The 114,787-nt window shown below is 66.4% G+C and carries 97 protein-coding genes and 2 pseudogenes (1 of these 99 cut by a window edge); 63 read left to right on the top strand and 36 right to left on the bottom strand.

The window, feature by feature from the left end; genetic code table 11:
- Positions 1-795, top strand: partial view of a serine O-acetyltransferase gene (gene cysE, locus WKW82_RS04360; RefSeq protein ID WP_340341028.1) — the 3' portion only. The gene continues 24 nt to the left of window position 1, outside the view; only the last 795 of its 819 coding nucleotides appear in the window; its start codon lies off the left edge, out of view; it ends in the stop codon at positions 793-795.
- A gap of 335 nt (positions 796-1,130) precedes the next feature.
- On the opposite strand, the gene mog is transcribed toward cysE, so the two are convergent.
- Together mog and yjgA are read right to left on the bottom strand one after the other, a co-directional pair.
- Positions 1,131-1,715, bottom strand: coding sequence for a molybdopterin adenylyltransferase (gene mog, locus WKW82_RS04355; RefSeq protein ID WP_340341027.1), 585 nt, complete (start codon positions 1,713-1,715; stop codon positions 1,131-1,133).
- A gap of 122 nt (positions 1,716-1,837) precedes the next feature.
- Positions 1,838-2,494, bottom strand: a complete 657-nt coding sequence (gene yjgA / locus WKW82_RS04350) for a ribosome biogenesis factor YjgA (protein ID WP_340341026.1) — start codon at positions 2,492-2,494, stop codon at positions 1,838-1,840.
- Between the two features lie 100 nt (positions 2,495-2,594).
- Between yjgA and pmbA the strand changes: the two genes are divergently transcribed.
- Positions 2,595-3,977, top strand: coding sequence for a metalloprotease PmbA (gene pmbA, locus WKW82_RS04345; protein WP_340341025.1), 1,383 nt, complete (start codon positions 2,595-2,597; stop codon positions 3,975-3,977).
- Here the strand turns inward: pmbA and WKW82_RS04340 are convergent.
- Positions 3,972-4,868, bottom strand: coding sequence for a LysR family transcriptional regulator (locus tag WKW82_RS04340; RefSeq protein ID WP_340341024.1), 897 nt, complete (start codon positions 4,866-4,868; stop codon positions 3,972-3,974). The two genes, pmbA and WKW82_RS04340, sit on opposite strands and share 6 nt — an antisense overlap.
- 131 nt (positions 4,869-4,999) lie before the next feature.
- Between WKW82_RS04340 and WKW82_RS04335 the strand changes: the two genes are divergently transcribed.
- The 3 genes from WKW82_RS04335 to WKW82_RS04325 all read left to right on the top strand — a co-directional run bounded on the left by WKW82_RS04335 (position 5,000) and on the right by WKW82_RS04325 (position 8,095).
- Positions 5,000-5,752: a sulfite exporter TauE/SafE family protein gene (locus WKW82_RS04335; protein ID WP_422823407.1), complete on the top strand. Its 753-nt coding sequence runs from the start codon at positions 5,000-5,002 to the stop codon at positions 5,750-5,752.
- A gap of 111 nt (positions 5,753-5,863) precedes the next feature.
- Positions 5,864-7,045, top strand: coding sequence for a CaiB/BaiF CoA transferase family protein (locus tag WKW82_RS04330; protein ID WP_340341022.1), 1,182 nt, complete (start codon positions 5,864-5,866; stop codon positions 7,043-7,045).
- 9 nt (positions 7,046-7,054) lie between these two features.
- Positions 7,055-8,095 (top strand): AraC family transcriptional regulator, encoded by a 1,041-nt coding sequence (locus WKW82_RS04325; RefSeq protein WP_340341021.1) that lies wholly within the window; start codon positions 7,055-7,057, stop codon positions 8,093-8,095.
- A gap of 45 nt (positions 8,096-8,140) precedes the next feature.
- Here the strand turns inward: WKW82_RS04325 and WKW82_RS04320 are convergent, their stop codons facing one another.
- On the bottom strand, positions 8,141-8,371 hold the full coding sequence (locus tag WKW82_RS04320; RefSeq protein ID WP_340341020.1) for an antitoxin: 231 nt from the start codon (positions 8,369-8,371) through the stop codon (positions 8,141-8,143).
- A gap of 196 nt (positions 8,372-8,567) precedes the next feature.
- On the opposite strand from WKW82_RS04320, the gene WKW82_RS04315 reads away from it, so the two are divergent.
- The 14 genes from WKW82_RS04315 to WKW82_RS04250 all read left to right on the top strand — a co-directional run bounded on the left by WKW82_RS04315 (position 8,568) and on the right by WKW82_RS04250 (position 22,452).
- Positions 8,568-9,752: a lipid-transfer protein gene (locus WKW82_RS04315; protein ID WP_340341019.1), complete on the top strand. Its 1,185-nt coding sequence runs from the start codon at positions 8,568-8,570 to the stop codon at positions 9,750-9,752.
- Between the two features lie 66 nt (positions 9,753-9,818).
- The gene (locus WKW82_RS04310) at positions 9,819-10,262 is read left to right on the top strand and encodes a MaoC family dehydratase N-terminal domain-containing protein (protein WP_340341018.1); all 444 of its coding nucleotides are present in this window, start codon (positions 9,819-9,821) and stop codon (positions 10,260-10,262) included.
- Positions 10,255-10,695: a MaoC family dehydratase gene (locus tag WKW82_RS04305; RefSeq protein WP_340341017.1), complete on the top strand. Its 441-nt coding sequence runs from the start codon at positions 10,255-10,257 to the stop codon at positions 10,693-10,695. Before WKW82_RS04310 ends, WKW82_RS04305 begins: the two co-directional genes overlap by 8 nt.
- A gap of 39 nt (positions 10,696-10,734) precedes the next feature.
- Positions 10,735-11,559 carry an SDR family NAD(P)-dependent oxidoreductase gene (locus WKW82_RS04300; protein WP_340341016.1) on the top strand — a complete coding sequence of 275 codons (825 nt, stop codon included), beginning with the start codon at positions 10,735-10,737 and terminating at the stop codon, positions 11,557-11,559.
- 169 nt (positions 11,560-11,728) lie between these two features.
- Positions 11,729-12,898 carry an acyl-CoA dehydrogenase family protein gene (locus WKW82_RS04295; RefSeq protein WP_422823406.1) on the top strand — a complete coding sequence of 390 codons (1,170 nt, stop codon included), beginning with the start codon at positions 11,729-11,731 and terminating at the stop codon, positions 12,896-12,898.
- 273 nt (positions 12,899-13,171) lie between these two features.
- A complete protein-coding gene (locus WKW82_RS04290; RefSeq protein ID WP_340341015.1) occupies positions 13,172-14,863 on the top strand; it encodes a long-chain-fatty-acid--CoA ligase in 1,692 nt (563 codons plus the stop codon).
- Positions 14,860-15,351 carry a PaaI family thioesterase gene (locus WKW82_RS04285; protein WP_340341014.1) on the top strand — a complete coding sequence of 164 codons (492 nt, stop codon included), beginning with the start codon at positions 14,860-14,862 and terminating at the stop codon, positions 15,349-15,351. The genes WKW82_RS04290 and WKW82_RS04285 overlap by 4 nt, the downstream gene beginning before the upstream one ends.
- Positions 15,348-16,880: a class I adenylate-forming enzyme family protein gene (locus tag WKW82_RS04280; protein WP_340341013.1), complete on the top strand. Its 1,533-nt coding sequence runs from the start codon at positions 15,348-15,350 to the stop codon at positions 16,878-16,880. The genes WKW82_RS04285 and WKW82_RS04280 overlap by 4 nt, the downstream gene beginning before the upstream one ends.
- A complete protein-coding gene (locus WKW82_RS04275) occupies positions 16,880-17,290 on the top strand; it encodes a PaaI family thioesterase (RefSeq protein ID WP_340341012.1) in 411 nt (136 codons plus the stop codon). Before WKW82_RS04280 ends, WKW82_RS04275 begins: the two co-directional genes overlap by 1 nt.
- 5 nt (positions 17,291-17,295) lie before the next feature.
- Entirely contained in the window at positions 17,296-18,105 is an 810-nt protein-coding gene (locus tag WKW82_RS04270) for an SDR family oxidoreductase (protein WP_340341011.1), read from the top strand.
- A 10-nt stretch (positions 18,106-18,115) separates the two neighbouring features.
- Positions 18,116-18,895, top strand: a complete 780-nt coding sequence (locus WKW82_RS04265; RefSeq protein ID WP_340341010.1) for an enoyl-CoA hydratase/isomerase family protein — start codon at positions 18,116-18,118, stop codon at positions 18,893-18,895.
- 58 nt (positions 18,896-18,953) lie between these two features.
- Complete coding sequence (locus WKW82_RS04260; protein WP_340341453.1) at positions 18,954-19,859, top strand: SDR family NAD(P)-dependent oxidoreductase; 906 nt, start codon at positions 18,954-18,956, stop codon at positions 19,857-19,859.
- A gap of 13 nt (positions 19,860-19,872) precedes the next feature.
- The gene (locus WKW82_RS04255; protein WP_340341009.1) at positions 19,873-20,823 is read left to right on the top strand and encodes an NAD(P)H-dependent flavin oxidoreductase; all 951 of its coding nucleotides are present in this window, start codon (positions 19,873-19,875) and stop codon (positions 20,821-20,823) included.
- A 99-nt stretch (positions 20,824-20,922) separates the two neighbouring features.
- Positions 20,923-22,452: a ComEC/Rec2 family competence protein gene (locus tag WKW82_RS04250; protein ID WP_340341008.1), complete on the top strand. Its 1,530-nt coding sequence runs from the start codon at positions 20,923-20,925 to the stop codon at positions 22,450-22,452.
- A 9-nt stretch (positions 22,453-22,461) separates the two neighbouring features.
- Here WKW82_RS04250 and WKW82_RS04245 read toward each other — a convergent pair whose 3' ends face one another.
- The 6 genes from WKW82_RS04245 to WKW82_RS04220 all read right to left on the bottom strand — a co-directional run bounded on the left by WKW82_RS04245 (position 22,462) and on the right by WKW82_RS04220 (position 28,308).
- Positions 22,462-23,106, bottom strand: a complete 645-nt coding sequence (locus WKW82_RS04245) for a 2-hydroxychromene-2-carboxylate isomerase (protein WP_340341007.1) — start codon at positions 23,104-23,106, stop codon at positions 22,462-22,464.
- The gene (locus WKW82_RS04240; RefSeq protein ID WP_340341006.1) at positions 23,103-24,320 is read right to left on the bottom strand and encodes a CaiB/BaiF CoA transferase family protein; all 1,218 of its coding nucleotides are present in this window, start codon (positions 24,318-24,320) and stop codon (positions 23,103-23,105) included. The genes WKW82_RS04245 and WKW82_RS04240 overlap by 4 nt, the downstream gene beginning before the upstream one ends.
- On the bottom strand, positions 24,320-25,339 hold the full coding sequence (locus WKW82_RS04235; RefSeq protein ID WP_340341005.1) for a Bug family tripartite tricarboxylate transporter substrate binding protein: 1,020 nt from the start codon (positions 25,337-25,339) through the stop codon (positions 24,320-24,322). The genes WKW82_RS04240 and WKW82_RS04235 overlap by 1 nt, the downstream gene beginning before the upstream one ends.
- Positions 25,340-25,346: 7 nt before the next feature.
- The gene (locus WKW82_RS04230; protein ID WP_340341004.1) at positions 25,347-26,333 is read right to left on the bottom strand and encodes a tripartite tricarboxylate transporter substrate binding protein; all 987 of its coding nucleotides are present in this window, start codon (positions 26,331-26,333) and stop codon (positions 25,347-25,349) included.
- A 112-nt stretch (positions 26,334-26,445) separates the two neighbouring features.
- Complete coding sequence (locus tag WKW82_RS04225) at positions 26,446-27,432, bottom strand: Bug family tripartite tricarboxylate transporter substrate binding protein (protein WP_340341003.1); 987 nt, start codon at positions 27,430-27,432, stop codon at positions 26,446-26,448.
- A 408-nt stretch (positions 27,433-27,840) separates the two neighbouring features.
- Entirely contained in the window at positions 27,841-28,308 is a 468-nt protein-coding gene (locus WKW82_RS04220; RefSeq protein WP_340341002.1) for a DUF3565 domain-containing protein, read from the bottom strand.
- 92 nt (positions 28,309-28,400) lie between these two features.
- On the opposite strand from WKW82_RS04220, the gene WKW82_RS04215 reads away from it, so the two are divergent.
- Positions 28,401-28,949, top strand: a complete 549-nt coding sequence (locus tag WKW82_RS04215) for an RrF2 family transcriptional regulator (protein WP_340341001.1) — start codon at positions 28,401-28,403, stop codon at positions 28,947-28,949.
- Positions 28,950-29,004: 55 nt separating this feature from the next.
- Here WKW82_RS04215 and hmpA read toward each other — a convergent pair whose 3' ends face one another.
- Both hmpA and WKW82_RS04205 read right to left on the bottom strand, forming a co-directional pair.
- Positions 29,005-30,204, bottom strand: a complete 1,200-nt coding sequence (hmpA, locus tag WKW82_RS04210) for an NO-inducible flavohemoprotein (RefSeq protein ID WP_340341000.1) — start codon at positions 30,202-30,204, stop codon at positions 29,005-29,007.
- A 92-nt stretch (positions 30,205-30,296) separates the two neighbouring features.
- Positions 30,297-31,205 (bottom strand): LysR family transcriptional regulator, encoded by a 909-nt coding sequence (locus tag WKW82_RS04205; RefSeq protein WP_340340999.1) that lies wholly within the window; start codon positions 31,203-31,205, stop codon positions 30,297-30,299.
- A 118-nt stretch (positions 31,206-31,323) separates the two neighbouring features.
- Between WKW82_RS04205 and WKW82_RS04200 the strand changes: the two genes are divergently transcribed.
- From WKW82_RS04200 to WKW82_RS04180, 5 genes and pseudogenes are all read left to right on the top strand, one after another.
- Positions 31,324-32,412, top strand: coding sequence for a 2Fe-2S iron-sulfur cluster-binding protein (locus tag WKW82_RS04200; protein WP_340340998.1), 1,089 nt, complete (start codon positions 31,324-31,326; stop codon positions 32,410-32,412).
- Positions 32,409-32,933 carry a hypothetical protein gene (locus tag WKW82_RS04195; RefSeq protein ID WP_340340997.1) on the top strand — a complete coding sequence of 175 codons (525 nt, stop codon included), beginning with the start codon at positions 32,409-32,411 and terminating at the stop codon, positions 32,931-32,933. Before WKW82_RS04200 ends, WKW82_RS04195 begins: the two co-directional genes overlap by 4 nt.
- A gap of 33 nt (positions 32,934-32,966) precedes the next feature.
- Positions 32,967-33,890 carry a sterol desaturase family protein gene (locus WKW82_RS04190; protein WP_340340996.1) on the top strand — a complete coding sequence of 308 codons (924 nt, stop codon included), beginning with the start codon at positions 32,967-32,969 and terminating at the stop codon, positions 33,888-33,890.
- 81 nt (positions 33,891-33,971) lie between these two features.
- Positions 33,972-35,432: a coniferyl aldehyde dehydrogenase gene (locus WKW82_RS04185; RefSeq protein ID WP_340340995.1), complete on the top strand. Its 1,461-nt coding sequence runs from the start codon at positions 33,972-33,974 to the stop codon at positions 35,430-35,432.
- Positions 35,433-35,459: 27 nt separating this feature from the next.
- Positions 35,460-37,107: pseudogene (locus WKW82_RS04180) on the top strand (AMP-binding protein).
- Positions 37,108-37,234: 127 nt separating this feature from the next.
- Here WKW82_RS04180 and WKW82_RS04175 read toward each other — a convergent pair.
- Complete coding sequence (locus tag WKW82_RS04175; RefSeq protein ID WP_340340994.1) at positions 37,235-39,529, bottom strand: arylsulfatase; 2,295 nt, start codon at positions 39,527-39,529, stop codon at positions 37,235-37,237.
- Between the two features lie 238 nt (positions 39,530-39,767).
- Here WKW82_RS04175 and WKW82_RS04170 point away from each other — a divergent pair, with 238 nt between their 5' ends.
- Both WKW82_RS04170 and WKW82_RS04165 read left to right on the top strand, forming a co-directional pair.
- On the top strand, positions 39,768-40,130 hold the full coding sequence (locus tag WKW82_RS04170; RefSeq protein WP_340340993.1) for a response regulator: 363 nt from the start codon (positions 39,768-39,770) through the stop codon (positions 40,128-40,130).
- Positions 40,127-41,317, top strand: coding sequence for a hypothetical protein (locus WKW82_RS04165; RefSeq protein WP_340340992.1), 1,191 nt, complete (start codon positions 40,127-40,129; stop codon positions 41,315-41,317). Before WKW82_RS04170 ends, WKW82_RS04165 begins: the two co-directional genes overlap by 4 nt.
- Here the strand turns inward: WKW82_RS04165 and WKW82_RS04160 are convergent.
- The 3 genes from WKW82_RS04160 to WKW82_RS04150 all read right to left on the bottom strand — a co-directional run bounded on the left by WKW82_RS04160 (position 41,232) and on the right by WKW82_RS04150 (position 46,246).
- Positions 41,232-41,939, bottom strand: coding sequence for a response regulator transcription factor (locus WKW82_RS04160; RefSeq protein ID WP_340340991.1), 708 nt, complete (start codon positions 41,937-41,939; stop codon positions 41,232-41,234). The genes WKW82_RS04165 and WKW82_RS04160 overlap by 86 nt on opposite strands.
- Positions 41,936-43,732, bottom strand: coding sequence for a sensor histidine kinase (locus tag WKW82_RS04155; RefSeq protein ID WP_340340990.1), 1,797 nt, complete (start codon positions 43,730-43,732; stop codon positions 41,936-41,938). The genes WKW82_RS04160 and WKW82_RS04155 overlap by 4 nt, the downstream gene beginning before the upstream one ends.
- 1,317 nt (positions 43,733-45,049) lie before the next feature.
- On the bottom strand, positions 45,050-46,246 hold the full coding sequence (locus WKW82_RS04150) for an IS256 family transposase (RefSeq protein WP_340340989.1): 1,197 nt from the start codon (positions 46,244-46,246) through the stop codon (positions 45,050-45,052).
- 630 nt (positions 46,247-46,876) lie between these two features.
- Between WKW82_RS04150 and WKW82_RS04145 the strand changes: the two genes are divergently transcribed.
- The 5 genes from WKW82_RS04145 to WKW82_RS04125 all read left to right on the top strand — a co-directional run bounded on the left by WKW82_RS04145 (position 46,877) and on the right by WKW82_RS04125 (position 52,580).
- A complete protein-coding gene (locus WKW82_RS04145) occupies positions 46,877-47,776 on the top strand; it encodes a LysR family transcriptional regulator (RefSeq protein WP_340340988.1) in 900 nt (299 codons plus the stop codon).
- Between the two features lie 113 nt (positions 47,777-47,889).
- Positions 47,890-48,993, top strand: coding sequence for an isocitrate/isopropylmalate dehydrogenase family protein (locus WKW82_RS04140; protein ID WP_340340987.1), 1,104 nt, complete (start codon positions 47,890-47,892; stop codon positions 48,991-48,993).
- A gap of 8 nt (positions 48,994-49,001) precedes the next feature.
- On the top strand, positions 49,002-49,928 hold the full coding sequence (locus WKW82_RS04135; RefSeq protein ID WP_340340986.1) for a ketopantoate reductase family protein: 927 nt from the start codon (positions 49,002-49,004) through the stop codon (positions 49,926-49,928).
- 36 nt (positions 49,929-49,964) lie between these two features.
- Positions 49,965-50,987, top strand: a complete 1,023-nt coding sequence (locus WKW82_RS04130) for a Bug family tripartite tricarboxylate transporter substrate binding protein (protein ID WP_340340985.1) — start codon at positions 49,965-49,967, stop codon at positions 50,985-50,987.
- Positions 50,988-51,539: 552 nt separating this feature from the next.
- A complete protein-coding gene (locus WKW82_RS04125) occupies positions 51,540-52,580 on the top strand; it encodes an AraC family transcriptional regulator (protein WP_340340984.1) in 1,041 nt (346 codons plus the stop codon).
- Positions 52,581-52,688: 108 nt separating this feature from the next.
- On the opposite strand, the gene WKW82_RS04120 is transcribed toward WKW82_RS04125, so the two are convergent.
- The 6 genes from WKW82_RS04120 to WKW82_RS04095 all read right to left on the bottom strand — a co-directional run bounded on the left by WKW82_RS04120 (position 52,689) and on the right by WKW82_RS04095 (position 59,350).
- Positions 52,689-53,747, bottom strand: coding sequence for a beta-keto acid cleavage family enzyme (locus tag WKW82_RS04120; protein ID WP_340340983.1), 1,059 nt, complete (start codon positions 53,745-53,747; stop codon positions 52,689-52,691).
- Positions 53,748-53,782: 35 nt separating this feature from the next.
- Positions 53,783-54,625, bottom strand: coding sequence for a TauD/TfdA dioxygenase family protein (locus WKW82_RS04115; protein ID WP_340340982.1), 843 nt, complete (start codon positions 54,623-54,625; stop codon positions 53,783-53,785).
- A 34-nt stretch (positions 54,626-54,659) separates the two neighbouring features.
- Complete coding sequence (locus WKW82_RS04110) at positions 54,660-55,628, bottom strand: Bug family tripartite tricarboxylate transporter substrate binding protein (protein WP_340340981.1); 969 nt, start codon at positions 55,626-55,628, stop codon at positions 54,660-54,662.
- A 451-nt stretch (positions 55,629-56,079) separates the two neighbouring features.
- Positions 56,080-56,850 (bottom strand): SDR family NAD(P)-dependent oxidoreductase, encoded by a 771-nt coding sequence (locus WKW82_RS04105; protein WP_340340980.1) that lies wholly within the window; start codon positions 56,848-56,850, stop codon positions 56,080-56,082.
- A gap of 101 nt (positions 56,851-56,951) precedes the next feature.
- Positions 56,952-57,983 (bottom strand): DUF1254 domain-containing protein, encoded by a 1,032-nt coding sequence (locus WKW82_RS04100; RefSeq protein ID WP_340340979.1) that lies wholly within the window; start codon positions 57,981-57,983, stop codon positions 56,952-56,954.
- Between the two features lie 20 nt (positions 57,984-58,003).
- Positions 58,004-59,350, bottom strand: a complete 1,347-nt coding sequence (locus tag WKW82_RS04095) for a DUF1214 domain-containing protein (RefSeq protein ID WP_340340978.1) — start codon at positions 59,348-59,350, stop codon at positions 58,004-58,006.
- A 201-nt stretch (positions 59,351-59,551) separates the two neighbouring features.
- Between WKW82_RS04095 and WKW82_RS04090 the strand changes: the two genes are divergently transcribed.
- Together WKW82_RS04090 and WKW82_RS04085 are read left to right on the top strand one after the other, a co-directional pair.
- The gene (locus tag WKW82_RS04090; protein ID WP_340340977.1) at positions 59,552-60,364 is read left to right on the top strand and encodes an enoyl-CoA hydratase/isomerase family protein; all 813 of its coding nucleotides are present in this window, start codon (positions 59,552-59,554) and stop codon (positions 60,362-60,364) included.
- A gap of 28 nt (positions 60,365-60,392) precedes the next feature.
- Positions 60,393-61,571: a lipid-transfer protein gene (locus tag WKW82_RS04085; protein ID WP_340340976.1), complete on the top strand. Its 1,179-nt coding sequence runs from the start codon at positions 60,393-60,395 to the stop codon at positions 61,569-61,571.
- A gap of 75 nt (positions 61,572-61,646) precedes the next feature.
- Here WKW82_RS04085 and WKW82_RS04080 read toward each other — a convergent pair whose 3' ends face one another.
- The gene (locus WKW82_RS04080) at positions 61,647-62,828 is read right to left on the bottom strand and encodes an alpha/beta hydrolase family protein (RefSeq protein WP_340340975.1); all 1,182 of its coding nucleotides are present in this window, start codon (positions 62,826-62,828) and stop codon (positions 61,647-61,649) included.
- Between the two features lie 198 nt (positions 62,829-63,026).
- Here WKW82_RS04080 and WKW82_RS04075 point away from each other — a divergent pair, with 198 nt between their 5' ends.
- The gene (locus WKW82_RS04075) at positions 63,027-64,637 is read left to right on the top strand and encodes a wax ester/triacylglycerol synthase family O-acyltransferase (RefSeq protein ID WP_340340974.1); all 1,611 of its coding nucleotides are present in this window, start codon (positions 63,027-63,029) and stop codon (positions 64,635-64,637) included.
- A 10-nt stretch (positions 64,638-64,647) separates the two neighbouring features.
- Complete coding sequence (locus WKW82_RS04070) at positions 64,648-64,893, top strand: hypothetical protein (protein WP_340340973.1); 246 nt, start codon at positions 64,648-64,650, stop codon at positions 64,891-64,893.
- Positions 64,894-64,986: 93 nt separating this feature from the next.
- Here WKW82_RS04070 and truD read toward each other — a convergent pair whose 3' ends face one another.
- Positions 64,987-66,000, bottom strand: coding sequence for a tRNA pseudouridine(13) synthase TruD (gene truD, locus WKW82_RS04065; RefSeq protein WP_340340972.1), 1,014 nt, complete (start codon positions 65,998-66,000; stop codon positions 64,987-64,989).
- Between the two features lie 447 nt (positions 66,001-66,447).
- Here truD and WKW82_RS04060 point away from each other — a divergent pair, with 447 nt between their 5' ends.
- From WKW82_RS04060 to WKW82_RS04040, 5 genes and pseudogenes are all read left to right on the top strand, one after another.
- Positions 66,448-67,455, top strand: coding sequence for a uracil-DNA glycosylase (locus WKW82_RS04060; RefSeq protein WP_340340971.1), 1,008 nt, complete (start codon positions 66,448-66,450; stop codon positions 67,453-67,455).
- A 109-nt stretch (positions 67,456-67,564) separates the two neighbouring features.
- The gene (locus WKW82_RS04055) at positions 67,565-67,915 is read left to right on the top strand and encodes an amidohydrolase family protein (RefSeq protein ID WP_422823405.1); all 351 of its coding nucleotides are present in this window, start codon (positions 67,565-67,567) and stop codon (positions 67,913-67,915) included.
- 232 nt (positions 67,916-68,147) lie between these two features.
- Positions 68,148-69,167 carry an MBL fold metallo-hydrolase gene (locus WKW82_RS04050; RefSeq protein WP_340340970.1) on the top strand — a complete coding sequence of 340 codons (1,020 nt, stop codon included), beginning with the start codon at positions 68,148-68,150 and terminating at the stop codon, positions 69,165-69,167.
- A 3-nt stretch (positions 69,168-69,170) separates the two neighbouring features.
- A pseudogene (locus WKW82_RS04045) lies at positions 69,171-69,446 on the top strand (SMP-30/gluconolactonase/LRE family protein); the annotation flags it as partial.
- Positions 69,447-69,475: 29 nt separating this feature from the next.
- The gene (locus WKW82_RS04040) at positions 69,476-69,613 is read left to right on the top strand and encodes a hypothetical protein (RefSeq protein WP_340341482.1); all 138 of its coding nucleotides are present in this window, start codon (positions 69,476-69,478) and stop codon (positions 69,611-69,613) included.
- 489 nt (positions 69,614-70,102) lie between these two features.
- On the opposite strand, the gene WKW82_RS04035 is transcribed toward WKW82_RS04040, so the two are convergent.
- A complete protein-coding gene (locus WKW82_RS04035) occupies positions 70,103-71,677 on the bottom strand; it encodes a class I adenylate-forming enzyme family protein (protein WP_340340969.1) in 1,575 nt (524 codons plus the stop codon).
- Positions 71,678-71,905: 228 nt separating this feature from the next.
- On the opposite strand from WKW82_RS04035, the gene WKW82_RS04030 reads away from it, so the two are divergent.
- The 14 genes from WKW82_RS04030 (at position 71,906) to WKW82_RS03965 (ending at position 90,337) form a co-directional block, all read left to right on the top strand.
- A complete protein-coding gene (locus WKW82_RS04030; protein WP_340340968.1) occupies positions 71,906-73,048 on the top strand; it encodes an acyl-CoA dehydrogenase family protein in 1,143 nt (380 codons plus the stop codon).
- Positions 73,049-73,144: 96 nt separating this feature from the next.
- The gene (locus WKW82_RS04025; protein ID WP_340340967.1) at positions 73,145-74,386 is read left to right on the top strand and encodes a thiolase family protein; all 1,242 of its coding nucleotides are present in this window, start codon (positions 73,145-73,147) and stop codon (positions 74,384-74,386) included.
- A gap of 20 nt (positions 74,387-74,406) precedes the next feature.
- Entirely contained in the window at positions 74,407-75,588 is a 1,182-nt protein-coding gene (locus WKW82_RS04020; RefSeq protein ID WP_340340966.1) for a thiolase C-terminal domain-containing protein, read from the top strand.
- A gap of 10 nt (positions 75,589-75,598) precedes the next feature.
- A complete protein-coding gene (locus tag WKW82_RS04015; RefSeq protein WP_340340965.1) occupies positions 75,599-76,828 on the top strand; it encodes an acyl-CoA dehydrogenase family protein in 1,230 nt (409 codons plus the stop codon).
- A 10-nt stretch (positions 76,829-76,838) separates the two neighbouring features.
- The gene (locus WKW82_RS04010; RefSeq protein WP_340340964.1) at positions 76,839-77,960 is read left to right on the top strand and encodes an acyl-CoA dehydrogenase family protein; all 1,122 of its coding nucleotides are present in this window, start codon (positions 76,839-76,841) and stop codon (positions 77,958-77,960) included.
- 126 nt (positions 77,961-78,086) lie between these two features.
- Positions 78,087-80,801: a winged helix-turn-helix domain-containing protein gene (locus WKW82_RS04005; protein WP_340340963.1), complete on the top strand. Its 2,715-nt coding sequence runs from the start codon at positions 78,087-78,089 to the stop codon at positions 80,799-80,801.
- 130 nt (positions 80,802-80,931) lie between these two features.
- Positions 80,932-81,702, top strand: coding sequence for an enoyl-CoA hydratase/isomerase family protein (locus WKW82_RS04000; RefSeq protein ID WP_340340962.1), 771 nt, complete (start codon positions 80,932-80,934; stop codon positions 81,700-81,702).
- 10 nt (positions 81,703-81,712) lie between these two features.
- Complete coding sequence (locus WKW82_RS03995) at positions 81,713-82,165, top strand: MaoC family dehydratase (protein ID WP_340338885.1); 453 nt, start codon at positions 81,713-81,715, stop codon at positions 82,163-82,165.
- Positions 82,166-82,249: 84 nt separating this feature from the next.
- Entirely contained in the window at positions 82,250-83,167 is a 918-nt protein-coding gene (locus WKW82_RS03990) for an SDR family NAD(P)-dependent oxidoreductase (RefSeq protein ID WP_340340961.1), read from the top strand.
- Between the two features lie 96 nt (positions 83,168-83,263).
- Positions 83,264-84,943 carry a DUF1302 domain-containing protein gene (locus WKW82_RS03985; RefSeq protein WP_340340960.1) on the top strand — a complete coding sequence of 560 codons (1,680 nt, stop codon included), beginning with the start codon at positions 83,264-83,266 and terminating at the stop codon, positions 84,941-84,943.
- A 14-nt stretch (positions 84,944-84,957) separates the two neighbouring features.
- The gene (locus WKW82_RS03980) at positions 84,958-86,313 is read left to right on the top strand and encodes a DUF1329 domain-containing protein (protein WP_340340959.1); all 1,356 of its coding nucleotides are present in this window, start codon (positions 84,958-84,960) and stop codon (positions 86,311-86,313) included.
- Positions 86,314-86,412: 99 nt separating this feature from the next.
- The gene (locus WKW82_RS03975; RefSeq protein WP_340340958.1) at positions 86,413-87,510 is read left to right on the top strand and encodes a WD40/YVTN/BNR-like repeat-containing protein; all 1,098 of its coding nucleotides are present in this window, start codon (positions 86,413-86,415) and stop codon (positions 87,508-87,510) included.
- A 16-nt stretch (positions 87,511-87,526) separates the two neighbouring features.
- Positions 87,527-89,977 (top strand): efflux RND transporter permease subunit, encoded by a 2,451-nt coding sequence (locus tag WKW82_RS03970; RefSeq protein WP_340341452.1) that lies wholly within the window; start codon positions 87,527-87,529, stop codon positions 89,975-89,977.
- A gap of 21 nt (positions 89,978-89,998) precedes the next feature.
- On the top strand, positions 89,999-90,337 hold the full coding sequence (locus WKW82_RS03965; RefSeq protein ID WP_340340957.1) for an acyl-CoA dehydrogenase family protein: 339 nt from the start codon (positions 89,999-90,001) through the stop codon (positions 90,335-90,337).
- A gap of 186 nt (positions 90,338-90,523) precedes the next feature.
- On the opposite strand, the gene WKW82_RS03960 is transcribed toward WKW82_RS03965, so the two are convergent.
- A complete protein-coding gene (locus WKW82_RS03960; RefSeq protein WP_340340956.1) occupies positions 90,524-91,375 on the bottom strand; it encodes a class I SAM-dependent methyltransferase in 852 nt (283 codons plus the stop codon).
- 163 nt (positions 91,376-91,538) lie between these two features.
- Between WKW82_RS03960 and WKW82_RS03955 the strand changes: the two genes are divergently transcribed.
- The gene (locus WKW82_RS03955; protein WP_340340955.1) at positions 91,539-93,545 is read left to right on the top strand and encodes a transcriptional regulator; all 2,007 of its coding nucleotides are present in this window, start codon (positions 91,539-91,541) and stop codon (positions 93,543-93,545) included.
- Between the two features lie 297 nt (positions 93,546-93,842).
- Here WKW82_RS03955 and WKW82_RS03950 read toward each other — a convergent pair whose 3' ends face one another.
- A complete protein-coding gene (locus tag WKW82_RS03950; RefSeq protein WP_340340954.1) occupies positions 93,843-94,748 on the bottom strand; it encodes a LysR family transcriptional regulator in 906 nt (301 codons plus the stop codon).
- A gap of 117 nt (positions 94,749-94,865) precedes the next feature.
- On the opposite strand from WKW82_RS03950, the gene WKW82_RS03945 reads away from it, so the two are divergent.
- Genes WKW82_RS03945 through WKW82_RS03920 form a run of 6 tightly spaced genes read left to right on the top strand, consistent with a single transcriptional unit; the run spans position 94,866 to position 101,559 of the window.
- A complete protein-coding gene (locus WKW82_RS03945) occupies positions 94,866-95,846 on the top strand; it encodes a Bug family tripartite tricarboxylate transporter substrate binding protein (protein WP_340340953.1) in 981 nt (326 codons plus the stop codon).
- A gap of 11 nt (positions 95,847-95,857) precedes the next feature.
- Entirely contained in the window at positions 95,858-97,369 is a 1,512-nt protein-coding gene (locus tag WKW82_RS03940) for a class I adenylate-forming enzyme family protein (protein WP_340340952.1), read from the top strand.
- 19 nt (positions 97,370-97,388) lie between these two features.
- Positions 97,389-97,787, top strand: coding sequence for a Zn-ribbon domain-containing OB-fold protein (locus WKW82_RS03935; RefSeq protein WP_340340951.1), 399 nt, complete (start codon positions 97,389-97,391; stop codon positions 97,785-97,787).
- The gene (locus WKW82_RS03930; RefSeq protein ID WP_340340950.1) at positions 97,784-98,977 is read left to right on the top strand and encodes a thiolase; all 1,194 of its coding nucleotides are present in this window, start codon (positions 97,784-97,786) and stop codon (positions 98,975-98,977) included. Before WKW82_RS03935 ends, WKW82_RS03930 begins: the two co-directional genes overlap by 4 nt.
- A gap of 27 nt (positions 98,978-99,004) precedes the next feature.
- Positions 99,005-100,159, top strand: a complete 1,155-nt coding sequence (locus tag WKW82_RS03925; RefSeq protein WP_340340949.1) for an acyl-CoA dehydrogenase family protein — start codon at positions 99,005-99,007, stop codon at positions 100,157-100,159.
- Positions 100,156-101,559 carry an MmgE/PrpD family protein gene (locus tag WKW82_RS03920; RefSeq protein WP_340340948.1) on the top strand — a complete coding sequence of 468 codons (1,404 nt, stop codon included), beginning with the start codon at positions 100,156-100,158 and terminating at the stop codon, positions 101,557-101,559. Before WKW82_RS03925 ends, WKW82_RS03920 begins: the two co-directional genes overlap by 4 nt.
- Positions 101,560-101,569: 10 nt before the next feature.
- On the opposite strand, the gene WKW82_RS03915 is transcribed toward WKW82_RS03920, so the two are convergent.
- From WKW82_RS03915 to WKW82_RS03890, 6 genes are all read right to left on the bottom strand, one after another.
- The gene (locus WKW82_RS03915) at positions 101,570-102,019 is read right to left on the bottom strand and encodes an NUDIX domain-containing protein (RefSeq protein WP_340340947.1); all 450 of its coding nucleotides are present in this window, start codon (positions 102,017-102,019) and stop codon (positions 101,570-101,572) included.
- A gap of 37 nt (positions 102,020-102,056) precedes the next feature.
- Positions 102,057-102,506, bottom strand: coding sequence for a GatB/YqeY domain-containing protein (locus WKW82_RS03910; RefSeq protein ID WP_340340946.1), 450 nt, complete (start codon positions 102,504-102,506; stop codon positions 102,057-102,059).
- 98 nt (positions 102,507-102,604) lie between these two features.
- Positions 102,605-102,817, bottom strand: a complete 213-nt coding sequence (gene rpsU / locus WKW82_RS03905) for a 30S ribosomal protein S21 (protein ID WP_007833691.1) — start codon at positions 102,815-102,817, stop codon at positions 102,605-102,607.
- A 213-nt stretch (positions 102,818-103,030) separates the two neighbouring features.
- Positions 103,031-104,281: a BaiN/RdsA family NAD(P)/FAD-dependent oxidoreductase gene (locus tag WKW82_RS03900; RefSeq protein ID WP_340340945.1), complete on the bottom strand. Its 1,251-nt coding sequence runs from the start codon at positions 104,279-104,281 to the stop codon at positions 103,031-103,033.
- A 5-nt stretch (positions 104,282-104,286) separates the two neighbouring features.
- Complete coding sequence (locus tag WKW82_RS03895; protein WP_340340944.1) at positions 104,287-105,072, bottom strand: YaeF family permuted papain-like enzyme; 786 nt, start codon at positions 105,070-105,072, stop codon at positions 104,287-104,289.
- On the bottom strand, positions 105,072-106,199 hold the full coding sequence (locus WKW82_RS03890; protein WP_340340943.1) for a sterol desaturase family protein: 1,128 nt from the start codon (positions 106,197-106,199) through the stop codon (positions 105,072-105,074). The genes WKW82_RS03895 and WKW82_RS03890 overlap by 1 nt, the downstream gene beginning before the upstream one ends.
- A gap of 121 nt (positions 106,200-106,320) precedes the next feature.
- Here WKW82_RS03890 and WKW82_RS03885 point away from each other — a divergent pair, with 121 nt between their 5' ends.
- Complete coding sequence (locus WKW82_RS03885) at positions 106,321-110,184, top strand: M48 family metallopeptidase (protein WP_340340942.1); 3,864 nt, start codon at positions 106,321-106,323, stop codon at positions 110,182-110,184.
- Positions 110,185-110,190: 6 nt separating this feature from the next.
- Here WKW82_RS03885 and cobA read toward each other — a convergent pair whose 3' ends face one another.
- The 3 genes from cobA to WKW82_RS03870 form a co-directional block, all read right to left on the bottom strand.
- On the bottom strand, positions 110,191-110,988 hold the full coding sequence (cobA, locus tag WKW82_RS03880; RefSeq protein ID WP_340340941.1) for a uroporphyrinogen-III C-methyltransferase: 798 nt from the start codon (positions 110,986-110,988) through the stop codon (positions 110,191-110,193).
- The gene (ybiB, locus tag WKW82_RS03875) at positions 110,985-111,890 is read right to left on the bottom strand and encodes a DNA-binding protein YbiB (protein WP_340340940.1); all 906 of its coding nucleotides are present in this window, start codon (positions 111,888-111,890) and stop codon (positions 110,985-110,987) included. The genes cobA and ybiB overlap by 4 nt, the downstream gene beginning before the upstream one ends.
- A gap of 139 nt (positions 111,891-112,029) precedes the next feature.
- Positions 112,030-114,787 (bottom strand): nitrate reductase (locus WKW82_RS03870; protein ID WP_340340939.1); only part of this gene is annotated, 2,758 nt, incomplete at its 5' end.

Raw genomic sequence — 114,787 nt, 5'->3', positions numbered from 1 at the left:
TTCCCCTATCGATATCACCCAAAGATGTTTGCCCGAATCCGCTCCGACATCCAATGCATCCTCGAGCGCGACCCGGCCGCCCATTCGGCATGGGAAGTGTTGACGCTCTATCCCGGCCTGCATGCCGTGGTGCTGCATCGTCCGGCGCACTGGTGTTGGAACCATGGGCTGCGGTGGCTGGGCGGCTTCATCTCGCATTTCTCGCGGTGGATGACGGGGATCGAGATCCATCCGGCGGCGAAGGTCGGCGAGCGGGTGTTCTTCGACCATGCCATGGGTGTGGTGGTGGGCGAGACGGCCGAGATCGGCGATGGGTGCACGATCTACCAGGGCGTGACGCTGGGCGGGACTTCGCTCTACAAGGGGACGAAGCGGCATCCGACGCTGGGGCGCAATGTGGTCGTCAGCGCTGGGGCCAAGGTGCTGGGCGGGTTCACCGTGGGCGATGGGGCGCGCATCGGCGCCAATGCGGTGGTGATCAAGCCGGTGCCGGCGGGCGCGACGGCGGTGGGTATTCCGGCGCGGATCATTCCGGCCAAGGCTGATCGTGCTTCGGGCGAGAACGGGGAGACGTTCCTGGCCTATGGGGTGACGCAGAGCGACGATCCGTTGTCGCTGGCCATGCGTGGGCTGATCGACAACGCCTCGTCGCAGGAGCATCAGATCGCGTTGCTGTGGCAGGCGATCGAGACGCTGTCTGCGGAGCGGGGGAAGAAGTCGGATTGCGTGCCGGGGGATGCGGCGCGGGATGAGTGCTTTGAGGCGGAGAAGCTGACGGAGTTGGTGGGCAAGTAGCTTGCGCTTGAGGCGTGCGATGCGCCGTTGAATCCCGTGCTCACTGCGGGGAGCGCCCGGCATGCGGCACGGGCCGTGCGACCCTACTGCGGCGGCCCCTTCGGGGCTCCCTTCCAGTGCTCGCGTTTGGCGGGGTCCACATGAACTCGCTTCGCTCAAACAGCATGTGGCCCTCGTCCGCCAAACGCTGCGCGCTTCAGCACCGCAGAAGGGTCACCCGACCCGCACCGCATACCGGGCTTGGGGGTGTGCGGACATCCCCGTCGCTTGCTGACCCGGCCCGTTCGACTGCCCAGGCAAGAGCGCGGGCGTTGGGCGCAGGCGACCTTGGCCCCTTACTTCGGCCGAATTGCCGTCTTCGGCCGCCAAGCCTTGCAGATGCTGTCGTCCGTATCGAAATACGGTCCGCCGATCAGGTCGATGCAGTACGGCACGGCCGCGAAGATGCCCGGCACGATCTGCTTGCCCTCGGCGTCCTTCAAGCCCTCCAGCGTTTCCGCGATCGACTTCGGCTGACCCGGCAAGTTGAGGATCAGGCACTTGTCGCGGATCACGGCCACCTGGCGCGACAGGATCGCGGTCGGCACGAAATGCAGGCTGATCTGGCGCATCTGCTCGCCGAAGCCGGGCATTTCCTTGTGGGCCACGGCAAGCGTGGCCTCAGGCGTCACGTCGCGCAACGCGGGGCCGGTGCCGCCAGTGGTCAGCACCAGCGAGCAGCCGGCGTCGACCAGTTCGATCAAGGCGGCGCTGATGGCGGCCTGCTCGTCGGGAATCAGGCGGGACTCGAAGGTGATCGGATTCAGCAGCGCCCGCGACATCCAGTCCTTCAACGCCGGCAGGCCCTTGTCTTCGTAGACGCCGCTCGACGCGCGGTCGCTGATCGAGACGATGCCGATTCGCACTTCATCAAAGCTCACACCACAACTCCAATCAGGTTTCTTGATATTCCAGGGCTGGCCTTGCCTGGCCGCCGGTAATGCCTCGTGCAGCGGCGACCGGCCGGCGCTGCAAGGGACGCAGCGCCTTGGGGCAGTGGCCCCTAAGCGTCGTCCTCGCGCTCCAGGTCTTCCGACTGGGCCACGTGGTCGGCATTGCCGTGCGCAGCCAATTGCTCGCGCACGATCTGGAACACGTCGCGGTAGGCCTTGCCCTGGCGCGGGGCTTCGCCGGGCGGGCCGGCCTTGATGTCCTTGCGGGCCTGGCGCACCAGGGCGCGCAGTTGTTGCGCGTCGGTGGCAGGATGGGTTTCGATCCAGCCGCCGAGGGCGTCGTCGTCGGCGATCAGGCGGTCGCGCCAGCGTTCTGCTTCATGCAACATGGCTGTCTCCTCTGCGGGGGCACGGTGTTGCTCGGCCAGTGCGGCGCGCACGGCATCGAGCACTTCAGGGTCGAGGCCGCGCATCAGCTTGCCGATGAACTGCATCTGGCGGCGCTTGCCTTCGAAGTTGGTGATGCGCTTGGCTTCGCGGATCGCGTCGGCCAGCTTCTCGCCGAGCGGCAACGGGTCGAACAGGCCGGCGCGCAGGTTCAACAGGTCTTCGCCGATCTTTTGCAGTTCGGCGCTTTCGCGCTTGAGTTCGGTCTTGCTGGCTTCGTCGGTGCCTTTGAGCTCGCGCTTGAGTTCAAGGTCGAGTTCGCTGCCTTCGGCAACGAAGTGGCCACGGACGAAATAGCCTTTTTTGGGTTTGCGTGACATGTGCAGGCGTGGGGATTGGGCGCGTTCCGGAAATCCGGAACGGGCCTTTGGGAGGAGCCGCGTCATCCGACACAGGGGGCGCAAGTATCATAGCCACTACATGAAGACCAACCCGAAGACCTCGCCCGCGCAAGCGGAATCCGGCTTTGCCTACAGCCGCCCCTTCTTTGAAAACCTGGTCGACACGGCCCTGGCGCATGCCAAGAAGCTCGGCGCCACCGATGCGGGCGCCGAGGCCTCTGAGGGCTGCGGACTCAGCGTATCGGTGCGCAAGGGCGAACTCGAAAACGTCGAGCGCAACCGCGACAAGTCGCTGGGCATCACGGTCTACGTCGGTCATCGCCGCGGCAATGCGAGCACCTCGGACTTCTCCGAGGCCGCCATTGCGCAGACCGTGCAGGCGGCCTACGACATCGCGCGCTTCACCGCGGAAGACCCGGTCAGTGGCCTGCCGGACCTGGACGACATCGTCAAGGAGCAGCCCGACCTGGACCTGTTCCATCCCTGGTCGGTGACCAGCGAGGAAGCCGCCCGCATCGCGCTGGAATGCGAAGCTGCGGCGCTGTCGACCGACAAGCGCATCACCAACAGCGAAGGCGCCGGTGTCTCGGCGCAGCAGAGCCATTTCTTCAGCGCGCACACGCACGGGTTCCGGGGTGGCTATGCCAGCTCGCGCCACTCCATTTCGGTCGCGCCGATTGCCGGCAAGGGTGACGACATGCAGCGCGATGCCTGGTACAGCTCGATGCGCTCGGCGGATGAGCTGGCGGCGCCGGCTGCCGTGGGCCGATACGCGGCGGAGCGGGCGCTGAGCCGGCTCAAGTCACGGAAGATCAAGACGGTCGAATGCCCGGTGCTGTTCGAGTCGCCGCTGGCTGCGGGCCTGCTCGGCGGGCTGGTGCAGGCCACGAGCGGCGGCGCTCTTTACCGCAAGAGCAGCTTCCTGCTCGACTCGCTCGGCAAGCAGGTATTGCCTGACCACATGGATGTCGCGGAAGACCCGCATGTGCTGCGCGGCAAGGGCAGTTCGCCCTTCGACGATGAAGGCGTGACGACCAAGGCGCGCAAGGTGGTGGACGCGGGCCGGCTCGAAGGCTATTTCCTCAGCACCTATTCCGCGCGCAAGCTCGGCATGAAGACCACCGGCAACGCCGGCGGCTCGCACAACCTGACGCTGCGCTCGCGCCTCACGCAAGCGGGCGACGACCTTGATGCGATGCTGGCCAAGCTCGGCACCGGCCTGTTCGTGATCGAGTTGATGGGGCAGGGCGTCAACTACGTGACCGGCGACTACTCGCGCGGCGCGAGCGGCTTCTGGGTCGAGAAGGGGCGCATTGCCTTCCCGGTGCAGGAGATCACCATTGCCGGCAATCTCAAGGACATGCTGATGGGCATCGAGGCGGTGGGCGCGGATGTCTACAACTACGGCGCCAAGTCGACCGGCTCGGTGCTGGTCAACCGGATGAAGGTCGCGGGCTCATAGGCCTGCGCCTTGCGGCAGCAGGTGCTGCAGCAGTCGCCGCGCATTCGGTGAGAGCCCGTCCATCTGGCGCACGCAGGCCAGCAGATTGCGCGCGGCCCAATCGTCCGTGAGTTCGATGCGGCGGACATTCATGGTCGCAGCACATCGCTCGGCGGCGGTGAGCGGCACGATGCCGACGCCGATGCCCTGTTCCACCATGCCGCAGACCGATTCGAAGCTGCGCACGCGCACGCGGTAATTCAGCCGCTTGCCCATGCGCCGCGCGTGCTGGGCGATGTGCTCCTGCAGCGGATTGCCGTTGGCGAGGCCGATGAACTCGCTGTCCACCACGTCCATCAAAGCCACGCGACGGCGCCGGGCAAGCGCATGGCCGCGCGGCACGACCAGCACGAGGTCATCGCGACGGAACACGAACTGCGCGAGGCCTGCGACGTCGACCGCGTCCGAGACGATGCCGATGTCGCACAGGCTGCCGTGCAGCGCATCCACGATGTCCTGGCTGGCCCGCTCTTCCAGGTCCACCGAGACGCGCGGGTGCAGCGCGAGGAAGCGGGCAAGCGGCTCGGGCAGGTGCTCCGTCATGGCCGAGGTATTGCATTGCACGCGCACATGGCCCTGGAGGCCCGCGCCGTAGTCGCCCAGTTCTCCGTGCAACCGCTCCATCTGCTGGAGCACCACCCGCGCGTGGTGCAGCAGCGTGCGGCCGGCCTCGGTGGGTGTGACGCCTTGTGCATGGCGCAGCAGCAGCGGGCTGCCCAGATCTGCCTCCATGCCGCGCACGCGTTGGCTGGCGGAGGCGAGCGTCATGTGCGTGCGTTCGGCGCCGGCGGTGATGCTGCCGGCTTCGACGACGTTGAGAAACAGCCGCAGGTCGGTCAGGTCGAATCGCATGGTCGAGGACGGTATCACTGCTGCCGGACCGCTGCCTCAGGCTGTGCCTGAGGCCTGCTCTGCAACTTCCGCATTTTCGACTTTCGAGGTCTTCGGCAGACTCGGGCTTCACTCACCGACTGAATGGAGCAATGCACATGTCGATCTGGATGGCCTGGACCGCGACCACCGTCGTCTTCCTTCTGGCGGGCATGGTCAAGGGCGTGATCGGCCTCGGCTTGCCGACGGTGTCGATGGCATTGCTGGCGCTGTGGATGACGCCGGCGCAGGCGGCGGCGTTGCTGATCGTTCCCTCGCTGGTCACGAATGCCTGGCAGGCCGGGCCGCGGTCGACGCTGGCGGCCATGTTGCGAAGGCTCGGTGGCATGCAGGTCGGTATCGTCGTGGGGACCCTGGGCGGCGCATTCGTGTTCGGAGCGCCCGCTGGTGCGTGGGCGACCGCGGTGCTCGGGCTGGCGCTGGTCGGCTATGCGGCATGGGGCCTGGCCGGCTGGCGCGTGCAGGTGCCGGCCCGTCATGAGGCCTGGGGCGGGCCGGTGGCGGGCGCGCTCACGGGCTTGTTGACGGCGCTGACAGGCGTGTTCGTGCTGCCCGCCGTCCCCTACCTGCAGGGCCTGGGGATGGAGCGGGACGAACTGGTCCAGGCCATGGGGATCTCGTTCACCACGTCGACATTGGCGCTGGCGCTCGGACTGGCGACGAGCGGCGGTTATGCCGGCGCTGCCCTGGCGGGCTCGCTGCCGATGTTGCTGCCGGCCCTGCTCGGGATGGTGGCCGGGACGGCGCTGCGCCAACGGCTGCCGGTGGCGACCTTCCGGCGATGCTTCTTCGCGGGGCTGGCGCTGCTCGGCGTGTACATGGCGGGGCGACAGTTGATCGCTTGAGGGCAGGGGCGCGACACATTGGGCCAAGCCGATTGACCGGATCCGCCAACGCGCAATCGCGCTCGATTCGATAGATTGGCCTCCACCTTCATCCCCGGACATCCGCGCGCCATGCCCCCCGACATCAATCCGCTCTCCACCTCTCGCGCCCCGCTGACCGGTGTGCGCGTGCTCGACCTCACCCGGCTGCTGCCCGGCCCGGTGTGCACGATGCACCTGGCCGACCTCGGTGCCGACGTCATCAAGATCGAGGACACCGGTGCCGGTGACTATGCGGCGCCGGCCCTGCGTGCGCTGGTCCACCGCAACAAGCGCGCGATCAGGCTGGACCTGAAGCAGCCCGAAGGCGTGGCGGTGCTGCACGCGCTGGTGCGCGATGCCGATGTGCTCGTCGAGAGCTTTCGCCCCGGCGTGACCGACCGGCTCGGCGTGGGATGGGAGGCGCTGTCGCGCATCAATCCGAAGCTGGTCTATTGCAGCATCACCGGGTACGGCCAGACCGGTCCGAACCGCGACGACGCCGGGCACGATCTCAACTATTGCGCGATGGCTGGCGTCAGCGACCAGATCGGCCGCGACGGCGACGCACCGGCCTTGTCGAACGTGCCCATCGCCGACCTGATCGGCGGTTCGCTGACTTCGGCCATGGGCCTGCTGGCCGCGCTGTTCGATGCGTCCCGCACCGGGCGCGGCCGCCATGTCGACATCGCCATGGCCGACAGCATGCTGGCACATACAGTGGTGCCGATGGTCACGCTGGCACGCAATGGCCAGACCGCGCCCGCGGGCACCGACCGGCTGTCGGGCGGGCTGCCCTGCTACGCGTTCTACGCGACGCTCGACGGCCGCCAGCTGGCCGTCGGCGCGCTGGAGCGCAAGTTCTGGGATCGCTTCTGCGACGCGATCGAACGCGACGACCTGAAGCCGCTGCACATGCCAGCCGATCCGGCAAGCGCGGCGCGCGTGCGAGCCGAAGTGGCGGGCCTGATCGGCGCGCAGCCGCTCGCACATTGGGAGGCCGCGTTCGAGGACACCGACTGCTGCGTGACCCCGGTGCGGCGGCTCGAGGAAGCGCTGCAGGATCCGCACTTCAAGGCGCGCGGCATGGTCATCGAGGCCGCGGGTGAGGGCGGCGCGGCGCAGTTCGCGTGCCCGGTGAAGATGAGCGACTACACCTTCGAGGTGCGGCGCCCGGCCCCTGCACCCGGTGAGCACAACGACGAGATCCTGGCCGAGGCGGGCTATGCGATTGACGCCGTGGCGGCGCTTCGCCGGCAGGGCGTGCTGGGTTAAAAACGCGAGGTGACCGCGACCTCCCACCGCACCTCCTTCACCCGCCACACCATCCCGATCCAGCAGGTCGACCAGATCCTGCTCGGCGCGCGTGAACGGGGTCTGGATGTGCAGCGCCTGTTAACGCGCGCGGGCATTTCGGCGGCGCTGCTGGAAGCGCCGCTGTCCAGGGTGACCCAGGGTCAATATGCGGCACTGATCTTCGTGCTGCGCCATGCCATGCGCGACGAGCTGCTGGGTCTCGCGTCCCGACCCCTGCCGCCGGGCAGCTTTGCGCAGGGCTGCCGCGTGGTCATCGGCTGCCGCACGCTGGGCGATGCGATGCGGCTTGGCTTGCGCCACTACCGGCTGCTGCTGGACGACTTCGTGCCCCGCCTGCAGGTGCTGGATGGCGTGGCCGGCCTCTGCCTGTTGACCGGCCGTGCGCCCGCGCCGACTGCGGCGTATGCAGCACGCGTCTTCTCGTTCTTCGCCTATGGCCTGGTCGCGTGGCTGGTGGCGCGGCGCATTCCGCTGCTGTCGGTGGATTTCCCGCATTCGAGGCTCGATCCGATTGCCGAGGCGAGCACGCTGTACCAGGCGCCCGCCTGCTACGAGCGGCCCTGCACGGGCTGGCGCTTCGAGGCCCGCTGGCTCGACCTGCCGGTGGTGCAGAACGAGCAGAGCCTGCGCGAATTCATGCGGCAGGCGCCGGCCAGCCTGCTCGTGCGGTACCGCGACCAGACCAGCGTGACCGAGCGCATTCGCCGCATCCTGCGACGCCAACTGGCGGAGGAGCTGCCGTCGTTGGAAGACATCGGGCGGCAGTTGGCGATGACGCCGCAGACCCTGCGTCGACGGCTGCGTGACGAAGGGCAGGGCTTCCGGGGCATCAAGGACGACCTGCGGCGCGACGCGGCCATCGAGTGCCTGGCCCGGCCCGAACTGACACTGCCCGAGATCGCGGCGCAACTCGGGTTCTCGGAGGCCAGTACGTTTCATCGGGCGTTCAAGGCCTGGACAGGTGTGGCGCCGGGGGAGTACCGGCAGACGCGGTTGCGCGAGCGCTGAGGCCGCCTGGCGTGACCTGCATCACGTCCTGTATCGCACTGTCATTCAGATCGATTCCCGCTCCTGTGGCAGGCCATCGGTGCGGGCCTCTGCCATGGAGTCGACGGGGATCTTTACCAAGGCATCGAATATTGCGGCCGCGTTGACGGGGCGTTCGCGCAGCACGACGTCATTCCCCTGGTGAAAGATTTCCACTCGGTCGGCAGTGAATTGAAAGCCCCTTGGCAGGCGCACCGCCTGGCTGTTGCCGGAACGGAAGACTCTGGCGTAGGTCATTGGCATCCCCCTTGTGTATACGACGAGTATCTGCGCGCCTGGAGGCAAGCAGGCGCAGCTTCGGCATCGTTGTGCCACCTCCGCCTGGCGCTGGCACTTTCCGCCAAGCACTTTGACCGTACACGCCATTGGTCGCGCGCCCCGCGCGGCGCATCCTTGCGTCATCCCTCAACGAGACAACTGCAAGGAAGCGCGAATGAAACGCAAAGTTTTCGTGGCCGGCGTCGGCATGATTCCGTTCAGCAAGCCGGGTCGCAGCGACCCCTACATGGTCATGGGCGAACGTGCCGCAAGGCTCGCGCTCGACGATGCGCGCGTGCCCTATAGCGAGGTGCAGCAGGCCTATGTGAGCTACGTCTACGGCGACTCCACCGCGGGCCAGGCGGCGATCTACCGCGTCGGGCTCAGCGGCATCCCGGTGTTCAACCTCAACAACAACTGTTCGAGCGGTTCCAGCGCGCTCTACCTTGCGCGGCAGGCAGTGGAAAGCGGCATGGTGGAGTGCGCCATCGCGCTGGGCTTCGAGCAGATGGTGCCGGGTGCGCTCAAGGGTGCCTATGACGACCGCCCTTCGCCGATGGCGCGCTTCGCCGACACGATGGGCGAACTGCAAGGCTATGAACCCGCCGTGCCGCGCGCCGCGCAGTTCTTCGGCGGGGCAGGGCGCGACTACATGAAGCAGCACGGCATTCGCGCCGACACCTTCGGGCGGATATCGGTCAAGGCACGCCAGCATGCGGCGCGCAACCCGATGGCGGTGTTCCGCGACACCGTCACGCTCGATGAGGTGATGGCCTCGCCGGCGGTGTTCGATCCGCTCACGCGCCTGCAATGCTGCCCGCCGACCTGCGGCGCGGCGGCCACGATCCTGTGCTCGGAAGACTTCGCGAAGCGCCACAAGCTCGACATGCGCGTGTCGATCGCGGCCCAGGCGATGACGACCGACACGGCCAGCACCTTCGATGCCGGCGACATGCGCCAAGTGGTCGGCTACGACATGACACGCGCCGCCGCGCTGCAGGTCTACGAGGCGGCCGGCATCGGCCCGGAGGACATCGATGTGGTGGAACTGCACGACTGCTTCACAGCCAATGAACTCATCACCTACGAAGGCCTGGGCCTGACGCCGGAAGGCACGGCGGAGAAGTTCATCCTGGACGGCGACAACACCTATGGCGGACGCGTGGTGACGAATCCGTCCGGCGGCTTGCTGTCGAAGGGCCACCCGCTCGGCGCCACCGGTCTCGCGCAATGCGCGGAGTTGACCTGGCAACTGCGCGGGCAGGCCGATCAGCGCCAGGTCGAAGGTGCGCGTCTGGCGCTGCAGCACAACCTGGGACTCGGCGGCGCCTGCGTGGTCACGCTCTACCAGGTGCACTGACATGCTGGCGCTGACGCTATTCATCGGGCGGGCTGCACAGTGGACCGGCACAGGCCGGCGCGTCGCATGATTGACCGCAGCTTCATCGGGCACGAGATGCCCCCGTTCAGCGTGCCGGTAGAGGCAGGGCGGCTGCGCTTCTTCGCCAAGGCCACAGGGCAGGCCGATCCGGTCTATTCGGACGAAAGCGCCGCGCGCGCGGCCGGTCATCCCGGCCTGCCGGTGCCGCCGACCTTCCTGTTCTGCCTGGAGATGGAGGGCCCGAACCCCGCGGCCATCCGCGATTTGCTGGGCCTGGACTACCGCCGCCTGCTGCATGGCGAGCAGTCCTTCAAGTACCACGCGCCGGCCCATGCGGGCGACGTGCTGCGCTTCACGCAGCGCATCGAGGACATCTATGACAAGAAGGGTGGCGCGCTCGAGTTCGTGGTGCGTCGCACGCTGGTCGACAACCAGCGGGGCGAGCGCGTCGCCGAGATGCGCGCCGTGACGGTGATGCGCAATGGCTGAAGCAATCATGCAGATAACTGGACTGAACGACGACACCTTGCAGGTCGGCGACGCGCTGCCCGCGTTCGAGACCGAGCCGATCTCGCGCCTCTCGCTCGCGCTGTACTGCGGTGCGTCCGGCGACCACAACCCGATCCACGTCGACACCGACTTCGCACGCGCCGCCGGCCAGAAGGACGTGTTCGCACATGGCATGTTGTCCATGGCCTACCTGGCCCGCCTGCTGACCAACTGGGTGCCACAGGCGGCGGTGCGCGAGTTCGGCGTGCGCTTCGTCGCCATCACGCAGGTCGGCGACCGCATCCGCTGTCGCGCCACGGTGGTCGACAAGCACACCGTCGACGGCGAAAGGCGCGCGCGCCTCGTGCTCGAGACGGTCGACCAGAACGGCCAGGTCAAGCTCGCCGGCGACGCCGTGGTGGCGCTGTCGTGAGCCGACATCGCCGCATTTGATTTCCAACGGAGATAACGAATGAAGAAATTGCAAGGCAAGGTCGCACTGGTGTCGGGCTCTGGCCGCGGCATCGGCCGTGAGATCGCACTCAAGCTGGCCAGCGAGGGCGCGCGGATCGTCGTCAACGACCTGGATGAAGCACCGGCCAACGAAGCGGTGGCCGCAATCCGCGCCGCCGGCGGAGAAGCTGTGCCCTGCGTCGGCAGCGTCACGCAGGCCGACTTCGGCAAGCGCTTCGTCGACACCGCCGTCGAGCACTTCCAGGGCCTCGACATCATCGTGAACAACGCCGGCTACACCTGGGACAACGTGATCCAGAAGATGACCGATGCGCAGTGGGAAGACATCCTCGCGGTGCACCTCACGGCGCCGTTCCGCATCCTGCGCGCGGCATCGGATTTCATCCGCGACGCGGCGAAGAAGGAAGCCGAGGCCGGCACGCCGGTGTTCCGCAAGGTGGTCAACATCTCGTCCACCTCGGGCGTGTATGGCAACGCGGGGCAGGTCAACTATGCGGCGGCGAAGTCGGGTATCAACGGCATCACCAAGGCGATGGCCAAGGAATGGGGCCGCTACAAGGTCAACGTGAACAGCGTGGCCTTCGGCCTGATCAAGACCCGGCTTACCGAGGCCGATGCGCAGGCCGACGCCAGCATCGACATCGAGGGCCGCAAGATCAAGGTCGGCGTGAACCCGCAGATCCTCAAGAACGCCGAGTCGCTGATTCCGCTGGGCCGCGGCGGCACGCCGGAGGAGGCGGCCGGCGCGGTCTACATGTTCTGCATTCCCGAATCCAACTACGTCAGCGGCCAGGTGCTGGTTTGCGGCGGCGGCCGTCCCTGAAATGGAAACCCACCCCCGAAGCGCCTTCGGCGCCTCCCCCTCAAGGGGGCGCACCCACCAGCCCGGCAAAGCCGGTTCTGCGGGTGCCCACGAACAAGCAATGCGCGCCATGGCTTCGTGCATCGCGGGTCACGCGATAGCGTGGTGAAAAACTGATATGAGGCACGACATGATGACCTTCGAATCCTCCTCGCGCGCGTGGATGAACGCCGAACTGGACATGCTGCGCGACACCGCGCGCCGCTTCTTCGAAACCGAATGCGCGCCGCGCCAGGCCGACTGGGCCAAGCAGCAGCACATCGACCGCGAGATGTGGTCGCGTGCCGGTGAACTCGGCCTGCTGTGCGCCGGCATCCCAGAGCAATACGGCGGCGGTGGTGGCAGCTTCCTGCACGAGGCCGTGATCTGCGAGGAGCAGATGCGCGCGCTGGTCAACAGCTTCAGCATCAACGTGCACAGCGGCATCGTGGCCCACTACCTGCTGGCCTATGGCACCGAGGCGCAGAAGCAATCGTGGCTGCCGAAGATGACGCGTGGCGAGATTGTTGCGGCCATCGCCATGACCGAGCCCGGCGCCGGCACCGACCTGCAGCGCATCAAGACCACCGCCATCCGCGACGGCGACCACTACGTCATCAACGGCGCCAAGACCTTCATCACCAACGGCTACCACGCCGACCTGATCTGCGTCGCCGTCAAGACCGACCCGCAGGCCAAGGCCAAGGGCGTGTCGCTGGTGATGATCGAGACGCGCGACCTGCCGGGCTTCCGGCGCGGCAAGCTGCTCGACAAGATCGGGCAGCACGGGCAGGACACGGTGGAGCTGTTCTTCGACGACATGCGCGTGCCGGTCGGCAACCTGCTCGGCGAGGAAGAGGGGCGCGGCTTCGCGCAACTGATGCAGCAATTGCCGCGCGAGCGCCTGCTGCTGGCGGTCGGCTCGGCCGCGACGATGCAGCGCGCGGTCGATGACACGCTGGCCTACGTGCGCGAGCGCAATGTCTTCGGCGCGCCGTTGATGAGCCTGCAGAACACGCGCTTCAAGCTGGCCGAATGCCAGACCCAGGCCACCATCGCGCGCACCTTCGTCGACGACTGCATCGCAAAACTTGCGCGCGGCGAACTCGACGTGCCCACTGCCGCGATGGCCAAGTGGTGGATCAGCCAGACCACCTGCCAGGTGATCGACGAGTGCTTGCAACTGCACGGCGGCTACGGCTACATGAACGAGTACCCGATCGCTCGCATGTACACCGACGCGCGCGTGGGCCGCATCTATGGCGGCGCCAACGAAGTGATGAAGGAGATCATCGCGCGCGCGATGGACCAGAAGGTGTGAATCTTTCTACTGCGGCCACCGATCTCGGGCCTGCGGTGCTCACCGTACTGGAGTACGGCTCCGCTCCTCAGCCCGACCTCGGCGCCCTCGCTACGAAATCTTCACACCTTCTTAGCGCTCGCCCTTCGGCATGGCAGAACGGCCGCTTCGTCAAATACAGATAGGCGGAGGCGCGACGGCTTCATACGATGGTCTTGAGCGGCCCGGGCCGCCTTGCACCACACGACAAGGCAACGAGATCACGCAACGAGACAACGCAACGAGACATGCACCATGACCGTCCGTCCTCCCGCACCCTGGCTTGACGCATGGCCGCAAGGCCTGCCGAGGGAACTCCCCGCGCCGCGGGTCACGCTGTACCAACATCTGGCCGCGGCCACGCAGCGCCACCCAGACAAGCCAGCCATCGTGTTCTTCGACACGGCCATCAGCTTCGCGGCGCTGCAGGCACAGGTCGATGCACTGGCCGGTCACTTGCAGCACCGCGCAGGCGTGCGGCACGGCGACCGCGTGCTGCTCATGAGCCAGAACTGCCCGCAGTTCACCATCGCCTTCCATGCCATCGTGCGCTGCGGCGCCGTGGTGGTGCCGGTCAACGCGATGAGCACCGCCACGGAGCTCGACCACTACATCGCCGATAGCGGCGCAGCCGTGGCGATGGCCGCGCAGGAGCTGTTGCCTGCCATGCGCGCCGCACTGGACGATGGCCGCCTGCGGCATGCGGTGGTGCACTGCTATGCCGAGGCCCTCGGCGCGGTGACCGACCTGCCGGTGCCGGAGTGGGTCGCGGCACCGCGCATCGCGCTCGATCATCCACGCATCGCCGCCTGGGCCGATGCGCTGGGCGCAGGCCTCGTGCCCCAACCCGACCAGGGGACGCCCGACGACCTCTGCGTGCTGCCCTACACCTCGGGCACCACCGGCCGACCCAAGGGCTGCATGCACACGCATCGCACCCTGCTCGCGTCGACCATCGGTGCCGCCTTGTGGCGCGGCCTGCATGCCGAATCGGTCGTCATGGGCGTGGCGCCGCTGTTCCACCTGCTCGGCATGCAGAACGCGATGCTGATGCCGATGGCGCTGGGCGCGACGGTGGTCATGATGCCGCGCTGGGACGCGGCCACGGCGGCGCGCCTGATCGAGCGCTACCGCGTCAGCGCCTGGGCCGCGCCGCCGGCCATGCTCAACGACTTCTTCGCGCACCCCGAGGCGCAGCAGCGCGACCTGGCCAGCCTCGCCATCCTCAACGGTGGCGGCGCCGCGATGCCCGAGGCCGTGTCGGAGATGCTGCAGGAGCGCTTCGGCCTGAGCTACATCGAGGGCTACGGCCTCAGCGAGACCGCATCGTTCCTGCACTGCAATCCGGTCGGGCGCGGCAAGCGCCAGTGCCTCGGCATTCCGGCCTTCGGCGTGGACTCGCGCATCGTCGATCCGGAGACCCTGGCCGAGTTGCCGATGGGCGAAGTCGGCGAACTCGTGACCAGCGCGCCGCAGGTGATGCTCGGCTACTGGCACGACGACGCCGCGAACGCGCAGGCCTTCTTCGAGCGCGATGGGCTGCGCTTCTTCCGCACCGGCGACCTCGCGAGCATCGACCTCGACGGCTACTTCTTCATGCGCGACCGCCTCAAGCGGATGATCAACGTGAGCGGCTTCAAGGTCTGGCCTGCCGAGGTCGAAAGCCTGCTCTACGAACACCCCGCGTTGCACGAGGCCTGCGTGATCGCCGTGCCCGACCTGCGCCAGGGCGAGTCGGTCAAGGCCGTGGTGGTGCGCAAGCCCGACACCGAACTCGACGCCGCCCAACTCACCGCCTGGTGCCGCGAACGCATGGCCGCCTACAAGGTGCCGCGCCAGATCGAGTTCCGCAGCGCGCTGCCCAAGTCCAGCACCGGAAAGATCCTGTGGCGCGCCATCCAGGACGCGAACACTTCCACCTCAACCGAGAGCACCACGCAACCATGACACTGCTTGAAGCCGAAGCCGCCACGCGCGCCGACCCGCCGGTCTCCGGACCCACCCGGCACGTTCCCTTCCTCGAGATGATCGGCATGCGCCGCGAACGCGTCGGCAATGGCGAAGCCGTCGTCGTGCTCGACCTGCATCCCGACCTGCTGAACAACCACGGCGCCGGACATGGCGGCGTGGTGATGACCTTGCTCGACAGCGCCATGGCCAACGCCGCGCTCAGCAAGGTCGACTTCATGCGCGAGGTGGTCACCATCGACATGCACATCGGCTTCATGCGCCCGTCGGCTGGTCGTTTGCGCGTGACAGGTCGTGCCACCGGCGGTGGCCGCTCGGTCTGCTTCTGCGAGGCCGAGATGACCGACGACAGCGGCAAGGTCGTGGCCAAGGCCATGGGCACCTTCCGCTATCGCAGCCCGCGTGACGGCGCGGCGCCCGCCACTGCGCCAGGCGCCGCGCTGCGCGAGACGGAGCCCACGCCATGACCAGCCTCACGCAGGGCCTGCAACGCGCGTTGCAGCGCCATCCCGACAAGATTGCGCTGTGCCACGTCGCACCCGGCGACGAGCGCGAGTGGACCTTCGCGCAATTCGCCGACCAGGTCGGTCGCCGCGCCGCCGCGCTGCGGGCCCACGACATCGCGCACGGCGACCGCGTGGCGATCCTGTCGCCCAACAGCGATGGCCTGGTCATCACGCTCATGGCCTGCTGGTGGATCGGCGCGGTGGCCTGCCCGATGAACGTGCGCTGGAGCGTGCCGGAGTTGCGGCATGCGGTGGCCGATTGCGGCGCGGCACTGGTCGTGGTGGACGCGGGTTTCGATGAGGCAGCGACCGCGCTCGCCGGCCTGGCCACGGTGATCTCCACCGCGCAACTCGCCGCGCAAGGGCTGGCGATGCAGCCTGTCGAGGACACGCGCTGCGGCGGCGATGCACTCGCGGCCATCCTCTACACCGGCGGTACGACGGGGCGCTCCAAGGGCGTGATGCTGTCGCATGCCAACTTCTGGTCGGCGTCGATGACGCGCGGTGCGGAACTCAACAACTCGCCGGACAGCGTGTCGCTGCTGGTGGCGCCGTTGTTCCATGTGGCCGGGCTGGGCCGGCTGGTCGGCCAGAGCATCGTCGGCGGCTGCTGCATCACGCTGCCGCAGTTCCGGGCCGACGTGGTGCTCGACGCGATCGAGCGGCATGGGATCTCGGACATCATCGTCGTGCCGACCATGCTGCAGGCGCTGCTCGAAGCGCCCGGTTTCACACCGGCACGCGTGCAGAGCCTGACGCGCATTGCCTTCGGCGCCGCGCCGATGCCGCCGGACCTGCTGGACCGCGCGCTGTCGATCTGGCCGCAGGCGGAGTTCTTCCAGGCCTATGGCCTCACCGAGACGGCGGGCGCGGTCTGCATCAACCTGCCGATGAACCATCGCGCCGCCGCGCTCGCGCAGGCGCCGGGACGGTTGCGCTCGGTCGGACGTGCGGGGCTCGGCGCGGAGATCCGTATCGTCGACGAAAGCGGCAAGGAAGTGCCGCGCGGCGAGGTCGGCGAGATCGTCGTGCGCGGCCCGATGGTCACCAGCGGCTACTGGAACCTGCCGGAGGCCAGCGCCGCGGCCTTCCGCGACGGTTGGTTCCGCACCGGCGACGGCGGGCGCATGGATGGCGAGGCCTTCCTGTTCGTCGTCGACCGCCTGAAGGACATGATCATCACCGGCGGCGAGAACGTCTACTCGGCCGAGGTCGAGGCGGCCCTGCGCAGCCATGCCGACGTGACGGACGCCGCGGTGATCGGCGTGGCTGACGCGCGCTGGGGCGAGTCGGTGCATGCGGTGGTGGTGCTGCGCCCTGGGTCGGACGCAAGCACCGACGAACTCGTGGCCTGGTGCCGCACGCGGCTGGCCGGCTACAAGTGCCCGCGCAGCATCCGCTTTGCACCGGCCTTGCCGCTGTCGGCGGCCGGCAAGGTGCTGAAGACCGCGTTGCGCGCCGAGCATGCGCAGTTGGAGGCAACCGTCTGATGGACGCACAACCCGACCCGCGGCAGGCCTTCTCGGCCGTGCCCTTCATGCACCTGCTCGGCGTCAAGCGCGAGTTCTCGCAAGGCGGCCGCGCCCGCCTCACCGTCGACACCCGCCCCGAACTCGAGAACTACATCCACGCGATGCACGGCGGCGTGGTCGCCACGCTGGTCGACGTGGTGATGGCCAGTGCCGCCGTCTCGCGCATCGACTTCGCGAAGACCGCCGTCACGCTCACGATGAACACCAGCTACCTGCAACCCGGCCGCGGCCGCCTCACCGCCGATGGCGAAGTGATCAGCGTCGACGACGACGGCGACGTGGTGCAGTGTCAGGCCCGCGTGACCGATGCGCAGGGCGCGGTGGTCGCGCACAGCATCGGCTCGTTCCGTTACCTCGCGCACCGTTGAACCGCATGAACCTCACATCACAAGACCTCCTCGATTTCACTGGCCGCCATGTCTTCGTGGCCGGCGGCAGCAGCGGCATCAACCTGGCCATCGCCGATGCCTTCGCGCGGCGCGGTGCGCGTGTCTCCATCGCAAGCCGATCGGCCGAGCGCGTGGCCGGCGCGGTGGCGCAGTTGCGCAGCCACGGCAACGAGGCCGAGGGCTACAGCGCCGACGTGCGCGAATACGAGGCCATCGAGGCCGCGCTCGCGCAGGCCAGCCGGCGCTTCGGCGCGATCGACGTGCTGGTCTCGGGCGCGGCCGGCAACTTCGTCGCACCTGCGCTGGGCATGTCGAGCAAGGGTTTCCGAACGGTCGTCGACATCGACCTCGTCGGCGGCTTCAACGTGTTGCGCGCGGCCCATGCCCACCTGCGCAGGCCCGGTGCCTCGGTCATCAACATCTCGGCGCCGCAGGCCGCCAACCCGACGCCGTACCAGGCCCATGTCTGCGCCGCGAAGGCCGGGCTCGACATGCTCACGCGCGTGCTGGCGATGGAGTGGGGCGCCGATGGCGTGCGCGTCAACTCGATCGTGCCCGGCCCGATCGGCGACACCGAGGGCGTGCGCCGCCTCGCGCCCGGCGACGGTGCGCTGGCCGCCATGACCGCAACGATTCCGCTGGGGCGCATGGGCACCACGGCGGAAGTGGCCGACATGGCGATGGTGCTCAGTTCGCCGCCCGCAGCGTTCGTCACCGGCGCCGTCATCCCCGTCGAGGGCGGCAGTTCGCTGGCCGGTGGCCGCGACCTCGGCGCTGCCGTTCAATCCCGCTGAAAGAATCACGATGGGCAACACACTCACCTTCACCGTCGACCAGCAGATCGCCACGCTGACGCTCGACGACGCTGCCACGCGCAACGCGCTCGGCCTGCAGATGCGCGACGAGCTCGGCGCGGCCATCCGCAGCATCAAGCAGGACAAGTCGATCCGCGCCGTCGTGCTGACCGGCGCGGGCGGGCACTTCTGCTCCGGCGGCGACCTGCGCAACATCGCGAGCGCCGGCCTCGACAACCAGGGCTGGCACGAGCGCCTGCATTCGCTGCACCACTGGCTGCAGGACCTGATCACGCTGGACCGGCCGGTGATTGCCGCGGTCGACGGTGCGGCGTTCGGCGCGGGCTTCGGCCTGGCGCTGGCGGCCGACTACGTGATCGGCACGCCGCGCACGCGCATGTGCGTGTCCTTCCTGCGCGTGGGCCTGGTGCCGGATTGCGGCGTGTTCTACACCTTGCCGCGCATCGTCGGCCCGCAGCGTGCCAAGGAGTTGATGCTGTCGGCGCGCGAGGTCGGTGCCGAGGAGGCGCTGCGCCTCGGCCTGCTCGCCGAAGTGCAGCCACCCGAGCAATTGCAGGCACGCGCACAGGCCATTGCCGCCAGCTTCGTCAACGCCGCGCCGATGGCCGTGGCGCTCATCAAGCGCGCCGTGGCCGCGGGCGGCGACCTGTCGACTCAGCTCGAACTCGAAGCCAGCGCCCAGTCGCTGGCCATGGGCACGCAGACCCACCGCGACGCGGTGCAGGACTTCCTCGCGCGTCGCCCGGCCGCCTTCCAGTGGCCGGCATGAACCGCCTTCACACAAGTTTTCACAGAACCCAAGGAGCAAAGACATGAGTGAACCCCAGATGCTGGCCGGCAAGGTGATGGTCGTGACCGGTGCCGGTGGCGGCATTGGCCGCGACATCGCGCTGGCCATGGCCCGTGCCGGTGCACGCGTCGTCGTCAACGACATCGGCGCATCGGTCGCCGGCGAGGGCTCGGACGCCGGCCCGGCGCAGCGCGTGGTCGACGAGATCCGCGCCGCCGGCGGCGAGGCCGTGGCCAACACCGACAGCGTGTCGGAAGCACGCGCGGCAGCCCACATCGTCACGAGCGCGCTCGACACCTTCGGCCGCATCGACGGCGTGGTCAACAACGCCGGCATCCTGCGCGACCGCTTCTTCCACAAGATGGGCGACGACGAATGGGACGCGGTCATCAAGGTGCATCTCTACGGCGCCTACTACGTCAGCCGCGCGGCGGCGACGCACTTCAAGGCGCAGGAGTCCGGCGTGTTCGTGCACATGACCAGCACCTCGGGACTGATCGGCAACTTCGGGCAGGCCAACTACGCGGCGGCCAAGCTCGGCGTGGCGGCGCTGTCGAAGTCCATCGCACTCGACATGCTGAAGTTCAACGTGCGCTCCAACTGCATCGCGCCCTTTGCATGGAGCCGCATGATCGGCTCGATCCCGACCGAGACCGAGGCCGAGCAGCAACGCGTCGCGCGCATGAAGCAGATGACGCCGGCCAAGATCGCGCCGCTGGCGGTGTGCCTGGCCAGCGACCAGGCGGCCGACACCAACGGCCAGATCTTCGCGGTGCGCAACAACGAGATCTTCCTGATCAGCCAGCCGCGCCCGGTGCGCTCGGTGCATCGCTCCGAAGGCTGGACGCCGGAGATGGTGGCCAGCCATGCGTTGCCGGCGTTGAAGGCGCAATACTTTCCGCTCGACCGTTCGAGCGACGTGTTCACCTGGGACCCGGTGTGAGGTGGGCCGCGCGATGACATTGCCCGCCTGCTTCCAGAACCTGCGCCTGCCGGTGATCGCCTCGCCGCTGTTCATCATCAGCGTGCCGCAACTCGTGATCGCGCAGTGCAAGGCCGGCATCGTCGGCTCGATGCCGGCGTTGAACGCGCGGCCGGCGACGCTGCTCGACGATTGGCTGGCCGAGATCACCGAGACGCTGGCCGCGCACGATCGCGCGCATCCGGAATCGCCCGCTGCGCCTTTCGCGATCAACCAGATCGTGCACAAGAGCAATGACCGGCTCGACCACGACATGCAGGCCTGCGAGCGCTACAAGGTGCCGCTGGTCATCACCTCGCTGGGCGCGCGCACGGACATCAACGACGCGGTGCATGCCTGGGGCGGCATCGTCATGCACGACGTCATCAACAACCGCTTCGCGCACAAGGCGGTGGAGAAGGGCGCCGACGGCCTGGTCGCGGTGGCGGCGGGTGCCGGTGGCCATGCGGGCGTGACGAGTCCGTTCGCGCTGGTGCAGGAGATCCGCCGCTGGTTCGACGGCCCGCTGGCGCTGTCTGGCGCTATCGCCAGCGGTCGCGCGATCCTCGCGGCACAGGCGCTGGGCGCCGACCTGGCCTACATCGGCTCGGCCTTCATCGCGACCGAGGAGGCCCGCGCCGACGAGGCCTACAAGCGCATGATCGTCGAGAGCAACAGCGACGACATCGTGTATTCCAACCTGTTCACGGGCGTGCACGGCAACTACCTGAAGCCGTCGATAGTGAAGGCCGGCATGGACCCGGACAACCTGCCGCAGAGCGACCCGTCGAAGATGAACTTCGGCAGCACGCGCAAGCCGTGGAAGGACATCTGGGGGTGTGGGCAGGGGATTGGTGCGGTGGGCGCGGTGGAGCCGGTGGCGCGGCGGGTGGCGCGCATGGCGGATGAGTATGCGGTGGGAATGCGGGCGCTGGTCGAGCCGTAGGCAGTGGCCGCGTAGGGGCCCAACATCCTCAATCCTGAGGACGGCAGGGGACGTATCGAGGAATAGGCTCCGGGGCACCATCGACTGGAGGGGAATGCCATGGGTACCCGGTACGTCATCAAGGTGGACCTCGCGGACGTCTGGGCCGCGCCGGACCGCAAGGAACTGCTGCGAACGCTGGCGTGGGGAGACGAGATCGTCGTCAACAACATCACCCCGACCGCGTTGGAGATCGAGGTCGTCGTCTACGTCCAACAGCAGGGAGGCAGTGTCATCACGCAAAAGACCACGGGCTTCATCGTTCCGCGAAAGAGCCAGAAGCTTCGGCCGTCGGACCTGGTGGCCGAGCCTGCGTCGAACGATGTGCTGCGCGTCAACTTCGTCGACGTGCAGCAGGGCGATGGCGCGGTGATCGAGTCGCCGGACGGCAAGGTGATCCTGGTCGATGGCGGCGACAACCAGTTGTTCGCGCGCTACCTGGCCGGACGGTTCAACGGCACGACGGCGGCCAAGCCCAAGGACATCGATTGCATCCTCGTGACCCATGGCGATGCCGATCACTTCGCGGGGCTCGTCGAGATATTCGATTCCGAAACCCTGGGCGACGTGAAAAAGCAGTTGTTCATCCGTCCGCACCGCGTGTTCCACAACGGCATCGTCAAGCGGCCGAGCACCCGGAACGACAAGAGGGTTCCGGACCGCGAACTCCTTGGCGCGACGAAGCAGGTGGCGGGAAGCACCTATATCACCGGCCTGGAAGAGAACCTGCTCGAGGTCGACGATGCCCAGATGAACCAGCCCTTCCGGCGCTGGAAGGCCGCGTTGGCGCACTACGACCAGCGGCAGAAGATCGCGTTCCGCCGGTTGCAACTCGGGGACAACGAGGCGTTCGACTTCTTCAACGACGGTGCGATGCGCATCGAGGTGTTGGGACCGATCCCGGCGGAGGTCGACGGCAAGCCCGCGCTCAAGTTCCTCGGCGAGCCGCCCGAAGGCCCGCGCATCGGCCACGAGTCGCTCGAGGACACAGCCCTGCGTTCCAGCGGGCTTTCCGCGTCCCACACGATCAACGGCCATTCCGTCGTGTTCAAGCTCGGCTACGGCGGCTTCAGCTACCTGTTCTGCGGCGACCTCAACGACGAGTCGAGTCGATTCCTTGCGCGCGAGAACAACAAGGGGACGATCAACCTGCGCTCCGAGGTGTTCAAGGTGCCGCATCACGGGTCGGCCGATTTTTCAGGCGCGTTCCTCCAGGCGGTTTCGCCGATCGCCAGCGTGGTATCGAGCGGCGACGAGAACGTGCGCAAGGAATACATCCATCCGCGCGCGACGCTCGTCGGCGCGCTCGGCAAGTACTCCCGCGTCCCGGAGCCACTGGTCTTCGTCACGGAGCTGGTCGCGTTCTTCACCTACGAAGGCAGCGTCGTCCCGACGAGTCCGGCCCGGGCGAAGGAGCGCGGGACGTTCCAGGGGTTCAGCCGTGCGGCTTTCGGCATGGTGAAGACGAGGACCAACGGGTCGCGCCTGCTGATCTACACCGACAGCGCCAACGCCAAGCTCAAGGAAGCCTATGCGTATGAACTGGATGCGTCGGGGCAGCCTCTGCCGGCGCCGGTGAAGAGGGTCTGAAGTTTCGACTCACCAACCACCGTGCCGCAGCCATTCATCGAGCTGGACGATGCGGTCGCAGCCCCAGAACATCTCGCCATCGACGATGAAGGTGGGCGTTCCCCAGACGCCTTTCGCGACGGCATCGGCCGTGGCCTGGCGGAACAGGTCGCGTGCGTGCTCGCCGTGTTCGTCCTCCACCAGCGAGGCGGCATCGACCCCGCTCTGTGCAGCGAGGGCCTGGGCGTCGGTCCAACTGTTGGGTGGCCGCCCGAGCGCATGGTGGCTGTGGAACACCGCGTGCGCAAAGCGAGCGCCTGCGAAGGCATCGGCTTCCTGGATCAGGCACAACATGCGGCTCGCCGTCACGCTGGAAAAGCTGGCGGTCGGCGCCGGCGCATAGGGCAACTCCAGCCAGCGCGCCATGCGATGCACGTCCTTCCGCACGTACGCGCCTTTCAGCGGAACGTCGGCCATCGCCTGTGTCATGCCGAGCATGTCCTTCATGACGGCGCGCATGTGGAATGGATGCCATCGCACCGTGCGCCCGTGGCGTGCGGCCAGCGACTCGATCTGGCGCGACGCGAAGTAGCCGTAGGGCGAGATGAAGTCGAAGTGGAAGTCGATGAACTTCCCGGCCTGCGTTGCAACGACGGGCACGGCACCGTCGCTCATGCGCCCTGCCGTGGCTGCACCGCGCCACAGGCCACCAGCGAAGTAATCTGCTCCTCGGTGCGACCGAGTTCGCGCAGGATCGCGAGCGTGTGCTCGCCGAGATGCGGAGCGTCGGCCGCAGCGCCGGCCGGCACCGCCGAAAACTTCGCCGCAGCGCGCGCCGAGCGCAACCTGCCGACACCCGCCTGCGCGCTTTCCTGCAAGGACGCATTGGCCCGCACCTGCGGGTCGTCGGCCAGTTGCCGCTTGTGGTTGACCTTGCCCACCGGAACGCCCGCCGCGCCCAGGCGTGCGATCAACATGTCGACATCTTGCTCGGCAATCAATGGCTCGATCAGCCCGCGCAGTTCGGCTTGATGCAGGCGGCGCACCGGAATCGAGACGAATCGCGGATCGCGCACCAGTTCCGGCACGCCCAGCGCATGGCACATTGCGGCGAACTCATCGTCCTGCGGCGTGATCATGGCGAACCAGCCGTCGCGCGCCCGCCAGAGCTTCTGGTTGGCGCCGAACTCGGGCAGGGGCTTCACATCGCCGTCGAGAAAGCTGTGGTTGTAGAGCGCCTCCGGCCACAGGAAGGACAGGGCCGCGTCGAGCATCGACAGCTCGATCTTCTGCCCGCGCCCGGTCTGGCTGCGCGCATGCAGCGCCGCGCCGAGGGCCTGCGCTGCGGTCAGCGCGGTGATCTTGTCGCACAGCAGCGTCTGCAGCAGTTGCGGCTCGCCGCTCTCCGGGTTCGGGTGCGCATCCGCAAAGCCCGACACAGCCTGGATCACCGGGTCGTACACGCGGTAGCCGGCATACGGGCCGGTCTGGCCGAAGCCCGAGATCGACAGGTACACGATGCGTGGATTGAAGGCTGACACCGCCTCGTACGAGAAGCCCAGCCGCGACAGCGCACCTGGCCGGAAGTTCTCGACCAGCACATCGGCGCCGGCGATCAGGTCGCGCAGCACCTTCGCACCCTCCGCATGCTTGAGGTCGAGCACGATCGAGCGCTTGCCGCGGTTGATGCTGGCGAACAGCGCCGAGATGTCGCCCTTGGCCGGGCCGATCACGCGCGTGAGGTCGCCCTTCGGCGTCTCCACCTTGATCACGTCCGCGCCCTGGTCCGCCAGCAGTCCCGCGGCCATCGGCCCGGACACCACGGCGGAGAGGTCGACGATCTTCAGTCCGGCATAGGGTGCCTGCATGCGTGCCTCCGGGTTCGTCATCAGTTCTGCTCGACCTTGATGTTCGAGGTCTTGATGGTGCGGTCGAACAGCGCGGCGTCCGAACGGATCGCCGCCGCCAGAACCTCGGGCGTGCTGCCGGCGGGGTCTTGGCCCATCTCGACGATGCGCGCCTTGAGGTCGGGCGACTGGACGGCCTTGGCGATGCCGTCGGACAGCTTGTGCAGCACGTCGGCCGGAACGCCGGCCGGCGCCAGCGCCTGGAAGAAGCCGACCGGCTCGAAGCCCTTGTAGCCCTGCTCCAGGAAGGTCGGCACCGATGGCGCGGCGCCGAGGCGCTGCGTGCCGCTGATGGCCAGCACCTTGACCTTGCCGGCCTGCAGCAGAGGCAGCACGGTGCCGGTGTCGAGATAGGCGCTCGACACCTGTCCGCCGAGCAGGTCGTTGACCGCCGGGGCCGCACCCTTGTACGGCACATGGACCATGTCCAGCCTGGCGTCGAGCTTGAGCGTCTCGCCGAAGATGTGCGCGGTGGTGCCCTGGCCGAAGGATGCGTAGCTGTGCTTGCCGGGGTGGGCCCGGACCTGCTCGACGAACTCCCTCAAGTTGCTGGCCGGGAAGCTGCTCAACACCACCAGCGCCACCGGCGAGCGCGAGATCATCGACACCGGCGCGAAGTCCTTCTCGACGTTGAAGGGCAGGTCGGCATAGAGCGACTTGGCATAGATGATGTTCGAGATCGTCACCGCGAACACATGCCCATCCGCGGGCATGCGGGCCATCGCGACCATGCCGTTCCAGCCGGAGGCGCCGGGGCGGTTCTCCACCACGACCGGCTGGCCCCAGGACTCGCTCAGCTTCTGGCCGATGCTGCGCGCCAGCACGTCGGTGGTGCCGCCCGCGGTGAAGGGCAGGATGATGCGGATCGGCTTGTTCGGGAACGTGGCGGCCGTCGCTGTGGCGGGCGCCGTCTGGGCCCATGCAATAGTTGGCAGCAGCAGCGAGGCTGCGAGGGCGGCCAGCCCGGCACGGCGTGTGGTCTGCGGGTTCGGGTGCGTCATGCGGCGCTCACTCCGGCTTGAAGCCGATTTCGTCGAGCATCTGCTTTTCATGCGCGTATTGCTTGGCGGCGTACTGCGTGTAGGTCGCGCCATCGACGGGCCAGGGCGCGAGGTCGAAGTCGCTGAGGATGCGGTTGTAGGCCGGGTCGTCGGCGGCCTTGCGGAAGGCCGCGTACAGGCGCGCACGCACGGCCGGGTCCATGTTCTTCGGCGCGACCAGGCCGAAGGGCGACTGCACCACGAAGTCGTAGCCCAGCTCGCGCAGCGTCGGCACATCAGGCCAGCGTGCCAGGCGCTTGTCGGTGAAGGAGGCCAGCAGGCGGATCTTGCCGCTGCTCGCCATGGCGCCGAAGCCGGGGTCGCCGTACACATCGAGGTGCCGGCCAACGACCGCGGTGAGCTGCTCGTTGCCACCCTTGAACGGGATGAAGTTGAACTTGACGCCAGCCGCGCGTGCCATCCGCTCGGCATAGATGCGGTTGGCGCTGATGGCACCGACGTTGCCCCAGCTGATCGCGCCGGGCCGTGCCTTGGCATCGGCCAGCAGGTCGGCAAAGTTCTTCCATGGCGCATCGGCCGCGACCGCGACACCGGTGGTCAGGTTGGCGATGCCCATGACGTAGGTGAAGTCCTTGCGGGGATCCCAGTCGACCTTGTTCATGTGCGGCCAACGGATCACCGAGTTGTGCATGACGCCGAGCGTGTAGCCGTCGGCATCGCCCATGGTCGTGAGGCTGCTCACGCCGGTCACGCCGCCGGCGCCCGCGCGGTGCATGAGCACGACGGGCTGGCCCAGGTCCTTCGCAGCGGCCTCGGCCAGCGCGCGCAGCACCGTGTCGAACATGCCGCCGGCCGGGAACGGGATCACCAGCGTGATCGGCTTGTTGGGGAAATCCGCTGCCTGCACGGGCAGCGTAGGCAGCGCGGTCGCGAACGCCGCGGCGGCCGTGCAGAGAAGCTGGCGCCTGGAGAGGCGGGTGGGGCAAGAGGGCATGTCTGTCTCCGGTTCTGTTCGTGTGACTCGATGGGTCGCGCCGGACCCGGCGCTGCGAGATGTCGCCTTGCGGCCCGCGATTCGAGGCCGCGCCGAAAGCTATCGCCGCCGCTCATTCAAGGCGGATGCCGGCGTCCTTGATGACCTTTCCGTACACCGCCAGGTCGTCGCGCACCATGCGTGCGAACTGTTCCGTCGGCATGCCGCCCGGCGTCATGCCCAGGCCTTCGATCTTCTGCATCACGTCGGGCATGTGCAGGATGCGGTTGCTCTCGGCGGCGAACTTCTGCGCGATCGGCGCCGGCACGCCGGCCGGCATGAACAGGCCGAACCAGCCCACGGGCTCGAAGTTCTTGAAGCCCAGTTCGGCGAAGGAGGGCACGTTCGGGATGACCTTGTTGCGCTGCGTTCCGGTGACGGCCAGCGGCTTGACCACATCGAGGTGCGGACGCACCGTCGCCATGTCGATGATGGCCGCCGACAATTGCCCGCCGCGCAGGTCCTGCAGCAGCGGCGCGGCGCCCTTGTACGGCGCATGCACCAGGTCGAGCCCGGCCTGCATGTTGAGCAGCGAGCCCTGGATGTGCGAGGACGTGCCGACGCCGTAGGAGCCGTAGTTGTACTTGCCGGGGCTCGCCTTCACCAAGGCGATGAACTCCTGCAGCGTGTTGGCCGGCGACGCGGCCGGCACGACCAGCACGGAGTTGGTGCTCGACACCAGCGCAAGCGGCTGCAGGTCCTTCAACACGTCATAGGGCAGCTTGGGCATCAGCGCCGGCACCTGCACGATGGCGGTGATGCCCATCAGCACGGTGTAGCCGTCGGGCGGGGCCTTGGCCACCATGTCGTTGCCGATCACGCCGGACGCGCCCGGCTTGTTCTCGACCACCACGGTCTGGCCCCATGCGTCCTGCAGCTTCGACGCCATCATGCGTGCCAGCGTGTCGGTGGCGCCGCCGGCGGGGTAGGGGACGACGATGCGGATGAGTTGGCTCGGGTAGGGCGCATTGCCTTGGGCCCAGGCCGGGTTCATGCCCTGGAGGCCGAGGGCGGCCAGGGCCGTGATGAAGCCGCGACGCGCGATGAGGGGAGCTTGCATGGTGTCTCTGTCTCCTGCTGTTTTTGGCCACGCCGATCCGGCGCGTGGGAGGCAGTGTCAGGCGACGGCGGTGCGGCTCCAATGGCAGAGACGTTGCCGTGCATTGGCAGAAAGTGACAGCGTGCGTTGGGGTTGGTGTTAACCCGGTCGGAGACCCTCGCAGGGGGAAGTCGTGGGAGCGGGATCGGCGTTGCTGGAATGCGGCTATGCAGCGGTTGCTGTGTTTGCGGGTTGCTCGACGAACTCACGCTGTGAGGGCTATTCCTGTCGCCCAAGGCCAAGACGGCCTCGCTATGAAGGACCGGTTCGAAGGTATTGGAGTCGTAGCTGCTTGCATCCCTACACGGCCGTCGCACGAGGCGCATGCTGGTCTCGCTCATCGAGCGGTGATCTGCGCGAGTTGCCTATTCATCCTCCTTCTGGCGCACCATAGAACTCGACGAAGAAGCGCGCCTCACCGAGCGGCTCGACGTTGTGCAGCACTTCCGGCACCACGATGCCAGGCGCTGCTTGTGTCACCACCGTGTCGACCTTCCATTCGTCCACGCGGTAGCGCAGTTGACCTTCCAGGACATGGATCTTCCCCCAGGTACCGGCGCGTGTCGTGTGGTCCTTGCGCAGCCCGGCGGGCACCGTGTCTTGCGTGAACACCGGGGTGCGGCGGTAGGATTGGAAATGCGCCGGGAGTTCGAAGCGTTCGCAGCGCACGCAGTCGAGCAACGAGCCCAGATGCGCCTGGCGCCCTTTCTCGTCCACGGCCCAAGGCCGCGACACCATCGGTGGATCGTGCCGTACGTGCTGTGAATGACCACAGGAAAGCAGAGCGACCCAATGGCCTTCTTCGTCCTGCGTGTAGCCGGTGATCGGGCGTTTCATGCCATCTTCCTCGATAGGGGGCTCTCACCCCCGGGGCTTTGTGCGCGCGGTAGGCCGATAAAATGGATGTATCGTATTGCTTTCTGGGACCCATGCGCCTCACGCTTTTCACCGACTACTCCTTGCGCGTGCTGCTCGTCCTGGCCACGCGCACCGAGTCGCTGGTCACGATCGCCGATCTGTCGAAAGCCTTCGACATTTCCCATGCCCACCTGATGAAGGTCACCCACATGCTGGGCAAATCCGGCTGGGTCGAAACGGTGCGCGGGCGAAATGGAGGCATGCGGCTGTCCATGCACCCCTCGAAGCTCAAGCTTGGCAGCATCGTCCGCCACCTTGAAACCGACTTCGCCCTGGTCGAGTGCTTCGGCGAAGACAACCGGTGCGTGCTGACAGGCGGCTGCGAACTCGCCGCGGTGCTGGCCCGCGCCATGCAGGCCTTCCTGGACGAACTCGACCGCTACAGCTTGGCAGACATCGCCAACGGAAGCCCCGCGCTGATGGTGCTGCCGCTGTGGCAAGAGGTCACATGGCAGCCCCGCATGACGCGCCCGAGCATCGAGGTCGTGCCGGCCGTGGCGCAAGCGCTTTTGAGCGAACCCGTGCCACCGAAGCGGCGAAAGGCAGGGCGGTCGGAGTAAGCCCAGCCCAATACGGGCGCTGGGTTCGCGCAGCGCGCCGGCGCCGCGTTCAACGTCAATCCAGCGCGCTCGCGGGCCCAAAGAATTCATAGCGCATCCGGTGCTCTGGAACGCCCAACTCGCTGAGGGAGCGCTTGATCTGCCGCATGAAGGGCTTGGGCCCCAGGAAGTACGCATCCACGTCCCGCACGTCCTGCGTGGCAGCGGGCATCCATTGCGAAAGCGTTTGCGCATCAAGTCGCCCGACGGCATGCGGCTGCGCGTCCGAACGCGGCTGCGGTGCTTCCTCGTAGCAGTAGAAGCGCTCCAATTGGGGATGCTTTTTGGCGAGCGCGTCGATCGACGCGCGAAACGCGTGGACCTTGTGTGAACGTGCGCAATGGACGAAGCGGATCGGCCGCGCCGTTCGCAGCGCCGATTCCAGCATGGCCAAGGTGGGCGTGATACCGACGCCGCCACTGATCAGGACCAGCGGCCGCTCGCTGTGCGCCAGCGTGAAGGCTCCCGAAGGCGGGAAAACGTCGAGCGTGCTGCCTTCGTGCACTTCGTCATGCAGGTGGTTGGAGACCACGCCACCGGGGTCGCGCTTGACGCTGATGCGGTAGCTGCGGCCGTTCGGCGCAGCCGAAAGGGAGTAGTTGCGACGCACTTCCTGGCCGTTCACTTGCAGGCAAAGGCTGATGTATTGCCCCGGTTCGAAATCGAGGACCGGTTGCTCGTCGGCAGGCTCCAGGTAGAAAGAAGTGATCTCGTCGCTCTCGACTTCCTTGCGCGCGACGCGGAACGGGCGTGCCCCCCGCCAGCCACCGGGTGCGCTCGCGTTGCGGTCATAGGCGGCAGCCTCCGCACCGATCAGCAGGTTTGCCAACTGGTCGTAGGCAGCAGCCCAGGCGTCGATGACTGCGTCGGTCGCCACCTCAGCACCCAGCACCTCGCGGATCGCGCGCAACAGGCAGGCGCCAACGATCGGATAGTGCTCGGGCAAGACCTGCAAGGCGACGTGCTTGTTGACGATCTGTGCCGCCAGATCGCCAAGCGCTTCGAGCCTATCGATGTGCCGCGCGTACATCAAGACGCCGTTGGCCAGTGCGCGCGGTTGCTCGCCATTGGCCTGGCTCGCCTGGTTGAACAGCGGCCGAACCTCGGGATGTTCGCCGAGCAGGATGCGATAGAAATGCGTGGTCAGCGCCTCGCCGCCGGTTTCGAGCAGCGGAACGGTGGCGGTGATGATGGCTTTTTGGGCAACGGTCAGCATGGCTTTAAAGATGTAGAAAGCATGTATTTTAAAGCCGGGACGCCGTTAAATCAATACGTCACATATTGGTTATACGGCTTGTGCCGCCATCGCTAGACGTTGGCGCACAGATCCACCAACAACTCGCGCATCCACCGGTGCGCGGGGTCGCTGTCCTGCCGGCTATGCCATAGCAGGTGGATAGGCACTTCGAGGCCGTCCAGGGGCGCCTTGAAGCATTGCAGCGCGTGCGTCGCGGCAAAGCCCTGGGCCATGCGCGAGGGCATGGTGCTCACGAGGGCGGTGCGTGTCACCACGAGCGGCATGTCGAAGAAGGTCGGCACCGACAAGTACTCATCGCGCTTCAGGCCGCGGTCTTGAAGGTATTTCTCGATTGGCCTCGGGCCTTGCCAGCCTGGCCAGTCGAGAACGATGTGCGGCAAGCGCAAGTATTGATCGAGAGTCAGGCGCCGGCGGCGCTCTTTGCCGTTGCTGCGCACGAGGCACCACAACTCCTCTTCGATGACGAGCTGGCTCCTGAAGCCTTTGTCTGGAATGGGCGAGGCCCACAAATAGAAGTCCACCTTGCCGAAATGCAACAGTTCGCGCGCCTCGGCGTGGTTCTGCGCGATCACGTGGATGCGCGCCGTGGAATTCAGAGCTTCCAGCTTCTCCATGAGCGGCGGCAACAAGACCATCTCGCCGTAGTCGGTCAGCATCAGGTTGAACTCGCGCGTGCTCTTCGCCGGATCGAATGCCGGTCGGGCGGCAAGCGTATCGCCAACGTCGCGCAGGATGCGGTCGATGCTCAGCGCGAGTTCGTCGGCGCGCGGCGTGGGGCTGATTGAACGACCGTCGCGCAGGAAGAGCGGATCCTTGAACTGATGGCGCATGCGCGCGAGCGCCCGGCTCATGGCGGGTTGACTCATGGCCGCATTTTCTGCGGCGCGTGTGAGGCTGCGGGCCTTGTAGATGGCGTCGAAGAGGGTGAGAAGGTTGAGATCGAGAGCGCGAAGGGACATGGTCTTCCTTGAATCATCCACCTGATGCATGTATTGAATACCAACAATGCAGTGGTGTTAATGGTCGCCAGTTTTTATTCTCCTACCTGTTCAAAAGACTACGAGGAGACAAGACATCATGGACAGCACTACAGCAACCAGCGCAACGCGTGGCACCTTCAGCCTTTCGGTCGACGGAGTGGACTTGCCCGTCGTCGTCGAGGCGGGCGAGACGCTGCTGAAGGCCGGTCTGCGCCAGGGCTTGCGCATCCCGCATCTATGCCTCGTCGGTGATTGCGGTTCGTGTCGCTGCCGGCTGGTGGCCGGGCAGGTCCGGCTCAAGAAGGACATCAGCAATCACATCCACCTGGGCGACATCGCTTCTGGCCATCTGCTGGCCTGCCAGGCACTGGCGGGCAGCGACGTGCAGCTTGAGGTGCCAGGACTGTCCCCCATGGCTTCGGACGCCTTGGCTTTTCGCAATCTCAGGGGGCGCATCGTGTCGGCAGCTCCCATGAACCATGACATTCGCGAACTGGTTGTCGAGCTTGAGGCCCCGATGCACTACCGCGCAGGCCAGTATGCACAGGTCACCGTTCCCGGTCACGATGGACTGGCGGACGAACCGCGCTGCTATTCGTTCTCCGAGGCGCCCGTTGCGGATGGCTCAACCCGCACCACCTTTCATGTACGCCGTGTCCCCGGCGGGCTGTTTACCGAATGGCTCTTTGCATCCGATCGCACCGGACACGCGCTCGAAGTGAGCGGCCCGCTTGGCGACTTCGCGCATGACGGCAGTGCCACGCGGCCGATGGTGTGCGTGGCTGGCGGCAGCGGCTTGGCACCGATCAAGGCGTTGATCGAAGAGCTTGCAACGCGGGCACATATGCCCGATCTCACGCTCTTCTTCGGCGCCCGTACGCAGGCCGATCTGTACTGCCTCGAAGAGATCGAGAGGCTGCAGGCCCGTTGGCGCGGCCGCTTCATCTTCGTGCCCGTGCTGTCGCTGGAACCCGCGGGTTCAGGATGGAACGGGCTTACCGGCTACTGCGGCGAGCACCTCGACAAATTCTGCGACCTGCCTTCCAGCAGCTTCTATTTCTGCGGACCGCCGCCCATGGTAGATGCCCTCGTGCAGCGCCTGCAAGGCGAGGCGGACCCGCGCCACATTCACTTCGACCGCTTCCTAGACAGAAGCACCCTCAACCTCCAGGAGACCATTGCATGATCAACAACTTCAACACCTTCCGCGGCCGCGCAGCAGCGCTCGCCGTCTTCGCCCTGGCCGCTGCGGTGGCAGGGCAGGCATCCGCCAAAGAGGTGGACGCCAGCCTCGACGTCGGCGTCGGCATCAAGACCGTCGGCCGCGTCGGCATACCCGGCGGCAAAGAGCGCATGACCTTCAACGCCGAAGGCGCGGGCAAGCTGACTGTGGCGGGTCGCGAAATGCCCGTGTTCGTGGCATGCGATGGCACCGACATCGTGGTCGGCCAAGGCAAGGTGGTCGACGGCTTTGCGGATTGCGAGGCGCGCACCATCAAGGCAGGTGTCCTGTATTTCCATTTCCAGAAGGTATTCGAGGCGGATGGAAGCTGGAACCAGATTGGCAACTTCGTCATCACCGGCGCCACCGGCGAACTCGCCGACCTCAAGGGGACGCTGGCCGCCCGTGTCGACATGAGCCCGCCCCAGAGCGGCGGCAAGCTGGTCTTCGGCGCTTCCAGCAAGGGCAAGTTGACTGACAAGTAAGCCGGCCACCGGACTCAACGGGACGACACCACCATGACCATTGACATGAAACTCGGGCTTCTGATGCTCGTCCTGCTGCTGGTGGCGGAGATCGCCGCCGGCGAGTACAGGAAGCCGCGCACCTTCACCATGGGTGAGTTGGGCGTGAGCCTCATCAGCTTCTTCAACCTCGCGCTGGTGCGCGCGACGCAACTCGCGGGGTTGACCTGGCTGCTCAACGCCTTCTTGCCGGCCTGGAAAGGCGCGCTTGGCAGCGTCAGCCCATGGCTGGTGTTTCCGGTTGCGATGCTCATCGACGACTACGGCAACTATTGGGTGCACCGCATGGGGCACACGGTGCGCTGGATGTGGCGACTGCACAAGGCCCACCACACGGCCACCAACCTGAACGTGCTGGCGACGATGCGCAACAACTGGATCTTCTACGCGCTGATCCCGAACACGACGATGGCGGCACTGCTCTACTTCCTCGGTGCGACAGAGGCGGCGATGGGCGTCCTGGGCCTCAAGATCGTGATCCTCAACCTCCAGCACACCGGCGTGCGCTGGGACCTCTGGCTGCGCAAGTTCACGCCGACCCGCTGGTTGCTCAATGGACTGGAGAAGATCCTCGTGCTGCAGGATTACCACCACGTGCACCACGGCATCGGCCGCTATGGCAATGCATCGTCCAACTACGCGAACATGTTCGTGTTCTGGGACCACCTGCATGGCACCAGCATGGGTTCGCCGCGCAAGCACCAGGACGCCTACGGGCTGCCGGTGGGTGTGGAGGCCGAGCCTTGGTACGAGCAGGTCTGGTGGCCGCTGTTCCGGGGTTCGCGCCGGGTGCCTACCGTGGCCGCGAGTGCCTTCGAGTTGCCGAAGTTCAGCGCGGAGGATGTGGCCCGTGCCAAGGCGGTGATCTACCTGCCTGACGGCCGGCCGGTCGTCGTCTCGGGCGGCGCGGCGCGCTGAGCAACAGCAATCCCTCGGCAAGGCGCAGGCGCAAAGCAGCGCCTGCGCCGACTCGCACTTCACAACAACAAGGAAGACAACATGAACGACACCACATTGGCGTCACGGCGTGCCGTGGGCGCGACGGAGCGCGTCGCGCGGCTTTTTGCGGCGCAACAGGCCGCATTCAACGCCAACCCCTATCCCCCTTTGATCGAGCGGCGCACGCGACTCAAGGCGCTCAAGAACCAGCTACGCCGCTACCAGGACCTGCTCGCTGACGCGGCCAGCAAGGACTTCGGCTTTCGCTCGCCGGCCGAGACTCGCATGCTCGACGTGCTGTCGGCCATCCTCGAAATCAACCATGCGCTCGGGCATGTGCGCAAATGGATGAAGCCGAGCCGCCGCTCCACGGAACTGCTGTTCATGTCCAACAGCCTGCGCGTGGAATACCAGCCCAAGGGCGTGGTGGGCGTCATCGTGCCGTGGAACTTTCCGATCTACCTGGCGATGGGTCCGATCACCGCGGCGCTTGCTGCCGGCAACCGCGTGATGGTCAAGATGCCGGAAGTGACGCCGGTCACCAACGCAGTGATCGCACGTCTGCTCGGCGAAGTGTTCACCGAAGAACAGGTGGCCGTGGTCGGCGAGGAACTGGTCGACCCCAACGTCTTCACCTCGCTGCCCTTCAACCACATCGTATTCACCGGATCGCCGGCGGTCGGCAAGATCGTGATGCGCACGGCCGCGGACAACCTCACACCCGTCACGCTGGAGCTGGGGGGCAAGTCGCCTGCCGTGGTGACGCGCAACTACTCCCTGCGCGAAGCCGCGACGCGCATCGTGCATGGCAAGGGTGCCAATGCCGGCCAGATTTGCGTGTCGCCCGACTATGCGCTGGTGCCACGCGAGTCACTCCCCGCCTTTGTGGACGAGGTGAAGAGGAGCTTCCATGCCCTCTATGGCGATCACACTGATGGCAACCATGACTACACCGCGGTGGTCAACGAGCGCCAGCACCGGCGCTTGCTCGCGCTTCTCGATGACGCGCGGGCCAAGGGTGCCACGGTAATCTCCTGCGCCACCATGGGTTCAGGCCGGCAGATGCCCCTGCACGTGGTGACCGGCTGCACGGAAGACATGCTGGTGATGAAGGAAGAAATCTTTGGGCCAGTGCTGGCCGTGCTGCCCTACGACACCATGGACGAGGTGGTGGCGCAGATTCAGAGCCGTCCACGCCCCTTGGCGATGTACTGCTTCGGCCACGACGCCTCTGAGCGGCAAGACTTGCTTCGCCGCACGCACGCGGGTGGCGTAACCGTCAATGACTGGGGCTGGCATCTCATCAACCACGACGCGCCGTTTGGCGGCACCGGCAACTCGGGTATGGGCAACTACCACGGCGAAGAAGGCTTTCGCGAACTGTCGCATGCCAAGACGGTGTTCAAGCGCCATCGATTCTTTCCCATCGGCCTGTTCTATCCGCCGTATGGAACCTTCGTGCAGCGCCTGGTGATGAAGGTGTTCGTCGGCGATGCCGACGACTCGCTCAAGGCCAGGTAAACGAGCCCATCAAGACCACCGAATCCCATGAATTCCAGCAAACCTTGGCTCGCCAGCTATGGCAGCCGCATTCCCGCCGAAATCGACCCCAACCGCTACGCATCCGTCGTGCACCTATTCGAAGATGCAATGCGGCGTTATGCCGACAAGCCCGCCTTCCATAGCTTCGGCCAAACGCTGAGCTACGCTGGCTGCGACAACCATTCGCGCGCATTTGCGGCCTATCTGCAAAAGCGCCTCGACGTGCGGCGCGGCGACCGCATCGGCGTAATGATGCCGAACCTGCTGGCCTTCCCGATCGCGATGATGGGCATCCTGCGGGCCGGTGCAGCGCAGGTCAACATCAATCCTCTCTACACACCGCGCGAACTGGAACACCAACTCAACGACGCAGGTGTCGAAGTGCTGGTGATCTTCAGCGGCAGCACGCCGACCCTCGGCGACATCATCGGCAGTACGGGCGTCAAGACCGTCATCACGGTTGATGTGGGCGATGGCGGCGCTGGCAACTTGCCCAGCCCGCCCGTCGACACGCGGCTTGCAGGCGCCATGCCTTTTTCCAAGGCGCTCGCGCTGGGGGCGATGCTCGAGTTCGAGCGAATCGAACTCACCGGAGACGACTTGCTGTTCCTGCAATACACCGGTGGGACTACCGGCGTCTCAAAAGGCGCAGCGCTGTCGCATCGCAATGTCGTCGCCAACACCGAGCAGTTCAAACCATTCATGCCTGACGCGATGCGTCCCGGCGAAGAGGTGGTGGTCACAGCGCTGCCGCTGTATCACATCTTCGCGTTGATGGTAAACCTCATCACCTACTTCTCGCTGGGCGCGCAGAACTGGCTCGTGGCCAATCCGCGCGACACGGACGGCTTCGTCGACATCCTTGCCAAGGCTCGTTGCAGCGTGATCACCGGCGTGAACACGCTGTTCGGCGGCATGCTGGCCCACCCGCGCATTGGCGAAGTGGACTTCACTAACTTGCGCCTGGCGGCTGGCGGCTGGTGGCGGCTCGGCGATCCTGGCGAGTACCTCGGCGAAGTGGAAGCTGCTGACGGGGCTCGACATCCAGGAAGGCTATGGACTTTCCGAAACTTCGCCGGTCGTGAGCTTCAACCCGCAGATGATCGACGGCTTTTCTGGCACGGTGGGCGTGCCCTTGCCCTCGACCGAGGTCAAGCTGCTGGCCGACAACGACCACGAGGTGGCCATCGGCGAAGCGGGCGAAGTGTGCGTGCGCGGCCCACAGGTCATGCGTGGCTACTGGCAGCAGCCCGAGGCCAACGCGAGTGCCTTCACCGACGATGGGTTCTTTCGCACCGGCGACGTCGGCGTGCTCGACGAGCGCGGCTTCCTGCGTATCGTGGACCGCAAGAAAGACATGGTGCTGGTGTCCGGCTTCAACGTCTACCCCAACGAGATCGAAGCGGTCGTTGCCGCATGCCCCGGCGTTCTGGAGTCGGCCTGCGTCGGCGTCAGCGATGAGAGGACCGGCGAGGCCGTGACGCTCTTCGTGGTGCCGGCGCCGGGTGCAACCCTCACCGAGGAGCAACTGGGCGAGCACTGCCGGCGCGCATTGGTGGCCTACAAGGTGCCTCGGCATGTTCGCTTCGTCGACGCGCTGCCAAAGTCCACAGTGGGCAAGATCTTGCGCCGGGAACTGCGCGACGTGGCCTGAACCTCAAATGGCAGCAGCCCGCAGTCGGCACTTGTGCGACAAGCGCAGATCGAATCTGCGCTCGCACATCACTGCGTCGGTGCTGTAGGCGCTCAGGTCGCCGTCTACTTGGCGTCGTGCGAGTCCGTCAGTCCTTGTGCCGAATGCGAATCTCGACGATTTCGCCAGTGAAGGCGTTGTCCCAGGCGTCGTAGTCCTCGGTCACCGGCGAGTACGCATCGACACCGACATCGGCTGTCTCGCCCGCAAGCGACCACACCGCGCCGTGCGTCTTCTCGATGCGGCCTTCGCCCACCTTCTTGCCGTTGATCGACAGCGATCCGGTGCCGCCCTTGTTGGGACCGCCTCCGTCATAGTCGAAGTCGTAGACCACCTGCACCTTGCCTTCCGGCAGGGCTTCCGAACCCTCGATCTCATAGAGCTCGCGGGCCAGCCAGTTGTAGGCCAGCTTGGGCTTGTTGTCCTTGACGTACAGGCTCCAGCCGCCGAAGAGCCCGCCCTGCGACACCAGCACGCCCTTGGCGCCGCCCTTGGGTATCACGATGTCGGCCGTGACCGTCAGCGAGCGGCTCAGCGTGTCGATGAAGACGTTCTCGGCCATGCCGGTCATGCCGGCGTAGAGGATCATTTCCTTGCGGTCTCCCATGATGTCCGGCCGCCCCGCCACCGATGCGTTCAGCCGCTCGAACGAACGGTCGTCCATCGGGTAGACGCCGAACTTGATGGCTTCCTGGTGGAACAGCTCCTGCAGTTCCTTCAGCTTGGCCGGCTCCTTCTTTGCGAGGTCGTTGGCCTGGCCGAAGTCGTCGGGCAGGTAGTACAGCTCCCAGGTGTCCTTGTCGTAGCTGTCCACGCGCGGACGGCTTTCCCATGGGGCGCGGTGCATCACGCAGGCCATCCAGCCGTCCTTGTAGATGCTTCGGTTACCGGTGCACTCGTTGTACTGCACGGTGTGGCGATCCTTCGCCTTGGCATCGTCGAAGCTGTAGGCCATCGGCGTCCCGGCAATGGGTATTTGCTCGACGCCGTTGACCCACTTGGGTTCAGGGATGCCGGCTGCCTCGAGGATCGTCGGCGCGATGTCGATGAAGTGTGCGTACTGGGTGCGGTACTCGCCCTTGGACTTGAAGCCTTTCGGCCATCGGATCACCATCCCCTGGTTCTGGCCGCCACCCTGGCACGCGTTGATGCACCAGGTCGCGGGTGTCGAGCCGGCCATGGCCCAGCCGACCGCGTAGTTCGGATAGGACTTGGGCCCGCCGTACTCGTGCATGCGGGTCTTGAGGTACTCGATGTCCTCGGGCGCGCCGTTGAGGTTCGACCATTCGTTGAAAGTCCCGTTCAGCGCACCGATCGCGGTCCCGCCATTGTCGCCCGCGATGTAGACGATGATGGTGTTGTCCTTCTCGCCGAGGTCATCGATGGCCTGGACCAGGCGTCCGATCTCGCGGTCGGTGTGCTCGCAGTAGCCCGCGTAGACCTCCATCTGACGCGACAGCACTTCCTTGGCGTCATCGGGCAAGTCATCCCATTTGGCGATGTCCGGTGGATTGGGTGCCATCTTCGTACCGGGCGGTATCACGCCCATCTTGAGCTGGCGTTCCAGGATCTCCTCGCGCAGCTTGTCCCAGCCCTGGTTGAACTTCCCCTTGTAGACGTCGAGCCATTCCTTCGGTGGCGTGTGCGGTGGGTGCGAGCCGCCGGCGGCGTAATACATCATGAAGGGACGGTCGGGCGCGAGCGAGCGCGTCGCGCGAATCCATGCAATCGCCTTATTGGTGATGTCGACGCTGAAGTGGTAGTCGGGATCTCTGGGCACGCCCAGTTCGGTCGTGCCATCGACGAGGTAGGGAGAGAACAGATTCTTCTCGCCACCGATGAAGCCATAGAACTTCTCGAAGCCCTGGCGCGCCGGCCAGTGGTCGAACGGTCCGGCCACGCTGGTTTCCCATGGCGGGGTCTCGTGGCTCTTGCCGAACATTGCCGTGCAGTAGCCCCACTGGCGCAGGATCTCCGCAAGGGGTGCCACGGTCTTTGGTCGCACGCCGGTGTCACCGGGATAAGAGGTCGCGCCGTCCACCACGGCGGACTGGCTGTTCTGATGCTGGTTGCGCCCGGTCAGCAATGCGGTGCGGCTCGGCGAGCACAGGCTGTTGCAGTGGAAGTTGGTATAGGTCAGGCCCTCGGCAGCGAGTTTGTCGAGCGTAGGAAACTTGATCGCGCCACCGAAGGTTGAGGGGTCGCTGTACGAAGTCTGGTCCAGCAGCACGATCAGCACGTTCGGTGCGCCTTTGGGCGGGCGCACGATGAAGGGCTTGGGCTGCGGCACCTTGCGCCAGTCCGGCTCCGTGATCGGGTCGTGCTTCGGAGGCAGGAACGGCAGCACTTCGCCATGCTTGTACTTCGAGTAGTCAAAGCTCACGGTAGGTCTCCTTTGTTGAAAGGTGTTCGCCCACGCAGGCGTCCATCGGCTACCTTAGCCAGCCGATGCCGCGGTGCCAATGTCCGTGGGGGAATCCCACGCTTCCCCAAGGGGAAGGGCCGGCTTCCCCATTTGCTGGTTGGCACCTGCACGGCGAGCGTCTAAATTGATCGCAGGCGCCATAACCCTGACGCATTCAAATACAGGGGCTTGCGTGGAATCTGATGAGCGTCCTCTGGTGATCGTCGTCGAGGATGACGATGACGTTCGCTCGGCCGTGCTGGTTGCGCTGGATGTATTCGGGTTCGAAGCGCGTGGCTTCGCCGAGCCACAAAGCGTGATGCGCTTGACACCGCCGCTGGATGCGCATTGCCTGGTGCTCGACATCGGCTTGCCAGGCGTGACGGCTTTTGAACTCTACCGTTCGCTCTGCAAGGATCGCCGGAGTGTGCCGGCCGTGTTCATCACGGGGCGCGACGACGCGAGCGGGCGTGCGGCGGCCGCCGCATTCCATGGCGAGTACCTGCTCAAGCCTTTTACCGCCACCGCGCTGCGCGATGCAGTGGATCGGGCTACGGCCGGAAGGGCGGCCTCGTCATGACGCCTGACCATGAGCGGGACGACGATGCGCGTCTCTTCGACGGCGGCCCGCCGCTCAGGTTGCTTCGTCTCTGGGGGCGCTTTGACCACAGTCACCGTGGTGTCTGGCGCCGCGCGCTGGTCGTCGTTTGCATCGGCTGGCTGCCCTTGCTGGGCTTTGCCGCGCTCGCCTTGGCGAACGGGCAGGATGGCGTGTGGCGGGCCTTCCTGCGCGACGCGTCGGTGCATGCGAGGTCGCTGGTCGCGGCGCCGCTGCTCGTGCTGGCGGAGGCGATCTGCATTCCACGGCTTGGCGCGCTGGCCGCCGTCTTTTGCGAGCGAGGCATCGTGCCTGCGAGCGCGGTCCCGGCGTACTCCGTGCTCCTCAGCGGTATTCGCCGTCTGCGCGACAGCTGGGTGGTCGAGGCATTCGCCGTGGTGGTGGCGTTCGTCGCAGCGTTGTTGATCATCCGGTATGTGCCCGCGAGCTTCCTGCCGGATTGGCACCGCGGCGATGCCAGCGCACCTTTGGCGCGCTCGTTGGCAAGCTGGTGGCATGCACTGGTCAGCCTGCCGCTGCTGCTCGTGCTGGTGTTCGGCTGGGCGTGGCGGCTGTTCCTGTGGGCGCGCTACCTGTGGCTCGTCTCGCGATTGCCGCTGCGGTTGGTGGCGCCTCATCCGGAGGGCGCCGCTGGGCTGATGTTCGTCGGATATTCGTTGCGTGCGTTCTCGATTCCGGCTTCAGCAGCCGGCGCAGTCGTCGCGGCCACGGCGCTTGCACATATCTGGGCCGGTGGGCAGGGTGGGCCGGAGATGCTCGGCCGGCTTGCACTCGCGACCGTCGTCGTCGTCCTTGCGTGCTGCGTGGCGCCGCTGCTGGCGTTCAGCGGGCAACTGCTGCGCAACTGGCAACGTGGGATCGTGACCTACGGTGCGCTGGTGCAACGTGTCGGCGTCGCGCTGGAGGACAAGTGGATGCAGTGCGCGCGGGATCAGCCCGCGATCGACCCGCTGTCGACTGGCGATTTCTCGGCCGCGACCGATTTTTTTCAGACCGCCGACAAGGCCTTCTCGCAACGACTGACCGCGATCGACCTTCGCAGCCTGTTCGCATTGACGGGAGCTACTGCATTGCCTTTTGGTCTGGTGGCGCTTGCGCTGGTGCCATTCGACCAGGTTCTTCAGGAGCTGGTCGGCTTGTTCCTGTGAGCGGCGCGGGCTGGGTGCGCGGGAGGCCCAGCAATGCCTCCACGAGTTGGGGCACTGATTGGACGTTCATCTTTTCCATCACCTGTGCCCGGTAGCTTTTCACCGTGCGCTCGGATACGCCGAAGTCGGCGGCGATCTGCTTGTTGAGACGTCCTTGCACGATCTGTTTCGCCACGCTCTGCTCGCGCTGGGTGAGCGTGTGAAAGCGGTGTCGCAGGGACTCGGACTCTTCCTCGACCGCCTGGCGCCGGTCGACCATCGCAAAGGCGGCGGAGAGGGCCGCTTCGACTTCTTCCCGCCGGAACGGCTTGGTCAAGAAGTCCACCGCTCCAGCCTTCAGCGCCCGCGCACACATCGGTACATCCGCCTTGCCGGACAGAAAGATGATCGGAATGCGAAGGTCGCGCTCGTTCAGCATCCGCTGCAAGTCCAGGCCACTCTGGCCCGGCATATCGACATCGAGCAGCAGGCATCCCGGCAAGGACTGCCACGCAGAAAACAGGAACTCGCCGGCGCTGCGATGCCCGGTTGCGTCGTGACCCAGCGCTTGCAACAGGCTTACCAGCGCTTCGCGCATGTCGTCGTCATCATCGACGACGTGGACACAGTGGTTCTTCTTCACAGTCCATGCTCCTGAAGGCCTCCTGCCGAACCGATCTCGGTCCGGGCAATGGGCAAGGTGAAGCGGAAGCTGGCACCGCCCTGCGCGTTGTCCACCGCCGTGATGGTCCCGCCGTGTGCCTCCACGATGGAGCGCGCGATCGGCAGGCCGAGCCCCATGCCGTCGGGCTTGGTGGTGAAGAACGATTCGAACAGCCTCTGTTCCTCGACCTTCAGGCCATGCCCGCTGTCGTCGATGCCAACCAGCGCGAAATCATCGTTCAATCGCTGCGTCGAGACAAGCAGGTGGCGGCGCCCGCTGGAGGCACGCATCGCGTCGAGCGCGTTCAGGATCAGATTGAGGAAGACTTGCTGCAACTCGCCCTTGTCGGCCAACACCAGCGGTAACGCGCTGTCGAGCTGCTGTTCGGAGCTTACGCCGGCACGCGTGATGGTGCCCTCGACCAGCGGCCACATTTCGGTGATCAATGCGTTGAGGTCGAGCGCCACGGTATTGACCTGATGGCGCCGCACCAGCGAGCGCACGCGGTGGGTGACCTCACCCGCCCGGATCCCAGCCCTGCGGATGTTGCCGACAAGCCTGATCGCGCCGTCGACATTGGGCGGCTGTTGCCTGAGCAGCAAGTCTGCCGTGTCGGCGCTCGTGACGATGGCGCCGAGCGGCTGATTCACCTCGTGCGAGATGCTCGCGGTGAGTTCGCCGAGGGCCGACAGCCTCGCGACCTGGCTCAGGGCCTCGCGCTGGGTGACCGTCAGGCGCTCGGCACGGCGGGCGCGAGCCCGCTGGACAAGCAGCGCCGAGATGATCGCGGCTTGCAACGCGGTCAGCGCGATGGCCACGGCGATCTGCCAGCGGTAGCGTGCCCAGAAGCTTGGCTCACGGAACTCGACCAGGGTGCTTGGCGGCAGTGCCTGCTCGTTGAGCGCATACCTGCTTATCGCGCGCCAATCGACCATCGTGACGGCGGCAGGGGCCGGCCGGACCACCCCGCGGGTTTCGGAGGCCGGGTGAGCCAGCATCTGCACCGCGAGTTCCGCAGCCTCTTCACCTTGTCTCTGCCAATTGGAGATGGACCCGCCTACGATGCCCTGCCCGAAGTAGGTGTCGAAGAAGCTGTAGATCGGCGCACGCGATGCGGCCGCCAACTGCGGGATCAGATCGCGCGGAATGAAGACGTTGCCGCGCCCGTCCCTGAAGATGCTGGTGTAGAGCACGATGGTGTCGGGCGGCAGGCGTGCCACGTCGCCGAGAGTCTCCTCGATCGCTCCCGTGCCGAGCCACACCACGTCGAAGCCGCGCGCGTCCGTGGCAAGGGCCTTGCCTACGCGGTTGGCCCAGGTCCTGTCATAGGTTGAACTGCCGGCCACCACCGCGATCCTGCGCGCATCGGGTTGCAGCAGGCGTGCCAAAGCCAGTGTGCCGCGGACATCGAAGCGCATCGCAACGCCCGAGATGTTCGGGCCTGGCGTCAACTCACTGATCTCGTCTTCCGGGATGCCGCAGAACACGATGGGCGCTGACGGCCACAGCGACTGGCGTGTGCGGAGCAGGAAGTCGATGGCGGGCCGGCGCAGGGCGATGACGACATCGGGCGGCTCGGTGCCGTAGCGTGCCTTGAGTTGAGGCGCGAGCAGTGCGTCGGAGTCGTACGGCGCGCCGGCTTGCAGCGCTTGGAGGGGCTCGCTGGTCATCTCGAAGCCGTTGGGCAACCGCTCGTTGAAGACGCGCCGAAGGCCCTTCACCTGCTCGACCGCCGACGGCAGGTAGGGGTCCCCGCCCTGGATGACAAGCACGCGCAGGGGAACAGACGGCTCGGCTCTGGTGCCGGAAACGAGAACGACCGCTCCAAACAGAAATGCGAAAAGAGCGCGCGCGCAAAAGCGAAACCGGTGATTGCGGGTCCGCTCGTGGGCCGTCATGATGGATTGGGTTCGAGCCTGAACCTTAAGGGCCTCGAATCGCGCCGGCTATGGGTCGTCAGTGCACGGGCTTTCGCACTTTGGTGCAACGGCCTCGACGGCGAGCGTGACTGCTCGCCTCTTCGGGCGCGGTTCGCTATTCCGCGACATTCAGAAGCAGTTGCTCACGCGCGACTTCGTCTGGGTCGTACCTTGCCGCCTGCGATCCGAACTGTCGACATCTGCGACGGTCGGGTTCCAAGTTAGACCGGCCGTTCGTCGAGAAAAGTGCCAAGGTCTGGTATCGGCGACCTCTGTCATTGGGCAGCAAGATTCGAAGGACAGCAGACAGTCTGCAGCGCACTTTTGTGTTTAAGCCTCACGAGTTGAACCATAAGCCCTCACCAGGCACAGGACAGTGAGCCAAAGTCTGCCCGTAAGCTGGTGGTCAACGTAGACCAAGTTCACTGACTGTGGCGATCGCCGTATGTCAGTCGGGCGACATGCCGGAGAACAGAATGTCGATTCTTTGGACGCTTGGAGAGTTTGACGCGCTTGATCCAGTTCGAGCGCAGCATCTGCGGCAGGCGCCACCCTGGCAAGAACTGATGGGATCCGTCCGTGCCGCTCTCCGAGCAGCACTCGAGAGCAACAACGCGAGGTTTGGGCTTGATGAATCTGGGCGGGATTCGCATGACCTTCGAGGCGTGGTTCAGTTTCAGTGCGACAAGTCACTTCTTGATTGGTTGTTCAACGGCACAACTGGCTACAGAGCCCAATTCCGAATCGGGCACGCAAACGGCCTCGCGATGCACCTCATCTCTGAGTTGGCCTCGGAGTTAGCTCGCTTCGCCAACGCTGACATCTTGCTGCACAGGTACACAACTGAGTTCGCCTACAAGGAGTCCACTCCGGACAAGGTTCGTCGAGTCGCGGCGACGTTGGATCCTCATCTCTCGAAGGTGTGGCTTTGCGAGAAGTTGATCGGCCGCACTGGACAGATCGAGGAACTTTTCGTCTCACGCACTGGTCCGAAGTTGCGAATGTCCGGGACGGACTTTTGGTCGTCGCTCTATCCCGAAGACGCAGATGGATGGCTCGACATTAAAGGGGCTTTTGTGCCGTCAACGGGGCGGCCGTACCAGCTGAAGCGGTTACGTCCCGGCGGATGGTGTAAGTCTTCAGCCCAGACAGGGCTGAGGTACACGGTACTCAGCGAGCCACTGCGGACAGCCGAGTGGGTGCAGTGTCGCTCAGGGACTGCAAGCCTTCAAGCTGCATGTAGCGCCGGTTGAGCGACCACTCGTCGTTCTGCTCGAGCATCATGGCGCCCACGAGACGCGTGATCGAGGCGTCGTTGGGGAAGATGCCCACGACGTTCGTGCGTCGCTTGATCTCCGCGTTCAACCGCTCCAGAGGGTTGGTGCTGTAGATCTGCGTCCAGTGGGCCCGCGGGAAGGTCATGAAGGCCAACACGTCGTTCTCCGCGTCGTCCATCAGACGCCCGAGCTTGGGGAACTTGTCGCGTAGTTGGTCTGCCACCGATCGCCATTGCGCGCGAGCTGCATCGGCTGATTCCTGCACGAACACCGTGCCGATCGCGGCCGAGACCATGCGCCGCTGGGTCTTGCCGGCGTGCGCGAGGGCGTTGCGCATGAAGTGCACCCGGCAACGCTGCCAGGTGGCCTTCAGGACCTTCGAGACGGCTGCCTTGATGCCCTCGTGGCTGTCGCTGATGACGAGCTTCACGCCGCGCAACCCACGGCGGTTCAGGCTGCGCAGGAACTCCGTCCAGAAGGGCTCGGCTTCTGATGCGCCGACCTTCAAGCCCAGCACTTCGCGCTGACCGTCGGTGTTCACACCCACAGCCACTATCACCGCCACGCTCACGATACGCCCGGCCTCGCGCGTCTTCACGTAGGTGGCATCGACCCAGAGGTAGGGCCAGTCGCCCTCGATCTGGCGTCCAAGGAACGCATTGACGCGCTCATCAAGCTCGCCACACAGGCGGCTGACCTGGCTCTTGGAGACGCCGCTCATGCCCAGCGACTTGACCAGGTTGTCCACCGAGCGGGTGGAGATGCCTTGCACGTAGGCCTCCTGAATGACGGCGGTGAGGGCCTTCTCGGCGGTGCGCCGGGGCTCCAGGAACTCGGGGAAGTAGCTGCCCTGGCGCAGCTTGGGGATCTTCAACTCGACGCTGCCGGCCCGGGTGTCCCAGGTGCGCTCGCGGTAGCCGTTGCGGCTGTTGAGGCGCTCGGGATTCTTCTCATCGTAGGCGGCGCCGCAGCGGCCTTCGACATCGAACTCCATCAGGCGCTGGGCCATGAACTGCACCATCTGGCGCAGCACGTCGATGTCGGCTCCCTTCTCGGCAAGCTCGGCTAATGCCATAGTGGCGTTGGTCATTGTGATTTCCTTCAAGGACAGGTTTGGTGGGTCGCACCTCAAACTTATCCGGACTTCACGATGACCACCCCCGAAGAGCGCGGCCGCTGCACGGCAAGCCGCTTCGGGCTACGCCCTACGCGCCTTGCCGTGCAGCGAGTGAAAGAAGACTTACACCACTTGCTGGGACATCAACGCTGAAGCCACCAGAGGACAGAGCCGCCACCTTGGAGGAGCGAGGAAGTGCATAGTCCGGCCGCGATGGCGCCGGGCGGCGCCGGGCCAAAATGAAAGGCCGGCATGCAGCGGTTGCTGTGTTTGCGGGTTGCTCGACGAACTCATGCTGCGAGGCCGGTTCCTGTCGTCCATACGCCGAGAACGCGTCGATATGAAGGACCGGGTTCGAAGGTATTCCAGTCGTAGCCCGGCAGCATCCCTAAAGCCACCCCGCTATCGCCGAGTCGAACGGCTGCTTTCTTGGCCGCCCAACTGGAAGTCAGGGCCCTGAGCCAACCTACCGCAGCCACTGGCGAACGTCCGCAACCTGGATGCGAGCAAACCTGGAGGACGCGGGTGTTTTCGCCATTCAGGCAATCCCGTCCACGGCATTCACAATGCGTCACCAGCCAACCATAGGCGGCGGACACGCACATGAAATTAGACCCGGTATCGCTGAAACTTTTCGTCGCCGTCGTGGAGGAGCAAGGGATCGGCAAGGCTGCCGAACGCGAGCACATCGCAGGCGCTGCCATCAGCAAGCGAATCACCGAGCTCGAAGGGATACTTCGAACGCAACTCCTGACGCGCAGCTACAAAGGGGTCGAGCCCACCGCCGCAGGCATCGCGCTCTTGCGTCTGGCGCGCCAGGCCCTTCACTCGCTCGACGAGATTCACACACAGATGCTCGACTATGCGGGCGGCACGCGCGGACAGGTCCGTCTGTTTGCCAACATCTCGGCCATCACGCAGTTTTTGCCGGCGGATCTTGCGACGTTTGCAGAGGAATACCCCCAGATTCAATTGAATCTTGAAGAGCGCAACAGCGCCGTCACGACGAAGGCCGTGGCCGAGAACGCAGCCGACGTCGGAATCTACACACGGCAGCCACACGGGGACAATGTCGAGACCTTGCCCTACGAAGAAGACGAGTTGGCGGTGGTCCTGCGGCGCGACCATCCGCTTGCTGCTCGAAAGAGCCTTCAACTGACAGATTTGCTCGACTGGGATTTCGTCGGCCTTCGCACGGGAAGCGCCATCAACAGTCAACTCACCGAAGCGGCCGTGCGCACTGGCCGGACCGTTCGATTGCGCGTTCAGGTCACCGGCTACGACGCCTTGTGCCTCATGGTTTCAGCAGGACTGGGCATCGCCATCGCACCGCACAACATTGCGCGGCTCTTTGTGAAGCGCTTGAACATTTGCGAAGTGAAGCTGGACGAGCCATGGGCCCGCCGCGAACTGTGCATCTGCGTTCCCAACGGGCCGCGGCCTGTTGCTTCCAGTCTGCTGGTCCAGCACCTGCAGAAGTGCGCGTCCGAGCGCAAACCCTAGTCTTCGCGCTACGCGAAGACCCCTTGGCAATCCATTGCTTTTCGAGGGAATTCCAGCCGCTCACCATTCGTCCCACTGGCTCCATGTTGCGAGCCACCTCCAGGAGACTGATGATGAGCAAGAGTGTTTACAAGGTTGTGCTTCTTCCCGGCGATGGCATCGGACCGGAAGTCACCGACGCCGCGGTTGCAGTGCTGAACGCTGCCACGGAAGCGCATGGCATTGCGCTTGACTACAAGACATACGAAGCGGGTGCCGAGCTTTACCGCAAGACGGGGATTTCCATGGCCGACGCCGACATGGAAGCGCTGCCCCAGGCCGACGCCATTTTGCTCGGCGCCATGGGCCTGCCTTCCGTGCGCAAGCCCGATGGAACCGAGATCGCGCCCCAGATTGACATCCGGGAACGCTTCGGCCTCTTCGCAAGCCTGCGGCCCTGCAAGCTCTTTCCCGGCGTCCCGTCGCGGGTCAAGGCCGAAAAGATCGACATGCTGGTCATCCGCGAGATTACCGAAGGCCTGTTCGCCGGTCGCCACGACCACCTCGAGCCCAGCGACGAAGCGGTGGGCGACCGCCTGGTCATCACCCGTGCCACAAGCGAGAAGCTGTTCAAGGTGGCATTCGAGCAAGCGAGAGCACGTCGCAAGACCCACGGCACGCCGGGCCACGTAACCCTGCTGGACAAGTCAAACGTCCTTCGCAGCAACGCTTTCATGCGCAAGATCTTCGACGAGGTTGCGGCGAAGTACCCTGACGTGGGCAGCGACCGTCTGTACATCGACGCCGGTTCGATGATGTTCGTGACCCATCCGGAGCGCTACGACGTCGTGGTGACCGAAAACGTGTTCGGCGACATCACATCAGAAATTGCCGCGGGGATTGTGGGCGGCCTGGGCGTCGCGCCCTCCGGAGACATCAGCGAGACGATGGGCGTCTTCCAACCAAGTCATGGCACCGCTCCGGACCTCGCCGGCAAGGGCGTCGCCAACCCGGTGGCGACCATCCTGTCGGCCGCGATGCTTCTGGACTGGCTGGCCGAGCGCAACGAGGATGATCGCTGCGTCAAGGCAGCGGCAGCGGTGCGCGAGGCAACCGCCAAGGTGCTCGCAAGCGGTCCCAGGACCGCCGACCTTGGCGGCAACGCAGGAACCTCGGCAGTGACGAGTGCCATCATCGCGGCCCTGCCCGCGACGATCGAATCCACAGTGACTGTGTGAGGTCGATCATGGCAAAAGTAGCAATAGTTGGTTGCGGTGCCATGGGCTCGGTATACGCAGGCCTGATGGTCAGCGCGGGCCATGAAGTCCATGCGATCACCCTGTGGCCGGATCATGCGGCCGCCATGCAGGCGCACGGCCTGCGGGTGGAAGGTGCAAGCGGAGACCGTACGGTCCCGATCCATGCGAGCACGACGACAGACGGAATCGGTCCTTGTGATCTCGTGATCATCGCCACCAAGTCCTTTGATGTGGAGGCGGCCGCCAAGGCATCCCTGCCCTTGCTTGGTCCGAAGACTCCCGTCCAGACGATCCAGAACGGCCTTGGTTCGCCCGAAAAGGCTGCTGCCGTGCTCGGAGCGGATCGGATTGCAATCGGCGTGGTCGGGGGCTTCGGCGCCTCGATCAGGGCTCCAGGTCATGCGCACCACAACGGCATGGAGATGATCCGCTTTGGCGCACTCGCGGGCCTGTCCCGTGATGCATTGGAAACGTCCGCCGAGGTCTGGCGATCAGCCGGTTTCACGGTCGCGCTTTTCGAGGACGTGAAGCAGATGGTGTGGGAAAAGTTGATCATGAACGTCGCTTTCTCTGGCACAACCTGTGCGACTGGCATGACGATCGGCGAGGTCATGAACAACCCGGACGCCTGGAAGATCGCGCGCGGCTGCTCCCTCGAAGCGATCGCGGTGGCCAAGGCGGCGGGTATCAAGCTCGACGTGGGTGATCCGATCGAGCATGTCCGCAAGCTCGGCAGCAAGATTCCCGATGCCAAGCCTTCAATGCTGCTCGATCACCTGGCGCATCGTCGCTCCGAGGTCGATGCGATCAACGGGTCAATCCCGGCCGAGGCAGCCAGGTACGGCATTCCGACCCCCATGAACGAAGCCCTCGTCGCAATCATTCGCGCGCGGGAAGCAACCTTCACCAGCTAGGCCGCAGGGCAACGCCATCGATCGGCCGCGCAGCGCGTGGCCCATGCGGCCGTCCGGCCGCTGCCCGGAATCACCAAAGGAGACATCATCATGTTCAAGCTTCATCGCCTGCTCGCCGGCGCCATCGCTTGCGTCGTTCCTCTCTGCGCTCTTGCGCAGGACTATCCCGCCAAACCGATCAAGCTGATCGTTGGCTATGCGCCCGGCGGCTTCACCGACGTGGCCGCACGGATGATCGCCACCGATCTTCAGAAGCGCATTGGCCAAACCGTTGTCGTAGAGAACAAAGCCGGCGCAACCGGGACCATCGGCGCCGATGCCGTCGCGAAGTCAGCGCCTGACGGGTACACGCTGTTGCTGGCACACCAGAACTCCAACGCCGTAGCGCCCGCACTCTTTCCGAAGCTTCCGTACGACGTGGTCAAGGACTTCACGCCGATCGCCCTGGTGGCCAACACTCCGCTTCTGATGATCGTGAATCCCTCCGTGTCGGCCAAGGACCCGGCCAGTTTCATTGCGTTGGCAAAGAAGGAGAAGGGAGCGCTGCGTTTCGCGTCTTCCGGAAGCGGCAGCTCGCAGCACATCGGCGCTGCGATGTTCATGCTGGCGACCCAGACGGAGATGAACCACATTCCTTACAAGGGCAGCGCCCAAGCCCTGAACGACCTCCTGTCCGGTCAGGTCGAACTCAACTTCGACTCACCACCGCCGACGCTTCAATTCATCAAGGCCGGGAAACTGCGAGCGCTGGCAATCACCAGCGCCAAGCGCTCGCCCCTGCTTCCCGACGTTCCGACCATGGCCGAGGCTGGCCTGCCTGGTTTCGAGTTCACGCAGTGGTTTGGCGTCGTTGGCCCGGCTGGCATGCCGGCGCCGGTGGTGAAAAGGCTCAATGAGGCGATCAACGCGGGGTTGGCGTCTCCAGAGATGAAGGAAAAGCTCGCCGCGTTGGGGGCCACGCCGATGGGTGGCACTCCGGAAGAATTCGCAAGGACCATCAAGGCAGACACACTGAGGTTTGCGAAACTCGTGAACGAGGCAAAAATCAAGCTGGATTGAACGCATGGGGCATATGCGGCGGGTACAGCGACCGCTCGCGAATGCCCCTGTCCGACTCGGTTGCGGTCACCCACGCGTGTGACGGCTTCCATTGAAAGGAGCCGTAGACGCCAGTCACGCCTACGTCCACATCTGTTTAGGGTTGTGCGACACCTGCCCTCAGGTCGTCGTCACCTTCGCGCTGCGCCAGTCTCCGGGCAGGTATCTCACAACCCTAGACAGTTGCAGCCGTTCGGACACAACCTACGAATGGCCGCTGACGACGCAGCAATGCAACCGGTTGCGTATGCAGATCGCCCCAAGACTCGAGACCAGTCTGAACCTCCATTCCGCGGCCGCAAGCCCACACACACTCCGCGCATGTCATTGGAAGCAGCAGCAACGGATGTTGCTGAGGCGGTCGGCAGCAGCGCCGACGACACGGCCAACGAACTGCTGCTCCCTTGATTCCGCGGCGAACGTCGATGCGCCGAACGAGGGCCTCGCTACTCAAACAATGACGCGACGTAACGTACCGCAGCAGGAGAAAATCGGCGTCGACGTGACGCCTCCATGAAACATCTCGGTCGACTCATACGCAGCGCCAGCCTGAGCGGCTATGAGGAGCTGGTGCGATCGCTCGGCCGGGATCCTCAAGCGTTCATGCGGACCGTGGGCCTGCAGGCCAAGCTGCTGGAGCATCCCGAGACGCTGATTCCCGGCGACGCCGTGCGCGAACTGCTCGAGATCACCGCGCGCGCCACGCGCACTGAAGATTTTGCCCTGTGCCTGGCTGCCCAGCGCAAGCTCTCCGCGCTGGGGCCGATCAGCGTCGTGCTGAAGGAAGAGCCCACACCCCTGGCCGCGCTCGACACGCTGGGCCGCTACCTGAAGCTGGTCAATGCCTCGCTGATCTTCCGGCTGGAGGAAGCGGGCGACACGGTCGTCATTCGTGAAGACCTGTTGCCGAGCGCGGGGCTGCCGATGCGCCAATCGATCGAGCTCGCCGTCGGCATCATGTTCCGCATCCTGCGCGAGTTGATCGCGCCGAACTGGCGACCGCTGCAGGTCTGCTTCACGCACCGCCCGCCGGCAGACCTTTCGGCGCACCGGGCCTTCTTCACGCGCAACGTCACGTTCAACCAGGACTTCAACGGCCTGGTCTGCGACGCGGCCGACCTGCGCAAGCCGCGCGGTTCAGCGGATGAGAGCGCAACGCGGTTCGCGCGCGAGTACCTCGATGCGGCCTTGAAGCGCCGTGGCGAGAGCACGCGTGACGCTTGCCGGGAACTGATCCTGGCCCTGTTGTCCGGCGGTGGCTGCACCGTGGAGGAGGTGGCACGGCACCTGCGCGTCGACCGTCGCACGCTGGCCCGCCGGCTGGACGCGGAAGGGCTCACCTTCAGCGGTTTGCTCAACGACGTGCGCTCCGAGCTGGCCAGGCGCCACCTGCGCGACAGCGACCTCCCGCTTGGCGAGGTGGCCGAACTGCTGGGCTTTTCGGGACCCAGCAGCTTCAGCCACTGGTTTCGCAAGCACTTCGGCTGCAGCCCCTCGCAGTGGAGCCGCCAGGCCGGCGGCGTCGCCGCTCAGGATGCCGCCGCCGCCTTCTGAAAGAGGGCTTCAAGACGCATGGCGTGTGCCATGCGCTCCACGAGGCGCCAGAACGTATGAATGAATCCGGCGTGGCCGTGCGGGCATGGCGGGTTCGTTCGCACCTTTTCAGGCCGCCTTCCGCAGGAACCCCTGGTTCGCCCCATGGCGATTGGGCGCGAAGCCGTTGGCCTGCAGCGATTCTTCCGCCGTGTCGTAGAAGACGCCGATCTTCGAGATCTCGCGCGCCTGCTGCGCCGTCGCGATCGGACGGCCGAACTCGCGTGCGATGCGCACAAGTTGCTCGATCTGTGCGACGGTCCCGATCTTGGCCGAGCGCGTCTGGTTCCACAGCACGTCCTCGGTCCCGCAACGCACGTGCAGGCCCATGGCAATACCGAACATGTTCACTGGCAGCACGTTGCGCACCGAGCTTTCCACCGTGAGCACGGCACCATCGGGCACGGCGCGCACGAAGTTGGCCAGGTTGTAGATGTTGGGCGCATCCATGCCGCCGCTGATGGCCACCCAGTTCATCACCAGCGGGCCCTTGTAGACGCCGCGGCGCATCAGCCGCTCGACCGACTCGAAGCTGTTGATGTTGTAGCACTGGAAGGCACTCTGGATGCCGGCCTTGCTGAGGCGGCGGATGTGCTCCTCGACCCAGCCCGGTTGGGCCGGCACCGTCATTTCCTTGTAGGCCTCGAAGATGGCCGGGATCTCGCGCGAGGTGCCCTTGAAATCGGCCAGCTCGGCGTGTTCGGTCACGTTCATCTGCGAGGTGTTGACGGTCACTGTCACCTGGTCGGGTGTCGGCTCCAGTTCGGCGAGCATGTGCCGCGTGTCGTCGCTCAGCCACTTGGCGGCCGCGCCTTCGGTTTCTGGCGCGAACGAAATCGAGCCCCCGACCTGGATGATCATTTCAGGCACGGCCTTGCGCACACCGGCGATGAGTTCATTGAACTTCGACAGCCGCTTGCTGCCTTTGCCGTCGAGTTCGCGGACATGCAAGTGCAGCACGGTCGCGCCCGCGTTGTAGCAGTCCACCGCCTTCTGGACCTGCTGCTCCATCGTGACCGGGATCTCTTCCGGGAAGTCTGAAGGAAGCCAGCCCGGCGCATAGGGGGCGGCGGTGATGATCAGCGGCTGCTGGTTTTCCGGGAACAGGTGGCCGTCGAGGAAGTTCATGTGCGTCTCCAGGTTGCAATGCGGATGTCGAAGTCTCAATACGGCACGTCGCCGACGATGCCGGCACGCTCCATCTTTCGCGGCGCGGGCCAGTAGTCGTTCAGCGCGTAGTGCTGCGTGCTGCGGTTGTCCCAGACGACCACGTCGCCGGGCTGCCAGGACCAGCGCAGCTGGTACTCGGGAATGCTGGCCCGGCTGACCAGGTAGTTCAGCAGCAGGGCGGCGCCCGGTGTCTTGTCGATGCCGTGCCGCACGTTCTCGGGCGTGCTGTAGTTCGCGAAGTGCGTGCTGAAGCTGCCGACGAAGAGCACCTTCTCGCCCGTCTCCGGGTGGGTGCGCACCACAGGGTGCTCCACCGGCGGATGGTCCTGGCCCAGCTTGAGGCGGGCCTCGGGCGCCATGACGGCACCGAAGGAATGTTCGATGCTGGCCTTGGCCCGCAGCTTGCCGATCTTCTGCTTGATCTCGTCGGGCAGTTCATCGTGCGCCTGGACCATGTTGACCCAGATGGTGTCGCCGCCGATCTCGGGGCACTCGATGCAGCGCAGTACCGCGCCCATCGCGGGGGCGGAGCGCCACAACCCGTCGCTGTGCCAGGTGTTCTCGTAGCTGTGCCTGTTGTCGCTTCGGTAGATGCGGACCAGGCCCGGATGCTCGGGGTCGCTGCCGACCACCGGGTGGTCTTCGAGCTCGCCGAAGCAGCGTGCGAAGGCGACGTGTTCGGCACGCGTGATGTCCTGCCCCCGGAAGAAAAGCACCTTGTGCTTGAGCAGCGCGGCGCGGATCTGCGTGAAACGTTCGGCGTCGCGCGAGGCCTCGCCGATGTGGATGTCCGAGACTTCCGCCCCCAGCGAGGGCGTGATGGGTCTGATCTTCATGAAATGGGTCTCCGGTGGAATGTCAGGGCGCCAGTCAGTTCGCCTGGATGTGGAACTTCCTGACGATGGCGGCGTTGCGCTCGAACATCGCCCGGGTCTCGCCGAGCAGCGCGGGCGTGTCGATGCTGAGTTCGGGTTCCAGGCCGACATCCGCCAGCTTCTGCTGCACCGCAGGGGCCTGCGCAGCCTTCTGGATCGTGGCGTGAAGCTTCGCGAGCACGTCGGACGGCAGCTTGCTGGAGCCGATGAAGCCGACCCAGCCGCGGAACTGCAACTCCGGGTAGCCCAGCTCGGTGGTGGTCGGCACGTCGGGCAGGTAGCTCGAGCGCGTCTTGCCGCTGAAGGCATAGGGGCGCAGCTTGCCGGCCTTGATCAGCGGCATCGAGGTCAGCATGCCGTCGAACATCATGTCGACCTGGCCACCGAGCAGGTCCTGCAGCGCGGGCGGCGAGCCGGCATAGCCGACATGCTGCATGTCCAGCCCGGCGCGGTCGCTGAGGATCAGGCCGGCGTACTGCGACACGGTGCCAGGGCTGTAGCTGGCGAAGCTGGACTTGCCCTTGCGCGCCTTCAGCTCGGCGACCAGGCCCTGGAAGTCCCTGGCCGGGAAGCCGGCCGCCGTCACGAGCACCACGCCCGAGCGCGCGACCGCCGCGATGGGCACCACGTCCTTGAGCGGATCGAAGGGCATCTTCACCACATGTGGCGTTTCAGCCAGCACGTTGCTGGCCGCCATCACGAGGGTGTTGCCGTCGGGCGGCGCCTGCAGCATGGCTTGCAGGCCGATCGAGCCGCCGGCGCCGGGGCGGTTCTCGACGACCACCGGCCGACCGATGTCCAGCGCCATTTGCTGCCCGACGACGCGGGCGACGATGTCCATCGTTCCGCCTGCTGGCGCAGGGACGACAACCCTCACGGGCTTCTCGCCCAAGGCCCAGGCGCTGAGGGCCAGCGAGCATCCGGCGAGTGCGACGGCGGCGCGTGCAAGGTGCGGGATTTTCATTTTCTTGTCTCCGGTATTGGTGATGCGGGCTTTGGAAAGCGACAACGCAAGTGTCCTGCGGATCGCGCCGTTGACTCTTGCTTATCCGGGACATCTATTTGTCGATCCGGGACAGCGGCGCCTTCACCATTCCTGTTGCCGCAGCGCGCTGCAAGGTGCCTCCCGCCCACCGCCGCTGGCGTGGTTCGCGATCGCCTTTGCCCGCTGATGGCACCGCCGTTCCCGGTTGTTGGCCGAAAGCACGCAGTGTTGTCGATTCCGGTCGTCCAGACTCACGGGCGAACGTGGCATCAATGGCCGGTCAACGGGCCTTGCAGCCGTGGCCCGCCGCCTGCCCGAGGGCAACAGCGCAGCCGCACTGTCGGCTGGCGGTTGTTCTCAGCTCCCCTTGTCAATGCGAACCATCGATGTGCAGCATTCCGCCAGATCGACTCGGGTGACGGACCGGACCCTACAGCGACGAGCAGAGATGCCCACCGTCCACCGGCACGCAGGCGCCGGTCATCCATGATCCGGCGTCGGTGGCCAGCAGGAGGAGAAGTCCGTCGAGTTCTTCGGCCTTGCCCAGCCTGCGCATCGGAATGCGTGCGATCAGTGCCTTGCCCTGTTCGGTCTCCCACATGCCGTCCGTCATCTCGGTGCCGATGTAGCCCGGCTCGATCGCGTTGACGCGAATGCCGAAGGGCGCCCATTCGAGTGCCAGGCTCCTGGTCATGTGCACGACCGCTGCCTTGGAGGTCGAATAGGGCGCGATGCCGGGCATCACGCGCTCGCCCTGGATCGACGCGATGTTGATGATGGACCCGCCACGGCATGCCTTCTTCCAGCGCCTTGCGGCTTGCACGGAAACCAGCCAGACGCCGCGGACGTTGGTCGCCATCAACGTGTCGAAATCCTCGATGGGCAGCGCCAGGGCCGAGCCCGAACCGGCGACGCCGGCGTTGTTGACGACCACGTCGAGCATGTCGCCCGACGCGTCGATCGCGGCAAAGGCCGCTTCGATCGACTGCTCGGAGGCCACGTCCATCTCGACGACGGTGACTTGCGCCGCGCCGAGCTTCGCGAGGTCATCAGCGAGCGCATCGAGCCTGGCCTTGCGCCGTGCCGCGATCACCACCTTGGCCCCGTTGCGGGCGGCCACGCGCGCGAAGTTTTCTCCGAGCCCCGACGAGGCTCCCGTCACGAGCACCCGCTTGCCTGCGAGCATTGCACCCAGATCCATGTCGACATCCTTTTCAATTCAATGAGATGTCTTGAATCGTAGGAATGCCGGCCGCTGCGCACGCCCTCCCAATGGGATGGGTCGGCCCCGCTCGTCGACGTTCAACTGGCCGGTTGCGCCTTCGGAAACTGCCATTGGCCCGACAGGATCTCGCCACGCGGCCGGTACAGGCGGACCATGTAGTTCCAGCCCTGCATGACCGGGATGCAGTTGGGCGCCTGGTCCTCGCAGCCGCCGAACTGCACGGCCACCGAGCCGTCGGCGTTCTTCTTGCCGGTGACGCTGTTGATCGTGTAGGCGTTCTGTGCGTTGGCCTCGTAGTAGCCCTGGGCGTTGTAGACGCTGATGGACCAGAAGCCATCGACCGGCACGTCCTTGACGACGAGGCGGTGGACCGTCGTGCCGTCGTTCTTCTCCGGCACGACGTTGAGGTACATCGCATCCTTCTGCGGATTGCCGCCCCAGGCCGACGCCGCGCCGGTGAGCCTTCGAACGGGATCGACCTTGCCCCTCGGGCCAAAGGCGCCGTTGGTGTCCGGTAGCGTGTTGGCGAGCACGCGCAGGGCTTCGCGAACCTTCTTCTGGCTGTCTGCGTCCCAGTTCGGCGTTTCGAAGCTGCCCGTGCTTTTCTGTCTCACCTGGATCGCGTCCTGCAAGGCGTGCACGCGCTGCACGTCCGCGGCATCGTTCGGGTCGACCAGGATGCGCACGCCCACCAGCGCATAGCGCGTGCCGACTTCCTTGCGCGTCAGTGTGTAGCTCCCCGGGCGGTAGCTCACCAGCGGCGTGTAGTGGTCTTCGTCGAGCACCTGCATCGACATGAAGCGCTTGCCGGCATCTGGCAGGGTGATCGTGACCGGACCGGCGTCGAGGTCGAAGATGCCCGAGGCATAGAGCGTGTCGCGGTTGATGCGGACCACGGTCTGCTTGTCGATCCCGACCAGTTCACGGGTGAACTGGAGCTTGCCGAAGCCGCCCCTGCGCACGATGCTGGTGAAGTACATGTCGGTCTCGGCGCGGACGAAGTTGTCGGCTGTCACCGGCACGGCGGGCTGTGCGTTCTTCTGGGCAAGAGCGGCGCAGCCCAGGCAGGCTGCCAGCGCAGCCATGGATAGCTTCTTCAATGAGGTCATGGTTTGAGTTCAGGGGTGGGTCAGGGAAGCTTCACGAGCGCTGGAGGGAAGTAGTTGCCTTCCTGCGCCTGTTCGTTCGCGCCATACAGCCGAAAGCTCAGGTTGAACTTGCCGCCCTCCGGCGTGGGGAGCCAGTTGGCATCCGCAGGCTGCGCCGGCTTGCGGGCCGCATAGACGATGGTCAGCGAGCCGTCGTCGTTGTACTTGAGCCCCGAGCGTTCGTTGAGCTGATAGCGTTGCAGCGGGTTGGGGATCACGAGGTAGCGCTGCGAATCGACAGCGGTCACCGACCAGAAGTAGCGCACCTGGTCGCGCGGCAAGGCATTGCGGGGGAAGGTCTGCGTGTAGACCGCGTTGCCGTCCAGTCCGCGGGCGGCGTAGCCGACGTACTCGCCGCCGTTGTTGGCCCAGATGCCCGCCATGTTGGCCACGGTGCGCGTCCGGTAGTCGCTGCCGTAGTTGCCCAGCACGGGCTGGGCCCAGCCGTCCTGGATGCGGCCGACGCTTGCGCGCATCTTGCCGAATCCCGGCACCGCGCGTTCGCGGATGACCTGTTCGACCCGCGCACGGCCTTGCTCGCCGGAACGCACCAGCGCCTCGGCCTGCCTGACGTGCGCCTGCAAGGGCGCCATGCCGGGATTGATGTCTGTCTCGCTGGCAAGGATCGCCGGCGCGTTGTCGAAGGCCTCCGCGCCTGGCAGTTTCGAGAAGGTGAAGGGCGGCGCCTGGACGAGCGGATCGATCTTCGGCTGACCCAGCGGACTGAGCGTGATGAGGTGCTGGAGTCGCACCGCCTCCTTCGCGTCACTGCCCAGTTCCACGCGCGCCAGGACACGCGCGGTCCGACCGGGCAGGTCGATGCGTAGCGCGTCGGCTGGCGTTGCCACCGCGGCGCCTCGAAGGCACAGCGCGTAGCGGCCCGACGACCGCTGGGGGTAAGTGCGCTCATTGATGTTGAGCACGGTCTCGCCCCAGCCATTGAGCATGTGCCAGGTGAAGTAGCGCCCCGGCATCGGGGGGATGTCGACCTGCACGCAGGTCCGTTCGTCGACGGCCACCCATGCCTCGCTGTAGGCGACGTCCAGGTTGGGATTGGCCCATGCCACGGCGCCTGGTTCGCGATGCACGAGGCGATTCCAGGCGAGTCCGTCCTGCTCGAAGTCCTGGCGCTGCTGCCGCAGGACCAGCAGGCGACCCAGCAGGTAGACGTAGGCATCGGCAATGTCGTCGTCGGACAGTGCGGCGACTTCGGCCGCAGGAACCTTGTCGCTGGCGGCCGGGGCGGGCGTCGCGCTGTGGACCTGCGCACAGGTGGCGATGAGCAGGAGGGATAGCAAGGGCTTGATGGCGCTGCGTGCGTTCTTCACGTTGGGTTTCTCCTTGATCGGCTGGAAGCAGCGACGCGCGCTCGCGGCCTCGGATGATTCCCCCCAAGAAGACCACACGCACCCCTGTGCCGACCCCACCCCTTCGTGAGGGGGGAAGGGTTCTGCCCATCCTCAAAGGGTGGGGAATTGCGCAGGGGCGATCCATAACCTGAGCGGCATGTTTATCCAGCATTCCGTCCCATGAGCGAAGAAGTCCTCGTCTATGAGAAGGTCGGCAAGACGGCCGTTATCACGCTGAACCGGCCCAAGTACAAGAACGCGCTCGACGATTCGCTGCGCGCCGCCATGCCCGCGGCCATCCGTGCGGCGCGCCAGGACGCATCGGTCGCTTCGGTGGTGCTGACGGGCGCAGGCGACAGCTTCTGTTCCGGCGCGCAACTGGCGAGCAGCGGGGAGGGGATCGAAAAGCCCTTCGCCGTTCGCGACCTGCTGCTCGACGCGCATCGCTGGTTCGCGGAATTGGCCGATCTGGAGAAGCCCGTCATATCGGCCGTCGACGGCTTTGCTGTGGGCGCGGGCTTCTCGCTGGCCCTCGCGGCCGACTTCGTAATCGCCTCGGAGCGCGCGACGTTCGCGGCCAGCTTCGCGCGGGTGGGCTTCGTGCCGGACCTGTCGCTGCTGCACGTGCTGCCGCGCCTCGTGGGCATGGCACGCGCCAAGGAGATCGCTTTCAGCGCACGCGACATTGCCGCTGACGAGGCGCTGCAAATGGGCCTGGTCCAGGCCGTGGTCCCGCCTGATCGCCTGCGCGTGACGGCCCTCGCATTCGCCCGCCGCTTCGACGACGCGCCCACGCATGTGCTGGGCCTCGCCAAGAACATCTTGAACCGTTCCTTCGAGACGGATCGGCATGGACTGGCGCAATGGGAAGCCGCGCTGCAGGGGATCCTGGCCGGCAGCAGCTACCACGCCAATGCGCTCGAACGCTTTCTTTCGCGCGAGGTGCCCCTCTACGGCGGCGCACCGCGTTTCGATGCGGCGTCCGGGCAGTGAGATTTCAAGCAGTCAACAGGAGCAATAGATGACAAGCAAAGTAGTCGTGGCCGGCATCGGCATGATTCCGTTCAAGAAGCCCGGCCAGGGCGACACCTACCCGGTGATGGGTGCCGAGGCCGTGCGGCTCGCACTGGCGGATGCCGGCGTGGGCTACGAGGCCGTGCAGCAGGCCTATGCCAGCTACGTCTTCGGTGACTCCACCGCCGGGCAGCGCGTGCTGTACGACGTGGGCATGACGGGCATCCCGGTCATCAACGTCCACAACAACTGCGCCAGCGGTTCGTCGGCGCTCTATCTGGCGCGCCAGGCCATCGCCGGTGGCCAGGCCGACGTCGTGCTCGCCTTCGGTTTCGAGCAGATGAATCCGGGCGCGCTCGGCGACATGTACACCGACCGCCCTGCGCCGCTGGAGCTGTTCCAGCGTGCCTGCGCCAGCGTCGTTCCTGAAGGCGTGGCGCCCGCGCTGCGGCTGTTCGGTGCGGCCGGCCAGGAGCACATGCAGCGCTTCGGCACACCGCTGGAGAGTTTTGCAAAGATTCGCGCCAAGGCGAGCCGCCATGCCGCCAACAACCCCTTCGCGGTGTTTCGCAAGGTGGTCAGCACCGAAGATGTGATGGCCGACCAGGTGATGTGGCCCGGCGTGATGACGCGCCTGATGGCCTGCCCGCCGACCTGCGGCGCGGCTGCGGTGGTCTTGTGCAGCGAGGACTATGCGAGGAAGCACGGCCTCGACGCGCGCGTCTGGATCGCCGGCCAGGCGCTCGCCACCGACGGGCCCGAGACCTTCAACTCCGGCGACATGCGCCACCTTGCCGGGTTCGGCATGTCGCGTGCGGCAGCCCGGCGCGTTTACGAGCAGGCCGGCATCGGCGCCGAGGACGTCGACGTGGTCGAACTGCACGACTGCTTCGCGCAGAACGAACTGCTGACCTATGAGGCACTGGGCCTGTGCCCCGAAGGCGGCGCGCAGAAGTTCATCGACGATGGCGACAACACCTATGGCGGCCGCTACGTGGTCAATCCCTCGGGCGGGCTGCTCTCCAAAGGCCATCCGATCGGCGCGACCGGGCTTGCCCAATGCTACGAGCTGGTGTCGCAATTGCGCGGCACGGCGGATCAGCGTCAGGTGGGGGGTGCGCGGGTGGCGCTGCAGCACAACGTCGGCATTGGCGGTGCGGCGGTGGTCACGATGTATTGCGTCTGAGGGACTGAACCGATGAATGAGCCGCCGGACTGGCGGCTCACAGCAGAAGGTGCGCCATGCGGCGCACCTTTCTTTTTATGCGTCGCTCCAGCGCCCGATGTGCTCGCGCATGCGGCGCAGGTACTCGCGGCGGCCGAAGTGCAGCAAGTGGTTGCCCGCGAACCAGTGCATCGTGCTGCCAGGCCAATGCCGGTGCAGCAACTCGACATGGTGCGGCTCGGTCACGCGGTCGCCGGCACCGCCGATGATCAGCACCCGTTCTCCCGCCATCGGCGACGCGTAGCTGAGCGGGTTGTGCACGGCGACGAGGCCGCGCATGTCGGCCACGCTGACACCGTTGCTTCGCATCAGGCTCGACAGCAACAGGCCGGTGGGCTGCCAGTCCAGGAAAGCGTCGATCGGGCTCACGGCAGGCACGACGGGGATGCAGTAGTCCAGGCGATCGTCGACGCTCGCCAGCAGCGCCGCCGTGTAGCCACCGAGCGAGATCCCGGTGACGCCGACGCGCTCGACGCCGCGCGCGCGGAGATGGCCGATGAACACGCGCAGGTCATGGATGGCGAGCAGCGTGGTCTCGTTGAAATGCAGCAAGCCGTTGCCGAACACGCCATAGCCGTTGAAAGGCAGGCTGCACTCGGCCCGCGGCCCGTGATGCGGGAAGGTGAACAGGAGGATGTCATGCCCGTCGCGGTAGAGCGTCTGTAGCGACAGCGCCTGGGCGTTGAGCCACGGCATGTCGGCACCGAAGCCGTGCACCACGATCAGCGTCGGCCGCGGCCTGTCGCCGTGGCACCAGTGCTCGGCATGCGCCATGGCGACGCGTTTCATGCGCGCGAAGGCGGGGGCGGCGGCGGGGTTCAGCGGCACGAAGGGGCTGGCGAAGCGCAGCTTGCTGCGCTGGATCGGCGTGTCGCCGGATCCGGTCGAAGGCATGGGGTGTGCGTCGACGTGGATGTCGTTGTTCGGCGGCAGGAAGACGCGCGAGGCATCGCCGCTGCGCGCCAGCGGCTCGTAGAAGCGCAGCGCCTCGAATTCGCGGGCCGGCTTGCCGGCCTCGCCCAGCGATGCGGCCATCGCCACGGCCACCGCGCTGGCCAGCGGCACCCGTGCCATCCGTTCGAGGGCAGACAGGCCTTGCACCTGCAGCCAATGGCGTGCGTCAGGTCCGGCGCGAACCGCGCGGTGGTTGAAGTTTGCCGGCAGTTGCTCCCACCAGGCGGCATGGGATGTGGGGTTCCTTGTTCGTTGGGGCTTCATCGGTGTGCGCACGTGTCTTCGGATTGGTCAGGCATCTTTCGACCATAGATGCCAGGGCGCAGGGCGCGCCCATCCTTTCGGGATGGGCTGTTCGCGGGACGCGTGCAAGGTTGTGGCGTGCCCATCCCAAAGGGGCGGGCGCGCAGGAGCCCTGCGTTCCTACGATGGGAATCACAACATTCTTCCAACCACCAAGCCATGACCCACCGACTCACAGGGCAGGACGCCATGTTCCTGCACGCAGATCTTCCGCACGCCGCTTCGCACGGCACGATGATCTACATCTACGACCAATCCACCCTCGGCGGCAAGACGCTCGGCTTCCGCGACATCGTCCGGCACATGGAGAACCGGCTCGATGCATCGCCGGTGCTGCGACGCAGGATCGTGCAGGTGCCCTTCGGGTTGGGCTACCCCTCTTGGGTCGAGGACGAGCTGTTCGACATCGACTTCCACGTGCGCCATTTCGCATTGCCCAAGCCCGGCGACTGGCGGCAGTTCTGCATCATGGTGTCGCGCATCCACGCCCGTGCCATCGACCTCTCGCGGGCGCCGTGGGAGATGTACGTCATCGAGGGGCTGGACAACATCGAGGGCATTCCGAAGGGCAGCTTCGCGGTCCTCAGCAAGATCCACCATGCGGCCATGGACGGCACCGCGGCCACTGAACTGACCTGGGCCTTGCATGACGTGCAGGGCAGGGCGGGCCGCGCCGAGCCGGTCGTCGATGTGAAACGCTCGACGCCCCCGCAGACCTTGAGCCTGCGGGCGCTCGACATGCTCACCTCGGCCTTCAGTGAAAACCTGATGGCGACAGCGCGCATGGCGCTGCCGCTGGCGCAGGCCCTGCCGGGGTTGACCACTGCCGGCCTGCGAATGTTGAAGCGCACGCGCAGCGGCGCCGACCTGGGCGCGCCGCGCACGCGCTTCAATGGCGACGTGCTGGCCCAACGGGTCTGGGACTCGGTGACGCTCGACCTGGCGGAGATCAAGAAGATCAAGAGCGTGGTGCCGGGCGCGACCGTCAACGATGCGCTGATCGCGCTCATCGGTGGTGCGATGCGCCGCTATCTCCACTCGAAGGACGAGCTGCCCGCGAAATCGATGGTCACGCTGGCGCCGGTGAACACGCGCACGGAGGGGACCAAGGAAAGCGCGGCCGGCAACACGATCTCGATGCTGCGCTTTGCGATGGGCAGCGACATCGAGGACCCGATCTCACGCCTTGCGGCCGTGCACGCTGCCACCACGGAGTCGAAGGAAATCCAGAACGCGATCGGCGCGAAGCACCTCACCGACCTGCAGAAGTTCGCACCGCCTGCGACCTTGGGGCTGGCGGGCAAGCTGGCGGCACTGACCGGCCAGGGCGGCAAGGGACCGATGCCCTTGCACAACTGTTTGGTGACCAACATTCCCGGGCCTTCGACGCCGCTGTACATGCTGGGCGCGAAGCTGGTGCACTGGGGTGGCGTGGGGCCGGTGACGGACGGGATGTCGCTGATCTGGAACCCGTCGAGCTACTGCGGGAAGGTGTTCATCTCGCTGACGAGTTCGCCGAACGTGGTGCCGGATCCGGAGTTCCTGGCGGCGTGTGTGAGGGCGTCGTTCGAGGAGATGAAGGGGGCTGCGGCGGCGGTTGCGTCGAAGCAGCAGCAGGGGGCCGCAGGGCTTGCTACGGTGAGGAAGGCGCCTGCGAAGAAGGCTCCTGCAAAGCAGATCACGATGAAGCGCGTGGCCGTTGACTCGACGGCGGCGAGGAAAGCAGTCGTCGGCAAGAAAAAGGCGCTGGCGACGCGGCCTGTTGAGTGAGTTGCCGACCATGCATCCCAAAGGGCTGATGGGTAGTGCTGCGATGAAGGCGGCAGCGGTCGACCTGATCCTTGCGCTGGTTGCCGCTTCGACGGCTGCCGCCATCGGTCTGGCTGGCGGGTCGCCGCGTGTGGTTTCGACGGCGGTGCAGGTCACCACCGAATCGACCGGCGACGTCACGACGGTGGGGCGCAAGCCTGACCGCCAAGCGGCCGCCGCGTCGCAGTCGCGGTCGCAGGTGGCGGAATTCCGCTGACTGCCATTCCTCGAGTTCGACGTCTCCCACGCAATCGCCCAAGGGCTCGCGTGGGGTGCGGCTTGCCGTCGGCTGCTCGATCCTGCTTCACCGTCATTCGACAGCCACAGACTCACTCGCTCTGAGCCGGCCAGGCTCTGTGGTGCGGAGGATTTCGTTCAGAACGGAAGTGGCGTAAGTGCCGGCGGGCAAGGAGAACGTCAGCACCAGTTGATTGGCTTGTGGCCACTCCCATGACATTTCCGCCGGGCTCGCCACCAGGGCGCGGCGCTCCTGATCCAGGCCGGCGTGTTCCATGCCGTCGCACAGGATGGCGTGACGTCCAGCCACGCCGTTTTCCAGAGCCTGCGCTTGATCGGTGGTGATCACGCGGCCCCGTCCCCAGAGCGGTCCGGTGGGCCGGCCCGCCTCGTCCATCACGTCACCGGGCAGGGTCTTGCCCCAGAGTCCCTGTTGAATTCGCAGCGCCAGCACTTCATTGAAGACGAAGGAGCGCACCGCCGACAGGTAGATGCCCTTCATCTTCGGGTTGCGCACGCGGATTTTTCGCGCCAGCATGGCCAGTCCCTGCATCACGTTGCCGCCGTCATGGCCGAAACGCTGAGCGCCGAAGTAGTTGGGCACGCCATGTGACGCCACGGCCCTGAGATTGGCCTCGATGGCGTCGCGGTCGCCGGTCACGTCACGCAGCACGATCCGGAATCGGTTGCCCTGCAGATCACCGGGGCGCAGCTTTTTCACGTGGCGGCTCTGGCTCAGTACCTTGAATTCCGGGTGCTGAAGCAAGGTCAGGTCCGGCGTCTCGCCCTTTGGCAGATAGATGCTGAACCACTGGCGGGTGATGGCATGGCGGTCCTTGAGGCCGGCATAGCCCACGTCCCTTTCCTGCACGCCGGCGGCCTCGGCCAGCTGCTGGGCGACGAAGGCGGTGTTGGCACCGTTCTTTTCGATGTCCAGCCAGATGTGTTCGCCCTCACCGGAGGGCAGCTGCAGCGGAAGTTCGGTCACGGTGAAATCCTCGTTGAGGAGTTTCAGGACGGCGCTGGCGCCGCTGGCCGGATAAGCGTTGGGCCACTGCGGCAAGGTCGTGTATTGAGCGTCGGTCATGGGCAGTCTGACGGGACCAGCTAGGGACAGGCTGTCTAGCCGATCAGGGATGGTGCAGACAGTGATTCTCTCCCTACCTGCATGCCGTGCCGAGCGTCTACGGATGCGACTTCAATGGAAAGTGTTTGCGCGCTACGACAGGGGCTTTCGGGCGGCGACGTCACGGACCCGGCCAGTAGCGGCCGTTCGGCCACTGCTCGGAATTGGGCGCTGGCGCCGCAAAATTCGCGACGCGGCCATTCAGCCAGGATGAGGACTGCAGGCGCTATGCCGCCCACCAGCCGCGGAACCCTGTTGCCGATGCGCCGTGTTCCGGCGCATCATTCGTGCGCTCCGAAGCGGACATCCCGGCATGCTGCGGACGAGAGCACGGGCGTGTACCGCTCCTCCCTGATTTCTGCAACGACATCGGGCAACTAGACGTCGCATCCATCGGCCAATCCAACCATGAGCGAAACAATCAAGAACGAAGGCGGCCTGACTGTTCGCTTCATTGAGGCCTTGAACGGTTTCAAGACCAAGTACGGCTACTGGCCCGAGAGGCTCGAAGCGGATGCTGGAACTATCTGCGCCTTGGCGACTTCCTGCCTCACGCCTCTGGGATTCTTCCTGCTGCAGTCAAAGTTGGACGTCGCGGAGGGCATGTCTGACCGAATCCTGGCGATGGGTCATGAAGGGGATGCCTTCGACTACGGCGAGGAAGGTTGGCAGGGTGAGCACCGCCACGATGCTCGGGTCTGGCTCGGACTGGACGCGGCCATCGCCGGTCCTGCGCGGAGTTCGCAAGGCGAGAGGCAGCATGACCAATTGACTACTGGCACCTTCATCCCGGTTTTCCGGGCCCGCGACCAGGTACTTGCCAGTGAAGAGGCGGTAAAGGCCAGGCGCGATAGGTCCCTTGAGCCACACGTCGCGCCCTTGCAGGCGCTGGCTGAGCGAATAGGGGCGAGCCTTGATGCTCCTGACGGCGTGCCGCGCTTTGACCCGCTCGATGGCGGCATCAATGCACGCGTGCTGCTCTTGCAGGAAGCGCCGGGTCCGCGCGCTGTCGGAAGTGGGTTTGTGAGCTTCGACAATCCGGACCAAACCGCAGCCAACGCCCGGCATGCTTGCGAGTCGGCTGGACTCTTGCGGCAGGACGCGGTGCGGTGGAATGCAGTTCCCTGGTACCTGGGGAACGAGGAGGGCACCAAAATCCGCCCTGCGACCCCTGAGGATGTGAAGCGCGCCGAGCCTTGGCTTGGCGAACTGCTGAGGTTGCTGCCGCGGCTGCAGGTGGTTGTGCTCATGGGCAAGAATGCGCAGCGGCTCGCGCCGGCTATCAATCGACTTGCGCCGAGCCTACGTGTCGAAAAAACCTCGCACTGCTCGCCGCTGGCGCTTAACTATTCGCCGGAGCGCCGCCCTGCGCTGATTGAGGAGTTGCGAAAAGTCGCTGCCAGCTTGCGGCCTTGAGGAATACAGCAAGGCGCGAGCCAGGAGAGGCCGTTCGGTTTCGACGCGGAATTCCCCGCATGGCAGTCGCTGACCGGCCAGGATCGGGTGTTCAAGCGGCGGACGCGAATTGCAGTATTTCGTCGACTACATCGGCATGACGCCGAAGGGGGCGCTGCTCGCGGCGACGAAGCGGGGCGGCGAGATCATGATGCGGCCCGACGAACTGGGCCAATTGAGGGCCGGCTACCTGGCCGACATCATCCTGGTCGACGGCGACCCGTTGCAGAACCTGGCGCTGATGACCGACCCGGCCAAGATTCAACTCGTGATGAAGGAGTGCGTCATCCACTGCGCGACGCCCGTGCCGGCGGAGGCGGCATTGCACCTGGATGGGGCCAGCTCCCCGCTGCGCGAAGAGGGGGGTCAAGGAGGCGATCGCGGAAATGAATTGAAGGAAGAACCGGGGCGCGGCGCATAGACCTGCCGGGGACGGCCGATACCCCAAGGCAAATCTATCGATCTTTAAAAATTATCAATTGGACTGAATGGGCAGTGCGACGAACACTACGGCTGGTCGATCATCGTCGCGCGCATCGGCGGCGACCAGTGACGCACAAGTGAACATGGGTGTGGCCGCGGCAGAGAACCTGCTGGTCATGCTCGCGCGCTCCTGACGCATTCATCAGGCAAGAAAACAAGGAGATGACCCCATGACTTTCCATCCGCAACCCATCTTGGCGACGTGCATGCTGGCCGGCTTCGCCGGTCTGTGGGGCTGCGCCAGCACGCCCCCAAAGGCGCCAGGACCTTCCGAGGCCACCATCGCCGCACACGTGCAAGCGGCCACACAGGCAGCGGGCACCGACCTGGGTGAGGTGCTCACCCTTTGCAAGCCGGCCCCGGCCACGCGAGCGGGCCAACAGGACATGGACAAAAGCCTGCTCGCGCTGATCAACAAGCCAGCACCGCCGCCCGGCCAGGCTTTCGACAACCTGTACTTCGTCGGCGGCGACTGGGCCAGCGCCTGGGCCATCAACACGTCCGAGGGGATCATCCTCATCGATGCGCTGAACAGCCCGGCGGAAGCGGCGGCGCTGATTGAAGGCGGGCTGCGCAAACAGGGGCTTGACCCGGCACGCATCCGCTACGTAGTCGTCTCGCACGGCCATGGCGACCACTACGGCGGCGCGCCCTACCTGGCCAAGAAGTACGGCGCCCGCGTGGTGATGAGCGACGTGGACTGGACGATGACCGAAACCCAGCTGGAATTCGCCACGCCCATCTGGGGTGCCCCGCCCAAGCGGGACATCTCGGTCAAGGACGGTGACCGCATCACCCTGGGCGGCACCACCGTCACGCTGTATATGACGCCCGGCCACAGCTGGGGCACGCTGTCGCCGGTGTTCGACGTGAACTGGCAGGGCAAGAAGCATCGCGTGCTGCTGTGGGGCGGCACGGGCTTCAACTTCGGCAAGGACATTCCGCGCCTGGAGGCCTACAGCAGCTCCGCGCAGCGCATGGCCGGCATCGCCCGCAGTCAGGGCATCGACGTGATGCTGTCCAACCACTCGCGCGTAGATGGTTCACAGGCCAAGCTGGCGATGCTGCGCCAGGGCGCACCCGCGCCGGGCAATCCCTTCGTGGTGGGTCTGCCCACGGTCGAGCGCACGCTGACGGTGATGAACGAATGCGCGCTGGCGCAGCGTGATCGGTTTGCGCTGATGCCGTGAGGCCGCAACGACTTGCGGCACTGGGCGGATGCCAACAGCCGGCACGCCCACAGATTCATTCCTCGAGGGCCCGGTGTTCGACGAGCCCGGCCAACTTCTACGTGTCAGACATTTCGTAGAGCCGCATCTTTCGCATTGACGTCCAGGGCGACCGGACACTGATCGCCGAGTACGACGGCGAGCCAGACGGGCATGAGGTTCCCCGACGCGAACACGATGCTCATCACCGACTACAAGAACGGCCTGATGCAGCCGGACGCGGTCAGTGGGCGCGGTTCGCGACGCGCGGCAAACGAGATGCCCAATCGATGTACACGACAACAAGACCTTCGAAGATCCAGAAGCGCATCGCGATGCAGGCGCCCCCTCCGGGCGAGTCGAACGAAGCGCCTGTGTCCGGCCCAGGACTGGATCAGCGTGCCATCGACGCTGAAATGCTCACCTGACAAGCAATCTTGGAGCTTTCCTGCGAGAGAGCCGATGCGCCGGTCCGCGCGATCGGCGGTACGCCTGCTGAGCACCTCAGCTCGTACGTCACCTGGCTGGGCAGCCAGCAATACTCGGTGGGTTACGCCTGCATCGTGGCGAGACACGCCTTGGCCTTCGGCCGATGGTGCAAGGGGCGTGGCATTGACGTTGAGGCACTGACCGACGACGACATGGCGCGATACCAACGCAGTCGTGCCCGGCGCCGCGCACGACGTCCCGACACGCGCCGGCAGGAGCGACACGCTCTGGAATGGCTGCGCTGCTGCACTTGGCGGCGCAACGCTGACAGACCACCATGGGCCCGCTGCCGTCGTACGCGTTCCTTCCAACTCCGGCTATTCGAACTTCTGAACAGTTCGGGCAAGAGCGATCCCCCGGAGGAAATGACCCAGAAGTCGTGGTCGTTCAGGTGGTCGGCCCGACCACCTGTCAGCGCGCCCTGTCCCTCACGACACCCTTCGTGCCTGGTCCTTCCAGTACTTGTCCCGCACATGCCGCCGCAGCACCTTCCCCACCACGCTGACGGGCAACTGCTGCACGAACACCACCTCCTTGGGCGCCTTGTACCGGCCGAGTTGGCCCTTCACATGGTCGATCAGTTCTTCGGCATCGACCTCGACGCCTTCCCTGAGCACCACCTCGGCATGCACGGCCTCGCCCCATTCACTGTGCGGCACGCCCACCACGGCCGCGATCGCCACGGCGGCGTGCGAGTTCAGCGCCGCCTCCACTTCGACCGCGTAGACGTTGAAGCCGCCGGTGATGATCATGTCCTTCTTGCGGTCGACCAGGTACAGGAAGCCCTGCGCGTCGACGTAACCGAGGTCGCCCGACTTCCAGAAGCCATCCTGGAATTCCGCGGCCGTGCCCTCGGCGTTGTTCAGATAGCCGGTGATCGTGCCGCGCGAGCGCAGCCAGATTTCGCCGGTCTCGCCTTGCTTCATCTCCTTGCCTTCGTCGTCGACGATCTTCAGTTCCACGACGGTTGAAATGCGGCCCGCGGAAGAGAGGTGCTTCTCATCGCCATCGGAGGAAAGATGGTCGGCCTTGGTCAGCATCGCCGCCGTCGTCAGGCACTCCGTCGCGCCGTAGACCTGCACGAAGATGTTGCCGAAGCGCGCCTGCGCCTGGCGCAGCTTCGACGGGCTCATCGGGGCGCCGCCGTAGACGATGGTGCGAAGGCTGGAGAGGTCATGCTGCGTTGCCTCGGGCAGGTCGAGCAGGCGATAGACCAGCGTGGGCAGCATCAGGGTGGTCGTGGCGCGTTCTGCCTCGACGTTGCGGCACCAGGTCTTCAGGTCCGGCACGTTCTGCGTGACGGTGCAGCCGCCGCGGAACAGCGTGGCCAGCACGCCGAGGCCGGACCCGTGGCTCAGCGGCGCCATGTGCAGGTAGCGCTGGTCCGGATCGTAGATCTGCTCGCCCTCGGTGTAGAGCGAGTCGCGCAGCGCCAGCCAGTTGTCCATGGTGTATTGCGCGCACTTGCTCTTGCCGGTCGTGCCGCCGGTGAAGCGGTAGATCACGATGTCCTTCATCGCGTCGCGCTCGACGTCGGGGTTGGCGTCGGAGATGCCTTCGAGCAGGTCTTCGAACACCAGCAGGCCATCGCGCGGCGTGGCCGGGCGGTCCATGCAGACAACAGTTGCGCCGCGTTCGCGCAGCATCTCGAAGTGGCTGTCGATCAGCGCGTTCTCGATGAACACGACCTTGGGTTGGATGAACTCGACCTGCCAGCGATGCTCGTCGATCGAGTCGCGGTAGTTGGTGTAGGCCACGGCGGCCTCGCCCTTGAAGGCGGTCCACGCGTGCAGGAGCGACAGGTTGTCGTTCTCCAGGATGCACAGGTAGACGTCCCCGCGCCCGAGCTGCAGGCGCTCGCGCATCATGTTCACGATGCGGTTGGTCGCGCTGTGCAGGTCGCGGTAGGTATAGCGGCGCTTGCGCTCGATGTTGACCACGGCTTCCTGGTCGGAAAAGCGCAGGGCAAGGTTGCCCATCACGCGTGCGAAATTCATCTTCATCGTCCTGTCTCCAGTGTCAGCTCTTGAGGATGCTCGGAATTATTCAGGCGCGAACTGCCTGCCGCCCCACTCCAACGGGATGGGGAGGGGCTTTTCCCTGCGACGCACCGCCGCCCACTCCAAAGTGAGGGGCTTGCAGGCGATGCGCTTCGCCATAGTCGGTTTCCCACAGGAAGGGCGCGCCAGCGACACAGCGGCGCCCACCCGCCAACTTCAAGGAAACAGACGATGCAAGACAACTCGGGCGCATTCCTGAGCGAACAGGAAACGATGATCCGCGACTCGGCGCGCAAGGTGGCGCAGGAAGTGGTCGCCGCCACGGCCGCCGAGCGCGACCGCACCGGCGCGTGGCCGCGCGATGAACTCAAGGCCGTGGCCGAACTCGGCTTCCTCGGGATGCACATCCCCGAGGAATACGGCGGCAGCAAGCTCGGCTTCGTCGAGTACTGCCTCGCGATCGAGGAGTTCGCCGCCGCGGATGCCGGCTTCGCGACCATCATCCATGTGCACAACGGCATGGGCGATTGGCTCAACCGCTACGGCACCGAGGCGCAGAAGGACAAGTACCTTCCCGGTATCGCCAGTGGAGAAACCATTGCCTGCGGCCTGCTGACCGAGCCGCAGGCCGGTTCCGACACGTCGAACTTCCGTACCTCGGCGCGCCGCGAGAGCGACGACTTCGTGCTCAATGGCGCCAAGCAGTTCATCTCCAACGGCAGCGAGGCGGGTTTTGCCCTTGCGCTGGCCATCACCGACAGGAACGCCGGCAAGCGCGGCGCGAGCCTGTTCATCGTGGACCCCAAGGGGCCCGGCTTCAAGGTCGCGCGTGTCGAGGAAAAGCTCGGTCAACGTTCAGCGCATGTTGCCCAGATCGTGCTCGAGGATCACCGCGTGTCCGCCAGCAACCTGCTCGGCGAGGAGGGCAGCGCCTATGCGCGGATGCTGTCCGGCATGTCTGAAGGCCGGATCGGCATCGCGGCCGTGGCGGTGGGCGTGGCGCGTGCCGCGCTCGAAGCGGCCGTGAAGTACGCCAAGGAGCGCGAAGCCTACGGCGCACCCATCATCAAGCTGCAGGGCGTGAGCTTCGACCTGGCCGACATGGCCACGCAGGTGGAAGTGGCGCACCAGTTCGTGATGCATGCCGCGCGCCTGCACCAGGCGGGCCTGCCCTGCACCAAGGAAGCCTCGATGGCCAAGCTCTTTGCCAGCGAGATGGCCGAGAAGGTCTGCTCCGATGCATTGCAGATCCACGGCGGCTATGGCTACCTCACCGACTTCCCGGTGGAGCGCTACTACCGCGACGCCCGCGTCACCAAGATCTACGAAGGCACCAGCCACATCCAGCAGCTGATCATCGGCCGCAGCCTCTGAAGAGGCACGCGCTTCCCCATCCCGAAAGAGCGGGGAATCGCTGTCTTGCCGCACGTAACTTCGACGCATCCAATCCCCTCTTCAACAGACACCGCCATGGAAAACATCTACATCGTTGGCGCCGGCATGACACCCTTCGGCCGCCACATGGACAAGACCGTCAAGCAACTCACCGCCTGGGCGGTGGAAGACGCGCTCAAGGACGCCAACTGCGACCGCAAGGCCATCCGCGCCGCCTTCTTCGGCAACACCACGCAGGGCCACTTCGACGGCCAGCACATGATCCGCGGCCAGGTCGCGCTGCTGCCGCTGGGCATCGAAGGCATCCCGATCTACAACCTCGAAGGCGCCTGTGCCTCGTCGAGCCATGCGTTCAACCTCGCTGTCATGCACTTGCGTGCCGGCGCGGCCGACGTGGCGCTCGCAGTCGGCGCGGAGAAGATGTATTCCGATGACAAGTCCAAGATGTTCTCGTGCTTCGAATCCGCATGGGACATCGAGACCTTCGAGGCCAACAAGGGCTATCTCTCCTCGATGGGCACCACCATCGTGCCGCCCGAAGGCTCGCAGTCCCCCAAGCCGTACAGCCCCTTCATGGACGTGTACGCCGCCCTCGGCCGTGGCCTGATGGAGCGCTTTGGCATCACGCAGCGCCAGTTGGCCGCGGTGTCCTCGAAGAACCACAACCACTCTGTGCACAACGAGCGCTCGCAATACCGCAAGCCGATGAGCATTGACGAGATCCTGGCCGCGCCCGCGATCACCTATCCGCTCACGATGCCGATGTGCTCGCCCATTTCCGACGGTGCCGCGGCGGCCATCCTCTGCACGGAGTCTGCGCTGAAGAAGTACGGCTTCGACCGCAGCCGCGCCGTCAAGGTGCTGGCCACCGTGGTGCGCTCGGCCTCGGCACGCGACGCGCTCGACTACGACATGGGTTGCACGAAGCAGGCTGCGAAGGACGCGTTCGAGCAGGCCGGCATCGCCCCGAGCGACATCGACGTGGCCGAGGTGCATGACGCCACCGCCATCGGCGAGTTGCTCACGTTTGAAAGCCTGGGCCTGAGCTCTCCCGGCATGAGCGGCTACCTGGCCGAGCGCGGCGAGACGAGCATCGGCGGTTCCATTCCGGTCAACCCCTCGGGCGGCCTCGAGTCGAAGGGCCATCCCATCGGCGCCACCGGCATCGGCCAGATCTTCGAACTGGTCTCGCAACTGCGCGGCGAATGCGGCCCGCGTCAGGTCGAAGGTGCGCGCTTTGCCATCCAGGGCAACGGTGGCGGCCTCTGGCGCGTGGAAGAGGCGACCGAGCACATCGGCATCTTCGCCCGCGCCTGATCCAACGAACAGGGGAAGACGTGGCGAAGAAGATCGTGGTGGCCGGGGTCGGCATGATCCCGTTCTGCAAACCCGGGGCGGGCGCCAGCTACGTGGTGATGGGCGCGCAGGCTGCGCGCCTTGCGCTGGCCGATGCACGCGCCGGCTACGAGTCGGTGCAGCAGGCCTTCGTGAGCTACGTCCATGGCGACTCGGCGGCGGGCCAACGCGTGCTGTATGGGCTTGGCTTCACCGGCATTCCGATCTTCAACGTCCACAACAGCGGCGCGAGCGGCTCGTCGGCGCTGTACCTGGCGCGCCAGGCCATCAACAGTGGGGAGGCGGACATCGTGCTGGCCCTGGGCTTCGAGCAGATGAACCCTGGCGCAGCGCAGGTGCAGTTTGCCGATCGGCCGAGTCCGCTCGACCCCTTCCTCGCGCAGTGCGATCCCTTGGTCGGCGCTATCGACATCCCGCCCGCAGCGCGCATCGTCGGGGCCGCCGGCCTCGAACACATGAAGCGCTTCGGCACACCGCTGGAAACCTTCGCCAGCATCCGCGCCAAGGCCAGCCGCCATGCGGCGAACAACCCGCTGGCGATGTGGCGCAACGTCCTCTCCGCGGAACAGGTGCTGGCCGACACGCCCATGTGGCCCGGCGTGATGACACGCTCGATGGCTTGCGCGCCGACCTGTGGCGCAGCCGCGACCGTGCTGTGCAGCGAGGACTACGCGAGGAAGCACGGCCTGGACGCGCGCGTGTGGATCGCCGGACAGGCCATGGCCAGCGATGGCCCTGAGAGCCTGCGTTCCGGCGATCTGCGCGATGGTGCGGGCTACAGCACGTCGCGTGCCGCGGCCCGCACGGTCTACGAGCAGGCCGGTATCGGTGCGGAGGATGTGCAAGTCATCGAACTGCACGACAGCTTCGCCCACAACGAGCTGCTGAGCTATGAATCGCTGGGCCTTTGCGCCGAAGGCGACGGGCAGAAGCTTGTCGATGCAGGCGACAACACCTACGGCGGGCGCTACGTGGTCAACCCCTCGGGCGGGTTGCTCGCCAGGGGCCACCCGATCGGCGCCACCGGCCTCGCGCAGTGCTTCGAGCTGGTGCAGCAACTTCGCGGCCAGGCTGACAAGCGCCAGGTGGAGGGCGCACGCATCGCCCTGCAACACAACATCGGCATCGGCGGCGCGGCGGTCGTCACGATGTACAGGAACTAGAAAAGAAAACATGGACTTTCGTCCCGATCCCGGACTCGACGCATTCCGCCAGGAGGTCCGCCATTTCCTCAAGGAGCGCCTGCCGGCCGACCTTCGCGTGACGCCCACGTTCTCGCGCTCGAAGCCGCAGGCCGTCTCGCGCTGGCAGAAGATCCTTCATGCCCACGGCTGGGGCGCGCCTTATTGGTCCCAAGCTCATGGAGGCACGGGCTGGACGATGCAGCAGATCCTCGTGTTCGACGAGGAGAGCGTCGCCGCCGGCGCGCCGACGCTCGACGGCATGATGCACAAGCTGCTCGGTCCGGTGCTCAACGCCTTCGCGACACCCGAACAGAAGGCGGCGCACCTGCCGGCCTTCTTCAACGGCGAGCGGCTCTGGTGCCAGGGCTTCTCGGAGCCCGGTTCGGGTTCGGACCTGGCCTCGCTGCGCACGCGCGCCGAGCTGAAGCATGACGAGCAGGGCGACCACTACATCGTCAACGGCCAGAAGATCTGGACCAGCCACGGCCATGAGTCCGACTGGATCTTCCTGCTGGTGCGCACCGACGCCAGCGCCAGGAAGCAGGCCGGCATCACCTTCCTGCTGGCCGACATGAAGACGCCCGGCATCACGGTGCGGCCGATCCGCAGCATCGACGATGCGCATCACCTGAACGAGACCTTCCTCGACAACGTGCGGGTGCCGGTGGCCAACCGCGTCGGCGAGGAGGGGCAGGGCTGGGCGATCACCAAGTTCCTGCTCAACAACGAGCACGCGACCACGGCCGACCTGCCGATGCTCAAGCACTACCTGCGGCAGCTCCATGAACTGGCGGAAACGCCGTGCATGGGCGGTGTCTGCCTGCGCGAACGCCCCGAGTTCGCACTGAAGCTGGCGCGCCTGGAGGCGGAAGTCACGGCGGTCGGCATGTTCGTGCAACGCGTCGCGGCACTGGAGATGGCGCACAGCCCGCTGGCCCATCCGATGGGCTCGATGCTCAAGGTGCGTGCCACCGAACTGCAGCAACGCATCACGGAAGCACACGTGGAGGCGCTCGGCGACCACGGCGCGGTGGCCTATCCGCATCCGGCCGAGTCGGCGGGTGACGCGCCTGGCAGCGCGACGTGCGAGCCCCTCCCGTTGCAGGGCCTCGCGCGGGGACTGGCCAACGAGATGTTCTTCCGCCGCGCCTCGACCATCTACGGCGGCACGAGCGAAGTGCAACGCAGCATCATCGCGAAGCTGCTCTTCGGACTGTGAGGACGAGCCCATGGATTTCACATTGAATTCGGAGCAGCAGATGCTGCAGGACAGCGTGCGGCGCTATGTCGACAGGGCGTATGCCTTCGAGACTCGGGCGGCAGCGGTGAAGGCGCGCGAGGGTGCCAGCGCGGATCACTGGCGGGCCTTCGCCGACAACGGCTGGCTGGCGGCTGCGCTGCCCGAGGCCCACGGCGGCCTGGGCGGGGGCCTCGTCGAAACCGCGCTCATCGCCCACGAGTTGGGCCGTGGCCTGGTGCTGGAACCGTATCTCGGTTGTGCCGTGGTCGCGGCGCAGACGCTGGCGGCTGCCGGCACCGCTGGGCAGAAGGAGCGCCTGTTGCCCGCGCTGGCCGACGGCTCGCTGCGCATCGCGCTCGCCTACAGCGAGCCGGCCTCGCGCGGCATGCCGCTGCCGGTCGCGACCTCCGCGAAACCGCACAACAACGGCTACGTGTTGAGCGGACGCAAGTCGCTGGTACTGAGCGGGCTGCTGGCGCAGCACTACATCGTGTCCGCGCACATCGAAGGCGCCCCCGCCGACGAGATCAGCCTCTTCCTCGTCGACGCCGACGCAGCCGGCCTGCAACGCCATGCGCTGCCGCTGCACGATGGCAGCTGGGCCGAGGAACTGGTGCTGGAGGGCGTGCAGCAGGCAGGCGATGCCGTGATCGGTGAGCCGGGCAGGGGGCTTCCGGCGCTGCAGGCAGGTCTTGCGCACGGCATCGTCACGCTCTGCGCCGAGCTGGTGGGCGCGATGGAAAAAGTGATCGAGCTCACTGCCGACTACCTCCGGACGCGCCAGCAGTTCGGCCTGCCGATCGGCAGCTTCCAGGCGCTGCAGCATCGCATCGCCGACATGGCGACCGAGATGGAGACCGCGCGTTCCATGCTGTATGCGGCGCTGGCCTCGATGGAAAGCGACGATGCCGCGGCGCGGCAGCGCACGCGGTCGGCCGCGAAGGCGCTGATCGCGCGCGCAGCCAAGTTCGTGTGCGGGCAGGGCATCCAGCTCCACGGCGGCATCGGCGTCACGGAGGAGTACGTCATCGGCCACTACTTCAAGCGCGCCGTGGTGGCCGAATTGCAACTGGGCAGCATCGACCGGCACGAGGCCGCGTGCACGGCCTGAAGCACCGGCTCGCGCCTCCGCGAGCCGATCGTTCCCGCCGGCCTCCGCACGCCCTCGCGTGGCGCAGGCGTGGCCGATAATCCGCAGTCCCCAGGGGGCGTCGACCAAGCCGGACATCGCACGACCATGGACTTCGACAAGCTGCTCGTCTCCACGAAGTTCGCACCGCCGCACATCGGCTCGCGCTTCATTCCGCGCAAGCACCTGCTCGACCAGCTGCGCGACGGGCGGCGTTGCTCCTTCGTGCTGGTGACCGGCGGCGCGGGCTTCGGCAAGACCATCCTGCTGGCCCAGTGGCGACTGGAGCTGATGAAGGCCGGCGACGAGGTTTCGTGGCTGTCCCTGAGCCATGACGACAAGCAGCTCGCCAGCTTCGTCGCCTACCTGACCGCCGCCTTGCGGCGCCTGGGCATCGCGGTCGAGGACGAGATGCTGCTCGAAGGCCTCGAAGGCCTGGACGGCGACATCGCCAAGGCCACGGACAACGTGGTGGCCGCCACCCTCAATGCGGCGGCTGTCATCGCGAAGGACCTGTACCTCGTCATCGACGATTACCACCACGTCGATGACCAGCGTGCGCACCGGCTGGTGCAGAAGCTGATCGATCACTGCCCCGCCAACCTGCACATCGCCATCGCCTCGCGGGCAGCGCCGCCGCTGCTCCTCAGCCGCCTGCGCGTGCTGGGCCGCGTCACCGAGATCGGCTTCGGCGAGCTGCCCTTCAACGCGGATGAAACGCGCAGCTTTCTTGCGCAGAACCTCGGCACGGTCAGGCTCAATGCCGAAGAGGTGCGCCTGATCCACGACAAGACCAGCGGCTGGCCGGCAAGCCTGGAGCTGATGGCGATCATGCTGCGATCGCGCCCCGAGACCCGTGCGCGCCTGCGCGAACTCGGCTGGAGCTCGGCCGACCTGCAGGCCTATCTTGCGGAAGAGGTGGTGGCCCATCTGCCGCCGGAGATGATCGACTTCATGGAGCAGGTGTCGGTGTGCCGGCGCTTCAACGTCGAGCTGGCCGAAGCCGTCACGGGTGGCAATGCGGCGGCGCTGATCCGGCGCGCCGAGGACGAGAACCTGCTGATGTACCGCGTCGAGTCGGACGACCGATTGCCCTGGTATCGCTTCCATCCGCTGTTCGGCGAGTTCCTTGCGGCGCGCCTGGAGCGACGCGGCGCAGCGCATGTCGACGCGCTGCACCGGCGCGCCAGCCGCTGGTTCGCGGAGCATGGCCTGCTGGGGGAGGCGGTGCGCCATGCGGTGTGGGGTGGTGAACTGGAATTCGCCGCCGATGCGATCGACCAGGCGGCCAAGGAGACCTGGAGCCTGAGTTTCATCAGCCTCATGCTGAACCTGCTGGATCGCCTGCCGCAGGAGACACTGTTCGCGCATCCGCGCCTCTTCTTCCTGGGATGCCTGACCTTGTCGATGACGGCACGCCATGCGAAGGCGGAACGCTGGCTCGCGCAAATTCGCGAGAGCGGCGCGGCAAGGAACCCTGCGATCTCTTCGAAGCTGCCGCTGGCGGATGCGGCGGTGGCGATGCAGCGCGACGACACGCAGCGCTGCATCGACCTGCTGGAACCCTTGCACGGCATCGTGTCCGAGAGCCCCTACCTGCTTCACTTCTACCTGTGCCTGCTCGGGTACGCCTATGCCTCGGTCGGCCGCCATGCGGATGCCTACAAGCTGCTGGACGACAACCCCATCGACCCCGCCGAGCGCAAGAACGACATCGCCCTGGTCGCCGAAGGTTCGCGCGCGCTGCTGTTGCTGACCGAGGGCAATGTGCGGGAGGCTGCGCGCATCGGTGGCGAGCTGGTCGGCGTGGCGGAATCGCTGCACGGGCGGCGCTCGGTCAGCGCGTCGGTCACCGCCGCCACGCTGGGCGAGTCCTGCTACGAACTCGACCGCCTCGACGAAGCGCGCGAGCTGCTGGCCAACCGCGCGCGGCTGGTGATGCAGGCCTCCATGCCGCCGGTGATGCTGAGCGCCGCGCTGGTCACGGCCCGGCTCGATCTGATGCACACCTCGTCAGAGGCCGTGCTGACTTTTCTCGACGCGCAGGCCGTGCACTACCAGGGGCTGGGATTGCACCGGCTCGTCGCCTGCATGCAATCGGAACAGATCCGGATCCTGCTGAACATCGGACAGAGGGCTCGCGCGGGACAGGTGGCGGCGCGACTGAACGAGCTGGGAACGAGTCATCGCAACGCAGATGGCGTGCGTGCCGAGATCCCCGCTGTGGCGGCGCTGGCGCGGGCCCGCATGGCGCTCGCGGGCAACGATCCCAACGAGGCGCTGCTGGCCTTGCAGGTCGCGCGCGCGCATGCGCAGAAGTACAGGCATGCGCGCATGCAGGTGCAGGAGAACCTGCTGGCGGCCTTCGCGCTCGATGAACTCAAGCGCTTCGACGACACGAGCGCGCGTCTGGTGGAAGCGGTGCAGATCGCATCGCGCTTCGGCCTGCTGCGCATGCTGCTCGACGAAGGGCCGCGCGCCGGTGTGCTGCTGGCCGGTGTGAGGGGCGATGCGCGGATCGACGAGGCGGCGGCCGCGCACCTCGAAGACCTGCTCGCGCGCTTCGGCAAGGCGGAGGGAGCGCGCCCGGCCCCGCCGCTTCGCAGCAGTGCCAAGGTGCCCGAGGGTGTCAACCTCACGCCGCGCGAACTCGAGATCCTGGGACTGGTGGCGCAGGCGATGACGAACAAGCGCATCGCACTCACGCTCAACATCTCGCTGGACACGGTGAAGTGGAACGTGCGCAACATCCTGACGAAGCTCGATCTGTCGAGCCGCTATGACGCGATGTCGTGGGCGCGCAAGCAGGGCCTGATCGAGTAGCCGGGCCTGCTCGGCACCTCGGGGTTTACGAGCCCCTCACACCCACCCACCCCAAAGTAAGGGGGTTCTGCAAGACCCCACCACCTAATCTCACCTCCACGCAATCGACTGCGATTCTGGAGATAAAGAGATGAGTTTTTCGCAAGCAAAGAAGGGCCTGGTCGGCTGGATCACGCTGGAACGTCCCAAGGCGATGAACGCCTTGAGCCGCGACATGATCGAAGGCATGACCGCCACGCTGCGCGCGTGGACGGACGACCCCGAAGTCCGCACCGTGGTGATCACTGGCACCGGCCCGGCGTTCTGCGCTGGTGCCGACTTGAAGACGGCTGGCGCAGCAGCAGCCCCCGGCGAGAAGGATTTTCTCGACCACATCGTCATCTTCTTCGACACCCTGCGCGCCTTCCCCAAGCCGACCATCGCGGCCGTCAACGGCCTGACGCTGGCCGGTGGCCTGGAAGCCGTGCTGGCCTGCGACATCGTGCTGGCTGCGAAGAGCGCGCGCCTCGGCGACGGGCACTCGAACTTCGGCGTATTCCCCGGTGGCGGCGGCGCGGCGATCCTGCCGCGCAAGGTGCCGGCCAACGTGGCCAAGTACCTGCTGTTCACGGGCGACGCGATCTCCGCCGACGAGATGAAAGCCTGCGGCCTCGTCAACGAAGTCGTCGCCGACGAAGAACTCGCCGACCGCGCGCAGGCGCTGGGCGAGAAGTTCGCGAAGAAGAGCCCGCTGGTGCTGGCCCGCATGAAGAAGGTGGCCAACGAGGCCGCCGACAAGTCCACCGCCGACGCACTGCGTCACGAGCTGCACGAGCTGCGCGACCACCAGCGCTCGTGGGACATCCAGGAAGGCCTGAATGCCTTCGTCGAGAAGCGCCAGCCGCAGTTCAAGGGCTATTGAGGCGGACACCATGAAAAGCTACGAAACCCTCGCCGACCTGAAGCCCCTCGTGGGCGAAGTCATCGGCACCAGCGACTGGGTCTTCATCGACCAACGGCGCATCAACATGTTCGCGGAGTGCACCGGCGACATGCAATGGATCCACGTCGATGCGGAGCGCGCGAAGCACGGCCCCTTCGGCACGCCGATCGCGCATGGCTTCCTGACGCTGAGCCTGATGTCCGCCTTCATGGGGACGGGCTTCGAGATCCGCAAGAGCCTGATGGGCGTGAACTACGGGCTCAACAAGGTTCGCTTCATCAAGCCGGTGCCGGTGAACAGCCGCGTGCGTGGCCACTTCAAGCTGGTGGGTTGGGACGCGATCGACAACGGTGGCGCGCAACTCACGATCGAAGTGTCGATGGAACTGGAAGGTTCGGACAAGCCCGTCTGCGTGGCCGAGTCCATCACCCGCCGCTACTGATTTTTTCAACAACGTCCGCATGCCCGGCGATCGCTCCGATCGGCCGGCAGGGGATTCCTTTTGTTCAATTTTGAGGAGAGAGAAATGACGATTCGATTTGACGGCCGCGTGGCCATCGTGACCGGCGCCGGCAACGGCCTGGGCCGTGTGCATGCACTGGAACTGGCCCGCCGTGGCGCCAGGCTCGTGATCAACGACTTCGGCGGCAGCCGCGACGGCAAGGGCGGCTCGTCCGAAGCCGCGCAGAAGGTCGTGGAGGAAATCCGCGCTGCGGGTGGCGAGGCCATCAGCAATGGCGCGAACGTCTGCGACTTCGAGCAGGTGCAGGAGATGGTGGCGCAGACCAAGGCCGAATGGGGCCGCGTCGACGTGCTCATCAACAACGCCGGCATCCTGCGCGACAAGACCTTCTCGAAGATGGAGATGGCGGACTTCCGTGCCGTCGTGGACGTGCATCTGATGGGCTCGGCGCATTGCAGCAAGGCCGTGTGGGAGACGATGCGGGAGCAGAACTACGGCCGCATCCTCATGACGACCTCGGCCTCGGGCCTGTTCGGCAACTTCGGCCAGGCCAACTACGGCGCCGCCAAGATGGCGCTGGTCGGCCTCATGCACATGCTGCACGTCGAAGGCGCGAAGAACAACATCCGCGTCAACACCATCGCACCGATCGGCGCCACGCGAATGACCGAGGACGTGATGCCGCCCGAGATGCTCGCCGCGGTGCAGCCCGAGAAGGTGACGCCGGCTGCCCTGTTCCTCGTGAGCGAGAACGCGCCGTCCCGCATCACGCTGTCCGCCGGTGGGGGTGCCTTCACCTCGACGCGCCTCGTCGATACCGAGCCCGTCTACCTCGCGGGCGCCGATTGCTCCGTCGAGGGCGTCGCGGAGTGCTTCGCCAGCATCACCGACTGGGACACGCAGCGCCCGTACGAGCATTCGAACGGCCAGGTCCAGGTGCTGATGGAAGCCGTCATGAACGGCCTGAAGGCCAGGGCCTGAGGCCCAGCTGCAACGAGTGCCGCAGCCCTGCCTCTTCACACCGCGTTTTTCCGCGCAACAAGACCATCACCAGAAGATTTCCGAGGAGATAGACACATGAATCGTTCCAGACCGGCAGGGTTTCCCCATGCGCGTCGCCACGCCTTGAGCATCGCCACGCTGGCGCTCTGCGCAGCCGCTTGCGGCAGCGCCGGTGCCTTCGAGTTCGACACCGGCAACGACGACGTCCAGGTTCGCCTGGACAACACGGTCCGCTACAACTACGGCAAGCGTGTGCAGGGGCAGGACAGCACCATCATCGCCAACCCGAACTACGACGACGGCAACCGCAATTTCGCCAAGGGCGACACGATCAACAACCGCGTCGACGTGCTCACCGAGTTCGACGTGGTCTACCAGAAGAAGTTCGGTGCGCGCGTGAGCGCCGCCTCGTGGTACGACGCCGCCTACTCGGGTGGCTTCGCCAACACCAGCCTGGCCACGGAGAACCACATCGCCTATGGCCAACCGGCCTTCGGCCTGAGTGATTACGCCAAGCGCTACTACGAAGGCCCGTCCGGCGAAATCATGGACGCGTTCGTCTTCGGCTCCGCGGACATCGCGGGCATGCCCCTGAGCATGCGGCTGGGTCGCCACACGGTGAACTGGGGTGAGTCGCTGCTGGGTGCCGGTGCGATCCACGGCATCTCCTACGGCCAGGCGCCGCTCGACCAGGGCAAGGCGCTCGCGGTCCCGGGCATCGAGGCCAAGGAGCTCTACATCCCGCGCAACCAGGTCTCCGCGCAGTTGCAGGCCACGCCGGAACTGGCCTTCGCCGGGCAGTACTTCCTGGAGTGGCGTCCCACCCGCGTCCCCGAGTCGGGCACCTACCTGGGCTTTGGCGACTTCTACCAGTTCGGCGGCCAATCGCTCATCAACCCGGCGCTGCCCGGCGGTCGCGCCTACCGCGGCAATGACATCACGCCGAAGGAAAGCGGCGACTGGGGCGTGATGGCGCGCTGGAGCCCGCAGTGGCTCGACGGCACGCTGGGCTTCTACGCCCGCAACCTCTCCGACACCATCCCGCAGGTGGTATTGCTCGCCGGTGCGAAGAGCCAGTACTTCTTCAATTACGCGTCGGACATCGACATGTACGGCATGAGCCTTTCGAAGCAGATCGCTGGCATCAGCTTCGGGCTCGACGTGAACTACCGCCGCAACATGCCGCTGGTCAGCGACATCGTCTCCGTCCGGTCCGCAAGCCAGTTGCCGGCGCGGGGCGAGACGCTGGGTGCGCGCGGCGATACGGCGCACGTCGTGCTCAATGCGATCGGCAGCGTCGGCGCAACGCCCTTCTTCAGCAGCGCCACGTGGTCCACCGAGTTGACCTTCAGCCAATGGCTGTCAGTGACGCAGGGCGCGCAGTACTTCAAGGGACGCGATGGCTACACGGCCATCGACCGTGTCTCGAGGAATGCCGTCGGACTCGCGCTGAACTTCACGCCGACCTGGTACCAGGTCTTCCCGGGCATGGACCTGTCGATGCCGCTGAGCTACTCCAGGGGCCTCTCGGGCAACTCGGCCGTGGCGACGGGCGGCAGCAAGAACGCGGGCAGCTTCGGCGTAGGCCTCGGGCTCGACGTGTACAGCAAGTACCGCTTCGACCTGAAGTACGTCGGCTACTTCGGCGACAACGCGCTCAACCCCGCCGGCACGGCGGTGGTAACCGCCAATGGCAGCCAGGCCCTGCTCAAGGACCGCGGCGCCGTCTATCTCACCTTCAAGACAACCTTCTAACGGAGACAAGCATCATGAAAAAACTTACCTCAGCATTGTTCTGCGCGGGGCTGCTGTCCGCGCCATTCAGCGCGGCGATCGCCGGCGTGTCCGCCGACGAAGCGAAGAAGCTCGGCACCGAACTCACCCAGGTCGGCGCCGAGAAGGCCGGCAACAAGGACGGCACCATCCCCGCATACACGGGCGGCCTCACCACGCCACCCGCTGGCTTCGACAAGGACAAGGGCGTGCGCCCCGACCCGTTCGCCAGCGAGAAGCCGGTGCTGCAGATCGACGCGAAAAACGTCGACAAGTTCGCCGACAAGCTGACCGAAGGCACCAAGGCGCTGATCAAGGCCAATGCCGACTACCGTGTCGACGTTTATCCGACGCATCGCACCGCGGCGTACCCGTCCTTCGTGGTGGAGAACACGCTGAAGAACGCAACGCGCGGCAAGCTCTCGGACAACGGGCTGGCTTTGACCGGCGCGCGCGGCGGCATTCCCTTCCCGATTCCCAAGACCGGCAACGAGGTGATGTTCAATCACATCGCCCGCTGGCAGGGACTGTCCACTGTCATGCCCAAGTACTCGGCCTACAACATCGACGCGGCAGGCAAGCTGGTGCTGAGCACGCAGGGCGTGTGGACGGTGGAGTTGCCCTTCTACGACGACAGCAACGCCGCGTATCCGACGCTCATCACGCGCGCCAAGGCCAACTACACCGGTCCGGCCCGCCGGGCCGGCGAGTCGGTGATGACCAACGACTTCGTCGACGACGCCAAGGGCCGCCGTGCCTACCAGTACCTGCCCGGCCAGCGCCGCGTGCGCCTGGCGCCGGACCTGTCCTTCGACACGCCCAACTCCAGCACCGGCGGCATGTCGACCATCGACGACATCTACCTCTTCAACGGCAGCCAGGAGCGCTACAACTTCAAGCTGGTCGGCAAGAAGGAGATGGTCGTTCCCTACAACGACTACCGCTTCGTCTACCACGACAAGCCGGAAGACCTGTTCAAGCCCAAGTTCATCAACCCGGACTTCGTGCGCTGGGAACTGCACCGCATGTGGGTGGTGGAAGCCACGCTGAAGGAGGGCGCGCGCCACATCTATTCGCGCCGCACCTTCTACGTGGATGAGGACAGCTGGATGGTCCTGGCTTCCGACCAGTATGACGGGCGTGGCCAGCTCTGGCGCCCCGGCTTCGCGTACTTCACGCAGCACTACGAGTCGGCTGTGCCGAGCAATGCCGTGTCGGGCCACTATGACCTGATCGCCGGCACGTACTACATCAACCAGTGGCCGGGTGCGAGCGGCATCAAGGTGCTGAACACCCTGCAGTCCGATTCGAACTGGACTTCCGACGCGCTGGCGTCGCAAGGGGTCCGCTGAGCTCGCCGGGGCACGGGCTTGCCCATGCCCCTACCAATTTATCCAAGGGGACGCAGCCAGACCGCCTGTGCGGCGCCCCCGTCTTCCCTGGAGCAACCCATGTCGTTGCACATCCCCCAACTCATTCGATGGTCGCTGGTCGGAATGGTCGCTGTTGTCGCGGGCGCGGCACTGGGCCAACCGGCCTTCCAGTCGCCCTTGACCCTGCCTTCGGTGCAAAGCGCCCTGGCCAGTCGCGCCCCAGCCAATGCCCTGGCCATGGCCGGAACCCGCCTCGTGTCCGCCGGCCAGCGCGGACACATCCTGTACTCCGACGACCAAGGCAAGACCTGGGCGCAGGCCGCGGTGCCCGTCAGTTCGGACCTCACCGCCATCCATTTCGTCGATGCCCGCCACGGCTGGGCGACCGGCCATGAAGGCGTGATCCTCCACAGCGCCGACAGCGGCGCGACCTGGCAAGTGCAACTGGACGGCGAGCGCGCCGCCCAACTGCTGGTGCACCAGTACGGTCAACCTTCGTCGCCCGGAGACGCCTCGGCCGAGCGTCTGGCGCGCGACGCGGCCACCTTCGCCAAGCAAGGCGCGGACAAGCCTTTCCTGGACGTCTACTTCGAGAACGAGCGCGAGGGCTTCGCCATCGGCGCCTTCAACCTGATCCTGCGGACCGCGGACGGCGGCAAGAGCTGGACGCCATGGCTGGATCGCGTCGACAACCCCGACTCCTTGCACCTCTATGCGATGCGGTCCGCCGCCGGCACGCTCTTCATGGTGGGCGAGCAGGGCCTGGTGCTCAAGCTGGACCGCGCGCAACGCAGGTTCGTGCGCGTCGAGCTTCCGTACAAGGGCACGCTGTTCGGGGTCATGGGAACGCCGCAGATGGTGATGGTGTATGGCCTGCGCGGCAACGCCTGGCGCAGCACCGACGGCGGCGCGACTTGGGCGCGTACCGACTCCGGCGTGAATGCCGGCCTCGTCAGCGGTGCGGCGGGCAAGGACGGCTCGATGCTGCTGGCCAGCCAGGCCGGGCAACTGTTGCGAAGCAAGGACCAAGGCGCCACCTTCGATCGCGTGCCGCTGGGCCGTGTGGCGCCCGTGTTCGCGCTCGCCACTTCCACCGCCCAAGGTGTGGCCCTGGCTGGACCGGACGGCGTGCGCATGGAATGGCTGAAAGACAAGGAGACAAATCGTGCTCAGTGACGACAACACCCAGGCCATGCCGGTGATCCGGGACCTGAAGGACTTCGACGCGCACAGCGGGAATCGCTTCGAGCGGCTCATCTTCAACAACCGCCTGATCGTGGTCGTGCTGTGCGCGCTGGCCACGGTGCTGCTCGGCTGGCAGTCGACACGGTTGACGCTCAATGCCGCGTTCGAGAAGACCATTCCTCTTCACCAGCCGTACATCCGCAACTTCCTGGACAACCGGGCCGAACTCAAGGGGCTTGGCAACGCGGTGCGCGTGGTGGTGGAGAACAAGCGCGGCGACATCTTCGAGCCGGCCTATCTGCAGGCGCTCAAGCAGATCAACGATGAACTGTTCCTGACGCCGGGCGTGGACCGCGCCAACGTCAAGTCGCTGTGGATGCCGGTGGTGCGCTGGAACGAGGTGACGGAGGAGGGCTTCACCGGCGCGCCCGTGATGCCCGACCGCTACGACGGCTCGCCGGCCAGTACAGAGCAGCTGCGCCAGAACATCGCCCGCGCGCAACTGCTGGGCAGCCTGGTGGGAACCGACTGGCGCTCCAGCATGATCTTCGTGCCGCTGCTGGACAAGGATGTTCGCACCGGCGCGCCGCTGGACTACAGCGCGCTTTCCAAGCAGCTGGAAGAGATGCGCAGCCGCTTCGCCCATGCGGGCGGCGCCGATGTGGAGATCAGAATCGTCGGCTTCGCCAAGGTGGTCGGCGACCTGCTCGACGGCCTCACGCAGGTCATGGGCTACTTCGCCGTGGCAGCCGTCATTGCCGCCGCCATCCTCTTCGGCTGGACGCGCTGCGTGCGCAGCACGGGGCTGGTGCTGGCCTGCTCGCTGGTTGCGGTGCTGTGGCAACTCGGGCTCGTGACACTGCTGGGCTACGAGCTCGATCCGTATTCGATCCTGGTGCCCTTCCTCGTGTTCGCCATCGGCGTGAGCCATGGCGCGCAGAAGATGAACGGCATCATGCAGGACGTGGCGCGCGGAACGCACCGGCTGGTCGCGGCGCGCTACACCTTCCGCCGCCTGTTCCTCGCGGGCCTCACGGCGCTGGTGGCCGATGCGGTGGGCTTCGCGGTGCTGATGCTGATCGACATCCCGGTGATCCAGGAACTGGCGATCACGGCCAGCCTCGGCGTGGCGCTGCTGGTGGTCACCAACCTGGTGCTGCTCCCCGTGATGCTGTCTTACACCGGTGTGGGTGCGAAGGCGGCCGAGCGCAGCCTGCGTGCCGAGCAGCGCGGCTCGGGCGGCATGTGGCGCTGGCTGGAACGCTTTGCAGAGCGCCGTTGGGCTTCCGTCGCGCTGGCTGTTGCAGCCGTGATGGCCGTCGCCGGGTTTGCCGTGAGCACGCAGTTGCGCGTGGGTGACCTCGATCCGGGCGCGTCGGAGCTGCGCCCCCATTCGCGCTACAACCTGGACAACGCCTACATCAACGGCAAGTACTCCTTGTCCAGCGACCAGTTCGCGGTGATCGTCAAGACGCCGCCCGAAGGCTGCCTGACCTACCAGACACTGATGGAAGCCGACCGCCTCGGCTGGGCGTTGCAGCAGGTGCCGGGCGTGCAGAGCACGGTGTCGCTGGCCGACGCGGTGCGCAAGATCACGGCCGGCTCCTACGAGGGCAACCCCAAGTGGCTCAGCATCTCGCCCAACCAGGACGTGCTGAACTATGCCGCGCGCACGGCCATCACCAGCAACCCCGAGCTGTTCAACACCGAATGCTCTGTGATGCCGGTGATCGCCTACCTGGCCGACCACAAGGCCGACACGCTGGAGCGCGTGGTGCAGGCCGCTTCGACATTTGCAGAGGTGCACAGCACGCCTGAGCACAAGTTCCTGCTGGCCGCCGGCAGCGCCGGCATCGAGGCCGCGACCAACATCGTGGTCAAGCAGGCCAACGTGAGCATGCTGTTCTACGTGTACGCAGCGGTGATCGTGCTGTGCTTCATCACCTTCCGCTCGTGGCGCGCCGTGGTGGTGGCGGTGCTGCCGCTGGCCCTCACCTCCATCCTGTGCGAGGCCTTGATGGTCGCGCTGGGCATGGGCGTGAAAGTGGCGACGCTGCCGGTGATTGCGCTGGGCGTGGGCATTGGGGTGGACTACGCGCTGTACCTGCTGAGCATCCAGCTGGCGCGCCAGCGCGCGGGCTGCACGCTGGCCGAGGCCTACCGCGAGGCACTGCGCTTCACCGGCAAGGTGGTGGCGTTGGTCGGCGTCACGCTGGCGGCGGGCGTGGTCACCTGGGCCTGGTCGCCGATCAAGTTCCAGGCCGACATGGGCATCCTGCTGACATTCATGTTCGTGTGGAACATGCTGGGTGCGCTGGTACTGATTCCCGCGCTGTCGCACTTCCTGTTGCGCGGCGTCGGAGCAAAAGCGCATGTCGATCCCGACCGTCGTCGTGTAACCGGGCCTGCGGAAGCCGTTCCGACGGAAGCCTGCGTGGCCACGACGGCGCAGACCTGATCCTCCTTGTGATTGCATGCAATGACCGACAACTCGACCGCCTTCCTGAGCGAACAGGTAATCATGATCCGCGACAGCGCCCGCAAGGTGGCGCAGGAAGTCGTGGCACGGACCGAAGCCGAGCGCGACGGCACCGGCGCGTGGACTCACGCTGAACTGAAGACCGCCGGCGAACTCGGCTTCATGGGCATGCTCACGCCCGACGCCCATGGCGGCTCGGGCGCGAGCTTCGTGGAGTACTGCCTGGCCATCGCAGAGTTCGCGGCGACCGATGCCGGCTTCGCGACGCTGATGCACGTGCACAACCCGGTTGGCTTCATGATCTCGAAGTCGGGCACCGCGCAGAAGACGTGCGCGTGACCAGGATCCATGAGGGCACGGGCCGCGTCCAGAAGCTCATCATCGGGCGCAGCCTGGGCTGAGGTGGCACTCGATCATTTGACTGAAGGTCCAGGCGTCCACGGGAAATGATCCGGATGGACGACGGAGCGCGCGCGCCGCCACGGCAGCGCAGGCGCTCCCGCGAGCCGAAGCGCTTGCGCCGCCTCAGGCCCGCGTGATCACGACCTCGAGGTACTCGCTGGGGATCACCAGCGTCTGGCTGCCCTTGCGCGAGAACTGCTTCATCAGCGCCACCAGGTCTTCCGCCAATGCATCCTGCCCCGGTGCATCCAGCGCAGCGAAAGCCTTGAGCATCGGCCCGTAGTAGTTGCGGAACACTTCCAGCATGTGCTCCGGCGAGCGGTAGCGGAAGTTGAACTCGCGCGATTGCGTTTCCACCTGCGCTGCCGCCGCGCCGAACCAGTCGACGACATGGCTGCGGCTTCCCCACAACGCCGGCGAGCTCACGCCGGCCGGCGGCGTCACATGCTTGCCGATGGTCTTGAACACCTGCCCGATGAAGCCGGTCGGCGTCCAGTTGGCCATGCCGATGCGGCCGCCGCTGCGGCATACGCGCAGCAGTTCCGAGGCCACGCGCGGCGGGTTGGGCGCGAACATGCAGCCGAAGGTCGACAGCACGGCATCGAAGCTCGCGTCGTCGAAAGGCAGCGCCTCGGCGTCGGCCTCGCGGAAGTCGATGTTGTGCAGCCGCTCGGCTGTGGCGCGCTCCCGTCCGCGCTCCAGCAGGGCAGGGACGTAGTCGGTCGAGGTCACCTCGCACCAGCGGCGCGCGGCGGCCAGCGTGGCGTTGCCGTTGCCGGCGGCCACGTCGAGGACACGCGCGCCGGCCTGCAGGTCGACCGCCTCGCACAGGGTCTCGCCGACGATTTGCAAGGTGGTGCCGACCACGGCATAGTCGCCCGAAGCCCAGGTGGCCTTCTGGCGGGTCTTGATCGCGGCGAAGTCGGGTGCGGCGGCGGGCTCCGGGGTGGCGACGGCGGCGGACGATGTGCTCATGGCGTGGCTCCAGGGTTCAGGGTTGAAGGGTGCGGCCCGGTCGGGCCAGCGTGACGGCCGTTGCGCTGGCGGGGTCCGGCCGTCGCCTTCGACTTTGAAACGCGGGCGTGGAAGCCGGCGTGGTAAACGGCGTGGAAATTCAGTTGGAGAGCGACCAACGCAGATGCAAACGGACCGCATTCCCGTGCTGACGCTGCAACTGTTCGGCCCATTGGCGGTGCATCGCGCCGGCGCGCCGCTCGCCCTTCCCGCCTCGCGCAAGGTGCGCGCGCTGCTGGCCTATCTGGCGCTGGCCAGGCGCGACACGTCGCGCAGCCATCTGTGCGAACTGCTGTGGGATGTGCCCGGCGATCCGCGCGGGGAGCTGAGGTGGTGCCTGAGCAAGCTGCGCGCCGTGCTGGACGAGCCCGGCCGGACGCGCGTGGTGACGAACGGCGACGGCGTATCACTCGACCTGGCGGACTGCAGCGTCGATGCGCTGCAGGTGACCGAAGCATTGCAGCAGGGTGTCGCGGCGCTCCCGGCCGACCGGCTGCAGGCGCTGTCGGCCCTGTTCGGCACGCGCGATCTGCTGGAGGGCCTCGACCTGCCGCATTCGCCGGTTTTCACCGGCTGGCTGGTCGCCCAGCGCCGGCACTTCCGCGCGGCCCATGCGGCGGTGCTGGAGCACTGGGTCCGGGCGCTGCCGCTCGCCAGCGACACCGCGACGGCGGCACTGGAACGATGGCTCGCCATCGCGCCGTTCGACCGCCATGCCCACGAGCACCTGCTGGAGGCGCTCGCCCGGCGCGGGCGCCTGCGCGAGGGCGAGGAGCACCTGGCCGAAACGGCGCGCCAGTACGAAGCCGAGGGGCTGGACTGGATACCGATCGGGCGAGCCTGGCAGGCCGCGAAGGCGCGCCATGCCGTCGGGTCCCCGGCGTCTTCCGTCGCCGCTGCGACCCACCCCGACGCGGCGCCGCAGGAAGCCCCGGCAGTGGCCCGCCGCGCATCGCTCGCGATCACGCCGTTCGTGGACCAGGCGCCGGGCGCCACGCTGCGCGGCGGCCTGGGCGATGGCATGACGCACGACATCATCACGCGGCTCTCCAAGCTGCGCAGCATGTTCGTGATCGCAGAGGGCACGATGTTCGCGCTGGCCGATCGGCGCGTGGCCTCCGAAGACGCCGGCCGCCGGCTGGACGCGGACTACGTCGCCAGCGGCTGGCTGCGGCGCGGGCCCGGCGCGCGCCTGGGCGTGAGCGTGCAGCTCACGGCCACGCGCAGCGCACAAGTCGTCTGGGCGCAGGAGTTCGAAGGCAGGCTCGACGACACCTTCGCGGTGCTCGACGAGATCGGCAACCGCATCGTCACCGCCATTGCCAGCCAGATCGAGATGGCGGAGCGCAACCGGGCCATCCTCAAGAACCCCAGTTCGCTCGATGCCTGGGAGGCGCACCATCGCGGCCTCTGGCACATGGTGCGATTCAACCGCGAGGACAACGAACAGGCGCGTCACTTCTTCCAGTCCGCGGTGCGCCTGGACCCGACCTTCGCGCGACCGCACGCCGGCCTGTCCTTCACGCATTTCCAGGATGCCTTCCTGGACTGGCGCGAGCGTGGCCCGGCCATCGAAGAGGCCTACCGCGCCGCCGCCGAAGGCGTCATGGCCGACGAGCTCGATCCCGCTTCGCACTGGGCGCTCGGGCGCGCGATGTGGCTGAAAGACCGGCAAGGCGAGGCGCTCGGCGAACTGCAGACCGCGATAGAGCTGAGTCCGAATTTCGCGCTGGGCCACTACACGCTGGCCTTCGTGCATTCGCAGTCCGGCGATCCGCACGCCGCCATCGGCGAGTCGGACCACGCGCGTGCGCTGAGTCCGCTGGACCCCTTGCTCTTCGCCATGCTGGCCTCGCGCGCGCTGGCGCTGGTGCGCCTGGGCCGCCACGAGGAGGCAGCCGACTGGGCCGTCAAGGCCGCGGCGCGTCCGAACGCGCACGTGCACATCCGTGCGATCGCGATGTTCTGCCTGGCACTGGCGGGCCGCATGCCAGAGGCGAGGGCGCTCGCGGCGGCGATCCACCGCACGCATGCTGCCTACGGCATCGAGGACTTCCTGCGGGCGTTCAAGTTCGACGCCCAGGCAGAGCTGTTGCTGCGCAAGGCGGCACGCCTTGTCGCATCGCACTGAAAAAAATGGAGACCGCCCCATCGGGTCAGACCTCGGCTTCGACATCGCCCGCAGCCACTTGCTCACGTGCCAACAGCCGCTCTTGTCTACCCATCCGTCGACAGGCGGAGTTCGCTGACAGCAGTGGCGGTCCCGGTACACGAACGGCTGCACCCAGTCTTGACCTGCCTCACGACAGCGCCAGCGATGACGTCCAGGCAGCCACCTCGACAAGGTCGAACGGGTTTGTCACTGTCCGCCCACCAGTCGTCGGCGTCATCGTGCATCCGGCGACGATTGGGCCAACACCCAGCCAGGCTAAATCAACCGATCCTCGAACTGGAAGTTCGTCAAATGCCGCACCAGCTCCGCCGCCAGCTTCGGCAGCGGCACATGCATGCGGTTGACGATCTTGCTTTCGCGCTTCGCCCACTCATCGGCAAGCCCGACGATCTGCAGCTTCATCGCGCGCACATGCCGCAGCGCCGACGAGCGCGGGATGATGCCGATGCCCACGCCCGCGGCCACCAGCATGCAGATCGATTCGAAGCTGCTGACCTGGATGCGGAACTCCAGGTTGCGCCCGATGGCGCGCGCCAGCGGCGGCAGGAAGCCCGCCAGCGCACTGCCTTCAGCCAGCGAAATGTGATCCGCGTCCAGCGTGTCGAGGAACTTCACCTGCGCCGACCCCGCGAGCGGGTGTCCCTGCGGCACCACCACCACCAGTTCGTCGCCGACGAAGTCGTGCACCTCCAGCCCTTCTGTGTCGACGTTGCCCGCGATGATGCCGATGTCGGCATGCGCCTCGTTGATGGCGATCACGATCTCCTGGCTCAGCCGCTCGCGCAGGTCGATGTGCACGTCGGGATGCTGTGCCAGGAATCCGCCCAGCGCCGATGGCAGCGCACTGCTGATCGACGTGGTGTTGGCCAGGATGCGGATGTGGCCCTTGACGCCGCTCGCGTACTCCTGCAGGTCGCACTTGAGGTGGTCGACCTGCTGCAGCACCAGCCGCGCATGGTGCAGCAGCGCCTCGCCGGCGGCGTTGAGCTCCACGCCTTGCGGCTTGCGATAGAACAGCTTGCTGCCGACGTTGTCCTCCAGCGTCTTGATGCGCGTGCTGGCCGCGGCGAGCGAGATGCAGGCGCGCTCGGCGCCGCGTCGCAGGTTGGATTCTTCCGCCACGAACACGAACAGGCGAAGGTCGAACAGGTCGAAGTGCATGGGGCGGCATTGTGCGGCAGCGGGCTGCATGCCGCGGCGAACACCCCCTTTGCCAAATACTGATGGCGCTGCCGGCCCGCCGCGGTCATTCTCCGCACCACCAAGGAGACACCACACATGACCCGATTCTTCAGCCGCACGCGGCGCGCATGGGCACAGGCGGCTTTCGCCGGCGCCCTGTCATTGGCATTCACGGCGCCCGCCTGGTCGCAGGCCGGCACCGTGCGGCTGGTGGTGGGCTACGCCGCCGGCGGCCCGGTCGATGCGGCCGCACGGCAGTTCGCACCGGCGCTGGCGAAGGAACTGGGTCGCACCGTCATCGTCGAGAACCGGGCCGGCGTGGCCGGCGCGCTCGGCGCCGAAAGCGTGGCCCGCGCACCGGCCGATGGCGCCACGCTGTACTTCGCGGCCAGCCCCACGCTGACCATCAGCCCGCACGTGCTCAAGTCGATGCCGATCGACCCGGTCAAGGACCTGACCCCGATCTCGCCAGTGTCGACCTATGCCAATGCACTGGTGGTCAACAAGGACCTGCCGATCCATGCCCTGGCTGAACTGATCGCCTATGCGAAGGCGAATCCCGGCAAGCTTTCCTATGGCTCGGCCGGCATGGGCGCGTCCAACCACCTGAGTGGCGAACTGTTCGCCAAGCAGATCGGGGCGACGCTCACGCATGTGCCGTACAAAGGCAATGCGCCGGCCATGACCGACGTGATCGGCGGCCAGCTCAGCATGATGTTCGACATCGTCAGCACGGCCCGCAACTACATCTCGTCCGGTCGCGTGAGGGCCATCGCCGTGACCTCGCGCGAACGCAACGCATCGTTGCCCGAGGTGCCCACGATGCGCGAGGCCGGCCTGCCGGGCTACGAGGTGATCGGCTGGTACGGCGTGTACGGGCCGGCCGCGATGCCCGCCGCGCTGGTCACGCAGGTCAATGCCGCCGTCAATCGCGCGCTGGCCGACGACGAACTCAAGAAGCAGTGGGTCGCCCAGGGCTACGACCTCTGGCCCGGCACGCCCGCGGTGCTCGCTGCGCAGCAGCGCAAGGACTTCGAGATGTGGCGCGGCGTGACCGGCGGCATCCGCTTCGAATGAGCGAGCGCCCGATGCAGCGAATCCATGAAGCCTTCGATGCCTGGCGGCTGCGCGATGCGGGCCGCCCCTTCCTCTGCCTGCCGGAGGGCGAACTCGACTTCCGCGCGCTCGGCGAACGCGTCGATGCACTGACGCAAGAGCTGCACGACGACGGCGTGCGCGCCGGCGACCGCGTGTTGGTCGTGGCCGAGAACTGCCCCGAGCATGTCGCGCTGGTACTGGCCTGCAGCAAGGTCGGCGCCTGGTCATGCGGCGTCAATGCACGCATGGCGCCGGGCGAGGTGGCGGCCTTTGCCGACAAGGCCGACGTGCGGCGCATCTACTTCACCGCGCAGGTGTCGCGCGCCGCCGCGGCCCACGGCGCGCGCTGGGATGCCACCGCATCGGCCGTGCCCGGCTTGCTGCGCAGCGCACTGCGCCAAGAGGCACGCGCCGAGACCGGACCGCTCGCCGAACGCGTGGCCGCGATCATCTTCACCTCCGGCACCACCGGCCAGCCCAAGGGCGTGACGGTCACGCACGACGGGCTGCTGCACTTCGGCGGCGTGTCGGCCCGCTCGCGCCGGCTCGCGGCCGACGACCGCTCCTACGCCTACCTGCCGATGACGCACATCTTCGGCCTGGCCACCGTGCTGCTCGCCTCGCTGCATGCAGGCGCCGGCCTGGTGATGCGCAGCCAGTTCGATCCGGCCGATGCCTTCGATGCGCTGGCACACCACCGCATCTCGCAACTGCAAGGGCCGCCGACGCTGTTCGCACGGCTGCTGGCGCACTGCGACGACCACGGCATCGAGCGGCTCGAGGCGCCGCAGCTTCGCTATCTCTACACCGGCGCTGGCCCGCTCGACATGCAGCTCAAGCAGCAGGTCGAGGCACGTTTCGGCCTGCCGCTGCACCATGGCTATGGCCTGTCGGAATACGCGGGATCGGTCTGCGTCACCGCGCTCGGCGCGCACCGTGACGACACCTCGGCCGGCCTGCGCGTGGAGGGCGCGGAACTGCGCATCGTCGGCGCAGACGGGCAAGACCTGCCCGCTCACGAGCGCGGCGAGATCTGGCTGCGCGGGCGCGGGCTCATGGCCGGCTATTTCCGCGACGACCAGGCCACCGCGCAGGTGATGCGCCCCGGCGGCTGGTATGCCAGCGGCGACCTCGGCCATGTCGACGACGACGGTGCGCTGTTCGTGGTCGGACGGCTCAAGGAAATGATCATCCGCTCGGGCTTCAACGTCTATCCGGGCGAGGTGGAAGTCGCACTGCAAGGTTTCGACGCCATTCGCGGCGCGGCGGTCGTGGGCAAGCCGGCAGGGCAGGGCAACGAGGACGTGATCGCCTTCGTCACGCTGCGCCCCGGCCACGCGCTCGACCAAAACGCACTCGATGCCTGGCTGCGCGAGCGGCTGGCGCCCTACAAGCGACCCGCACAGGTGCACGTGGTCGAGTCCTTCCCCATGACGCACAGCGGCAAGGTGATCAAGCGCGAACTGCTGGCTGGCGTCGAGACGCAGCCCAGCGCCGCATGAATTTTTCAAAGATATCGATATGAGCAACCTTCCCGATCCATCCGCCACCGGCGTGCAGGCCTGGCACCAGGCCGCGCTGAACCAGGGCCGCTTCCTGATCCAGCGCGGTCAGGACGGCCGCAGCATCTACTACCCGCGCGAGTACAGCCCCTTCGACGGCAGCGTGCCCGAATGGGTCGAGCCGACGGGCCTGGGCACCGTCTACGCCGTGACCACCGTGCGCCGCAGGGCGGAGGCGGGCGGCGACTACAACGTGTCCGTCATCGAACTCGACGAAGGCGTGCGCCTGATGAGCCGCGTCGAAGGCATTGCGCCCGCGGACGTTCGCATCGGCCAGCGCGTGAAAGCGCGCGTGCAGGTCACGGACGGCGTTGGGCTGGTGCTGTTCGACACCGTGAATGCGGAGGCGAGCCAATGAACGCGCCTCAAGTGTCCGCCGGCCTGCGCGCCCTGCGCGGCAGCGCCGCCATCGCCGGCGTCGCCACCTTTGGCTGCGGTGAGGCGCCCGGCTTCACCGACATGGAACTGCTGGCCCGCGCCGCCCGTGCCGCCGTTGCCGATGCCGGCCTGAAGATGAGCGACATCGACGGCTTCTGCACCGCCAGCGCCGGCGCCACGATGTGGGCCATGCCGGCCATCGAATACCTCGGCCTGCGCCCGCGCTTCATCGACAGCACGATGCTCGGCGGCTCCAGCTTCATCGCGCACCTGCTGCCAGCCATGATGGCCTTGCAGGCCGGGCAGTGCAACGCGGTGCTGGTCTGCTACGGCAGTGCCCAGCGCACCGCCACCTTCGGCCGGCGCGAGGTGGTCGCAAGCCGCCGCTTCCTCGACCCGCAGCCCTACGAATCGCCCTACGACCCGATGTCGCCGCTGTCCTCCTATGCGCTGGTCGCCTCGCGCCACATGCACCAGTACGGCACCACGCGCCGCCATCTGGCCGAGGTGGCCGTGGCCGCGCGCGCATGGGCCGCGCTCAACCCCGAGGCCTTCATGCGCGACCCGCTGAGCATCGACGACGTGCTGGCCGCCCGCATGGTGTCCGACCCCTTGAGCGTGCGCGACTGCTGCCTCGTGACCGACGGCGGCGGCGCCTTCGTGCTGGTGCGCGCGGACCGCGCGAAGGACCTGCCGCGCACGCCGGTCTACGTGCTCGGCAACGCCACCTCCGTGTGGAACCGCCAGGTCTCGTCGATGCACGACCTCACGGTGACCTGTGCGCAGGAATCGGGCGCCCGCGCCTTCGCGATGGCCGGGCTCGCACCGAAGGATGTCGACCTGCTGCAGCTCTACGACGCCTTCACCATCAACACGCTGCTGTTCCTCGAAGACCTGGGCTTCTGTGCCAAGGGCGAGGGCGGTGCCTTGGTCGAGGGTGGCGCGATCGCGCCGGGCGGTCGCCTGCCGGTCAACACCAACGGCGGCGGGCTGTCGTGCGTGCATCCCGGCATGTACGGCATCTTTGCCTTGATCGAAGCGGTGCGCCAACTGCGCGGCGAAGGCGGCGCGCGGCAGGTCGCGGGCGCCAAGGTCGCGCTCGCCCACGGCAACGGCGGCACGCTGTCGAGCCAGGCCACCGCGCTGCTCGGCCTGGCCGATGCCCTGTGAACCCCATCAATCCCCCAGGAGCCCAACGTGATCCGTGATCCAGAAACCATCGAGGCCTTCCTCGACACCGTGCGCCGCTTCGTGCGCGAACGCCTCGTGCCCGCCGAGCAGGAGGTGGCCGACACCGACGAGATCCCCGAGGACATCGTGCGCGACATGAAGGCCATGGGCATGTTCGGCCTCACCGTCCCCGAGAGCTACGGCGGCCTCGGCCTGACGATGGAGGAGGAGGCGCTGGTGATGTTCGAGATGGGCCACACCTCGCCGGCCTTCCGCTCGCTGTTCGGCACCACTGTCGGCATCGGCTCGCAGGGCATCCTCATCGACGGTACGCCGGCGCAGAAGGACAAGTACCTGCCGCGACTGGCCACCGGTGACCTGGTTGCATCCTTCGCGCTGACCGAGCCCGAGGCCGGCTCCGACGCGGCATCGCTGCGCACCACCGCGCGCCGCGACGGCGACCACTATGTCGTCAACGGCACCAAGCGCTTCATCACCAACGCGCCGCATGCCGGCGTGTTCACGCTGATGGCGCGCACCGACCCGCTCAACAAGGGCGCGGGCGGTGTGTCGGCCTTCATCGTCGAGCGCGACACGCCGGGCATCAGCATCGGCAAGCGCGACAAGAAGATGGGCCAGCGCGGCGCGCACACCGCCGACGTGATCTTCGAAGACTGCCGCGTGCCGGCGGAGAACCTCATCGGCGGCAAGGAAGGCATGGGCTTCAAGACCGCGATGAAGGTGCTCGAGAAGGGCCGCATCCACATCGCCGCGATCTGCGTCGGCGTGGCCGAGCGCATGCTGGCCGATGCCCTGAAGTACGCGATGGAACGCAAGCAGTTCGGCCAGCCGATCGCCGAGTTCCAGCTCGTGCAGGCCATGCTCGCCGACAGCCGCATGGAGGTCTATGCCGCGCGCAGCATGGTGCTGGACGCCGCACGCCGGCGCGACAACGGCGAGAACGTCGCCACCGAGGCCTCCTGCTGCAAGCTCTTCGCCTCCGAGATGTGCGGCCGCGTGGCGGATCGTGCGGTGCAGATCTTCGGCGGCTCCGGCTACCTGGCCGACCACGGTATCGAGCGCTTCTACCGCGACGTGCGCCTGTTCCGCCTGTACGAAGGCACCAGCCAGATCCTGCAACTGGTGATCGCCCGCAACATGATCCGTGAGGCCAGCCAATGAATGCACCGACCGAAATGAACCACCTCATGACCGTCGACAGCACCCCCGAACTGGCATTGGCCAGGTTCGCAGCCGGCTTGCAGATCGGCGACATTCCCGAGCCGGTGCTGCGCCGCGCGGAAGACCTGCTGCTTGACTGGATCGGCTCGACGCTGGCTGGCAAGGGCGCGCGACCCGTGGAGACGCTCACGCGCTTCGTGTCGGCGATGGGACCCGCGCAGGGGAGCAGCGAGATCCTGATCAACCGCACCGGTTCGAGTCCGCTGATGGCCGCGATGGCCAACGCGGCAGCGTCGCACTTTGCGGAACAGGACGACGTTCACAACGGGTCGGTCTTCCATCCGGCCGCCGTCGTGTTTCCGGTCGCCCTGGCCATCGCGCAGGCGCAGAGCTCCAGCGGCGCCGAACTGCTCGCGGCCGCCGTCGCGGGCTACGAAATCGGTATCCGGGTCGGTGAATTCCTGGGACGCTCGCACTACAAGATCTTCCACACCACCGGCACCGCGGGCGCCGTGGCCGCAGCGGTCACGGCCGGACGCCTGTTGTCGTTGACGCCCGAGCAGATGTCGAACGCGATCGGCTCCGCGGGCACGCAGGCTTCGGGCCTGTGGGAGTTCCTGCGCGACGCCGCCGATTCGAAGCAGCTCCACACCGCGCACGCCGCGGGCGCCGGGCTGACCGCGGCGTACCTCGCGAAAGACGGCTTCACCGGTGCCCGGCGCATCCTGACGGGCGTGCAAGGCATGGCCGCAGGCATGTCGCGCGATGCCGATGCCGACCGCCTCACCGACCGGCTCGGCACCCGCTGGACGCTCGCGGAAACGTCGTTCAAGTTCCATGCCTCCTGCAGGCACACCCACCCTGCGGCCGATGCGCTGCAGCAGATCGTGCTGCGCCACAAGCTGGCAGCGGAAGACGTCAGGGCGGTCACCGCGCAGGTGCACCAGGCCGCGATCGATGTGCTGGGGCCGGTCACGGACCCGCAGACGGTGCACCAGTCCAAGTTCTCCATGGGCACGGTGCTGGGGCTGGTCGCGGTGCACGGTCGGGCGGGCCTGGCAGAGTTCGACGGCCACTACAAGGATGCGGCCGTCGTGGCCTTCCATGACAAGGTGCGCATGGTGCTCGACGACGAGGTGGATGGCGCCTACCCGATTCGGTGGATCGGCAAGGTCGTGGTCGACACCCACGATGGCCGCACGCTCGCAGGCCGCGTCGACGAACCTAAAGGCGATCCCGGCAACACGCTGGATCGGGGTGAACTGGAGGAGAAAGCGATCCGGCTCGCCTTGTATCGGGATGGTGCGACCGAGGCGGAAATGCGCCGCGTCATCGCGTGGGTCTGGTCGCTGGCGTCGGCCGAACGCGTCGGCATGCTGCTGGATCGGGAGAGCGCCTGAAGTCGGTGAGTCAGGCCTTGAGGGCCGCCCGCACGCGCTCGATCACCCGGCGGTAGGGCAGCGCGAACTCGTCAGTACTGTCCTGCGCAGCGAGCCAGCGGAAGCGAAAGACAAGGCCGTCTTCCTCCGGGCTACCCATGGCGACGTGCTCAAAGCGCTCCGGCAGCGGCGCGCTGCTGCGCATCAGGTAGAGGTGCCAGAGTTGCGGGTGGCGCCGCTTGCTGCCTTCGACGCCGGCCTCGCAGTGACGGTCCATGGTGCCGAGGTCTTCAAGGGCGCCGGTGTAGTCGATGCCCGATTCCTCGAGCAATTCGCGCCGGACGGCATCTTCCGGATGCTCGCCCGGCTCGACAGTTCCCTTGGGCAGTTGCATGCCGCCATCGGCAGGGTGGTCGAACACCAGCAGGCGGCCGTGCGCATCCACAAGGCAGGCGCAGGCCTTGAGGATGGGTCGGGTCAAGTGTTCGGCTCCCACGCCCGGCACTTCGCCGCTGCGCTCATGCGCCGCTGAGTGCCGCCTTGACCGCGGCGCTGACCTGGCCCATGTCGGCCTTGCCGGCAAGCCTGGTCTTGACTGTGCCCATCACCTTGCCCATGTCGCCCGGGCCCTTCGCACCCAGTTCGGCGACGATGGCCTTGACCTCGACAGCCACTTCGTCGGCGCTCATGCGTTGCGGCAGGTACACCTCCAGCACCTTGATCTCGGCCGCTTCCTTGTCGGCGAGGTCCTGGCGGCCGCCCTGGGTGAAGGCGGCGACCGAGTCCTTGCGCTGCTTGACCAGCTTGTCGACGATGGCCACGACCATCGCATCGTCCAAATCCACGCGCTCGTCGACTTCCTTCTGCTTCATCGCCGCCAGCAGCAGGCGGATCGTGCCGAGGCGCTCGGAGTCCTTGGCGCGCATGGCGGTCTTCATGTCTTCGGTGATTTTTTCTTTGAGGCTCATGGCGAATCGAATCCTGGAGGGGAGGCAAAAAACAAAAGCCGCGGCAGGTTACCCCGGCGCGGCTCGAGTCACTGGCGCGGGGCCAGCGGAAGCTGTGCTTAGTACAGCTTCTTGGGGAGCTGCATGCTGCGCACGCGCTTGTAGTGGCGCTTGACGGCAGCGGCCTTCTTGCGCTTGCGCTCGGCGGTCGGCTTTTCGTAGAACTCGCGGGCGCGCAGGTCGGTCAGCAGGCCGAGCTTTTCGATGGTGCGCTTGAAGCGACGCAGTGCGACGTCGAAGGGCTCGTTTTCTTTAACGCGGATGGTGGTCATTGATGATTCGTTGAACTGGATTTGGCCTGGAGAGATCGAGGCCCCGGGCCGGGGTTCCTCAACTGAAAATTTTGGCGGCCGTTGAGGGGAGGCCAGAAGTTAGCCAAAGATTATAGCAACAAAAGGCTATCGGGCAGCATTAACACAACTCCGAGGTGTTGTCGCGCACTGAAAAAGCCCTAGGGTCCGTGCGCTGCGCGTCACAGAGGCGGATCAAGTCGAGACGGCAGTGCCACATCGACTTGAAAGGGCCACGGCACAGGCGAAAGCGCTCGCCCAGGCCCATTGGAAGTTGTAACCGCCGAGCCAACCTGTGACGTCGACCACTTCGCCGATGAAGTAGAGACCGGGCTGCTTTTTCGATTCCATCGTCTGGGAGGACAGTTCGCGGGTGTCGACGCCGCCTGCCGTCACCTCGGCCTTCTTGTAACCCTCGGTGCCGGCGGGCGTGATCTGCCAGCGTGCGATGCGTTCGGCCAGGGCCTGCAACGCACGGTCGGCGGCTTCGTTGATGGGGCGCTGCAGGGCAGGCTCCCCGTCCACCAAGGCGTCCGCGAGGCGCGACGGGACCAGCGATGCCAGTTCGTTGCCGATCCGCTTGCGCGAGCGGGCCTTGGCCTCGCCCAGCGCGGCGGCCACGTCGGTACCGGGCGCAAAGTCGATCGTGAGGGGCGTTCCCTCCTTCCAGTAACTGGAGATCTGCAGCACCGCCGGGCCGGAAAGGCCGCGGTGCGTGAACAGCAGGTCCTCCAGGAAGGCCATGCGCTCCTTCTTCGCGCCGGTCTCGATCTGCACCGGCAGCGTCAGGCCGGCCAGGCCTGCGTAGGGCGCCCAGCCTTCGCCGGCAAAAGTCAGCGGCACCAGCGCGGGACGCGGCGGGATGACGTCCAGTCCGAACTGCCGAGCCATGCGATAGCCGAAATCGCTGGCGCCAAGTTGCGGGATCGACAGGCCGCCCGTCGCGATGACGATGTTCGTGGCTGCGACCGAACCTCGGCTGGTTTCGAGTTGATAGCTCCCCGAGCCGTTGCCATCGGTTGCCGAATACGCCACGGACTTCACGCTGCACGGCTGCCAATGCGTGACCTTGCCGTCGGCGCATTCAGCCAGCAGCATGTCGATGATCTGCTGCGATGGCCCGTCGCAGAACAGCTGGCCCTTGTGCTTCTCGTGGTGCGCGATGCCGTGGCGATCCACCAATGCAATGAACTGCTGCGACGTGTACCGCGACAGGGCCGACCGGCAGAAGTTCGGGTTGTCGCCGACGAAGTGCTTCTGCGGCGCGCGCGGGTCCAGGTCGCGGTTGGTGAAGTTGCAGCGCCCGCCGCCCGAGATGCGAATCTTCTCGGCGATGCGCTCGCTGTGGTCGATCAGCAAGACCTTCAGGCCGCGCTGGCCGGCCTGCGCAGCGCAGAACAGGCCGGCGGCGCCTGCGCCGATGACGACGACGTCGAATTCAGCCATCCCTGTCACCGCGAGGTCGCTCCATCCGCCGTGATCACCGGCATCGGGTTGTACTTCAGGTGCCCGACATAGCGCAGCGGCTGCGTCGCCGGGATCGACGGCACGTCGCCTTCGCGCATGTGCAGCAGGTCGGCCGGGCTGACCCAGCGCGGGTCGGCGGTGGTGATCGGCGCGCCGGCCTGGTTGTAGGCTTCCAGCACGAACTGTGAGCAGAAGAACTGGTCGTTGCGGCTGGCGCCGAGTTGCACGGTGGCCATGCCGGTCATGCAGAAGTTGCTGACGGGCGACGGCACCAGCGGCAACTCGCACATGCGGCGGTTCAGCACGAAAGGGGCATTCAGCATCACGCCGACCGTGTTGTAGGGTGTGTCGACCTTCGACAGCGCCCACGCACGCATGCGCTCGACATGGGCCGCATCGAGGCCCGGAACGCGAAAGGCCACCACCATCTGTTCTTCCGCGATCACTTCGTCGAGGCCGCGCGCACGCACGCCGCTGCCCACGGCTTCGGCGATGCGTCCGTTGCCGAGGTACAGCACCGCATGGCTCACTGGCGCGAAGCTGCCGAGGCGGATGCTGAAGGAGGTGAGGGTGGCGACCGAGGTGAGCAGGATGTCGCCCGGTTCCAGCGCAGTGGCCGTGATGAGTTCACCGCCGTTGCCCGGCGCGATGGCCGAGCTTTGCATGCGAACCGCGGGCAACGTATTGCGTGTGGGAAGGTCGACGCGCGACGCGCAGGCCGACATCAACAGCGCCGCACTCAACGCCGCGACCAGGACAGGAAATCTCATCATCCCTTCCAGACAAACGGAAACTTCAGCTGCTTGAAGAAGCCGTTCGGCACGTAGTCGCCGACCACGCCGTAGTGCTCGGGCCACAGCTTGGTGCTCTTCACGGCGGTGCCGAAGAGGTAGTCCAGGAAGGCGTAGTGCGCGGCGTAGTTCTTGTCGATCGCCTCGTCGTCCTGGCTGTGGTGCCAGTGGTGGAAGTTGGGCGTGACGATGATGTAGCGCAGCGGCCCGAGGCGCACGTTCACGTTGCAATGGTTGAACACCGCCTGGAAGCCAACCACCACGATGTACGCGTCGATCACTTCCTTGCTGAAGCCCAGCACGTAGATCGGCGCCAGCACGAGTGTGCGTGTGATGAGCAGTTCCAGGATGTGCTGGCGCGAGCCGGCCATCCAGTCCATGCTCTTCACGCTGTGGTGCACCGCGTGCAGGCGCCACAGCAGCGGCACCTCGTGGTAGCCGCGGTGCGTCCAGTACTGCACCAGGTCGGCCACCAGGATGATCAGCAGCAACCCGGCCCAGAAGGGCAGGCTGGCCACCCAGCCGCGGATGCCGTCGTTGGCGGCCCAGCCGAACAGCTTGTGCACCAGCAGGTTGGTCGCCAGCAGCACGAAGCCGACGATCATGTGGTTGACGATGAAGTGGTGCAGGTCGGTCTGCCATTCGTCGCGAAACACGGGCTGCTCCTTGCGGTAGGCGAACAGCTTCTCGATGAAGATGAAGATCAGCGACGAGCCGAGCAGGTCGAGGATGAACCAGTCGAGCCCGATGTAGGGCGTGTGGTCCGGGAAGTTGCTGTCCACCGGCACCTTGTGGCCGCCGAGCAGCGCCGCCGCCGCGATCAGCAGGAACGCGAAGGCCGACAGCCAGCGCGCCCGGTTGAAGATCACGTTGACCAGCGACAGGCCGCCCGCGATCACCATCGCCGTCAGCAGGATGTAGCGCATCACGTCGACGTTGTAGCTGCGTCGAAGCTCCGGCGTGGTGAGGTACTGCGGGAAATGGAAGGCCAGCACCCCCAGGAAACACAGGATGCCGAGCGTGAGCGCGATGGTTCCTGTGACTAATCCCTTGCCCGGCTGGAGTTCACCGTGGCTCTCACTGAATTCGTTGAGTTTTTCGAGCATTTCTAGCTTTCCGCCATCGGGCCGCGCATGGATCATCCTTGTCACTATTTTTGAACCAGCGGATAGCGATTGTCAGTGGGGTCTTCCCATTTCGCATCCTCGGCTGGAGGGAGCTCACAACATGGATGCGTTGTATCCGGCAGGTCCGGGTGCGGGGAAGGATGCGATTGTCAGGTCTACTGCCGCCTACCGTCGGCAGGCCTGGCTCGCGATGTCGGCATTGCTGGCATTTGTCGCGGCTTATCTCGGTTTTTCAGGCTGGCTGGCCTGGAAGGCATGGGTGTCGATCCGGGCCTCGCTGCAGGGTTCGCCCGACGGCGTGCTGCAACTGGTGGTGGGCGTGGCGGCGGGCTTCCTGGCCTTCTTCATGTTCAAGGCGCTGGTGTTCGTGCGCCGCGGCGAACTGGGCTCGCTCACGGAAATTTCGGAGGCCGAGCAGCCGCGACTGTTTGCCTTCCTGCATCGCCTGGCCGACGAAGCCAGAGCGCCGCGGCCGCACAAGGTGTACCTGTCGACCCGCGTCAACGCGGCGGTGTTCTACGACCTGTCGCTGGCCAATCTGTTCCTGCCTTCGCGCAAGAACCTGGAGATCGGGTTGGCGCTGGTCAACATGCTGACGGTGTCGGAGTTCAAGGCGGTGCTGGCCCATGAGTTCGGGCATTTCGCGCAGCGCACGATGGCGGTGGGGCGCTGGGTGTACCTGGCGCAGCAGATCGCCGGGCACGTCGTGGCCAAGCGTGATCGCTTCGACAACTTCCTCGGCGGCCTGTCGCGCGCCGACATCCGCGTGGCCTGGGTGGGCTGGCTGTTCTCGCTGCTGGTGTGGGCCATCCGCTCGCTGGTGGACAGCTTCTTCCGCGTGGTGGTCCTGGCCGATCGTGCGCTGTCGCGCGAGATGGAGTTCCAGGCCGACCGCGTGGCGGTGGGCCTCGCAGGAAGCGATGCGCTGGTCCATGCGCTCTACAAGATGCAGGCGGCCGAGACGGCCTGGGACCGAACGCTGGAGTTCGCCAACCAGCAGTTGAAGAAGGGCTTGGCGACGGCTGATCTCTACGACATCCAGGCGCGCGTGTTGGTGAAACTTCGCTCGGTCTACGATGACCCTGGCTACGGTGTGCCGCCCGGTCCTTCCGTCGAGTCGTCCGGGTCCGCCGAGCACCGCGTCTTCAAGCGCGACAAGATCCAGATGTCGCGCATGTGGTCTACGCACCCGGCCAGCCACGAGCGCGAAGAGAACGCCAAGCGCATGTACCTCTCGGCGGAGTTGCGCGGCGAGTCGAGTTGGGCCTTGTTCAATGAGCCGCAGGCGCTGCGCGAGCGGATCTGCGCGAGCCTGATCCGCCACATCGAACCGGCGCCGGCGGCGGCCTCGCGCGAAGCTTCGCAGGCCGCGCTGGATGCCGAATACGACCGCGAGTCATATCGCCGCCAATACCGGGGGCTCTACCTGGCCCGCGCCGTCACGCGTTCGGAGACGACGGCGGAGCAACTGTTCGACCTGGAAGCATCCGCGGACGCGTCCGCACAGCTGTATCCCGAATCGCTGTCCGCCGACCTCGCACGACTCGACGCGCTGTGCCATGAGCGCGCCGCGCTGACCGCGCTTCGCAATGGCGCGGCCGTGAGCGCCGGCACGCGACTGGAGCATCGCGGACGTCCGATCAAGCGGCGCGAACTGGCGGGCGTGATCGAGGAGGTCACGCGGGAGATCCTCGACATCGAACGCGCGCTGGCAATGCATGACAGGCTGTGCCGCAGCACCTGCCGCGTGCTGGCCTCCAGGGCCGGCGCCGAGTGGGAGGCCAGTTGGTTCGGCTTGCTGCGCCTCCTGCACTACGCGGAGCACACCGAGGCCAACCTGCTCGACATGCATGCGGTGTTGCAGAACACGGTCGCGATGGTCACGGCCAAGCGCAAGACCAGCCACAAGGAAGCGGAGCGCGCCTTGTGCGACGCCGGCGCATTGTTCATGCTGATGTCGCAAGTCTCGCGTGAGCGCACCAGCATGCTGCCCGGCGCCGAGGTGGTGGCGCTGCTGGGACATGCGAACTGGGAGCAAACGCTCGACATCGGCGAGTTCGATCTTGTCCATCCGTCGCACGAGAACATCGACGAATGGCTGAAGGCGCTCGACAGTTGGCTCAACCCGATCACGCGGGCCTTGCGCTGCCTGCGGCGGGCGGCACTCGACAGCCTTCTTCTGGCGGAAGCACGGCTGCGCGACGCGGCCATCTCGCAGCAGCCGGTGGGCGTCGCGCCGGTGATGCCCGTCACGCCGACGCGCTACGACACGCTGGTTGCAGGGCAGGAGCGACCGCGGCAACTCAAGCTCGATGCGTGGTCGCGCTTCCAGGTCGCTGATGGCTGGTGGGCCGGGGCTGCGCGCATCGTCGTGGCGGGGGGCGTGATTGCCAGCCTGATGGGCGTGAGCACGTCACTGGGGACGTCCAGGGTCACGGCCTTCAATGGCCTCGGCCGCCATGTCGAGGTGCAGGTGGGCGGCGAGCGGGCGGTGCTGGCGGCGGGTGCGTCGAGGCAGTTCGAGGTCGAGGCCAATCGGCCGCTCTCATTGACGACGCGCACTGCCGAGGGGGCGGAGATCGAATCGTTGACGGTCACGCCGGAACAGGTCGGCGGGCGCTACGTCTACAACATCGCGGGTGCAAGCCCCTTGGTGGCGTGGACCGCGACCTATGGCGCCGCCACGGCTCGCGCGGCCAGGCCGTTGGGTGCGCCGCGCTGGTCGAGCCAGTCGGCGCAATATTTGCTTGAAGCGCCACCGAAGCAGGTCCGGGCTTCAGGCGGCGGCGGCACGCGCGAGGCCCTGAGTGCTGCCGAGACGCGTTCGGTACAGGCGAACCTCGGCATGCTGGACAACGAAGCGGAGCGCAACGCGCTGATCGCCGCCCACGCGCGTTGGGACGTTGGCGATTCGGAAGACCTGCTGGACTGGGTCACGTTGGCGCAATCCCTGCCCGGGCACGATGCGATCCTGCGCGAGCGGCTGCAACGCGACCCCCATGAAATCATCGCGCTGCGCGCACTGCAGGATGCCGCGGCGCCGGGCGAGCGCCACCGTGTTTGCGACCGACACAGGGAACTGCAGCGGGCACGCCCGGACCAGGGCGACCTGGTCTACCTCACGGTGCGCTGCATCAACGATGAAGCGGTCAGGGACGCGACCTTCAAGCGCGGCGCGGCCCAATATCCGGAGAGCGCCTGGTTCGCCTATGCCGCCGCCCATGTGTGGGCCGCGGAGCAGGCTTGGCCGCAGGCCCGGCAGGCGCTCGAGGCGGCAGCGAAGAGTCCGCCGCTGCGCCATGTCGTGTCGCTGGACCTGGCGCGCATCCGCCGGATCGAGGGCGGAGAGGGCGCCGACCTGGCCGATCTGGCCGCTCATTCCCAGGTGCTCCAGGCCCTCGTCGAGTTGCGGGGCAGCAACCTGTCGGTATCGGACGGTCCCGCGCTCGGCTACGCTGCATTGGACCGGGGCCAACTCGACAGGGCGCTCGCACTCGCCGAGGCCCCTTCGGCGCCGGAACCTCGGCTGGCGCTGATGGTCGGGGCGTCCGATGGTGCGGGGCCTGCGGCCGTGGCAGCGGCGCTCAAGGCGCAAACCCGCCTGGCGATGGATTTCGACAATGCGTGGGTGGCCATCGGTCTCGCGATCAAGTCGGGGCAGAAGACCGAGCAGATGCTGGCGGCATTCGTGCGCCAGTTGCCGGCCGCGGAGGCGAAGGCCGTGGGCAACTTCGTGGCGGGCCTGGAGGCCATGCGCGGCCAGCCGCGTGACGCGCTGCGGCCCGAGCCGGGATTCCGCGATCGGACCCATCTGGAGGCCATGCTGCAAGGCGTGTCGCCGCAGGTGCGGGCGCAGGCCTACGGCATCGGGCTGATCGCCTGGGGACAGCATGCGCCGGCGCCATGGCGCAGCTTTGCCAAGCGTGCGCTGTTGCCGGCGGAGCGGCCCTACTTCAGCAGCTGAGCAAGTTCAAGTCCCGAAGCGGGACTGGTTCTCTGCACCGGCCGCGGCGAGTCCGCGCAGCACGTCGCCCACGACGATGATCGACGGGCTTGCCAGCGCGGCCTCGGCGATGCCGGCCTGGAGCCGGGCCAGCGTGGTCGCGATGTGGCACTGCTGCGGCAGGCTCGCATGCTGGATCACGGCCACCGGCGTATCGCCGGGCAGGCCCTGAAGCAACTCGTCCTGGATGTGCTGCACGCCGGACACGCCCATGTAGATCACCAGCGTGAGCCGCGCGTCGCGCACCGTGGCGGCCAGGGCGCGCCAGTCGGTCGGCGCTTCGGCGGCGCCCGCGCCGGTCTTGGCATGGCCGGTGACTAACACCACGCCCTGCGCGTGGTCGCGGTGGGTGAGCGGCACGTTCAGCGAAGTCACTGCGGCCAGGCCGGCGGTGATGCCGTTGACCACGGTGCATTCGATGCCGGCCTCGCGCAGGTGCTCGACCTCCTCGCCGCCGCGGCCGAAGATGAACGGGTCACCGCCTTTCAAGCGAACCACGGCCTCGCCTTCGCGCACCGCGGTGATCATGAGCTTCTCGATGAAAGCCTGCGGCGTGCTCTTGCAGCCGCCGCGCTTGCCCACGTGCACGATGCGTGCCTCCGGCCGCGCGTAGCCGAGGATGGCGTCGTTGACCAGGTCGTCGACGAAGAGCACGGTGGCCGCGTGGATCGCCTTGACGGCCTTCAGCGTCAGCAGGTCCGGGTCGCCCGGGCCGGCGCCGACGAGGGTGCAGGTGCCTTGGGTGGGGAAGGTGGGTTTGCTCATAGCCGATTCGCCAGTTGCTTGATGTATTCGACCTGTTGCGCGATCGCGGCCGGCACCGGTGCGTCGCCGGCCAGCACGCGGCGCGTGTAGCTGGCCGTGGTTTCGATGTCGATCTCGGTCGGCAGGCCTTCGACTTCGCCGTGCGTGCCGGGTTGCTGCGCCTGCAGTTCGATGCGGGCGCCGCGCAGGAAGCCGTCGATCTGCGCGGTGCGGCGTGGGTCCGAGACGACTTCGCCTTCGAGGCCGCGCGAGAGGAGGGCGGTGATGCCCATCAGCTCGAAGGTCGCGGCCATCGATTCGGCATAGGCGGGGTGGGTGTAGCTGCCGACCACCACGCAGGGGCCTTCAGTGGGCTGCATCAGCTTGACGACGCTGTGGCCGGGGTTGCGCAGGCCGACCACGCGGCGCACATCGAGCAGGCGCTTGAGGCCGGGGCTGAGCAGCTCCGTCGGTGCGAATGCGACCTCGCCGTTGGCAATGGGCGCGATGGTGGTCATCGGCCGGGTGCCGAGCGCGGCGAGCACGTTGGAGGCCAGCACGCGGGTCGATTCGGTGGCGGCGCCGTGCACTAGCACCGGCAGGCCTTCGCGCGCCAGCAGCAGGGCCAGCAAGGGCGTGAGCACCGGCAACTTGCGCGCGCCGTTGTAGCTGGGCAGCACGATGAGCGGGCGGTCGCCGGGCGGAATGCGGTCGAGGCGGGTGTGCGTGGCGTCGAGGAAGCCGGCCATCTCCTCGGGCGTCTCGCCCTTGATGCGCATGGCCAGGCAGAAGCCGCCGATTTCGAGGTCGGTGACGGTGCCGTCCAGCACCTGGCCGAACAGGTCGGTGGCCTGTTCGCGGGTGAGTGGCTTCGCACCGCGCGCGCCGCGGCCGATTTCCTTGATGTATTGACTGATTCCCATGGGTGCGCGGATTGTCCCGCAAGCGTTATGCCAATTCGCGAGTCGGCTTATGCCTGTGAGCGCGGCGTGGGTGGTCATTGGGACAGCTCCGCGCCGGAGGCTGCGGGATGAGCTTGCATGGGGCGACACGGCGTTGGACTCACGGTGCCGCCTCTGCCAGTTCGGCGCGGACCATGCGCCGCAGTTCGGGCAGGCAGGAGCCGCAGTTGGTGCCGCATTGCAACGCGCCCTGGAGTTCTGCCAGGCGCTGGTCGTCATTGCCGGTGCAGCCCTGCAGCTTTTCGCCGATGGCCGATTCGGTGACGCCGAAGCAACTGCAGACGATCTTGCCGCGTGCCGCGACGCCCACGGGCGCGGTCGCGCCGGGTCGCAACAATTGCCTGCCGAAGGATTGGGCGGGCAGTTGGTCGCGCAGCAGCGCGGTGATCCAGGCTTCGGCCCGGGTATCGCCGGCCAGCAGGAAGCCTTCGAGGTGCGCCTCGTCGGGAGAAGCGGCGCTGCGTACCAGGCGTGCCGCGCGGCGTTGGCCGTGGCGCACATCGGCGTAGCGCAGCGTGTCGGAGGTCGACAGGCCGAGCAGGGACTCGATGCGGCTCAGCAGTGCGTCGGTAGCGGCCTCGTCCCCGGCGGCGCGGAACAGCAGGCCGGTGCGTTCAGCGGCGCCCGCCGACAGCGCGCCGCCCGTGCCGAAGGGGACGCAACTCGCGAACGGAAATTCTTTCATCAACCCGCGCAGTTCCTGCAGCGCGCTCAGCGCCGTGCCGTCCGGCAACCAGGCCGCCGCGAGCAGGGACCAGGGCAGTTCGGCCTTGAGGATCTTGATGGCGGCGTGCTTGAGTTCAGGCTGCTTCGAATCGGGGCAGTAGGCGGGGCTGGTGATCGCGTTGATGCCGGCCAGTCGTTCGCCGTTGGAGGCGCGCCCACTGAGGTATTCCTCACCCCAGTGCATCGCGACGAAAGCCTGGCTCATGCCGACCTCGCGGCTGGCCCGGGCTGGAAGCACGATGCTGCCGCGGCGGGAAGTCAAGTGGACGAGATCGCCGTCCTTGAGCTGGCGTCGGACCATGTCCTGCGGGTGCATCTGCACGACCGGTTCGGCCACGTGGCCGAACAGCCGGCCGAGCGTGCCGGTGCGGCTCATGCCGTGCCACTGGTCGCGCAGGCGCCCGGTGTTGAGGGAGAAGGGGAAGCGGGCCTCGCGCTGTTCTGCCACGGGCTTGTAGGGCGTGTCGACGAAGCGGGCGCGGCCGTCTGGCGTCGGGAAGCGACCGTCTTCGTAGAGGCGCGCACGTCCCGTGCTGGCGCCTTCGGGCAGCGGCCATTGCTGCGGGCCTTGCGCTTCGAGCATGGGCCAGCTCAGGCCAGTGATGTCGAGGTCGCGGCCGCGCGTGGTCTCGCGGTGTTCGTTCCAGATCGATTCGGCGCCGGCCTCGCTGTCGAGCGGGTAGGGGAAGAGCGTCGTGGATGCGCGAGGCGGCAGGCGGGCTTCCAGGCGTCGGGCGAAGTCCGTCCCCGCGGACCAGTCATGCCGCGCCGCGCCGGGTGCCGCGACGGCTGGGCGCACGCGCGAGATGCGCCGCTCGCTGTTGGTGACCGTGCCGGTCTTCTCGCCCCAGGTGGTGGCGGGCAGCAGCAGATCGGCATAGGCACAGGTCGCGGTGGTGGCGAACGCCTCCTGCACCACGACGAACTCGGCGCGTTCGAGGGCGCGGCGCACTGTCGCCTGGTCCGGCATCGATTGGGCGGGGTTGGTGCAGGCGATCCACAGCGCCTTGATCTCGCCGTCGGCGGCGGCCTGGAACATTTCGACGGCGGTCTTGCCGGGTGTTGCGGGCACCTCGGGCACACCCCACAGCGCGGCGACCTCGGCACGGTGTGTTGGATTGGACAGATCGCGATGCGCGCTCAGCAGGTTGGCCAATCCGCCGACTTCGCGCCCGCCCATGGCGTTCGGTTGGCCGGTGAGCGAGAACGGGCCCGCGCCGGGCTTGCCGATCTGGGCCGTGGCCAGGTGCAGGTTGATGAGCGCGGCGTTCTTGGCGGTGCCCGAGGACGACTGGTTGAGGCCCTGGCAATACAGGCTCAGCGTGGCGGCCGAGGTGGCGAAGAGGCGCGCGGCTTCGAGCAGGTCGGCCTTGTCGATGCCGCAGACCTGCGCGACCTTGTCGGGCGTGCAATCGCGGACCGTGGCTTTCAACGCGTCGAAGCCGTTGGTGTGCGAGGCGATGTATTCGGGCTTCGTCCAGCCTTCCCAAAGCATGAGGTGCAGCATGCCGTGGAACAGCATCACGTCGGTGCCGGGCTGGATCGGCAGGAACAGGTCGGCGATCTCGGCGGTGTCGGTGCGGCGCGGGTCGGCCACGATGATCTTCATCGCAGGATTGGCGCGCTTGGCATCCTCGATGCGACGAAACAGGATCGGATGCGCCCAGGCGGTGTTGCTGCCGACGATGAACAGGCATTGGGCGTCTTTGAAGTCGTCGTAGCAGGCCGGTGGCGAATCGGCGCCCAGCGTCTTCTTGTAGCCCGCGACGGCGCTGCTCATGCACAGGCGCGAGTTGGTGTCGATGTTGTTGGTGCCGACCAGGCCCTTGGCGAGCTTGTTGAAGACGTAGTAGTCCTCGGTGAGCAGTTGGCCGGAGACGTAGAAGCCGACGGCATCGGGGCCGTGGTCGCGGATGATGCTGGCGAACTTGTCGGCGGCGGTGTCGAGGGCGATGTCCCAGGTGATGGGTTGTGGGGCGGCCTTGCGCTCGAAGCGCTGCATGGGTTGCAGCAGGCGCGTCTGGCGGGTGACTTCGGCCGATGCGGTGAGGTGCAGGGTCGAGCCCTTGGAGCAGAGGCGGCCGAAGTTGGCGGGGTGGTCCGGGTCGCCACGCACGCCGGTGATCTGGTCG

Source organism: Variovorax rhizosphaerae (assembly GCF_037889975.1).
Lineage (GTDB): Bacteria > Pseudomonadota > Gammaproteobacteria > Burkholderiales > Burkholderiaceae_C > Variovorax > Variovorax rhizosphaerae.
Note: the sequence above shows the minus strand (reverse complement) of the source record. Positions and strands in the feature narration are given on the sequence as shown.

What these genes read in the sequence shown, in the direction of transcription:
- yjgA (WP_340341026.1), bottom strand. Translation starts at nt 2,494, where the DNA reads ATGTCACGCAAACCCAAAAAAGGCTATTTCGTCCGTGGCCACTTCGTT.
- pmbA (WP_340341025.1), top strand. Translation starts at nt 2,595, where the DNA reads ATGAAGACCAACCCGAAGACCTCGCCCGCGCAAGCGGAATCCGGCTTT.
- WKW82_RS04340 (WP_340341024.1), bottom strand. Translation starts at nt 4,868, where the DNA reads ATGCGATTCGACCTGACCGACCTGCGGCTGTTTCTCAACGTCGTCGAA.
- WKW82_RS04335 (WP_422823407.1), top strand. Translation starts at nt 5,000, where the DNA reads ATGCACATGTCGATCTGGATGGCCTGGACCGCGACCACCGTCGTCTTC.
- WKW82_RS04330 (WP_340341022.1), top strand. Translation starts at nt 5,864, where the DNA reads ATGCCCCCCGACATCAATCCGCTCTCCACCTCTCGCGCCCCGCTGACC.
- WKW82_RS04320 (WP_340341020.1), bottom strand. Translation starts at nt 8,371, where the DNA reads ATGACCTACGCCAGAGTCTTCCGTTCCGGCAACAGCCAGGCGGTGCGC.
- WKW82_RS04315 (WP_340341019.1), top strand. Translation starts at nt 8,568, where the DNA reads ATGAAACGCAAAGTTTTCGTGGCCGGCGTCGGCATGATTCCGTTCAGC.
- WKW82_RS04310 (WP_340341018.1), top strand. Translation starts at nt 9,819, where the DNA reads ATGATTGACCGCAGCTTCATCGGGCACGAGATGCCCCCGTTCAGCGTG.
- WKW82_RS04305 (WP_340341017.1), top strand. Translation starts at nt 10,255, where the DNA reads ATGGCTGAAGCAATCATGCAGATAACTGGACTGAACGACGACACCTTG.
- WKW82_RS04300 (WP_340341016.1), top strand. Translation starts at nt 10,735, where the DNA reads ATGAAGAAATTGCAAGGCAAGGTCGCACTGGTGTCGGGCTCTGGCCGC.
- WKW82_RS04295 (WP_422823406.1), top strand. Translation starts at nt 11,729, where the DNA reads ATGATGACCTTCGAATCCTCCTCGCGCGCGTGGATGAACGCCGAACTG.
- WKW82_RS04290 (WP_340341015.1), top strand. Translation starts at nt 13,172, where the DNA reads ATGACCGTCCGTCCTCCCGCACCCTGGCTTGACGCATGGCCGCAAGGC.
- WKW82_RS04285 (WP_340341014.1), top strand. Translation starts at nt 14,860, where the DNA reads ATGACACTGCTTGAAGCCGAAGCCGCCACGCGCGCCGACCCGCCGGTC.
- WKW82_RS04280 (WP_340341013.1), top strand. Translation starts at nt 15,348, where the DNA reads ATGACCAGCCTCACGCAGGGCCTGCAACGCGCGTTGCAGCGCCATCCC.
- WKW82_RS04275 (WP_340341012.1), top strand. Translation starts at nt 16,880, where the DNA reads ATGGACGCACAACCCGACCCGCGGCAGGCCTTCTCGGCCGTGCCCTTC.
- WKW82_RS04270 (WP_340341011.1), top strand. Translation starts at nt 17,296, where the DNA reads ATGAACCTCACATCACAAGACCTCCTCGATTTCACTGGCCGCCATGTC.
- WKW82_RS04265 (WP_340341010.1), top strand. Translation starts at nt 18,116, where the DNA reads ATGGGCAACACACTCACCTTCACCGTCGACCAGCAGATCGCCACGCTG.
- WKW82_RS04260 (WP_340341453.1), top strand. Translation starts at nt 18,954, where the DNA reads ATGCTGGCCGGCAAGGTGATGGTCGTGACCGGTGCCGGTGGCGGCATT.
- WKW82_RS04255 (WP_340341009.1), top strand. Translation starts at nt 19,873, where the DNA reads ATGACATTGCCCGCCTGCTTCCAGAACCTGCGCCTGCCGGTGATCGCC.
- WKW82_RS04250 (WP_340341008.1), top strand. Translation starts at nt 20,923, where the DNA reads ATGGGTACCCGGTACGTCATCAAGGTGGACCTCGCGGACGTCTGGGCC.
- WKW82_RS04245 (WP_340341007.1), bottom strand. Translation starts at nt 23,106, where the DNA reads ATGAGCGACGGTGCCGTGCCCGTCGTTGCAACGCAGGCCGGGAAGTTC.
- WKW82_RS04240 (WP_340341006.1), bottom strand. Translation starts at nt 24,320, where the DNA reads ATGACGAACCCGGAGGCACGCATGCAGGCACCCTATGCCGGACTGAAG.
- WKW82_RS04235 (WP_340341005.1), bottom strand. Translation starts at nt 25,339, where the DNA reads ATGACGCACCCGAACCCGCAGACCACACGCCGTGCCGGGCTGGCCGCC.
- WKW82_RS04230 (WP_340341004.1), bottom strand. Translation starts at nt 26,333, where the DNA reads ATGCCCTCTTGCCCCACCCGCCTCTCCAGGCGCCAGCTTCTCTGCACG.
- WKW82_RS04225 (WP_340341003.1), bottom strand. Translation starts at nt 27,432, where the DNA reads ATGCAAGCTCCCCTCATCGCGCGTCGCGGCTTCATCACGGCCCTGGCC.
- WKW82_RS04220 (WP_340341002.1), bottom strand. Translation starts at nt 28,308, where the DNA reads ATGAAACGCCCGATCACCGGCTACACGCAGGACGAAGAAGGCCATTGG.
- WKW82_RS04215 (WP_340341001.1), top strand. Translation starts at nt 28,401, where the DNA reads ATGCGCCTCACGCTTTTCACCGACTACTCCTTGCGCGTGCTGCTCGTC.
- hmpA (WP_340341000.1), bottom strand. Translation starts at nt 30,204, where the DNA reads ATGCTGACCGTTGCCCAAAAAGCCATCATCACCGCCACCGTTCCGCTG.
- WKW82_RS04205 (WP_340340999.1), bottom strand. Translation starts at nt 31,205, where the DNA reads ATGTCCCTTCGCGCTCTCGATCTCAACCTTCTCACCCTCTTCGACGCC.
- WKW82_RS04200 (WP_340340998.1), top strand. Translation starts at nt 31,324, where the DNA reads ATGGACAGCACTACAGCAACCAGCGCAACGCGTGGCACCTTCAGCCTT.
- WKW82_RS04195 (WP_340340997.1), top strand. Translation starts at nt 32,409, where the DNA reads ATGATCAACAACTTCAACACCTTCCGCGGCCGCGCAGCAGCGCTCGCC.
- WKW82_RS04190 (WP_340340996.1), top strand. Translation starts at nt 32,967, where the DNA reads ATGACCATTGACATGAAACTCGGGCTTCTGATGCTCGTCCTGCTGCTG.
- WKW82_RS04185 (WP_340340995.1), top strand. Translation starts at nt 33,972, where the DNA reads ATGAACGACACCACATTGGCGTCACGGCGTGCCGTGGGCGCGACGGAG.
- WKW82_RS04165 (WP_340340992.1), top strand. Translation starts at nt 40,127, where the DNA reads ATGACGCCTGACCATGAGCGGGACGACGATGCGCGTCTCTTCGACGGC.
- WKW82_RS04150 (WP_340340989.1), bottom strand. Translation starts at nt 46,246, where the DNA reads ATGACCAACGCCACTATGGCATTAGCCGAGCTTGCCGAGAAGGGAGCC.
- WKW82_RS04145 (WP_340340988.1), top strand. Translation starts at nt 46,877, where the DNA reads ATGAAATTAGACCCGGTATCGCTGAAACTTTTCGTCGCCGTCGTGGAG.
- WKW82_RS04140 (WP_340340987.1), top strand. Translation starts at nt 47,890, where the DNA reads ATGAGCAAGAGTGTTTACAAGGTTGTGCTTCTTCCCGGCGATGGCATC.
- WKW82_RS04135 (WP_340340986.1), top strand. Translation starts at nt 49,002, where the DNA reads ATGGCAAAAGTAGCAATAGTTGGTTGCGGTGCCATGGGCTCGGTATAC.
- WKW82_RS04125 (WP_340340984.1), top strand. Translation starts at nt 51,540, where the DNA reads ATGAAACATCTCGGTCGACTCATACGCAGCGCCAGCCTGAGCGGCTAT.
- WKW82_RS04120 (WP_340340983.1), bottom strand. Translation starts at nt 53,747, where the DNA reads ATGAACTTCCTCGACGGCCACCTGTTCCCGGAAAACCAGCAGCCGCTG.
- WKW82_RS04115 (WP_340340982.1), bottom strand. Translation starts at nt 54,625, where the DNA reads ATGAAGATCAGACCCATCACGCCCTCGCTGGGGGCGGAAGTCTCGGAC.
- WKW82_RS04110 (WP_340340981.1), bottom strand. Translation starts at nt 55,628, where the DNA reads ATGAAAATCCCGCACCTTGCACGCGCCGCCGTCGCACTCGCCGGATGC.
- WKW82_RS04105 (WP_340340980.1), bottom strand. Translation starts at nt 56,850, where the DNA reads ATGGATCTGGGTGCAATGCTCGCAGGCAAGCGGGTGCTCGTGACGGGA.
- WKW82_RS04100 (WP_340340979.1), bottom strand. Translation starts at nt 57,983, where the DNA reads ATGACCTCATTGAAGAAGCTATCCATGGCTGCGCTGGCAGCCTGCCTG.
- WKW82_RS04090 (WP_340340977.1), top strand. Translation starts at nt 59,552, where the DNA reads ATGAGCGAAGAAGTCCTCGTCTATGAGAAGGTCGGCAAGACGGCCGTT.
- WKW82_RS04085 (WP_340340976.1), top strand. Translation starts at nt 60,393, where the DNA reads ATGACAAGCAAAGTAGTCGTGGCCGGCATCGGCATGATTCCGTTCAAG.
- WKW82_RS04080 (WP_340340975.1), bottom strand. Translation starts at nt 62,828, where the DNA reads ATGAAGCCCCAACGAACAAGGAACCCCACATCCCATGCCGCCTGGTGG.
- WKW82_RS04075 (WP_340340974.1), top strand. Translation starts at nt 63,027, where the DNA reads ATGACCCACCGACTCACAGGGCAGGACGCCATGTTCCTGCACGCAGAT.
- WKW82_RS04070 (WP_340340973.1), top strand. Translation starts at nt 64,648, where the DNA reads ATGCATCCCAAAGGGCTGATGGGTAGTGCTGCGATGAAGGCGGCAGCG.
- truD (WP_340340972.1), bottom strand. Translation starts at nt 66,000, where the DNA reads ATGACCGACGCTCAATACACGACCTTGCCGCAGTGGCCCAACGCTTAT.
- WKW82_RS04060 (WP_340340971.1), top strand. Translation starts at nt 66,448, where the DNA reads ATGAGCGAAACAATCAAGAACGAAGGCGGCCTGACTGTTCGCTTCATT.
- WKW82_RS04050 (WP_340340970.1), top strand. Translation starts at nt 68,148, where the DNA reads ATGACTTTCCATCCGCAACCCATCTTGGCGACGTGCATGCTGGCCGGC.
- WKW82_RS04040 (WP_340341482.1), top strand. Translation starts at nt 69,476, where the DNA reads ATGTACACGACAACAAGACCTTCGAAGATCCAGAAGCGCATCGCGATG.
- WKW82_RS04035 (WP_340340969.1), bottom strand. Translation starts at nt 71,677, where the DNA reads ATGAAGATGAATTTCGCACGCGTGATGGGCAACCTTGCCCTGCGCTTT.
- WKW82_RS04030 (WP_340340968.1), top strand. Translation starts at nt 71,906, where the DNA reads ATGCAAGACAACTCGGGCGCATTCCTGAGCGAACAGGAAACGATGATC.
- WKW82_RS04025 (WP_340340967.1), top strand. Translation starts at nt 73,145, where the DNA reads ATGGAAAACATCTACATCGTTGGCGCCGGCATGACACCCTTCGGCCGC.
- WKW82_RS04015 (WP_340340965.1), top strand. Translation starts at nt 75,599, where the DNA reads ATGGACTTTCGTCCCGATCCCGGACTCGACGCATTCCGCCAGGAGGTC.
- WKW82_RS04010 (WP_340340964.1), top strand. Translation starts at nt 76,839, where the DNA reads ATGGATTTCACATTGAATTCGGAGCAGCAGATGCTGCAGGACAGCGTG.
- WKW82_RS04005 (WP_340340963.1), top strand. Translation starts at nt 78,087, where the DNA reads ATGGACTTCGACAAGCTGCTCGTCTCCACGAAGTTCGCACCGCCGCAC.
- WKW82_RS04000 (WP_340340962.1), top strand. Translation starts at nt 80,932, where the DNA reads ATGAGTTTTTCGCAAGCAAAGAAGGGCCTGGTCGGCTGGATCACGCTG.
- WKW82_RS03995 (WP_340338885.1), top strand. Translation starts at nt 81,713, where the DNA reads ATGAAAAGCTACGAAACCCTCGCCGACCTGAAGCCCCTCGTGGGCGAA.
- WKW82_RS03990 (WP_340340961.1), top strand. Translation starts at nt 82,250, where the DNA reads ATGACGATTCGATTTGACGGCCGCGTGGCCATCGTGACCGGCGCCGGC.
- WKW82_RS03985 (WP_340340960.1), top strand. Translation starts at nt 83,264, where the DNA reads ATGAATCGTTCCAGACCGGCAGGGTTTCCCCATGCGCGTCGCCACGCC.
- WKW82_RS03980 (WP_340340959.1), top strand. Translation starts at nt 84,958, where the DNA reads ATGAAAAAACTTACCTCAGCATTGTTCTGCGCGGGGCTGCTGTCCGCG.
- WKW82_RS03975 (WP_340340958.1), top strand. Translation starts at nt 86,413, where the DNA reads ATGTCGTTGCACATCCCCCAACTCATTCGATGGTCGCTGGTCGGAATG.
- WKW82_RS03970 (WP_340341452.1), top strand. Translation starts at nt 87,527, where the DNA reads ATGCCGGTGATCCGGGACCTGAAGGACTTCGACGCGCACAGCGGGAAT.
- WKW82_RS03965 (WP_340340957.1), top strand. Translation starts at nt 89,999, where the DNA reads ATGACCGACAACTCGACCGCCTTCCTGAGCGAACAGGTAATCATGATC.
- WKW82_RS03960 (WP_340340956.1), bottom strand. Translation starts at nt 91,375, where the DNA reads ATGAGCACATCGTCCGCCGCCGTCGCCACCCCGGAGCCCGCCGCCGCA.
- WKW82_RS03955 (WP_340340955.1), top strand. Translation starts at nt 91,539, where the DNA reads ATGCAAACGGACCGCATTCCCGTGCTGACGCTGCAACTGTTCGGCCCA.
- WKW82_RS03950 (WP_340340954.1), bottom strand. Translation starts at nt 94,748, where the DNA reads ATGCACTTCGACCTGTTCGACCTTCGCCTGTTCGTGTTCGTGGCGGAA.
- WKW82_RS03945 (WP_340340953.1), top strand. Translation starts at nt 94,866, where the DNA reads ATGACCCGATTCTTCAGCCGCACGCGGCGCGCATGGGCACAGGCGGCT.
- WKW82_RS03940 (WP_340340952.1), top strand. Translation starts at nt 95,858, where the DNA reads ATGCAGCGAATCCATGAAGCCTTCGATGCCTGGCGGCTGCGCGATGCG.
- WKW82_RS03935 (WP_340340951.1), top strand. Translation starts at nt 97,389, where the DNA reads ATGAGCAACCTTCCCGATCCATCCGCCACCGGCGTGCAGGCCTGGCAC.
- WKW82_RS03930 (WP_340340950.1), top strand. Translation starts at nt 97,784, where the DNA reads ATGAACGCGCCTCAAGTGTCCGCCGGCCTGCGCGCCCTGCGCGGCAGC.
- WKW82_RS03920 (WP_340340948.1), top strand. Translation starts at nt 100,156, where the DNA reads ATGAATGCACCGACCGAAATGAACCACCTCATGACCGTCGACAGCACC.
- WKW82_RS03910 (WP_340340946.1), bottom strand. Translation starts at nt 102,506, where the DNA reads ATGAGCCTCAAAGAAAAAATCACCGAAGACATGAAGACCGCCATGCGC.
- rpsU (WP_007833691.1), bottom strand. Translation starts at nt 102,817, where the DNA reads ATGACCACCATCCGCGTTAAAGAAAACGAGCCCTTCGACGTCGCACTG.
- WKW82_RS03900 (WP_340340945.1), bottom strand. Translation starts at nt 104,281, where the DNA reads ATGGCTGAATTCGACGTCGTCGTCATCGGCGCAGGCGCCGCCGGCCTG.
- WKW82_RS03895 (WP_340340944.1), bottom strand. Translation starts at nt 105,072, where the DNA reads ATGAGATTTCCTGTCCTGGTCGCGGCGTTGAGTGCGGCGCTGTTGATG.
- WKW82_RS03890 (WP_340340943.1), bottom strand. Translation starts at nt 106,199, where the DNA reads ATGCTCGAAAAACTCAACGAATTCAGTGAGAGCCACGGTGAACTCCAG.
- WKW82_RS03885 (WP_340340942.1), top strand. Translation starts at nt 106,321, where the DNA reads ATGGATGCGTTGTATCCGGCAGGTCCGGGTGCGGGGAAGGATGCGATT.
- cobA (WP_340340941.1), bottom strand. Translation starts at nt 110,988, where the DNA reads ATGAGCAAACCCACCTTCCCCACCCAAGGCACCTGCACCCTCGTCGGC.
- ybiB (WP_340340940.1), bottom strand. Translation starts at nt 111,890, where the DNA reads ATGGGAATCAGTCAATACATCAAGGAAATCGGCCGCGGCGCGCGCGGT.